This is a genomic window from Sphingomonas sp. Leaf230 (genome assembly GCF_001421745.1).
Lineage (GTDB): Bacteria > Pseudomonadota > Alphaproteobacteria > Sphingomonadales > Sphingomonadaceae > Sphingomonas.
In genome coordinates, this window is sequence record NZ_LMKW01000009.1 from 228,335 (window position 1) to 337,284 (window position 108,950).

Here is a 108,950-nt window from a genome sequence, read left to right on the forward strand (position 1 = left end):
CAACTACCCGGCGATCGCCGGCGGCTCCGTCCAGGTGAACTGCAACAACCCGTTCCTGTCGACGTCGCAGGCAACCGCGATCTGCGGTGCTGCGGCTGGCACGGTGGCGACGGCACCGATCGACCTGCGCTATCGTCTTGGTGAGGGCAACGATCAGCCCGACGCGTATCTGAACACCGGCGTTCGCCTGACCGGCGGCGTCCGCGGCAAGGTCGGCAGCGCGTGGACCTATGACGTCGGCGGCGTCTATGCCCGCAACCACCAGGATTACACGCCGAGCTTCGTCAACGCGACCAACCTGCGGAACTCGATCAACGTCGGCGGCACGCGCGCCGCACCGACCTGCGCAACGACCACGGATCCCGCCTGCGTTCCCTTCGATGCGTTCAGCGCGGGCAACACCAACCCGGCATTGATCGACTATCTGTATGACCAGGGCACGTCCGCGACCACCGGCACGCTGTATGACGTACAGGCCAACGTCACCGGCGATCTCGGCAAATACGGCATCACCTCGCCGTTCGCCGAGCAGGGCGTCGCGATCGCGTTGGGTACGGAATATCGCAAGGATACGCTGAAATCGACCGCCGACAGCGTGTATCGCGCAGGTCTGGGCGGCACCGACAGCTATCTGAAGCAGGACGTCTGGGAGGCGAACGTCGAGGTCCAGGCGCCGCTGGTCGAGCACAAGCGCTTCGCCGACCTGTTGCAGGTGAACGGCGGCTACCGCGTGTCGAAGTACAGCAGCAACCCAAGCACGTTCAATACCTGGAAGGTCGAGGGCATCTATGCCCCGGTCAGCGACCTGACGTTCCGCGCCTCGTTCAACAAGGCGCAGCGCGCGCCGACCGTGACCGAAATCCGCCAGGCGACCAACGTCGATTTCGCGTCGGGCGGCGCAGGCACGTTCAACGATTTCTGCGCACCGACCGTCGTCAACGGCGCCAACGGCGTGACCTACGGCGCGCCGATCGCGTCGCGCGAAGTGTGCCGTGCAACCGGCCTGTCGGATGCGCTCTACGGCAGCCAGACGCTGTTGTGCAGCAACGGCACCACCCCGAACGGCTCGGCGGCGTGCACCGTGCGCTCGGGCGGCTACACCGCCGATCCGGAAACCGCCTACACGCAGACCTACGGCCTGATCGTGAAGCCGCGGTTCGTGAAGGGCTTGGTGTTCTCGGTCGATCGCTACCAGATCAAGATCAACGATTCGCTCGGCTATAACGACTTCAGCTATTACACCGATGGCTGCCAGCGTTCGAACGGCGACGCGTTCTTCTGCCAGGGCATCGTCCGCAATCCGGGCACCGGTACGCTATATTCGACGGCCGGGAGCAACCCGACCACCGGCTTCATCCGCCAGGGCACGACGAACTACTACACTTCGATCGCGCGCGGCTATGATTTCCAGGCGCAGTACACGCTCGACCTTGCCAGCGCCGGCAAGATCGACTGGAACTTCAACGGGTCGCTGACGACGTTCGCGGGCGGCCAAGACTCGCCGGTCCAGCCGGAGCGGAATTGCGCCGGCTATTACGGCAATGGCTGCGGCCAGCTGATCCCGAAATGGTCGCACGGCCTGCGCGCGACCTACACCACGCTCGACCGCGGCTTCAGCGCCTCGTTCAACTGGCGCTATGTCGGTTCGCTGACCAACGCGGACAATTCGGGTGATCCCGCGATCGGTGGCACGGACGCCCGCGCGCGGACCAGCTACTACCGCGTTTCGCCGAAGAGCTATTTCGACCTCGCGCTCAACTTCGCGATCGACAAGCAGTTCTCGCTGCGCCTGATCGCGAACAACCTGCTCGACAAGAGCGCGCCGATCGTTCCGGACTCGTACAACGTCGCCCTCGCGCGCACGAACACGATCCCGCAGCGCTACGACTCGCTGGGCCGCAACCTGGCCGTGGGTGCGACCGTCCGGTTCTGATCCCACGCTGGCTCGTGTCGGTCGACGCGAGCCAATTGTGCCGAATGAAGATCCTCCGTGCCCTGGGGCGCGGGGGATTTTTCATGTCGGGCGATGCTGGGGTTGGAACTGGAGCGCTAAGGATCAATGCCACGCAGGTGGCGGCGACATCGTTTATCGAAAGTTGGAAATGGTGCCGGTTGCAGGAATCGAACCCGCGACATCCAGTTTACAAAACTGGCGCTCTACCAACTGAGCTAAACCGGCCCTTGCGTCGGGCGCTGCCCGGTGCGTCGCGACCCCATGCTTCAAGATACGCCGAAGGTCCAGCCCTCGGTTTGCGCGATATGCGATGTCATCGCTGCCGGGTGCCAGAGTTCGGGGCGATCGGCATTGGCGCGGAGCCAGGCGGCGGTGAGGATCGCGTCGGTGGCGTGGTCGTCGTAGCGCGCAAGCGGTGCGTGCGGGTCGCTGCCGATCGCGGCCAGCGCCACGTCGAGCGCTTCGGCATCGCGGATTTTGCTGAGCCCCTTGCGGATGCCGGCGGCGCGTGCGGCGATCGTGGTGTAGATCTCGACGATCAGCGGACCTTGCGACGGCACCGGATCGAACGGCCAGACCGGTACGTGGCCGGCCAGCCTGTGTAGCACGCGCATCCCGGTCAGGCTCGACTTGCCGACCTGCGCCGCGCCAACGAGATTGAGGTTGCTGGTCGGGCTCAGCCCTTGCCGCCGCTGCGCCTCCTCGGTCATGCGGAGCCGGCCGGACCCTTCGAAGAATTCGCCCTTGCGCCCGCCGTGGCGACGCAGATGCCGCGCGACCTCGTCATGATCGACGAAGCTGCTGGCCCCCAGATGAGGATCGTCCGCGCAGATCCGCTCGACCAGCGCCCACAGCGCGCGCGCATCTGACGGACTCTCTGCCCAGCCGGGAAAGAAGGCGTCCTGGTCGATGAACGGAAGCGATGGCCCGAGATCGAGCCCGACCAGCGTATCCGGCGGCATCGCGTTCGCCAGCCAATCGAGCGCGGCGGTACGCGACCAGCCGCCCTCGGCTCCGATCAGTGTCGGTGCAGCGGCCCCGCGCGCGCAGATCGCCACGGCGACCCCCGATTGCCGGGGACCGACCGCGCCAGACCAGTCGATCGCGGCGAAATGGCCGAAGCGGTCAGGGGCGATCGCCATACGCCTTCCGCTGCTTGGCCGATGCCTGATCCCACCAGGCGCGGGCGATCACGCGGGCAACGCGCTCGGCGTCATGCGCGCCGTAGCGGACCAGCAGGCCGGGCCAGGTCTCGTAATGCTGGGTCTGCCAGAAGGTCTCGGGATCGGTCGCGATCAGGGCGGCCTTCTCGTCATGCGGGCTGCGGACGTGGAAGCTGCCATCGACATGGCCGGCGCTGACGAACATCTTGCCGCGCGTCTTGATCGCGGGCTGGCCGTACGACGTCGACGCCTCGGTCTCGGGCAGCGACAGCGCGTACGCCGCAACCGCGTCCCAATCCTTCACGACCGCTTTTCGGCGCGCAGGCCATCCCAATAGGCGAGCCGTTCCGACAGGCGTTTCTCGAACCCGCGTTCGGTCGGCGTATAGAAGGTCTGTGCGCTCATCTCTTCGGGCCAGTAATCCGAGCCGGAGAACGCATCCTCCGCATCGTGATCGTACGCATAGCCCTTGCCGTAGCCGATATCGCGCATGAGCTTGGTCGGCGCGTTGCGGATCGACGCCGGCGGCATCAGCGAGCCCGTCTCGCGCGCCGATTTCCACGCCGCTTTCTGCGCCTTGTAGACTGCATTCGATTTCGGCGCGGTCGCCAGATAGACGCAGGCCTGCGCGATCGCGAGTTCGCCTTCGGGGCTGCCGAGGAAGTCGTAGGTATCCTTCGCGGCGATGCACTGGACCAGCGCCTGGGGGTCGGCGAGGCCGATATCCTCGACCGCCGCGCGCGTCAGGCGGCGGAGCAGGAACAGCGGTTCCTCGCCCGCCGTGAGCATCCGCGCGAGATAATAGAGCGCGGCCTGCGGGTCCGACCCGCGGATCGATTTGTGGAGCGCGGAGATGAGGTTGTAATGCCCCTCGCGATCCTTGTCGTACACCGCGACGCGGCGTTGCAGGAAGTTCGAGAGCCCGGCGGGATCGAGCGGCTCGGGCAGGTTCACCGAGAACAACGTCTCCGCTTGGTTGAGCAGGAAGCGGCCGTCACCATCGGCGCTGGCGATCAGCGCGTCCTTGGCGGGCGGGGTGAGGGGGAGGGGGCGCTCCATTTCCGTCTCGGCACGGTCGAGCAGTTGTTCGAGCGCACCGCGGCCGAGCCGTTCGAGGATCAGCACCTGCGCGCGGCTGAGCAGAGCGGCGTTGAGTTCGAACGACGGGTTCTCGGTCGTGGCGCCGACCAGCGTCACCGTGCCATCCTCGACATAGGGCAGGAAACCGTCCTGCTGCGCGCGGTTGAAGCGGTGAATCTCGTCCACGAACAACAAGGTGCGCTTGCCGATCTTGGCGTGCTCGCGCGCCTCGGCGAACGACTTCTTGAGGTCCGCGACGCCGGAGAACACCGCCGAGATCGCGACGAACCGCAGGTCGACCGCATCGGCGAGCAACCGCGCGATGGTGGTCTTGCCGGTGCCGGGCGGGCCCCACAGGATGATCGAGGACAGCCGGCCCGCCGACACCATCCTGCCGATCGCGCCTTCGGGGCCGGTGATGTGATCCTGCCCGACCACCTCGTCCAGCGTGCGCGGGCGCAGGCGATCGGCGAGCGGCGCGTTTTCGGGATGCGTTTCGGTGGGGGCGGCGGGTTCGAAGCCCGCGAAGAGATCGGCCATGGGGTGAAGATAGGGGCGGGGGGCCGGTTTGCCCATCCGTGGCCATCCAAGCGCGCTCGTCATCCCGAGACGTATCGTCTTCCTCCCAAGCATCGTCATCGTCACAAGCGTCGTCATCCTTGCGAAGGCGGGGATCCATACTGGCTGACGGCATGCATGCTCGCTCGGTTCGAGGGTCTGGGTCCCCGCCTCCGCGGGGATGACAGGGAAGGAGACATAAAAATTGCCGCGCCACTTGAACCGAAAACATTCTGCGATATATCGAAATTCATGAATTAAGATATATCGGAGAACACTCAAATGCGTTTTGGTATGGGATATGGAGCCTGGACCGGTGGCCCGCGGGCTGATGGCGAAGGCCGGGGTCGGCCGGGTCACGAAGGCCACGGTCGACACGGGCATGGACGCGGCGGCCCTGGTGGTCGGCGGCGGCTGTTCGATGGCGGCGAGTTGAAGCTCGTCATGCTGAAGCTGATCGCGGACGCGCCGCGGCACGGCTACGACCTGATCCGCGAGATCGAGGGGCTGACCGGGGGTGGCTATGCGCCGAGCCCGGGCGTCGTCTACCCGACGCTCAGCATGCTCGATGAGATGGGGCTGATCGAGGAGCAGCAGTCGGAAGGTGCGAAGAAGCGTTTTGCGGCGAGCGACGAGGGCCGCGCGCATCTGGCCGAGAATGCGGTCGTGGTGGACGGGCTTTTCGCGCGGCTGGCGGCAGTCGGGGCGGAGTCCGAGCGGACCGATGGCGCGCCGATCCGGCGGGCGATGGGCAATCTGCGGCAGGTGCTCCAGCACCGGCTGATGCGTGAGGACGTCAACGAGGACACGCTGCACGAGGTCGCGGCGTTGCTCGACGAAGCCGCGCAGAAGATCGAGCGGCTCAAGTGAGCGTCTCGGTCGCGAGGGTGCCGACGCATTCGGCCAGCAAGTATCTCCAGCAGCTCGCCAAACACTGGAGCCACAAGATGGAGGTCACCTTCTCGGAGGAAGAGGGCCGCATCGCCTTTCCAAACGGCGTCGTGCTGGAGATGCGCGCGGACAGCGAGACGCTCGACGTCGCGCTGACGGTGCCGGAGGGCGAGGACGTCGACCGGATGCGCGGGGTGGTATCGAGCCACCTCGACCGCTTCGCCTTCCGCGAAGCACCGCTGACGTTCGACTGGGTGACTGCGCCCCGAGCATAGCGCAACCTGCCCCCCTCCCTGAAAGGGAGGGGCCGGGGGTGGGTAGGCCGGTTTGCGCCACTCCCGCTCAAGCATGCGGAACCCGACCCACCCCCAACCCCTCCCTTCCAGGGAGGGGGGAAGGTCAGAGCATCATTTATCCCGCCGCGCCATCACTTCGAGATACGTATCCAGCACGGTTTGGTTGATCGTATCCCACAGATACCCGGCAGCCTTGTCATGTCCGGCCCAACCCATCGTCTCGCGCAGGCCTGGCTCCGACACGATCCGCCCGATTGCATCCGCATACCCGGCAATATCGGTCGGCGGCACAAGAAATCCCGTCACGCCGTCATCGACCAGTCCGACTGCGCCTGAAGCCCGCGCCGCGACGACGGGAACACCCGCCGCCATGGCCTCCAGCGTCACGTTGCCGAACGTTTCGGTCACGCTCGGGTTGAAGAATACGTCCATCGACGCGACCGCGCGCCCCAGATCGTCGCCCGACTGGAACCCCGCAAAGATCGCCCCCGGGACACGCTCAGCGAACCAACTCCGCGCGGGCCCCTCGCCGATCACCAGCACCTTGTGCGGCACGCCGCGCGTTTCCAACTCCCGGACCACGTCGGCGAAGACGTCGAGCCCCTTCTCCTTCACCAGCCGCCCGAGAAACCCGACCGCGACTTCGCCGTCGGCAATCCCGCGCGCGCGCCGCCACTCGAGATCGCGTCGCGTCGGCGTGAAGCGGTCGTGGTTCACCCCGCGCGACCAGATCGCGGTCGGCGTCGTCACGCCCCAGTCGCCGACGATCTCCGCCATGCCGTGCCCCGGCACCAGCACTTCGTCGACACGATTGTAGAAGCGCGTCAGGATCTTCACCATGATCGGCTCGAAGAACGCCATCTTGTAATAGCGGAAATACGTCTCGAACCGCGTGTGCAGCGAGGCGACCGTGGCGATGCCGTTGCGCCGGCCATAGCTGATTGCGCGATGCCCCAGGAAATCGGGCGCCGACACATGGATGATGTTCGGCGCGAACGCATCCAGGTCGCGGCGGATCGCAGCAGGCAGCCCGCGCGCCATCTTGTATTCGCCACGTCCCGCCGGCAGCGGCAGCGACGGCACCGCGACCAGATCGCCGGTCGGCGGGAAGGCCGGCCTGGCGTTGGTCGGCGAATAGACACGCACCGTCACGCCCTTCGACAGGAGGTGCCCCACGAGCAGATTGAGCGCTTGGTTTGCGCCATCGCGAACGTAATTATAGTTGCCGCTGAACAGGGCGATGCGCAGGTCGGTGGCGTGCATCGTCGCGCGGATAACGCCGTGCGCCGCCAAGCGCCACTAAATCCGCAACATAGGTCGGCCGCCAGCCATTGATGTTCCCGTATCGTTCTCGTACATCGGCGGTATGGCGAAACCCCAGAAGCGTTATGTATGTCAGGCCTGTGGATCGGTGTCGCACCGCTGGGCTGGGCAATGCAGCGATTGCAGCGAGTGGAACACGCTGGTCGAGGAGGCGAACACCGCCGCCACGCCGTTCCATTCGAAGCATAATCTACAGACCGGCGGGCGCGCGATACAGCTCGTCGGGCTCGATGCCGAGATCAAGCTGCCCGACCGGATGGCGACGGGTATTGCCGAACTCGATCGCGCATTAGGAGGCGGGTTCGTCGAGGGCTCCGCGACGTTGATCGGCGGTGACCCGGGGATTGGTAAATCGACGCTGTTGCTTCAGGCGGCGGCGAAGATGGCGCTCGCCGGCCAGTCGGTCGCGTATGTCTCGGGCGAGGAAGCCGCGGATCAGGTCCGCTTGCGCGCGCGGCGGCTGGGCTTGGGCAACGCGCCGGTTCAGTTGGCGGCGGCGACCTCGACGCGCGACATCCTGACGACGTTGCAGACACGCCCGCCAGCGATGCTGGTGATCGATTCGATCCAGACAATGCACTCCGACCTGATCGAGGGCGCGCCGGGGACGGTCAGCCAGGTCCGCGCATCGGCACAGGAGCTGATCCGCTTCGCCAAGGAGCGCGGGACGGCGGTCGTGCTAGTCGGGCACGTGACGAAGGACGGCTCGATCGCGGGGCCTCGTGTGCTGGAGCATATGGTCGACACGGTGCTGTCGTTCGAGGGCGAGCGCAGCCACCAGTATCGTATCCTCCGCGCGATCAAGAACCGCTTCGGCGGGACCGACGAGATCGGCGTGTTCTCAATGCAGACCGAGGGTCTGGCGGAGGTCGGCAACCCTTCCTCGCTGTTCCTGACACATCGTGATGACGCGATGACGGGGGCGACGGTGTTTCCGGCGCTTGAAGGGACGCGGCCGGTGCTGGTCGAGATTCAGGCGCTGACTGTCCGGCTGGCGTCGGGCGCTACGCCACGGCGTGCGGTCGTGGGCTGGGACTCGGGACGTCTCGCAATGATTCTTGCGGTTCTGGAAGCGCGGTGCGGGCTGAGCTTCTCGAACGCGGAAGTCTATCTCAACATCGCCGGCGGGTACCGCGTCCAGGATCCTGCGGCGGATCTGGCGGTGGCGGCGGCGCTGATCTCGGCGATGTCGGAGCGGCCGGTCCCGGTCGAGGCGGTTGCGTTCGGCGAAGTCGCGCTGTCGGGGGAGATCCGCCCGGTCGCGCATGGTCCGTTGCGGTTGAAGGAGGCGAGCAAGCTTGGCTTCGAATGTGCATTGGTGCCGGCCTCGATGACGGGGGAGAAGAGCGGGATGAAGCTGTCGGGGTTCAAGACGCTTGCCTCGTTCGTCGATCATATGATGGGGCGGGGGTAGGCGCCCAAGGAAGGCAGTTTGTTTCCCCGCGAAGGCGGGGACCCAGACTGGACTCTCGCCTGTGTGGGAGAACAAGGCAGCGTTAGTGACGGTGTTGGGTCAGTACCTTTACGACGGGGATAGCTCCGGTTCGTCATCAACGTTCCTAGTCACCACCCCGGCGGAGGCCGGAGCCCAATTGGGAAACGCTGCTGGCGACCGCTGCGCTTCGTTATCACGACCTCTCCAATTGGGCCCCGGCCTCCGCCGGGGTGGTGTAGTGAGGACCGTTGTCGGTCATCGGTCGATTGAGCTGCACACGACGTCATCGTGGCGGGCAGGTTCGGCCAAGCGGCGAACGCATGGCCTCTCGCGACAGCCATGCTATGGCCGCCCGCATGGCGAACACGAAAAGCAATACCGGTACCGTCGAGGTCGATGGCACCCGATACGACTGGCACCTCCAGCGCGAACCGCAACATACGGATGCCGAAGGCTGGAAGGGCATGACGATCTCGCTGTTGCAGGACGACGCCAAACGCGAAGCCCTGCTCGAGTTCCCCGCGCCGAAACGCCTGTTGAAGGGCTTGCCGCGCGGGCGGCTTCAGATCGACGACGCGACGATCACGCGCGGGGTGCGGGCGGCGTTGTCCGCGGGGTGGGAGCCGATGTCGCGCGGCAAGCCCATGGTCTTCACGGTGGATTCCGAAGGGAATTGAACCGTGGATCGGCGTGAAACTCCGCCTCCGACGGACGCGCGCACGCGGATGCAGCCCCAAGCCGACGTGGAAAGCGTGCTGCTGGGGCCGATCCTCCCCGATCGAGAGTGCGGAGATTGCACCGCGTGCTGCACCGAATTGACGGTGGACACCCCCGAGTTCGCCAAGCCCGCGGGCACGCCGTGCATCCACCTCTCCAACAAGGGGTGCGGCATTCATGCGGTTCGCCCGCACATCTGCCGGACCTGGTTCTGCGCCTGGCGACGCGTCGCGAGCCTGCCCGACGAGGCGCGGCCCGACCGATCCGGGCTCCTCGTGTCGCTCAATTTCGTCAAGGAACCGCAGAACTGCCTCGAAGGCGTCTCGATCAACGTCCGCGTCCTAGCCGGCAGCGACGCGATCGCGAACGGCATGGCGGCCACCGTGCTCGACAGCGTGTGCGAGCAGCTGGTCCCGGTCTGGTTCAGCGACGGGTCGAAGAAAATGTTGATGCATCCCGACAATGACGTCGCCCGCTTCGTTCTATCGGGCGAGGCCGCACCCGCGCATTTGCAGGACGAAGTCGCCGCGTGGCGCGAGCGCTACGGTGTGTTCGGTTTGAACCACTAGAGCGCGTCGGTCGCCGCGCGCACTAGCGGTTCGCGCCGAGCGTCCCTATTCCAGAGACCATGAACCTCACCGCCCTAGACATCGTCGTCCTGATCGCCGTCGCCGGGTCCGCGGTGCTGGGGCTCGTGCGCGGGTTCGTCACCGAAGTGCTGTCGATGTTTGCCTGGGTGGCGATGGTGGCGATGTTGAAGCTGTTCCACATCCCGCTCGCCGCCGCGCTGTCGCCGATGGTCGGCACCGTCGGTGGCGCGGCGGTGCTCGCGTTCGCGATCATCACCGGCGTCACGTATATCGGCGGTCGACTGGTCGCCAACGCGATCGGCGCGCGGACGCGGACGTCGATCCTTGGGCCGGTCGACCGTGCGCTGGGCTTTGGGTTCGGCGCGCTGAAGGGGCTAATCCTCGCCAGCCTCGTCTTCCTGCTCGCGACGCTCGTCATGGACACGATGAGCGGCGGCCCGTCGCGGCGGCCCGGCTGGATGACGACATCGCGCACCTATCCGTTGCTCAACGCGACCAGCGCGGGGATCGCCGATTTCGTCGACCGCCGCCGGCGCGGCAAACCCGTTTTCGGCGCGACAACACCCCCTTCTAAATCCGACCCCTCCCGATCCGATAGTGCAAGCGAGCCGAAATCATGAGCGCGCCCCTCTACAATGCCGAGATCCTGCGCCTTGCCGCGACGATCCCGCACCATGAACGCCTGCCTGGGCCGATGGCGACCGCGGAGAAACGCTCGCCGATCTGCGGTAGTCGCGTGACCGTGGACGTCGCGGTGGATGATGAGGGCAAGGTTAGCGAGGTCGGCCTGCTGGTTCGCGCCTGCGCGCTCGGCCAGGCATCGTCGTCGCTGCTGGCGTCGAACATCCTCGGTCGCACCCCCGCCGAACTCGCCGCCGTGCGCGATGAGTTGACGGCATGGCTTGCGCGCGAGGGCGATGCACCCGATTGGCCGGGGATGGATATCTTCACCCCCGCGCTCGACTATACCGCGCGCCACCCTTCGATCCGGCTCGCGTTCGAAGCGGCGGCAGAGGCTGCGGACACCGCTGCAAAGGCGAAAGTCTGATGGCGGAGGGTACGGCCCCGTCGCTGCTCCGCGACGGCGTCGTATTGCTCGGGTTCGGGCTGATGTTCGTGCTGCTGTTCCGCCGGCTCGGGCTCGGCGCGACGCTGGGGTATCTGGTCGCGGGTGCGGTCGTCGGGCCGCATGTGCTGGGGCTGGTCGGCGACGCGGAGTCGAAGCTCGGGTTTGCCGAACTCGGCATAACGCTACTCCTGTTCATCGTCGGGCTCGAACTGAACCCGTCGCGGCTTTGGAAGATGAAGGAGGAGATCTTCGGTCTCGGCCTGCTCCAGGTCGCGATCTGCGGCCTCGCGATCACCGCGATCGTCTGGGTCGGTGCGAAGTTCTCGCTCCCCGCGGCGCTCGCGCTCGGCCTGCCGCTCGCGCTGTCGTCGACCGCGCAGGTGCTGCCGATGCTGCGGTCTTCGGGGCGGATGCGCACCCCGTTCGGCGAGCGCGCGTTCTCGATCCTGCTGTTCCAGGATCTCTCTATCGTTCCGCTCATCACGATCGTGGCAGCGATGAGCCGCAATCCCGCCGATGCCAACGCGCCTCCCGGCTGGTTGCTCGCGATCTATACGGTGCTCGCGGTCGTCGGGCTCGTCGTCGCAGGGCGCTTCCTGTTGCGCCCGTTCTTTCGCCTCATCGGCAATCTGGGCGAGCGCGAGATGTTCGTGTTTGCCGGCCTCTTTACGGTCATTGCCAGCGCCGCGATCATGGAATGGCTCGGGCTGTCGACTGCGCTCGGCGCGTTCATCGCCGGCGTCATGCTTGCGGACAGCCCGTATCGGCATGAGCTCGAAGCCGATGTCGAGCCGTTCCGCTCGATCCTGCTCGGCCTCTTCTTCCTCGCGGTCGGCATGGTGCTCGATCTCAACGCGATCGCCGAACGCCCGGTCTTCGTGATGGCAATGGCCGCCGCGCTGATCGCCACCAAGACCAGCGTGATCATGCTGATCGGCATGGCGTTCAAGATGACGTGGCGGCAGGCGTTCGCGCTGGGGCTGCTGCTGAGCCAAGGCGGCGAGTTCGGCTTCGTGCTGTTCGCGCAGGCGCAGGCCGGGCTGCTGATCGAACCGCAGGCGGCGAGCCTGTTCGGCGCGATCATCACGCTGTCGATGGCGACGACGCCGTTCCTGATGGGGATCACGCGGCGCTTCCGCACCGAGCCGATCGCCGAGGGGCAGGAGCGCGACGGCCCCAAGGTCGACGGTGCGAACGCGATCATCGTCGGCTATGGCCGGTTCGGCCAGACGGTCGGCCAGATGCTGCTCGCGCAGGATATCCCGGTTACGCTGATCGACACCGATATCGAGATGATCGACATCGCGGGCGAGTTCGGCGCGAAGGTCTATTACGGCGACGGCACGCGGCTCGACCTGTTGCGGCAGGCAGGCGCGGCGGAGGCGGAGATCATCTGCTTCTGCATGGACGGCGATCAGCTCGATCCTGACACGATCGAGGGTGTGCACGAGGCTTTCCCCGACGCCGCGATCTACGTCCGCGCGTTCGATCGCCGTGCACTGGTGAAGTTGAAGAACACGTCGGCGACCGCGGTGGTGCGCGAAGTGATGGAGTCCGCGGTGAAGATGGCGCGCCTGGCGTTGCGCGGGCTGGATGTGTCGCCGGCCGATATCGACCGTGCGGAGGAGCAATACCGGTCGCGCGACAAGGAGCGGTTGCAGTTGCAGATCGACTCCGGCGACATGCGCGCGGCACGTGCGGAGACCGCCAAACGCTTTCCCTGGGGGAATGATACGCAATGATTATTGCCATTCTTGCGGCCTTGTCGGGCGCGATCGCGGTCGCTGCGGGGGCGTTCGGCGCGCATTGGGCGGGTGATGCTGCGCGTGAGTTGTTGAAGACCGGCAGCCATTATCAACTGGTCCACGCGGTCGCGGCGCTGGTTGCCCTCAAGATGGATGCACGTGGCCCGGCTTGGCTCTTCGTTGTCGGTGGTTTGCTCTTCGCTGGATCGCTTTACGGCCTGGCTGCCGGTGGTGGGCGATGGCTCGGTCCAATCACGCCGATTGGTGGGGCGTTGCTGATCGGCGGGTGGTTGTGGCTGGCTTGGAGCGCGGCCCGCCCCTAGCAGAATTGTTTCCCCGCGAAGGCGGGGACCCAGTCTGGGCACCCGCCTTCGCGGGTGAACAAAATTCTTACTGGTACTTTGGCGCTACCGCTTCTTCCGGCACGCGTCCGAACAGTAGATCACGCTGTCCCAGTCGCGTGCCCATTTCTTCCGCCACGTGAACGGCCGCTCGCATGCCGGGCAGATCTTGGTCGGCAAATTCTGCTTGGCGACACCGTTTGGCATCAGCGGGGCTGCGCGTCGAGGAAGGTCTCGACGTCGGCGAGATCGACCGTCTTGTCGAGATACGTCTGGCCGATCCCGCGCGCGAGCAGGAAGGGGAGGGTGCCCGCCGCCATCTTCTTGTCGTGCCGCATGTGATCGACCAGCCGCTCACCGCTCGCGCCGATCTTCGCTGCCGCGAGACCGTCCGGGAGCCCAACGTCGCGCCAGTGGGCGGCAACACGCTCCGCATCCTGACCCGGGCAAATCCCCTTTGATGCCGAGAACCCGAACGCCAGCGAACAGCCCGCCGCGACACCTTCGCCGTGGATCAGCGCCTGCGAGAACCCGGTCTCCGCCTCCAGCGCATGGCCGAACGTGTGCCCGAGATTGAGCAACGCTCGGATGCCGTTCGTCTCATGCTCGTCAGCCGCGACGATCCGCGCCTTGGCCGAAACGCTGTGTGCGATCGCGTACTCACGCAGCCCGATGTCACCGCCCAGCAACGCGGCACCGTTCGCCTCGCACCATTCGAAGAACGCGAAGTCGTCGATCAGGCCGTATTTCACGACCTCGGCATATCCAGCGCGCAGCTCGCGGATCGGCAGCGTGTCGAGCACCTGCGGGTCGATCAGCACCATCACCGGCTGGTGGAACGCGCCGATCAGGTTTTTCCCGGCCTTCGTGTTGATTGCGGTCTTGCCGCCGACCGAACTGTCGACCTGCGCGAGCAGGCTCGTCGGGATCTGGACGAAGTTGCACCCGCGCTTGAGGATCGAGCAGGCGAACCCGACTAGGTCGCCCATCACGCCCCCACCGAGCGCCACGACGTGATCGCCGCGCTCGACGCCGAGTTCGAGTAGCCGGTTGCACAGCATCTCCAGCGTCGCCCAGCTCTTGCTGCCCTCACCGGGTGCCAGCACGATCGCCTCGGATCCAATCCCCGCCGCGGTCAGCGAAGCCTGCAAGGTCGCGAGGTGAACCGACAAATTCTCGTCGGTTACGATCGCCACGCGACGGCCTTTAGCAAGCGGCGCAAGGAACTCGCCGGCCCTCGCGAGCAATCCGGCTTCGATATGGATCGGATAGGTCCGCGCACCCAGTTCGACGGTAACGGTCTTCATCGGCCAAGCGCCCTCAGGATAGCGGCGACGGTCGCTTCGTGCGGCGTCTTGTTGCTGACAATATGGATGTGCGCCTGCGCGTAGATCGGGTTGCGGACGCGCGCCAGTTCGGCGAGCACTTTCCCCGCGTCGCGATTGCGCAGCAGCGGGCGGGTGTCGCGCCGTCCTACGCGCTCGACCAGGATGTCGGGATGCGCGCTGAGCCACACCGACACCGCATCGCGCAGGATCAGCGCCCGCGTGTCGTCGTTGATGAACGCGCCGCCGCCGGTCGCGATGATCTTGGGCGTACCGTCGATCAGCCGCGCGATCACGCGGCGCTCGCCATCGCGGAAATATTCCTCGCCGTATTTGGCGAAGATCTCGGCGACGGTCATCCCCGACGCGGCCTCGATCTCGTGGTCGGCATCGACGAACGGCAGGTTCATGCGCAGCGCGAGGCGGCGGCCGACGGTGGTCTTGCCGACGCCCATCAGCCCGACGAGCACGATCGGGCGATCGATCGGGGCAGGGCGGCGACCGCCCGAGGGTCCGCCGGAAGGGTTGTGGCTTTGCAACATCGTAGCCCGCGCTATACAGCGGCTCCGCGCGAGGGCAAAAGCTCTTGGCGCGCGATATTTCGCCGATCGTTCACTACCCCCGTCCACTACAAGGTTACGTCGCATGTCCCGTTTCATCGTCTCGGTCGTCGTCGTTCTTGTGGTCGTGGTCGGCGGCCTGTTCCTGTTGGCAGGGCGCGCGACCGAGCGTCCGCAGAGCCACGTCGAAAAGGCCGTGACGCTTGCGAACCTCTCTTAAGGTATCCTTAGCGGCGGCGGTTGCCGTCGGAGCCTTGGTCGCGCTGGCACCGGCGATCGGACAGGATCGCCCCGAATCGATCCTGCCGCCGGGGTTCGGCGAGCCGACGCCTGCGCCCGCACCGCGACCGACACCGCCTGCCGGTACGCAGGCGGCACGTCCGACCGATCCCGCGCAGCCGGCCGCTCCGGCTCCGGCACCCGCGCAACCGGGTGCGATGACCCAGCCGTTGCCGCCGACGACGCCGGGCGATGCGCCGCTGGTGCCCCCTGTCGCGACGCCTGCGCCGGTCGATCCGGCCGTGCTCGCGCAGTACGAGATGCCGGCGTCCGCGCGGCGCTCGCTCGCGACGGTAGGGCCAGTCACGGCGAGCGAAGGCGGGCTTGATACCGATGCCTTCGGTGAGGCGGACGGCCAATATGTCGAGACGCTGATGCGCCGCCTCAGTGCGCCGCTCCCGTCGCGCTGGATGTCGATCCTGCTGCGGCGCGCGCTGGTGTCGCATGTCGATACGCCCAGCCGCACCAACGGCGCTGACTTCGCTGCCGAACGCGCGTGGCTGTTGCTGCGCATGGGCGAATCGGTCGCGGCGCGCGCGGTCGCGCAGAACGTCGACACCGACAATTACACGCCGAAGCTTTATCAGGTCGCGATGAACACTGCGCTGGCAACCGGCGATCCGGCGGGCCTGTGCCCGCTGGTCACGGGGGCGATGCGCTATGCCCCGGCGCGGGGCTGGACGATGGCGCAGGCGATGTGCGCCGGGCTGTCGGGCAATCCCGCGCAGGCCAGCCCGCTGATCGCGACCGCCAAGCGTCGCAACGTCGCCAGCGGCGTCGACCTGCTGCTCGCACAGAAAGTCGTCGGTGCGGGCGCGCAAGGGCGTCAGGCCGTGACGATCGAATGGGACGGCGTCGACCGGCTGACCGCGTGGCGGTTCGGCCTCGCGATGGCGACCGGCGTTACGGTACCCGACGAGTTGTACGGCACGGCGGGTCCGCAGGTGAAATACTGGCAGGCGCTGTCGCCCTCCGTTGCGCTCGGCGATCGGCTGGCCCCGGCCGAGGCTGCGGCGGGGCAGGGCGTGCTGTCCAGCGCGGCGCTCGTCGATCTCTACGCTGCGGCGGCGACCGACGACGATACGCAGAGTGGCGCGACCGCGACCGCCAACGATCTCCAGACCGCCTATGCGGATCGCAACCCGGATTCGCGGCTCACCGCGCTGCGTCAGTTGTGGGGCGGCGCGAACGCGCGTCCGAGCTATGCGCGGCTGGTGCTGACCGCGCGGGCGGCTTCGCGGTTGAACCCCAATCTTGCGAAGGCCGACGCCGATCTGCTGGTCGCTTCGATGCTGTCCGCGGGGCTCGATCGCACCGCGGCACGCTGGCTGGGCTCGGTACCCGCCGGCAGCGACGCCTGGGCGATGATAATGCTCAGCGATCCCGATGCGTATCGCCGCCTGAGCTATTCCGACCTTGCGTCCTACACCGGTGGCGAAGGCGATTCGGCGTTGAAGCAGCGCATGTTGTTCGCAGGGTTGGCAGGCCTCGGTCGCCTTAACCAAGGCGATATCGAGCGCGCAGCCCAGTCGCTCGGCGTTCGCATCGGCACGGACAATGCCTGGACTCGCGCGCTCGATCGCGCTGCCCGCGACGGCCAGGCCGGGACAGTCGTCCTGCTCGCGGCGGTCGGCATGCAGGCGGCAAGCTGGAAGGACATCCCCCCGGAAGCGCTGTACCGCATCGTCGGTGCACTGCGCGGCGTCGGTCTCGACGGCGAGGCGCGGATGATCGCTTCCGAGGCGCTCGCGCGCGCGTGAGCCACGGTAGCGATCGTGCGCTGATCGATCGGTTCCTGGAAATGATGACCGCGGAGGTCGGTGCCGCGGCCAACACGGTGGCGGCGTATCGCAGTGACCTGACGCTCGCCTCGCAAGCGCTGGAAGGCGGATTGGCCGACGCGGATGCCGACGCGCTGGCCAAGCTCGCGAGCGGGTGGTCGGCCTTGTCCCGCTCGACCGTAGGCCGAAAGTCCGCCTCGCTCCGCCGCTTCTTCGCGTTCCTCGCCGATGAAGGCTACCGCGCGGACGATCCCGGCAAGGCGCTCCCGCGGCCGGGCACGGCACGCACCTTGCCGAAAATCCTCAGCCACGCCGATGTCGACCGCCTTTTCGCCGCGATCGCCGAGCGTGCCGCCCGCGATCCGCTCGACTCCAACGACCTGCGCCTTTCCGCCTTGTTCGAACTTCTCTACGGCTCCGGCCTGCGCGCGACCGAACTGGTCAGTCTGCCGCGCAACGCGGTCCATCCCGACCGCCCGTTCCTGATCCTGCGCGGCAAGGGCGGGCGTGAGCGGCTCGTCCCGATCTCCGACCGAGCGCGCGCTGCGGTCGCGGTTTGGCGCACCCACGTCGCAACCGACCGGCTCTGGCTGTTCCCCTCGGGCAAGGGTCATCTGTCGCGCATCCGCCTGTATCAACTCGTGAAGGCGATCGCCGCCGAGGCAGGCATCCCCCCCGACCGCGTCAGCCCGCACGTCCTGCGTCACGCCTTCGCCACGCATCTGCTCGCCGGCGGTGCGGATCTGCGCGCGCTGCAATCGATGCTCGGCCACGCCGATATTGCCACCACCGAGATCTACACGCACGTCGATTCGAGCCGCCTCGTCGAGCTCGTCAACACGCGTCACCCTTTGGCGGACTTGCCGCCGCGTTGACGCGGGCGGCGCCGCACCGTAACCGCCGCTGATGCCAAGCTTCCTCGACTTCGAGAAACCGATCGCCGAACTCCAGGGCCGGATCGACGAACTCCGCGACACCGCCGCCGAAGGCAGCGTCGACCTAGCCGCCGACATCGCCCGCTTGCAGGCGAAGTCCGACAAGCTGCTGAAGGACACCTTCGCGCGGCTGACGCCGTGGCAGAAGACGCAGGTCGCCCGCCATCCCGAGCGTCCGCACTTCAAGGATTACGTAGCCGCGCTGTTCGACGAGTTCGTGCCGCTCGCTGGCGACCGCGCCTTCGGCGACGACCAGGCGATCATCGGCGGCTTCGCGACGTTCCGCGGGCGTAAGATCATGGTGCTCGGTCATGAGAAGGGCGACGATACCGCCAGCCGCCTCCGCCACAATTTCGGCATGGGCAAGCCCGAGGGCTACCGGAAAGCGATCCGCTTGGTCGAACTCGCCAACCGATTCGGCCTGCCGATCATCACGTTGGTCGACACCTCTGGCGCGTTCCCCGGCATCCAGGCCGAAGAGCGTGGTCAAGCCGAGGCGATCGCCCGCTCGACCGAAGCCTGCCTCAACGCCGGAGTTCCGATTGTCTCGGCGATCGTCGGCGAAGGCGGCTCGGGCGGCGCGGTCGCGCTTGCCGCGGGCAACCGTGTGCTGATGTTCGAACACGCGATCTATTCGGTGATCAGCCCGGAAGGCTGTGCCTCGATCCTGTGGCGCACCGCCGACAAGGCGCCCGAGGCGGCGGAAGCGATGCGCATCACCGCGCAAGACCTGAAATCGTTCGGCGTGATCGACGATATCGTCCCCGAGCCGCTGGGTGGCGCGCACCGCGACCGCGCGGCCGCGATCGAGTCGCTGGCCGATGCGCTGTCGTCTGCGCTCAGGGACCTTGCCCCGCTCACACCGAGCGAGCTTCGCAAGGACCGCCAGGCCAAGTTCCTCAAGATGGGCCGTCTCTGAGCCACGCAGAAAGGGCGGCAGAACCGAGGTTCCGCCGCCCTTTGAACTCGCAAGTCGTGCCGGAGAGCGGTCGCGATTGCGCCACTCTCCAGCGCGATGATTACGTGGTCGAGGTGTTCAGCTTGGTCGAGACGTTGTTGAACGTCTTGGTCAGGCTGGTGCCCAGGCCCTGCATCGCGGCAATTGCGGCAACGGCGATCAGCGCGGCGATCAGGCCGTATTCGATTGCGGTCGCACCCTTGGAATTCTTGAAAAACTTGCGGATCGTCTTCATTCCGGTCTCCATCGTTTCGATTGCGTCTGTGTCACCCGGCTGCACCGGACGGACCGGATCAGCGATTTGAGGGATACAAGTGGTTGGTTGAGAAAGGTTTAAGGTGGGCGCCGTTTCTTTTGCGGATCAGCGCGCGTTGGCGACCTTCGAGTTGACGTTGCCCCACATGCCCGTCGTCGTATCGGCAAGCGCGGTGAGGCCGGCGATCATCGCGATCACGACCAGCGCGATAATGAGCCCGTATTCGATCGCGGTCGCCCCCCGTCTTTCGCGCATTACGCGCGCGATCGTTCGGATGACGGCATGCGTCGCGACGGATATAGGGCTCATGAATGCGGTCTAGTCGCGGGGAAATTAAGGAATGACCAACGATCCGCCCGTATCGGTACCGATGCCCGCTGCGTCGTTGCTACTGCCCGTCGTAGCGGCCGCATTGGTCGATCTCGAAGGCCGCGTGCTTTTGCAGCAACGTCCGGAAGGCAAGTCGCTTGCCGGCCTCTGGGAGTTCCCTGGCGGCAAGATCGAGCCTGGCGAAACTCCCGAGGCTGCCCTGATCCGCGAACTCGAGGAGGAACTGGCGATCGTCGTGCCGCACGCGTGCCTCGCGCCCGCGACGTTCGCCAGCGCGCCGCTCGGCGATCGCCATTTGCTGTTGTTGCTCTACATCACGCGCAAATGGACCGGCGTGCCGCGCGCGCTCGAAGCGACCGCGCTACGCTGGGTGAGGCCGAACGAGATGCACGCCCTGCCGATGCCGCCCGCCGATCGCCCGCTGATCGGTCTCTTGGATGCGCTGATCTGAACCTGGCGCGTCTTCGTTGACTGGACACGCTGCAAAGCATTCAAATGCCAATAACAATGCGTCCGACACGTCCGTTTGTTGGTTGATGGGCGGGTATGTCGGCTCGTCGTAATCTTTGGCTCGTCACCAAGGCGGGTCGGCATACTCCGTGTTCAAAAAAGCGCTTGATCCCGGACGTTTGCAGGCGCATGAAATCCGAGCCGGCTACGTCCCAAGACCGTATCCGGCCATCCGGACTGCGGCTCGCGCGCGTTATTCCCTTTTCTCGAGCGAGCCGTTTCCGTCGATTACGGAACACCGAGCTCGAACGATCGGGTTCCATGCATCTACTTCGGTCCAACCACCACGGTGCACCGTCGGATTTGACCCCCGCGTTCTCACTGCACGGTCTGATCTCGTCGCACCATGGGACGCAATCTCACGCCCAGGCTGATAACCAGGGGCCAGAATATCGTGTTGCCGATATCCGAAAGCGTGTCGGCCCAGCGCATGCCGTAATTGAGATAGTCGAGCGTCTCGTTGCCAAGTTCCGCCAGGACGACGACCAGCAAGGGGATGAGCGTCCCCAAAGACCGGCCGCTGACGAGCCGTACGAGCATGAGGATGATGAGCCCGGCATGGATATGGAGGATCGCGTCGGGCAGGCCGGTGCCGTCTCCGATCCAGAGAATAAGCGAATGATACAGCGCGGGAATATCCATCGCCGGGCAACAGCCGAGATCGGCATCAAAAGCAAGGATGTGGCCGTGCGACGCGTATCGTCACAAGCGTGGCGTGATACCGAAAAACATCCATTCGCGACGTCGTCGATACTCGGTTTTTATCGCTAGCGACCATGTTCGGGTCAGATGTCAGTGCGTGGAGGCGGTGTTTCCGCGGGCAAATACGCTAATCTATTCCGATCAAGCTGCTGCAATTCCTGTTTAATTTGACGTTTAGATTCGGCGGTTACGTCGGACTCGAAGGAGTTCGCGTTGATACGTCTCATCTACATCAGTACCGCCCGCTCCGAGCTGTCGAAGGCCGAGCTCGAGGGTGTGCTGAACGCGTCGCGGCGTAACAATGCGGCGGTTGGCGTGACGGGCTTGTTGGTTGTCGGCGGACGTCGGTTCCTGCAGGCGCTCGAAGGACCGGCGGATGCGGTTGTGCAGACGTACGACCGCATCAAGGCCGATGGACGCCACTTCGCCGCCGTGACACTCGACAACCGTCCGATTGCCGAGCGCAGCTTTCCCGACTGGGCAATGGGCCATCAGCCTGGCAGACCCTTGCGCGGTGACGGTGCGGTTGCAGACGATGTGGCGAGGCTGATCGCGCCGATCGCCGATCCCACCATGCACGCGTATTTTGCGGAGTTCGCCAAGAAGCACGCCGCCTGAAGTGCTCGATGCCGGCGGTTTAGCGTTGCATGCGCCGCGCCAAACGATCGATCTCTCGGTCTGTGTTATCTACGATCTACGGTCATGACGTGGCTCCGTACAGTTGGTTGTGCGTTTGAACGCAACGGAGGAGACTGACATGGTAGCGAGAGAGAAGATCACGGACGGTGCCAACGAGCGCGCCATCGACGAACCGATTGCGGGCACGGCTCCGGGTATTCCCGATGACGCACTCTTGCCGGGCGAAGAGCTGCCGGAGGAGCCGAAAGACGAAGACGTAGCGCGAGTCGCGCAGAAATTGGGCGCGCCAACGCCAACGCTAACGGAGGCGTCGTGATGTCCGACGACGCGACACAGACTCGCCAGCGCGAGATCGCCACGGAGCATCTGCTGTTCAAACTCATGGAATATGTCGAAGCGCGGCACGCCGGGCTCCTCGATTTCATGGAACAGAGCCTCGACCACCTCGGCGATCCGGCGACTGATGGTACCAAGGATGACGAAGCCGTGCGCAAGATCGCAAAGGGCATGATTGTCGGCGCGCGCAAACAGGGCGTGAACTAGCCGAGGTGACTTGGGAGATGTCGGTCGCCTGTGCCGGGGGACCGCATCTCCGACCGCGACTTCCTTTTTAGGCTTATCGGGTTGCCGGTCGTGGCGTCTCCCTGGCCAAATCTGACCCAGTTGGACTCGTAAGAACATTGCGGGAACATCAATCCGATGCGATGAGCGTTCCAACGATTCGAGGACACGATCATGGCCGAGTACGACGACGACCAGCAGGAGCCGAAGCCCGCGTTTGGCAAGTGGCTGCTGACGCAGCGCGACCGGGGCGATTGGGTCGACGGTATCGCCGACGCTGCGCGTGCGGATCGGACCTTTCCCAAGAACGGCGATCCGGAGGCGGTGCGCACACATTTGCGCAACCAACAGGCCGACGGTGACGCCTTCGCCGCGATCGACGATGCCGAGAGCGATTGGATGGCGGTCTAGACGGTAATGGTCGTCATGCGGCGATTAGTGAGACCGTATCGGCGGCAGTATCGGACGGGGTTGTCGATACGTTAGGAGTTTGTCCGAGGGCGCAAGGAATGCGTCTGGGGCAGGGTAGGATGACTGGTCGATCAAGCTCGAACTAAAAGGGGCGTCCCGTTAACCGGAACGCCCCTTGAGCTAGATCGGCGTTGAAGACGTTGGCGATTACGCCATCGAAACCTTCGTCCGCGTGGATGTGTGCCCACCCGAGCGATAGAGGACGTCGGCGGCATCTTCGGCGTTGATCCCGGCAGCGCTGGTATCGACGGAGACGAACACGCCGCCTTCATTGATGCGGCCTTCATAGTAGCTGGCATCGACGCGGCTGACACCGTGATCGGTCATAACCTTCTCCAGCCCGCCAACGGCGCCACCGAGCGCCGCGCCCGTGATCGCAGCGCCTGGGATGGCCGCGGACGCAATCGCGCCAGCGGCAACGAGGGGACCGACCCCGGGGATAGCGAGGGCTGCGATGCCGAGCAGCGTGCCGATGCCTGCGCCAGCCGCGACCTTGCCGACGAACTCCTGCGTGTCGCCGTTGCCGTCCGTGGTGGTGTTCTTGCCGTCATGCTGGGCAACGATGGAGATCGCGCTGTCGTTGATACCGGCCGCGCGAAGCTCGGCCACGGCGCGCTCGGCGTCTGCATGATTATCGAAAACCGCGGATACCAGGTTCGTGCTCATCATCAGTTCCAGTCGGGGACAGATTGTAGATGAGCGTAGAAGCCGCGTCGAAGGCCTAACGTTCCGGAAATTGAGAGTTAGCGGCGCGTTAACTTCGAATGGTGCGGGTAAGGTGGCCGACTAGGATCGCGTCTGTGAGTCGCAAGGATAGGGCAGCGGAAATCGCCGCCCAGGGAGGGTAAGGCGATTGCCGGCAGGGTGTCGAAGCCTATTGGTACCCGCCGTTTTCCTCACGCTCCTTGGCGGCGTCCTCCTGTACCTTTTCCATCTCCTCTGCCTCGTCAGCGGGCGTTGAGTCGTCGGTTTTCGGATCGTCGATCAAGGTCATCTCCTTGCCAGTTCAACGCGCGGCCAAGCTTTTGGGCTCAGCCATAATGTCTGAAAGTCGCTCAGGCTGCGGCACGAACAACCGGACAAACTTTGCGGTTCATTCAGGTCGAGACGCCGCTGCGCACGACGCTCCGCTGGGGCCGCCGGTCCTGGGTGCCGGAGTGCGGGCATTTTAAAACGACAAGGGTCGTGAGGTCGCTGTCTGGACGATCGCCCCCGGCACCAGGGTGGGGGGCGGCATTTCTCGTTATGAAATCTTCGGCAGCCCGAGATCAAAACCGGCATTCACTGGAGGCCCGACCGGGAATCGAACCCGGGTGCGAGGATTTGCAGTCTTGATACTTGGAATTCCCGAACGTTCCGGGAACGTCCGAAGGCTTTGAATTAACGTTACTTTCACCGCTTGTTCTGCCTGAAGAACATTCCCGAAACGTCCGTGTAATGCCGGGCATGATTACACAGGAATTACGCCATGCCCGATCGCCCGCGCTCATCTCGCCTCAGACCGGCTTGGCGCCCGCCCTGCCACACTTCGCGAACTTGCCATTCGCGCTCTTGCACCGAACCGTCTTAGCCGGCGCCTTCAGGCACTTGGTAAAGCGTCCCTTGGCGTCCTTGCACGGCGCCGCCATTGAGGGGGCTCCATCGAGCAACGACAGCGAGGCGGCAGCGAACAGCAGTTTACGCATCTGGCTTTCTCCTGCCCGATGACCGGGCCATAAGAAACTGCACCGCCGCCGCCGCCAGCGCGTCAACGGCGGAGCATTTTCGTTTAGCGATGACGTTTACGTCGGCAGTTCCCGTCCCGGTGTTCGGCGTGTCTCTGATGAACAGGACAGGACGCGCGGTAGTTAGACAGTGCCTGCCAGTTCGGCCTCCAGGGCATCGGCGGACCGATCGAGCGCGAGCGCTACCTGCTCGATCGCATCGCTCAGGACGGTTCCTGTCATATGCGAGTGCAGTTCACGGTATTCCTGTGCCTGCCGACGCATTTGCTCCGGTGTTTTGGTCATGAGGGTTAGATAACGGCCCAACCTTTACGGCGCATGACCGATCGCGAGCTTGGTGGGCGTGGCCAGGCGGCCAGGAACTAAAAACATAAGAGACTTCGGAAATGGGTCCGATTTGATTGCTGAGCGGTTGCTGACATGATTGGACTCGTTATGAACTCAAGATCGACCTCGGCTGTTAGCGTGTTTTCTGCGCAACAGGGATTAGTCCACGTAGAAATATGGCCGTCATCGCTCACCATGACAGCCGAAGATGCCGTTATAATGGCTGACGATATTACAGATGCCGCAGCGGAAGCCCGAGGACAGCGAATGATGGCCGACGCTCAACGGAGCGTGAAGCCGACGTAATAACGGGAAGGCCGCGCGCACCCAGTTTCGGATGGCTAGTCGACGATAATAGTGGAGCAACGTCGCATGCTTTTCCATCAAGCTGGAACCTACGCAGCGCTCGGCGAACGGACCCGTAGCAGCGTGCTGTCCGACAGTTAGGCGAAAGCTGCTGCGTTAAAAGTTTCCGTCCACCCAAGGCGCAGCGTTTGCATATCTTTGAGCCCGGATTTACTCGCTGCGCGGGTAAAGGCGCACGCCAAAACCGCGACGCTGTTTCATTAATCGAGCGTCAAAGGTTCAATCGTGATGAAACTTGTAGAGCTTCCATATTCGATCGAAATGGCAAACCAAGTTGCACCCCGCGAATGGACGTCGGTGGCGTCGCGCATGGTACTGCCGAGCGCGGTGTTTGAAATAATGCTCCGGCGGCGAGATTGTCCTTTGCTTTCGTTCAGGATCTTTCACCGACCGACCGGGCAAGTGCACGACGAGTAAACGGCCGGCGTGTTCCGAATCATAGGACGATGCCTGTCGCCTCAAGCTGACCGTGCCCTGCCCCAGTAGCTTGTCGGCAGGCGTCATCAGTCGCTGATAGTCCACCCGAGTTTGGGGTCACGGCCTCGCACGGGCTGAGCCGATTTTATTGCCTGCTGGAAACGTGTGTTGGTCGTCGCTTGGGGTGAGAGGGGGCGTTGAGCCACGGGCTGCGGATACTGCAACGCCGGAGGAGCCACCGCCCCAGTCACCACTTGCGCCGGAAGCGTGGGAGCGGTGACTGGAACGATCCCCGGCTGAACTATCGCAGTGCGTCCGCCGCGTATCCGTAGCTTGCCGTCAACAATCGTTGTTACCTGGCTGCGTACCATGCCGCCTGCGACCAGCGATGTAACACCCCCCGTCCCATAACCTGACGAGAACACATCCCGGCCAAACTCGTCTTGACCAGCTAAGATAGGCACACCTGGCCGTGATCCCCCGGGGCCACCGAGGATGCGCATAATTTCGAGCACGTCGGCGGTGTAACAGCTCGTTAGCTTCTTAGAGCGGCAGCCAATCGGTGGCACAGCATCATGGCTAGGTCGGGCGTAGACTGTTGCCATATCCAGGCCAGGCGTCTTCGAGCCGTTACCACCTAGCAGAAAGAGGTAGCGGTAGCCGAGCTCACGCGCGCGCTCTGCAGCTCGATATAGGGCCATATCTATCGCATCAGTCCGACCGTGGACCGCGGCATCAATACGCCACGATCCGTCTTTTTCGGTTCGGTCCTTGTAGCCGGTTTGGAAGCCGATGACGTTCCAGCGCTTCATTGGACCGTAGTATGGCGCGTCGTCGCCACCCGCCCACGCAGGCTGGGCGATTGCCAACAGTACGACGCAAGACAGCAACCGCTTCATCGCAGACCCCTTTAACGAATCTCCGTGCGGTAACCGACGATCGTTAAGGTACGGTTGCCTCGTTTGAGCGTTCTCTTTTCGAAGCGCAAACGTAGACGTGCCGCACTCGCTTTTTGAGCTGGAGAATGTCTTGGCCGGCCGCGAGCGCACGGACGATGGCGAGAACAGCAGGGCAGGGTTCGTCGTTTGGTAGACAGAGGGGGAGAGCGTGACGAAAGGGCTATCGGCACTATTGGCGCTATTGGCACGGGGTCTTGCTGTCGAGCCGCCCTGTTCGAATAACTTGTAGGCTCCTGAGCGCGACCACGCGGCTTTCACCCCGGCGTCGGTCAGCATAGGATAACCTCGATCAGGGGAGAATCAGGTGAGTTTTTCAGAACACATGGCCGCCAAGTGGCGGGGCGAGGTCAATGAACTTGAGGAACGCGCGAATTACTGGGAAACCGGTAAGCTCCGTGCCTATGCGAACGGCGCCGATGTGACCGACGAACAGGCCCCAATGCTTCGCCGCCATGCAGCGGCGTTACGTGAAGCAATCGCAATGATAGACACCAAATAGTCATGTCTTTCGGCGGACAAGCCCGCCGCCGCACACCTTGAGTTTCCAGTAGGAGAGTTATCTCAACGCAAATATCGCTGCTGGAGAACGGATTGGTAAATGCCATTGAATGGAGAGATGCAAAACAGGTGCCAAAAAATGTTTGGAGCCCGCTCGAGGATGCAGAACTGGCACGCCGCTATATGACTGGCGAGCCGGTCGACAGCATCGCGGTTTTCTTCAGCCGTTCGGCAGCTGGTGTGACTACCCGGGCGAATACGCTGGGGTTACGCCGCCGGAAGCTAAAGGCTGATCCTTCCAACGAAGGCAACGCGTTGTGGGTGATTGGTGCCGCGCTGCGTTCGGCAATCCCGGAAACTGACCAGTCGTTTGCACAAGATCTTCTCGATCAGCTAAAATGATCACTGGTTGCATCAGCTTTAAGCGCCGCCAGCCGGGTCACGGAAAGCTCTATGGCTGTTTCGATCATGGCGCATACAACATAACTATCGCTCTTCGCAGCGAGAGGGAGGGCAAGCCTCAAAAGGCGTGCAACTGTTTCCATCTCGGGTATGCGTGAATTTAAATCGTCCGTCATCGACGCCGAATGGTTTCAACGAGATAGCGTTCCAGATATGTTGAGAATTGGATCAAAATATTTTCGAAAAAGGTACTACTTGATATTTGTTATCTCAGAGAGTTGCTCTTGATCAAGATCGCATTGCCGTGAGCAGCATCTCGTTGAATTGTGCTGGGACAAAGGGGAAGGCTTTTGGTCATTAAGGCGTATAAATTTTCTAGCATTTCTAGGCGCTGTGGGTCTCTCGATAAGAATCGTCGTTGGTTGCCATCCTGACGTGGCTTGTCCGCTCACGTCTTCGTTGCAGACGTGAGGCGACGGTACATAAGCCCTTCGCTACCGTGACGGTTTCCCGCGGCTCACAGCGGAATGTCAGTGAGCGCCAAGGTCGTTCTCCGGCCTCGGCCAAGGCAGGCCGTCATTCGTGAACTTCGCGATCACTGTCGCGTTTGTATACTACCAGTTAGCTCCGGAAAGTGACTGGCTGGCTCGCTTACTGGTGCACCGTAAGCGGGCCGTTACGGGCGGACGGAACTTCGCACTGTCGGTGCGTTATGGTCTCGCCGGGCTTGCTTGGCAGTGGCTCGGTCGGCCCGCCTCGCGCTCATCACGTTAGGGGCGGGCCGTGATCATGACGAAACCGTAGCCCTTGTGAGTTCGTATCTGGATCGCCGGGACGGATCCTCCCAAATGCGCGTTCCGGCCGGCTCGCCCTTCTGACCTTCGGGCGAGCCGTTTTTTTACAGGGGCGCTACTCAGACTCGAAACGCGTTACGGCTTTATCTTTGAGCAACGCACGCAACTGCCTTTGCAGAGCTAAGCTACTCAAATGCGATCTAACATGATCGAATCCCTCGCGAGATAGCTGCAAGCGAATGTCTGTTATCGTGCGTGCTTTACCGCCTCGCGCGATCTCGAATGCTCGTTCTATGATCGCCATACGCAGTGTTACCACGGGTAGGCCAAGACGAAGACTGTTTCCTTACAATAAACAAATGTTACTTATTTGGGTCCGTTTTGCATAGCGTGGCGTTAAGCTCCCATGACAACAGACCCATTGCGCGCCGCCTACGACGCGGGTTTGAAAAACGGTCTCGAGAAGGGCTTTCCGAGCGCCTGTCCGTTCGCAGTCCATGAAGCTACGGATCAGCGGTTTGCATGGCTAAGCGGATTTAGCGTTGGCAAGATCGTTCGGACCGGCAAAAGCCATTCGTCTTAGGCGTTGATGCATCGCTGCCGCCAAGGCATCCCGCCACGGATCGCCCACCTCGGCACCGCTGGCTCGATAGGATGCGCGCAGAACCTTATCTGACATTTGAGCGATACGGTCTTGAAGTTCACGCGCGCTTGCCTCGTGCTCATCCTCCTCCATCACTTTTCCTCGTTACCAACCAGGCGAAGATGGCGTGGCGGTGGTCGCCCTTCGAGCATCCAAGCGTTCTCGGGATCGCTCAACACATTGGATATGGCCTCGAACCACATCGAGCTTTCGATATGCGCCTTCCGCATCTTCGGGTCCGCGCACTGTTCAGAAAGGTGTTCATGTTGCAGCGCCGCGCGGTACAGGCTTGGAAACTTGGGTTCAGTCATGGCCACCCCAGGATTCAGACGCGATATTATTCCGCAAGCCCAAAGGTGAATCAAGACAAACGCGCGAGTAGGCTCCCATCTCGGCCATTTCGCTTCCCGCCCAATTGCAGACATCGGTGCGATCGTTCACCCTGATTGTGCAGCTACGAGGTTATTAAACATGAGCTACAAGACGGACCATCGCAGTCGAACGCAAGCGATCGTTGTGTATGGAACGATCGTCTGCATTGGGGCAGCGCTCGGCTTTCTCGTGAGGGCCGGCGTGATCACCGACCACATCCTCTGGTAACAGTTGCCACCGATCGAACGATCGCTTTCCTTTCCAAAACAGTCGTTCGTTCGACTGGCACGAATGCCCTCTACGCCCGAACCGTGGGTACCTGAGCTATGTCGGTCGTCCACGCCGGCGAACGCATCTCCGACCGCATCTTCCACTCGCGCTTGAACCCCTGCGACGCGGTCACCGCCGTCCACATGCCGAACTTGCCGTTGATCGCGTCGAGCGCCCCCATCAGTCGGTCGCGCTTGGCTGTATCCTCCTCAAATAGCGTGCGCGGCCGCCCGTCCTCGGGAAGCAGATCGTCAAGCATGATGCCCGCCTTCGTGTAGGCGTAGCCGTCGCGCCACGCCTTCTCAGCGCCGCGCCTAGCCGCCGCGATCAGCTCGAGGCTGTCGTTCGTCATCGGATGCAGGGTCACCATGCGTGATGCGCCGTACTGGGGCCGGTCGGGCTTGTGCTTGTTCGTGTGGAAGAACGCGGTCAGCCGGGCCGCAACCAACCCGTGCGATCGCAGCTTCTCCCCGGCGCGCAATGCGTATTGCGACAGCGCGCCCATCATCCGCTCGAAGTCGCAAATCGGCGTTCCGAACGATCGGGTGACGGCCATGCCCTTACGCCGCGGCTCGACCGCCTCGACCACATTGGACGGGACCCCGCGCAGTTCGGCAACCAGTCGCTCGAGAACGACTGTCCCGACGGCACGCGCCTGCTTCATCGGCATGTCTCGCAGCGCGCCAGCGGTGTCGATGCCGAGACCAGTCAGCTTGCGCGCAGTCGCACTGCCGACGCCCCAGACGTCGCCGACGGCAAAGGCGTGCATCACATCGCGCCGCACGTCGTCATCACGGAGATCCGCCACGCCGGCGAACTCCGGGTTCTTCTTGGCGGCCGCGTTCGCCAGCTTCGCCAGCGTCTTCGTCTCCGCGATGCCAACGCAGGTGGGTATCGTCGTCCATAGCTGGACCTGGGCACGCATTGCATTGGCGTGGGCGATGAGATCCCGTCCCTCGAAGCCCGCCAGATCCAGGAATGTCTCGTCGATCGAGTATATCTCGAAGTCGCGGGCGAAGGACTCGCAGGCGGCGATCACGCGGCGTTGCATATCGCCATAGAGCGCATAGTTTGACGACCGAACCTGGATGCCGTGTTGCCGGACCTTGTCGCGCAGGTGGTGGATCGGATCGCCCATCTTGATCCCAAGAACTTTTGCCTCCGCCGATCGGGCGATCGCACACCCGTCGTTGTTCGACAAAACGATGACTGGAACGCCCACCAGGCTGGCGTCGAAGGCGCGCTCGCACGAGACGTAGTAGTTATTGCAGTCGATCAGGGCGATCGGGGTGCTCATGCCATCTTGCGCGCGACGCCGACGACCGTGCCCCATATCTCGACATGTTCGTCGACTAGGATGTCAGCGAAACCTTCGGCCTCGGGGACGAGCCAATGGCGGCCATCGACGTAGCGCAACCGCTTCAACGTTCGGTCACCGTGCACCAGCGCCACGACGATCGAACCAGCTTTCGGCTTCTTGGCGCGGTTCACGACTATCATATCACCGTCGTTGATCCCGGCGCCCGACATGGAACGGCCATCGACGCGCATGATGTAGCTCGCGGCCGGATGCTCGACGAGCCATGCCCCAAGGTCGATCGGCTCCTGCATGTCGTCCTGTGCAGGCGACGGGAATCCGGCCTGAGTGTGGACGAGGAAGAAAGGCACCTCGCACGGCACTAGTTCGAACGGGACGTCGTGAAGCCGCAGCGCATCGTCACGACGGCTCAGCGGGACGACGACCGGGCGGCTTGGGTGGGGCAAGGGCATAACCTAAAGGATAGCAGCGAAGAGGAGCTGCTCGTGCCGAGCGGTCAGCACGGACCGCGCATCCTGAACTGCGCCGACCGCTTGCCGATACTCGACGGTCCCGAACCGTTCGGCCTCGTCGAAGCTGAACGGGGCGGGATCCATAGCCGGATAGACGTTGTCGTATATCGCGCGGGCAGCCGCCCTCAGCCGCAGATCGTGCTGCATTTCGTTGCTCCGTCAGTATCTAGTCGCCGGTCGTGGCGTGTCCCTAGCTAGGCCTGATCCAGATTGATTCGCAAGAACATTGCGGGAACATCAATCTGATGCGATGAGCGGGCCGACGATTCGAAGGACACGATCATGGCCAATGATGACGACGAGCAGCAGGAGCCGAAGCCGGCCTTCGGGCAGTGGCTTATGACGCAAAAGGACCGAAGCGACCTTGTCGGCCAACTGGCTGCTGGCGCCGTCGTTGATCGCCGCTTTCCCCGTAACGGCGATCCGGAAGCGGTGCGGAAGCATCTCAGCGCCATGCAGGCCGAGGGCGACATGTTTGCCGCTGTCGATGACGCTGAGTCGGATTGGCTGTCCGCATGATGCAGGACGCGTGGCAGCAGGCTTTCGCGCTGATGGCTGATCATGGGCAACTGGGTGCCTGCCAGATCGTCGCGTCCGGTATGCAAAAGACGCCAGATGGTGAGCCAGAGCGGTACCGACAGTGGGAGGTCCTGGCCGACTGTCTGAATGCTGTGGCAGATGCCAGCCGGACGAAGCACTGATGCTGCGGGTGGCTCTGTGATAGCTCTAGCACCAGCGGCAACCTTCTCCTGCACGGTAACGCGCGTGCACGACGGCGATGGGCCGCTGTGGTGCTCGAACGGCATCAAGGTCCGGATCGCCGGTGTTCAAGCGCCCGACTTCGAGAGCGCGTCACCGTGCCGAGCGGCAGACCCGCGACGGGTGAACTATCGTTGCGACAACGCCGCTGCGAAGCGTAGCCAGCAGATCGTCGAGCGCCTTGTGCTGCGCCAGACGCTGCGGTGCGAGGCAACCGGTAAGAGCTACACCCGTGTTGTGGCCCGGTGCATGCTGCCGGACGGTCGGTCGCTGTCGTGTGCGGCGATCGCATCTGGGGCGGCGGTCAGGTGGGATCGGTATTGGCGGCAGTATCGAATGGGCGAATGTCGGTAGGCCTCGCCAGTCGCATGCAATTATAGCGGGGCGGGGCAGGGCACTGCAGTCGGCCGATGACCAGCATTGCTAACAATGCGGTTGGCCGGCAGCATCACTTTTCCGTCGTTGCCAACAGTACCGCCAACCGTATTTATACCTGCGCGGTCTGTTGGAATTCCACGGCCACCTTCGAACCCGTCCACCGTCGCGGTATCGCGACAGCCGGAACCCCACCAATGCGCGCAGGCGCGGGCGCGTACTGCTCCCATCCCCCAATTAGGGGGTGGACGATATGAGGATCCCCATATCGGGGCAGGGAGGGCGGCGGCCCATTTCTAGTGTCCGGTTATTGCCGGCTTGAGTGATGCCCTCAAAATTGAGGCGACCCTTGCGATCCACTATTAGGTCGCGCTGTACCAGTTTCCGGGCTGAAGTATTCTGAAGGCGCCGCCATGATGTCGCGGCAAGATCCTCCCCGTAACCTCCCCGTCCGCATGCGAAGGCTTCGCTTGACGCAGGCCGCTCCGCACGAGGGCGCTCAGCCCTAGTCCGTCAAGCCAGGTCAAGCCGACCCGGCCGTCGGGGCATACGCGCTTACGGCTCTCCGACCCTACTTTTGCCGTCGGACTGCCGACGCAGACCGGCGCATTATCCGCCACTATTATAATCGGGCCGTGATATGCCCTCACGATGGACGACATCTTTACGCTGACCGACAAACTGGAGCGCGCCATGCTGAAGGGCACCGGGTTTCAGATCAGCGCAACCGAACTGCGCGTCATGATCGATGAGGGGATCGTCGACGTCTTCTTCGCGGCCAAGTTGAGGGTTCTCAAATCTGACAGGTTCGCGCCCCGGGCCAGCACCGAACGGCCAACATGATTGCGCTAGTTAGTGACCTAGGTGTGCTAGTGAACGCTGTATCCCGCTGGCAGGCGACGATCATGCGCGAGAAGATGCTCCTCCCGTAGCTGATCGAACCTAGCAGCTATCGCCTTCCACATCGTCACCGCGTCCCATTCGCCGGCGATCGCAGCAGCACCGATCTTTTGGGCAATGTGGCGGGGCCCGCTGTCACCGTGGTCCCGCTCGACCTTCAGCGCGATCGCCCATAGCTCTCGTTCGGATGCCATGTCCTGTTATAGTCGATGGTCAGCTGATCGCTATGCCACCGCGACCGAAGGGCCTACCCAGTGGGAAGGGCCAGTTAGAAGTCGGCCTTCTTAGTCGCCTCGAATTTGAGAATCTCGACACGTTCGCTGCCCAGCACTTTAACCGCTCGCCATTTCGTAAACCCTACCTCGGCTGCGCCAGATGGTCGGGCAGTAGCTTTGCCAATCGGAAACAGGGCGGCATCTTCGAACCCGTGCTGCGATCGCGTTGTAGCTATGATGTACATTCCTCCGTCATGCATAACGAGAGCGCCAAGCGGCTGCTCAACCATGGCAGGCTGAAATGACGAGTCGAGATCGACCTCGAATAGGATCTCTTCAAATGACAGGCCCGAGACGTTCCCAGCATTAGCTAGTTCAAATGCCGAGCCTTCCGTGTCGCCATCAAGCCGTACCACCATAGACGGTGAGGCGCCGGTAACGAGGTAAGAATTTTTTCGGGCGCCTACCTGAAGGACGATTGCCGAAATGGAAATTACCCGGATCGTTTTAATGACGAATGAGCCTGTTTGCATGTAGGGCATCAGCACCTCCAAAATTTATATTGAACTCATAGCCCGGGGCTTCGGGGCAGGGCTTATTCTAGATTGCCGCGCGAAGTACAAACCACCAGCTCCAGGCTAGCGCCGCGACAACCGACAAGGCCGTTAGCAGCATGCTCGAGCGCATAGCCCGTGCCGCGCTGCCAATTGCCTTATCGTTTAGGGCCCAGGCGACATCGTAGTTCATCGCCATTTCAGCCATGCTGGCGTGCATATCACGCTCGCCAATTATGTCGCGCGTCCATTGGCTGGGTGCATTGCCGCGAAACTTCCACCCGGTCGGGCGCGCACTCCATAGCGCGAGCCCGGCAGCTACCGAAAGGATTGTCGCGACTGCCACGATTGCCACCGGCGCATGCCCCCCGAGACTAGCAACAGCACCGAGCATTGCGCCGATCGCGGCTACCAAGAGCCCAGCGAAAGTGACGGCCCGCTGGTCCGCGGCGACAGCGACAGTTCTTTGTTCGTCCAAAAGTGACTCGGCTTCTCGGACTATTTCGGCCAACATCTCAGGACTGGCTGATTCGTAGAGATTGTATTCCATGTCCCAACCCTTCTCTCTCATGCCAGGCCACGGCGGTGGAACGCGAAACGATCCCGGCGTGTATCGCCCGACACCCCCGCCACCGCCTCCCCCGCCACCGCCGCCTCCGCCCCCCTCGCCGCGGCAACGGTAGGATAGGAATGCTGCGTTGAACCTTGCTATCCGTTTTCGCAGGCAACGAAGCTAGAAACCTGTTCAGTCACTGCGTTCGAGTTTGCAGAGGCCGGCGATGAACTGCACGAGGCCGTCGCATACGACATCGGAAACCTTCAAGATGCTCAAAAGTGCTGACGATAAGTGGCTTGCGGGTTTCGGTGCCATTGGATGTTTTGGCCTTGGGTTTGGAGCAGATCACCTGGTTGGAGCCGCAGCTGGTGATCGGCTTGCATTCGCAGGGGCTATGTTCGGCGCTGCTGCGGCAGTCATCGGGACCGCAGTTGTTGCCGCTCGGACTCGAAAACAGGAAGAGCGTGAGGCGCGTGATCAGCTCGCGGCCATAGCGGACAGTGCAAAGGCACACGCGGATCTGCTTTGCTTACCCTTCGAGCCCAATATGCAGGAGTTCGGACCATTTGCAGCAAGGAGGTCTGACGTGCGCGCCGCATTGAACGGTCTGATTGCGGAACGCTATGAATTTGATGACGTCGATCTGCGGCGGAAAGCGGGCTGGTTCATTGACCTGCAACTTCTTCGTCGGGCCATTTACGACGAAGAGCGAGTTCTGCGCACACTAAGAGATCGACAAGACATCGTCGACGGGGACCAAGCCGCGTTACATCATGGGTTGGCTGCCATTCGTCCGATTGCCATGCATCTGTCATTGTTGGCTACGCGAGCGGCACAGGCTCTCAGGGGAAAGAGCGTATGATTCGTACGTGTGTTCCGATGTTCGCCAGGGGTATGGGTTAGTGCGGATCTATCGACTTTCCCGATGTGTTCTGCTAGAGACGACAAAATGTTGGGAGTGCGCTCATGTCGGTGATCATCGCTGCGCGGACCTTGGGCGAGGAGAGCGGTTGGTCGCTAACGCCACTAGAGTATCAGAAGGTCCTCTATATCGCGCAGATGATACATCTGGAGCGTGCACAGCGTCCTATCTTCGACGACGCGTTCGAGGCTTGGGACTTCGGCCCCGTAGTTCCCTTCCTTTACCGCGCCTTACGCCCCTGTGGACGGGACATCGTCAAGGCAATCGCAGCGTCGACTACGTTCGCGTGGGGGACCTCGGAGGCTTTCGCGATCAGCGATGCGTACACCATGACTTCTCATATGACGGCTGGCGATTTGGTGAATTTCACCCATCGGAAGGGCGGCGCTTGGGATGCTCGTTTTACGGCGAGCGGGAAGAGTGCATCAATCCCGCTCGAAACTATGAGGGCCGAGTGGGCAACATATTCAATGCCTTCGCAGGACGCCTTCGAGTGGGCAAACCTGATGGCGGACGAAATTGAAGCGTGCCCCAGCGAATATCTGGACGATGCGGACGAGCACGCGTTCCGAGTACGTCTATTCGGTGAAAATCGCCGGTAATCCCTACGCGGTAAGAGAATTGCAGTCCATTTGGAAGATATTGCAGTCTGAGCCTTACAGTATTGGCGCCGCGCTCGACCGTGACCACCCATACTTTGATTTTCGGGTTTATGAGAGCCCTCGAATGCCAATGCGAGCGCGCTTGCGATTGTTTTACACGATCGACACCGGTCAACGCGTAGTCCAGCTGGAAGCCCTAGACCTGCTTTAGTTTCCTGCCTCAGCGGCTGCGAGTCTTCCCAAGCATTCGTTGCGAGTTTACCAAACCGTGGCACCCATCTCCTCTAGCCAGTCCAAGGATCGCTCGTCGCGGAGCGTGTCGATCATCATCAGGTCCTCGGTTCCAGGTATGGCCTTGTTGAGCGATATTGGGCCGAACGCGGAGGCATAATCAGCGATCACGCGGTTGCGGTACTGGTTGGCTACTGCCTCGATCTGCTCAATCTCGAGGCGTCCTTCGATCACCGCTAGGTAGAGGTCACTGGCCGCGTCGTCCACGGTTGCCCAATCTCCGCGGAGTGCCCGACGGATCCGGGCATAAAGCAGATCGCGGTCGGTGCGGATCGCCTGGAATGGGACGGCCGCCGCGCGTGGGCGTCCTCGCACCCGGCGTTTCCGAGCGTTGGGTCTTAACGAATAGGCAGCTCGCCAATCGCCTACCTGTTGCGAACGAAGGTTCATCGTCGCCGCTATCATTACGTCGCTGTGTCCCAGAGCGTATAGCTCGAAAGCCTCTCTCAGGCGTTCCGGCGGCAGCCGCGAATACAGTCGGCCGTTCGTGGCACGAGGGCGCATTCTCTGCGCTGTACTTCGTCGTCTAAGGCCCGGCTCTGCCCGCAGCACTTCGCTGCGCCAGCGCTGTACTGTGGAGACTGCGAGCTTGAAGATTGCGCAGACGACCTTCGTAGTAACGTTCCGCCGGAGCAGCCGGTCGCACGTAGTACGGGTCTCGGGCGTGGCGACGGCAACCCGCGGATTTTTAATCCGCACCGCGCGATCCGAGTTTGAAGCCAACCCTGACCGGCGCCGCCATTTCCAAACTGCCCGCGGTGTCATTCCGAGTGCCGCAGCGATTGACTGGTCGCCTAAGCCCTGTTCGTACAGCTCACGACGCTTCGTATCCTCCCCCGGGTCTAGGGGCTTATTCCGGCCAACGCTGGGCGAGAGACCATGCCGTGTGCGCCACTGGGCGACCGAGCACCTGCTTACTCCGCTGCTTTTCGCAATCGCACCATCTGTCATGGCGCTGGCGAGCATCGCAAGACGAGCCTCGTGCATAATCGGGCGGGCGCCGGTCACTTTTGACTTACCCCGTTCCGGTCGGGCGCTTGGAAGATGCGATGGGCACTACTCATCGTGGTTCCCTCGAAAGTCGCGACTCACCTGAAGCCCTCCGAACTGAGAGCCGGCAGTTCGCGCCCCATTCGACCTTCGTACAAGGGCAGCGGTGCAGACTCGGGACGGGACGCCCCGCATCACTGTCAGGCGCCCCGGCGGACGTGCGCGGACACGCGGCTTTCACCGCGGCGTTGGTCAGCATATGGGTAGCCTTCCTACAACACGGGGGATCTAATGGCTCGGAATCTGAACGCTTTTGACGCTGGAGGCATCGTCGCTCGCGGGGCAGGACTTACGGTCTCGGCAGCGCAATTTAATGCCTTCGATCTTGGCGGGATCGCGGCTCGCCTCGTAGGAAGCGCAGTGCTTCACGTAACTGATAGCGAAAGACTGAGTGCTTTTGACATGGGTGGGATTGCGGCACGAGCGCAGGCTCCTGCATACGTGATGTTCAGCTAAAGAATACGTTGCAGCGGGGGAGCCCCCCGGTGCAACGCGCGCGCCCGGCCCGGCCCGGCCCGACTGCGCCACCCGGGTCATCGTCCTCCAAGTCCGGGATCGCCGTCGATCTCGTCCAGGCGCTCGATCATACGAGCGGTAAGGCGGGCGAGTAGGGCGCGGGGAAGGCTCGGGACGGAGGCTAGCAGCACGTCTAACGGGAGAGCCTCGAAGGCGGGGGGCTGGCTTGCCATCGTCATGCTCTCCCGCTCGGCAAGAGATGGATGCGCCATGCGTCCCGGCCATGCCGGTGTCGGTACTCGGCGAGAGCTAGGCGTATTTCGATGATCGTAGCGTCCGCCTCTATTCCTTTGGTGAATGGCGCGTGGAGGTCCATCGCCGCCGCATGTGTTGATTGAGTAGCCATGTTAGCGGATCCCCTTCGGCGTCCGGCCGATCTGGAAGGCAATATGGACTCCAAGCCATTGCAGCTCGAAAAACCGCACCTCGCCGTCTGTTACGGTCTTGTTGGGGCGTAGCGACTCCATGCGTTCAACGCTGATCTTGCCCCAGTCATACCAGGGCTCGATCGCGGCGACGGCGGCGCGGACAGTTGTGACGATACCGCCACGCGTGATTGCTCGAGCCATGTCAGCGCTCCTCCTGACCAAGCAGGCGGCGCTGGTCGGCCATATACCAGTCCATGACGTGCGCGGCCCACGAGGGGCTGGAACCGTTCGCCCCCATATCGTCGCCGAACAGATATTCGGTCTTCCAGAGCAGGGCCGTGCGATCCGGCGCGGGGATGGCGAACAACGTCCAGGTCGTTTCATACTGAGCCTCACCGCAGCGCTCGTATTCCGCGTACATCGCATCGGTAGCGGTGCCTGCGGTGTCGGCCCGATCATACCAAACCTCGGCTACGTCATATGCGCGGTTCGCCTCTGTCATCTCTTTGAAAGCCAGATCCCAAGCCGCGCGATCGACTGCCGGGAGCGTTGCGCCTTTGGCCTGCGACGTAATCGCAATGCCGCCAGCAACAGCGACGAGGCCAGCGCCACCAATGAGGGCGCGACGGGTGGTGTGGGTGGTCATGCTCAACGCTCCAGATTTGCATGATCGGTGAAGCGGCGCAGATCGGCCGCAACGTACTCGCCGAGTTTCTCGTCGTTCAACTGAGCGTCGAGGAAGATTTGCGCCTTGATCGCGGCGGCGGCGGCGTTGGGGGCGGGGACCATGACAATGAGGTTGCGCAGCTCGGCGTGGTATCGATTGCTCGCCACGGTATAGGCCTCCCACGCAACGTCCCACGCGGTACTGGTGTCAGGGTCTTGAGTGCGATCGGCGCACCAAGTCGCGTCGATCGCGTGGAACGCGTTGCTCGTCTCGCGCATCGGGCCAGCGGCGGCCTGGACTGCGGCAAGCGCTTCGTCCCACTCCGCATTGCTGGTGCCCGCGATCCGCTGCACGTCCTCAAGGACGGTCGGCAACCAGTCCATCCCGTCGCCCATTTCAAACTCGACCATGAAGGCGAGCTTGGCGTGCAAGTCCTGAGCGGTGCCGACTGGGTGCTGGCAGACGGCATACATCGTCGTCACCCATGCGTCATTCAGGGTATTGTTGGCGGTGACGTGCGCCTTGCGCTCGTCGGCGCTGGCGGTCTTGAATGCCTCCGTCTCCAAGACTTCACGCTGGTGGCGGTCTGCCTTCGCGTTAGCGGCATCGCAGGCGGCGAACATGGCCGCGATGGCAGGCGACGTTGCGACGGTCTGAATGGTCTTGATGGCCATGTTATTCGCCCTCCGTGATGTTGTGGAGGTCGTTCGAGAGGCCGATCGCCAGCGTCCGGAGACCATCAAGCGCTTCGCTTGCGTGCGATGTGTCGGGGTTCGCTCCCAGTGCTTCGGAGAGGAACATGCAAAGCGAGGCGAGTTGTGCCGCGGTCGAAGCGCCGTCACGGATCTCGAGTATTTGGCTGTTGTTCATGCTCAGGCGTCCTTGTTCGTGAGGCGGCACGCATCGGCAAAAAGGCGGTCTAGGGTCGCCTCGCTCGGCAGGCTTTCGCCGTCGTCCACTGCAATGATGAACGAACGCGCAAACTCCTCGAGCGTGCTGGCGGAGACGGCATCGATGGTGGCGGCGGAAGCCATAAATTCCGCTTCGATCGTGGCAAATTCTGCCGGTGGCGTTGCGCTGGTGCAGGCGTTGATCGCGGTCTGCATCTTGCGATAATGCGCCTCGGCAATCTGAAACGGAGTGGCGGGCGAAACCGCGGCGGGGGTGCTGAGCTTGGTCGCCATCGCTCAATGCTCCGTGCTGGAAGCGAGGACAGCGGCGACGGCATCGCTGGCGTTCGGCTGCTCGCACCAGTCGCGGAACGGCTCGTAAGCGTCCGGCCCCTGCTGGTGGTATGCCTGCAACAGACGGTCGCCTACCTCCATGCGGATCGCCTCAAGGGCTTCGACACGGTAGCCTGCGAAGGCCGTCCAGCGATCGACCGCGTTGCCGAACCGGCTGCGGTGTTCGAGCATGACGGGGGGAAGTGCGGCACACGAGGCCAGCAGCTTTCCCGCGCGGGGGTCGGCGGTCCAGCAAGTTACAGCCGGGGCAGTGAGCGCGACGAGCGCCAGATGTGGGGTGGTAGCAGCGGACGCACCGATGCTATGGGCGGCAGTAGCCATGTTCGATCCTTTCGCGATCGTCTTGGTGAGGCCGGTATGGGGAGCTTCGACCTTCCCCGTATCGGCCGCTAACCCTGTCTCGGTTAACTAAAATCGTTATCCACGACACTTGTTCGTTGGTCAACGAAAAAGATTGCCCTTGGTGAAAAAGGGTGCGACGGCTCGATGCATGATAACGCCAGCAACCTGCCGCGCCGGACGCGGTCTCGTCGGTCTTACCCAAGCAGAATTAGCCGCCGCCGCTAAGGTTGGGCTGTCCACCGTGCGCAACTACGAATCCGGGCTCTATGTCCCGGTCGCAAACAACCTCGCGGCTATCCAGCGCGCGCTAGAGGCGGCTGGCGTGCAGTTCCTCGGGCTTGGCGAGACCTCGGACGGCGGCGGCCCAGGGGTCAGGCTCGCATCCGACCGTTAATTCAGACCAAGCCCGATCCTTGCACAGTGCAAGGCATCATCGGGTCGCTGTAATACACTGCTACCACCCGCCATATCCTGCCCCCGCCCCCATCGCCCGCTCTCACCCGATCAATAACGGGGGTATGGCCCTTGCACTGTGCAAGCCCGACGCGGCCGGAAGTTAGTAACTTGCCACCATCGAACATATCCTGCCCTAGGCCCTAACGGCGGAAACGCTCACCTGTTGATCGGGCTGAAAAAGAGGCCGACGCTTGCACTGTGCAAGCCCACGGCCGACCCGATGTTAAAACCTGCTACCAACAAACATATCCTGCCCTCGTCCCATTTGGCCCTCACAACGGTTGTTGAGGTCACCGCATCCTTGCACTGTGCAAGCCTCACCAACTCCGCCGGTTAGTAACCTGCCACCACCGAGCATATCCCGCCCTAGGTCCCCACCCTCGGCTTGCACGGTTAGCGATCGGGCATGAGGAAGGGGTGAGGCTTGCACAGTGCAAGCCCGCAGGTGCTGATGTTAAACACTGCCACCACGCCGCATATCCCGCCCTCGTCCTATCGACTGCCCGCACCCGGTTGGAACGCCTCGCCGCCGCAATAAGGAAGGGGCGGTCGGCTTGCGCTGTGCAAGGACTTTCGGGCGGTAGGGAAGTCCTGAGCTGGGCTGTCAGTCCGGTGGGAGCCGCCACGTGTAGGACATGGTTCGTTCGGTAGCAGCCGGATTACCGTCCGCGCCGATCGACGGGTTGTAGCGACCCCGCCTGGTCACGCTGCTGCATGTCGCCCGATCGAGAGCCGATGAACCGCTCGACGTTGTGACAACGCAATTCTCGACCCTGCCCTGAGCATTCACACCGAACTTTATCTGCGTGGTTCCTTCCTCACGCGCCCGAAGGGATGAGGGCGGGTAGTCGTCAGCCGATACCCATGCGTCGGAAGCACCGCGCGCGATCGGTGCGCTTGCGGAGGGCTTGTCGCTTGCGAATGGATCATCGGGGATGTGAGCGAACTTCTTGCGTTCTCGTTCTTCGGCAGCACGGATGCCCCGCACGTACGCAACACACTTCCCGACCATCGCGCTCGCGCTGGCGGATCCAACAAGCGAGAGACTGTCGACGAGCGTATCGCCCTTATACACCTTGAAGCTGGTGCCTGAGGCAAAGGCTGGGAAGAAGTCTGCGCCGAACAATGTGACGAAGCCCTTTCGCTCGTAACTCTCACCCGTACCCATCGATTTGCCACCGCTGAACACCTGGTCCCCGACATAGAATTTTAGGTCGTAGGCCTCGCCCTTTTTTGCGGACCAGGCATAGTTCGTAACGATCACAAGCGCGTCGCCGTCTAATCGCTTTGCGACACTCAGCACCGTATCGCCCTTGCCGTCGTATTCGAGGGCCATGCCGCAGTAATCATCACCCTCGAACACCTCCCAACCGGCGGTCGTTGGCCAGTCTCGGGCAAGGGCTGGCAATGATGCGCCGCAGACTGCCAACGCCCCAGCGGCAAAACTAATGCGTAAGCTCTTCAACGTCATCATCGCGTCCCCCGTGCCTCAGGTTCGGGAGTAGCTTGGACCCGCTCCCAGGCCAAGATCGCCCCGAGCCGATAGCGAAACCGAAGCGGGGTCCTAGCTGCCCAGATTGGAAAAGCGCTGTATCCGCCCGGGCACGGCATCAAGCGTTTGCTTACTGGCCTGTCTCAGCGCTGAGTTCGTCTCGCGCCGGACGATGCCTAGAATGCCTGCGGTGTACCCCTCGGGATTAACGCCGCTCGCGTCGATGTGCACGGTTTGATGCAGCGTCGTTCCGCCACCGCCGCGGCCTGCGATGCCAGGAAGGGCGCCATTCGGATAGACGCGCCCCGACGAGGGCATGCTCAGGATCTCGGGACCATTCTCGCCGACGAGATAGTTGCCGCCACCCACGACGTTGCCGCCCGACGCACGCCCTCCAAAGAGCTTGCCGACGCCGGCAACTAATCCGCCGATCCCGCCGCCAGAACCACCCTCGCCGCCTTGGTTGAAGAGCGACAGAATCCCCTTCTTCAACTCAAGGCGCGCGATGTCCGCCAGCACGCTGCCGAACAGATCGCCGAACGCGCCCTTGAGCCCGAGAACCTTGCCGATCGAACTGCTGATCTGGTCCTCAAGCCGCTGGAGCGCGTTAACCTCAATGCTCTGAAATGCTGCGTTCGTATCGTCAGTGGCTTCGTGAAGCTCGCGACGGTACGCATCCAGCGGGCTTTCATTCGCGCGATCGATCTGCTTCGTCTGGATGGCGGTGCGCGCCGTCTGGGTGTTGATCGTCCGGTTCGCCGACTCGATGTCCTGCCGCGTGATGCTGGGGTCGCCTTCCTCCGACCGCCGCAGGACGACATTCGCACCGATCGCCTCGCGCTTCATCGCGTTGTCGAGCAACTGCTTGTCGATGTCGCGGCGCTGTTCCGTGGTTGTCGCCAAGTCGCGCTGCGCTCGCAGAATGTCATCGGCGAACGTCAGAACGTCTGTCTCTGCTGCGGCTCGTCGCTGGATCGTCGACAGCGTGTCCGCTAGATTGATGACTTGGATCTTCTCGTCGGACGCGGCACGCTCGGCCGCAATCGCCTGATCGCGACGGGCATTGATCAGCCGGGCATCGCCACCCTTCCGAATGTCTTGCTGCGCATGAAGTCGGATGTCTTCGGCTGCGCGCGCGCTGTCCCGGTCGATCTGCTCACGCTGAAGTTGCCGACGGACATTCTCGTCGCTCGTCTGCTCAGCAACAGCGGCAAGACGCTCGTCCTGATAGCGCCCGATCTGCTCATTGAACTGCCGCGTGCGCTGGTCGGCCTCGTTCGCGATAGTCTCAGCACTCTTGCCCTTCGGCCCCCTGGGGGGCTTCGGCGCATTCAGGCTGTTCCTCAGTTTCGTATCGACCGCACCTGCGGGGACCGACGCACCCTTGATCCGCTCCAGGAACGCGCGGGTCTCGCCGGTGACCATGTCAGGCTTGCGCTGCTGGCTCACGAGCTGGCTACCGAAAAAGCCGGAGCCTTGCTTGAAAAGCCGCTCGTACGCATTCTGACTATCTACGATCAGGTCTGGTGCGAGTGGCTTTCCGCCCGACAGATCCTGCAGCTTCTGGCTGTTGAATGTCTGTATCCATGCCACCGCCTCTCGGATGTCGTTCACCAGCTTGCCGAACGAATTGGCCAGTCCGATGATAGCATCAGCGTTATCAGCGACGACTCCAGCTACGCTAACTTGTAGCTGCGACTTTACGCGCTCGAGCTCCTTCGACACCGATGCCAGGCGCGCAATGTCAGCGGCCGACAGAATGGTCCCGGCCTTCAACATTCCCTCGGCCAGCTCGTTGATTCGCTCGTTGCCGCCAGACAGCAGCGCGTCGAGCTTCCGACCCTCCTCGCCGAATAGCCGGGTCTCAACCGCGGCGCGCTGGGCGGCGTCCGGGATCGACGAGATGCGCGCGATGATCGCCGGCAATGCGTCACCTGCGTTAGCGAAGTCCTTCACCGAGAGACCGAGCGCCTTGAACGTCTTAATCTGGTCCTCGCCCCCCGACTTGGCGCGACCGAGATAATCCGCAAATTGCCCAAGCCCGTTCCGCAGTTCGTTCTGGCTCACGCCCAAGCGACGGGCCTCTGCCTCGTAGACCTGGGTCTGCTGGGTAGTGAGGCCGATCTGCTCGGATACGTTCTTCAGTTCCTTGGCGTAGTCGGCCGCGCTCTGCACGACGGCTGCCGTGATGGCGACGCCGCTGGCCAGTGTCACGCCTGCGATCGAGGCGATGCTGCCCGCGCCAAGGCTGCTTACACCAGCGCCGCGTGCGAACTGCGTAACACCTCGTGCGCCCTGCTTGCGATCCTCAATACTGCGCTGCCGAGCTATCAGCGTACGGCGCTCGTCAAGACGGACGCCGATCTCGGACTGCTCCAGTCCCGCCCGTTCAAGCGAATTGATCAACCGCAGTTCCGCGACTTGGTCGGCGACCTGCTGCTTCTCCTTGCCCTTCAGAATGCCGAGGCGCGACGAGAGCGTGGCTTGATCCGCGAGCAGGTGGTTGATCTCCTTCTCGGCTTCAACTTCGGCCGCAACTCCGCCGTTTAAGACCGACGTCGGGATGCCCCGCTGTCCTGAAGTCTCCCGAGGTACCGTCGCGCCTAACGTGCTGTTGGCTGCAGGTGCGATCTGGTTGGTTCGACGGTTCGCTGCGCGGTCTACCACCTCGGCCAAACGAACCCGCTGAGCCGTCTCCCGCTCCTGCGCTGCAATCACCGCCGCCGCTGCAACGCGTTGAGCTTCGGCAGCAGCTAAAGCCGCCTTAGCTACTTTCTCCTGCTCGCGAGCCGTCGCCTTGATCGCTGCTTGCTTCTCACGCTCTGCTGCCTTCACCGCATCGGCCGCTGCCTTGGCTGCCGTTCGCTCGGCATCGCCGGTTTCCTTCGCGGCTCGCTTGACTGCCTCCGCTGCCGCTACCTCGTCCGCTGTTCGTTTCTTCGTCGTACGGCTCATACGCGTCGCCGCTGCTTCGTGCGCCGCGGCGCCCTTACCGGCCTCGCGCGCGATACCTGCTGCATATTGGGGCGGCGCCTCCATACCTAAGCGCTTCAGCCGTTCGACGCTTTTCCCGAACCGATCGTTCACGGCGATCGCCTCGTTGAAGCCTTTCACGTATTTTGCGTACCGAACATCGAGTTCGGCAATGATCGAGTCGACTACCTCAGACATCAGTTTGTCTCCGGTGAGAATTGGTCATCGATCGGGAGGCCCAGCCGTTTCATCATGCGCGCGGTCGATGCAGCGCGATCAGCACCGGCATTGCACGACAGGCGCAAAAGTAGGGCGCCGACCCCGAGCAGGCCGACGTGCCGTTCATGCGACAACGCTGCCCCGGCTTGGACCAATGCGAGAAGTATCTCGAACGATGCCCCCTCAAGTAGGTCGACGTTGGCCGCGTCGTAAGCGTCCGCCGTATCGGACATTGCCGTCCAGACATCAAAAGCGTGGTTCTCGCTCGGGATCATGCGCTGTGTTCCAATGCTGGTGGGCGGCCGTGTCGATGGCCCGCGTCAGGACGGATCGGCTGTCCGATCGTGTCGTTCCATTCTCGAAGTCGACGGGTGTGAACCCCGGACCGATCGACAGTGGTCAGTTCGATGAAACCTCCAACGCGATGTCCTGGGCTCTTCGGGTCCCAGACGCCGCAACGCGCTGCCTCGGCCAAGGACAAACCATCGGATTCAACGTTGAACAGGGCATGGTCTGTCATGTTGACCGGTCGGTTCAGCGCGTCAGCAGGGTCGCCGTAATTCCAATAGGCGCGAGCCATTTTCGGTACGCCGGCGATCATGCCCGATCGGGCGATGCGGCCGCCGGAATGCCCTATCCATGTGGAAGGACCCACCTCAGAATCATACACGACGGCGCACAGCAGGACGTCGGGATGCTGTTCGGCGGGATACCATTGCATCGTCCACGACTTCATTTCGATAGCGAGAGCGCCGAGGTTGCGGACCAGATCGCGGGCCGTCGTGATACCCATCGCCTGCGCAATGTCCGCAATATCGTCGGGATGTGCCAAGCCTTCAAAGGCGACCGCGCCAACAACGCCGGGGAAGGTGACGACCTTGGAGGCAATACGCGCGACGGTACCATCCGCATGACAGCTTGCCGCGTCGGTGATGAGGAAGCCTGCCGCCCCTTGGGTGGTTGCAGCGATCAGGGTCATACGACGTAGCTGCCGGTTTCTTTGGCGCAGCCGTACGCCGCTACCCGCGGCGGCATCTCCGTCTTTATCGCCGTCGACGAAGTTTCCGCCTTGGGCGAGCTGGAGAGCGCGCCAGCAAGTGACTGCAACCCAACGAGTGACGCACTGACCAAGAGGGAGGACGATATGCCAAGGGTAGCAGCAGTGTAGCTAACGCCCGTTCCGATGCTGTAGCCCAAGGCCACCGATGCGCCCACTCCGGCGGTTGCAACCGCCAAGACCGCGATCGATCCGATAGTCAGAATGCTGCTCAGGGTTTTGCTCACGCGCTCAGCATTCGAATGTGTGCGGAGGCGTCATTGCCCGAGGGCTGCGCTCGATGCCGGCGCGCAGCCAGATACGCACCACGTTCCGCACGCAAACGGTCAGGCCCTAAGGCGGTATAGTACCGCGTGGTCGCCCGCTTTCCGAATATGCGGTTGGCGCGGTCCCAACCGTGATGGATAAACACCTGCTCGAACTCCACCGGGATCGGTTCGGCTATCTTGGTCGACTGAGATTTGCGCATGGTGTCAGGCGTCCTCGTCAATGATGCCTAGACCGGCGATCTCGCGCAGGTCGTTGAAATACTCGCGGGCTTCCGGGGTGGCTCGGTTCCAGGCCCGCATGACGTGGACGGCCAGCGTCGCCTCCCTGTCCTCGTCAACGAAGCCGGCGCGCTCCTGTCGATAGGCTACCGCGGCGGCCTTAGCCCTGCGCTCGCCCCAGCCTTCCGCGGCGGCGGTTGCCAGCGTCTCGAACCGGGTTTCGTCGGGGAGACAAGAGAGCTGCGAGTGAACCTCGAACGATAGCCGCTCGTCGCGCTTGCCTGGCGGGAAAGCCGTCGCGATTCGAACGCTGGTGCTGAGCTTCACTCGGGCAAGGTCTAACACGTCCGACATTTCGCTCGTTGTGGCGCCGATCCCCTTGCGACGTGCCTCTGTAATCAGATCGGCCATTGCCCAATTCGCGGTGTCACGGGTTACCGAGTGGCCGCGGAAGGTGTCGAGCCAGTCGGAATATTGCGCTGCTAATTCGGGTGTCGGGAGCAAAGAGACGGCCATGCCGCACTATTCTCGTGGCGGTAAACCGCAGTTACCGCCGTCAGCTCTCATGCCCCTTAGGTCTTACCGAAGCGACTAGGCGGGTTGGCTTTGCGTCAGTGGGGAGTAAGTATCGCGGTCATGACCAGAGACGAAACCATCCAAGCGTTAACGGTGGGTTTGGCCGCCGGCGGCTTCGGCGCTGGCTTTGCGCTCCTGCTGAACAGCGGCTTCAAGAGCGATGACGTATTCGCATTCATGGGCGCTGTAGCGGGTGCAGCAGCTACGGTCGCGGGAGCCATCTGGCTCGCTGATCGAGGCGACAGGGCAGCATTGGAAAGGGAGAGCCGTCTTCTTCACGATGAATGCGCCGATGCGCTTAAATTGACCAAGACCTGCTTGGATCTGGTTCCGGAAAAGATCGAATATCCACTTCCGGCCGCGTTCCAGCACGCCCTCACTGCTGTGATCGACCGGGCGGCGGAGACGCGCGCAATACTGCGAGAGGCCATCGCGCGGGCAGAGAAGCTGAATTTTCGGCAACGCGTGCGAGTGGTCCGGGCAGAAAGCGCTCTTAACAGTTTTCTGACGTGGGTCTGGGACGACGAACCAGCCCACCCGCTCGATGAACGGACTTACCAGTCGACGCTCATCTACGCGCGCGAAACCCTAAAGGCGGTGACCGAAAGTTTGCGACAAGGCGCTCGCGGGGCGTGAGAGGAATGGCGTTCGCAATGTCAGGTTCTATCTAGTTCGCATGGGGTTCGAACGGACGTCGTCTGTTATTGAATGTTATGGTCTCGGCCCCGTTAAGCTGGCCGCCGATGTCAACATTAGTCAGCCGCGCATGGGGTTCGGACAGGCCAGCGTTTCGCCAAGTTGGCGAGCGCGGCCGCCTTGCCCTCCTCGGTCTTCTGCCCGGTGCTCATGCCGCCGTGGAATTTGCACCGGCCACTCACCCCTAGGTCGGTCCGCTTGCATTCGGTCCCGCGTCGAGTACGGGCGCCACAGGCGAGGCCACGCAGATCATCCGGATAGGGCGGGAGTGATGGGCGGGAAGGATAGCGTAGGCCGGTCTCAGGTCGCCAGCGGCGGCATGCGGCGTCATACGCTTGGCGCAGATCCGCGCACTGCCGGTAATGCGCCTTGAGCCGCCGCCGCTTGTCGGGGTCGGACTTCACCAGGCCAGCGCCTTCAGATGTCCGAACCTCACCAATGCGCGCGCGCGCGCGCATAAGCTACGGAAAACTCGAGCCCGCGGTTGTTTCATCAATGCCCCATCAGGATCGATCGGCGGGAAAGACGCGGAAAACCTCGGGTGTGCAGCCGCCGACTGCCTTGATAGGCTTGCCGCCGTGAGGGCTATTGTCGCTATTGTCCCTATTGTCAGAGCCGCCATGTCTCGGTCCCTGCCTCCGTCCCTATATAGATAGATAGATAAGGTCTTTTTTTGGGGACGACGTGACGCGAGGGCAGGCCAGAGATTGAGACGGCGCGCCTGTGACAATAGCGACAATAGGGACAATAGGTCGCGGATCATCGGCCGAACTCCCAAAGCATCACGGGTTGGACCGCGGGGTGCGTTCCGTGGCGCATGCCGCCGCGCACGAACGCGGTTCGATAGTCTCCGGGGTTGCCGACCACGATCGCCTGCTTATCGTCCAGCATCACGATCCGGCGCCCGTTAAGCCACACGGCGAGACCCTGAAAGTCCCAATCATCGCGTGGCCCGACGCCGAATAGGTCGCCGGCCGTCCACCCTAACGCGATCGCCTTTGCGGCCCACCGATCGCGACCGAGCGTCATTGCGTCCGTGATGACACCGCCCCAATTCTGAGGCCGTTCGAGTTTCCGCGGCGGCGGCATCCGCTCCAGGCGTCGAAGTGCCGCGGCTAGATCATCGGGCAGGCCGAAGTTCTCAAGGGATGGCGCGGCTACTGGTGCGACCTCTACCTGAAGCGCCGCCGCCGCGTCCCGCCAGCTACCCATTCAAGCCTCCATGCACCGCAGGGTTCACGAGGAAGTCCTTCCGTTGCTTGCCCGGGGTATCGCCCTGTCGTGACGGCGCCTCGCGCAGCCAGTTCGCTTCCATGAGCGCTTCCGTGGCCTGCTCTACGTCGTCTCGTTTCTTGAGGGTCGGCAGGGCGCTATTCCGCTGCACATCTCGCGCGTTGATGCGCTCGAGCTTCTGTTTGACGATGAACCGGGCAAGGGCGGCGGCATCCTTCTCGACAGGTGCGAGTGCAGCGTCCCCGAATACCCGGCGCGCGTGGGGCTTCAGGAAGTCCTCGACGAGCTTAAGCGCCTTCACCAGCGAGGCCACGGACACCGTCTCGGGCTCTTTTCCTGCCGTGTCCGCCCACGCTAAATACTCCAGCACCAGCGCGAGCCGCAGAGCTAGGCCGCGCGCTTTACCCGCGAACGAGGCATAGAGGCCCGCCGCCTCCCGCACGTCCGCGTCGTTCTCCGCGATCCAATCCTCGAAAAACTTAGCGGCCTCGGGAACGAGGGGGAGCGTCACCGTCTCGTCCGACGCCCGGTAAAGCTCTTGCAGCCGCCGATAGATGGCCTCCAATCGCGCGCGATCGGCAACCTGTCGCGGCCGCCGGAACGTGATCGCCTCGGGCCAAACCCACATGAAGCGGGCCACGAGGCCGTCATCTGCCACGCCCAGCAGGGAGTCGCGCAACTTCTCGGGCTGGATGCCGCCTAGGACACTGACACCGTTGAACGGGACCATGAGCGGCTTATTCTGGCTTTTGCGGTCCACGACGAACGGCCGGCCACCGTAGGCCTCAAGCCAGAATGCGCGGCCGCCGGCTGAGTAGCGTTCGAAGCTGTCGAGCCACCCGGCCAGCTCGTCGCGCAAGTGCAGCGTGCCGTTCGGGTTGCCCGACAGGATCGACGCCATCTCCTCAGGGGTCGAGTCCTGCACCACGAGGCGCTTGCGCTCGGGCGCGTCGGGCGATTCGGCCGCGTCGGGCATGGATGGGGTCGCCACGTTTTCCTTCGTCGCGATCTTCACCTTTTCCTCCCACGCCTTGCGCTCGGCTTTGGCGCGCTCGGCAACGGCGGCGTGGCTCATCATCACGGACCGATGATATTCGGCCAGGTCGGCTTCCATCGCCCGCAACGGGAGGGTGGCGACGTCGATCGCGGGGGACTTGTTGGACGAAGGGTCGCCAACCACAGCAGCCCAAAGGATGCATGGTTGCTCGTACCCGTCCCAAGCCTGCACCCAACGCTTGCCGCCGATCAGGGAGGCCGCGGCCGCAAGCATGCTGGTGGCGACATATTCGACGGGCGCACCAGCCCCTTCCGCCAGTTCACTCACCAGTGGCCAGAGCTGCCCCAGCACGTCCACAGGGAAGGGGACAGCCGGTGCGAGGTTCGCCTTCATAACAGACATGTCAGGCTTACCCCATACGGGCGCCGCCTGGCTGGCGTGGCCCATGTAGTGGCTGGCGTCCTGGAAGTCTTCGGCGGCATCGAACCGTGCGGCGAGGCCGGCATTCATGAGCGCGTCCCCGTCAGTTCGGCATTGAAGTCGGAATAGGGCGGCGTCGGGCGCATGATACGAACCGACAGCCCGGAAGCCGTGTAGGCCGCCGCCGCCTTTTGTGCCGCGACCTCGCCGGGTTCGTTGCCGTCCGCCCCGATTACGACCGCGCGCACGACGTCGGGGAACGTCATGGCGGGCAACATCGCTGTACCAGCCGCGACCCAAACGGAGCGGCCCAAACCTTGTGCAAGTGTCAGGCCGTCCTCCAGCCCTTCACACACCAGAATGCTAGCGGCCGGCGGCCCCAACTGGATCGCGCCGCCGATCACGTTCCCGAGCGAGTATTTCACCTTGGGCTTGCGGTCGGTCTCGGTCGCTTTCGTCGCGGCCTTGCGCCCATCTTCCGTGAGATAGGTACGTTGGAGCGCGACCAGCTCGCCGTTCGCGTCCGTGACGATCGCGACCAGCGCGGGCAACGGACCCGGGCCGTTCGCCGCTAGCAACCCATTCCCTTCGATCTTCGGCGGCGGCAGACGAGCGAACCGCAGCGTGTGCGGCAGGTCCATCGTGATCCCGCGCGACCGCAGGTAGATCGCGGCTGGCGTCCCCTCGATCGGCACCGAATCCCTTACGATCCGCTGCGCGACGGGCCGCATATCGGCCTTGGGTGCGGCTGGTGCGCGCTGTTGCTCTAACTCGCGCAGCGCGCCGCCGTCGAGCATGCCAATCGCCTCGCGGGTCTTCACGTTGTACGCGCGCATGACGAAGTCGATCACGTCGCCTTGCGCAGCACACCCGAAACACTGGAACCGGCGATCGTCGGCGTAGATCGTGAACGATGGCGACTTATCCGGATGGAACGGACAGCAGCCCTTCCACTCCCGGCCTGCGCGCAAGAGCTTCACACCCGCCTTGCTTGCCACCCCGGAGAGTGGGAAGCGGTCGCGGATCTGTTGCACGGCGGCCGTGAACGCTGCGTTGTCCATCTGAGGCATCAAAGCGCTTCCACAACAGGGATTGAATGGACGTGTGCGAGATAGGCGGCGCGACCGCGGGCTTTGCCCAGGCTAGGCCAGATACGACCGACGCCGCCGCTGCGTAGGCGGTCCTGCACGCCGACAGCGAACCCGGGCCGATCGCGTAGCCGGACCACAGCAACGCACGTCGACAGGACGGGCCAACCGCGGCCGGCGAGCGATATGGTTTGAACGCCTCTCATGCGTACCGCTCCCGGCGGGGCATGCCGTGCAGTTTCGACAGCCGCACCGCGTAATCCGAAGCCATGTGCGATTTTCTCCAGAACACGCCCACGCCGCCGCCGCCCGCGGGCGCTTTCACGCCGACGATATAGCCGTGCAGCACCGGGAAGACGCAGACGCACCAGTGGTCTACCTCGTCTCCCATCCCGCGGAGGTCGACCAGTCGCGCCGATGCGGGCAGGCCATACAGCCGCTTTTCGTCGGCAGTCAGGAAAAGGCGCGGGCTGACACGGCCCATCTTCACCGGCTGCGCACGATACCACGCGTCGAGGCTGGCGGGCTTGTCGCGGTACTCGACCTCGACCGGGTTGCCCGTCGCCCTGATGCTTCGCACATGATCCCGCTCGCGTTCACGCTGTAGGTTTACGGCCGCAATCGCGCGGGTTTGCACGTGTCGCGGCTGGCGATCGGCCAGGGAGAGAACGACGCCGCTCATAGGTCCACCACGAGCATGTTTAGACCTGTCCTATGGGCGACGCGGCGAATGAACTCATTCCGTGCGCGCTTGTAGGCGGGGAGGTATTTCCGGCCCTTGCGTCCGTAGGGAATGCGTGGTTGCCAGTCGGCTTCAAGCTGCCCGTTCGTCATCTTGAATGTGACGGTAAGACCATCGCCCAACGGCATCGCCTCACTTGTCATGTTTATGGCCCGGGGGTCGCTCATGCCGCGTTCCCTTGCCAACGCACTCCGCGCTGTTCCAATTCCTCTAGCCTGTAGAGAACGAGAGAAACGGCCGCCGTCGACATGGGCATAACGCCCGACGCAATGCCATTGCCCTCGGAAACCTGCGACTTGAGATGCAGGATTGCCTTGGTTAGCCACTCCTCCGGCGATCCCAGCGTTGCCGCTAGATTGTCCAAATCAAGATGATCGAAGTGTATAGCCTGGAGTCGATCGCTCTCGCGTCCTGGGTCGATTGGGAAAGGAATGACGCGGTTCATGCTGCGCTATCCTGACGGTCTAGGACGGTAGCGCGCCACACGATCGCGTTCGCGCCCGAGACGTTGCGACGGCGCTGGCCGGTGTCGCGGATCATCCCTTTCTTAAGCAGTTCGGTGAAGCGGGGCTGGAGCGAGTAGCGAGCATAGCCGGCGATCTTGCACGTCTCGTCTACCGTGAGGCCGTCCGGGTGCGCGTACAGCACCTTGTGGACTACGGCGCGGAGGTGGTCGGCCATCGGCGCGATACCTGCGTAGGCGGCGGCGCTTGTGTCGGTGCGGTGACGGGTCATGCAGTGCCTCCATCGGCAAGAGGGGGGAGGCCGTGCCTGTCGAGCAGGATCACGAGCCAACTGCGTTGCTTTTCGGAAAGGGGGTTCGCGTCGAAAGCCACGCCGCCAAGAAATTGACCCTCGCGAGGCTTCAGCGGCACGCCAGCCGTAAGCAGGGCCATCGCGGCCTCTTGATGCTTAGCCATTCGGCACCGTGCCCGAGGCCATGCCTGCGATCAGATCGGCGCGTGAACGCGAGAGGCCCATCCGCACGAGGCATTGACGGCGGAAGGTCGAGATGCCATTTCCAGGGTCGTTGCTGGTGAGCAAATTTGTGAGGGGTCGGACTGTGGCGGTCCGGCCCTTTCGCGTCTCAGGGCCGACGCTGCCCGTGCTGGTAAGCATCCTTGGTCAAGCCACCGTGCCCTGCGCGAACGCCGTCAGATCTTCGATGTCGTAGAAACGACGACCCCCGACCATCCGCGACTTCGGCCCGATCCCCTTGCTGTGCCAATCGGCCAGCGTCTTCGGCTCGCGCCCCAAGTATGTCGCCGCACTTTTACGGTCGACCCGGCCATCGGGAAGCACGACGATTTTCGGAGTTCGGACCTCGTAGCGCTCTAATTCTCTAGCCATGACCATATCGGTTCTCCATATACGGCGAATGATTAGGTACTAAAGCGATCCCGATCGTTCTTGCAAGCTTGTTCTCCATATGCGAAGAACATAGGAACGTTCGGGCACGTTCGGGAAAGGGATTTTTTGGATGACGGACGAACCTGCGGCGGGACGGGCCCCGAAACGGCTCGCGCTGAACATGAAGGCGACGCCAGAGCTACGAGGTCGTGTGGAAGCCGCTGCAAAGGCAAGCGGTCTATCAATCGCTCAAGAAGTCGAGCGCCGACTGATAGCTTCCATGGCTGAGGACGATCGAGCAGGTGGGCTAGTTCAGGGCGACGTGTTACGCACAATGCAACTCATCATGAACGGCGCAAATAGGGCCCTTGAACGCGACTGGTGGCTTGATCCAGATGGCTGGAAGATCGTCGCCGGCGCCCTTGGGAACCTTCTCCGCCATATGGAGCCAGATCCCGTTGTAAAACCAGAACCCTTCGACGCCGCTATCATGGCGGAGCATGCCGAGCGGCATCGGGAATGGATGGAGGCGCACGTTATCCCGCTTAGAACGCGCAGGAATGAGTTAACTGAGCGGCGGCGCGAGCGGCGGCGTATGAAATTTACCGAAGCTGATGAGGCTGAGCTTGCGAGCGTGGTCGTGCAGATCCGCGAACTCATGCGAAGCGGCGGCCCTAAACCCGCATTACCGCCCAGCGAGCTGGCACAGTGGGAGGTTCAGCAGCGCCGACAGCGGCAGGTCCAACGGGCTTACGAGATCACTGTTGGCTATAGGGCACCGTTCTTCGGGGATAACTTCGAGAGCGAGTTATCAGATGGCGATTAAGTTCACTCGCCTAACTCGTCCGGCTATTCGCGCCCTAGCGATCGGCACTAAGCTGGCGGAACACGGCATCACGGCAGAGCGCCAGGCGAACGGCGACGTCCGCTATACCGTCAACATCATGGTCGATAGCCAGCGCATTCACCGCGTCGTCGGACGGGAGAGCGAGGGTGTCACGCGCGAGCAGGCAGAGCGCGCGATCGAGACGTTCCGTACCAAGGCGAGGGAGGGGCGGCTAGACCTGCCGACAGGCCGCAAGGCACACCAGCTCTTTAGCGAGGCCGCCGACGAATACATAAAGCGGCTGGAGGAGAGCGGCGGCAAAAACGTCAAGATCAAGACGCGCCAGTTCCGCATGTACCTCAAGCCTGAGTTGGGGAGGGAGCGTCTCGACAAGCTGTCCGAGTTCGGCCTGATGAAGTACCGCAAGAAACGGACGGGCAATGGAGCCAGCGAGGCCACTGTGAACCGCGAACTGGCGACCCTTTCGCACTTCCTGCGATCGGCGGCGGATTGGAAGTGGATCAAGCGGGACGACGTGCCGGTGATCCCAAAGGCCGCCGAACCACGCAAGACGATCACAATCTTGACCGACGACCAGAGTGAGGCTTTGATGCAGGGCGCGATCGGGGATCAGGACGGCCGGGTGTGGCTGTTCGTGGCGTTCGGCTTGAACGCTGCGATGCGCCACCGCGAGATCCTATCTGTCCGATATGACCAGATCGACTTCACGAATCGTCGCATCTTCATTCCCGAGGCGAAGGCCGGCGAGCGCGAGCAACCTATCACGGCGGCGCTCGCGGACGCTCTCACGAGGCAACGGAAGATGGAGGCCGATCCGGATGGCTGGGTATTCCCGACGCTAAACGCCAAGCAGGCAAAGGGCGGCCATCGCACGAACATGGCGCGGCCGTTCCTCCGTTCGGTGATTCGCGCGCAGCTCGACCCGGACAAGGTGACGCCGCATACGATGCGCCACACGGCGATAACGCGACTGGTGAAGGCTGGCGTCGACCTGCCGACGATCCAGCGTATCAGCGGGCATAAGACGCTGGCGATGGTCCTGCGCTACACGCACGTCCACGGGACGCATATCGATGCGGCAATCGACGCACTCAGCCGGCCTATTCCGAACGCAGTTACACAGAAACTACACACGCCCCTTGAGGGGCAGGCGGATAAGGGGGGTAAGATCGTCACATTAAAGCGCCGTAAATCAGCAGCTTAACAACTGGAGGCCCGACCGGGAATCGAACCCGGGTGCGAGGATTTGCAGTCCTCTACGTCACCACTCCGCCATCGGGCCCCGATTGCGTGAAGGCGGCGCAAATGCTTCGTTTTTCCGCCGCGGTCAACCGGCAGTTGCGGTCGACAACGGAATAATCTGGTTATCCTCGACTCGCACGTCGCCGCAGGCGGTGAGCGTCGCGCGCTACCGCCCCCGGCCTCGTCCCTGGCCTCGTATCGTGACTCGCACACGTCAGCGTCTTTGCTTAGGGTTAAGTTCAAGGACGTTAATGGCTTTTAGGGGCGGGCGCTTGAGGACGGACAGGATTGCGGGCGGCACGAATACGTCGGGGGTCGATGACGAGGTGTTCGCGATGCCGTCGGGCATGGCAATCCGGTATGACCGGCCCGCCGCCGCGCTCGCCGACTATATCACCGGCTATCACGTCTATCGAACCGACACGGGTAGCGAAGCGGGGCAGGTCGACTGGTTCCTGCCGGCGACCGCCAACGTGCGGATCGCGATCGATGCGGGGCCGATCGCGGTCTCGATCGGTCGGCGGACCTATGACCCGCTGCCTGCGGCCAGTCTGTTCGGGCCGACCAACCAGGCTTTGAAGGCGGTGACGCATGGCGGCGTGATGATCGGCTTCGGGATCAGCGCGCTGGGATGGGCGCGATTGTTTCGCCGATCGGCCGGCGATTTCCGCAACCGCATCGTGCCGCTGGAAGACGTGCTCGGGAAGGCCTTCACGCGCGATCTGGTAGCGGCCTTGCAGGGCGCGCCGGATGATGCCGCCGTCGCGCCGATCCTCGATGCGATGTTGCTCGCGCGGCTGGGGCCGCCGCATGCCGATGCGCCGCAGATCCGGCAGTTGATGGAGATACTCGCGACCGATGGCCCGACCGACATCGCGTCCGCCGCTGCACAACTTGACATGCCGACGCACGCGCTGCGGCGATTGTCGGTGCGCCATTTCGGGTTTCCGCCCAAGATGCTGCTGTTGCGCGCGCGGTTCCTGCGGTCGTTCGTCCGGCTGATGATGGCCGGCGGCGAGGCGGATTATACGACGATCGACCGCTCCTATTTCGATGCGTCGCATTTCCTGCGCGATTCGGCGACGTTCCTGGGAATGACCCCGCGGCGGTTCATGGCGCTGACCAAGCCGTTCCTGAAGGCCAGCCTGCGAGCGCGGAACGCAGTGCTGGGATCGCCGACGCAGGTGCTGCACGACATCGAAAAGGCGCCGGCGCGCGATGCGCAGCCGCGCGACTCGACCCGCGCGACGCAACAGCGGGTCATTTCGCGGGACGGTTCCGCGATCGGGTGCTAAGGACAGGCGCAGAGGTGTTGCCGGGATTTCTCGTGCGCCCTCGACGCCCCGTTCGCGGCATCTCGGTGTCACACGGGCGGGCGGGGCGTCTCCCGGTCCCCCGCGGGCCCGCCGCCGCCGCCCCTGTGAATCGTGGCGAAATCCGACCAACCGATGCTTGGCGTTGCCGCGCCCACGCGATAACAGACGCAACATATCCGGCCGCGCGATATCGGAGCGATCCGAAACAAGTGTATTGCGTGGCTAAAACAGTTGTGCGACAGGATGCGCCATGACGACGACGACTCTCGATACTCCTTCGCTCGCAGCCGATACCCATGAGATCGGCGGGACTACCGTGTCCATGGCTCCCGCGACCTTCGACACGATGCGTCACGCGATGGTGGCGAGCCAGTTGCGCACCAACGCGGTCAACGACCAGCGCGTCGTCGCGGCGATGGCACGCGTGCCGCGCGAGGCGTTCATGCCCGCCGACGTCCGCGCACTCGCATACCGCGACGCGACGATCCCGCTGGGACGCGGACGCTATGCCAACCTGCCGATGGCGACCGGCCGTCTGCTCACCGAAGCCTATCTGACCGCGACCGACCGGGTCCTGCTGATCGGTGCCGCGACCGGCTACACTGCGGCTGTGCTGGCCGAGATCGTCGGCTCGGTCGTCGCGGTCGAGAGCGATCCTGCCTTGCTGGCGATCGCCCGCGAGGCACTCGCCGGAACCGGTAACGTCGAACTCGTCGAGGCACCGATGCAGGACGGCCACGCCGCCGGCGCGCCCTATGACGTGCTGATCGTCGATGGGGCGATCGAGACCGTGCCCGACGCGTTGATCGCGCAGGTCAAGTCGGGTGGTCGTGTGACGGCAGGGATCGCCGAGCGCGGGCTGACCCGGCTCGCATCGGGCCGCAAGACCGATGGCGGGTTTGCGCTCTCGGCGTTCGTCGATGTCGAATGCGTGAGCCTGCCTGGCTTCGACGCCCCCAAACCCTTCCGGTTCTGAGCAGAAAGCCATGGCCCGCGCCGCACTTCTCCGCAGTCTGCTCCTGAGTGTTGCGCTGACGTATAGCGCTGCACCACTCCATGCGGAGACGCTGCGAGAGGCGCTGGTCAAGGCGTACAATACCAACCCGACGATCACGGCGCAGCGCGCTACCCTGCGCGCGACGGACGAGAACGTGCCGATCGCCCGCGCGGCGGGGCTGCCGTCGGCGAACGCGACCGGCGATCTCACCGAATTCCTCGTCACCGGCCAGAACAACTTCCTCGCGCCGCCGCGTCAGGGCGTTGCGCGAGCGAACGTGTCGGTGCCGCTGTACCAGGGCGGGCAGGTCCGCAATTCGGTTGCCGCGGCAAAGACCCGTGTCGAGGGTGGCCGCGCGACACTGCGCAGTACCGAAGCCGATCTGTTCACCAACGTCGTCGCGGCGTACATGGACGTGATCCGGGACGAGGCGATCGTTGGCTTGAACACGCAGAACGTCCGCGTCCTCGACGTCAACCTCCAGGCCAGCCGTGACCGTTTCCAGGTCGGCGACCTGACCCGCACCGACGTGGCCCAGTCCGAAGCACGCCTCGCGCTCGCCCGCGCGCAGCTTCAGTCCGCACAAGCCAATCTGATATCCAGCCGCGAAAGCTATATCCAGTTCGTCGGGACACCGCCCGGTACGCTCGATACGCCGCCGACGCTGCCGCATCTGCCCGACAGTCCGGCCTCGGCCGTGACCGTCGCGATCGACAACAACCCGGTGTTGATCGCCGCCGCCAAGGAGCGGGACGCGAGCCGCTACGATGTCGGCGTCGCCCGTGCGAGCCGGCTTCCGCAGATCAGTGCGGTCGGGGGCGCGAGCTACACCAATTATCTCGGCTCGATCGCGTCGGTGCCCGGCGGCGTCAACGGCATCCCCAACGCCAACAAGGCGGTGCAGGCCGGGCTGTCGCTGACCCTGCCGCTGTTCCAGGGCGGGCGCCCCGCCGCGCAGGTTCGCCAAGCCGAGGCGTACCAGTCGCGCGCGATCGAGAACGTCACCGCGACCGAGCGCAACGTCATCGCGCAGGCGCGCTCCGCCTTTGCCATCTGGCGCTCGTCGGAGCAGGTGATCCAGTCGTCGGAAACCGCGGTGAATGCGAACAAGCTTAGCCTCGAAGGCGTCCGCGCCGAGAACAGCGTCGGCACGCGCACGATCCTCGACATCCTCAACGCCGAGCAGGAATTGCTCAACAGCCAGGTGACTCTCGTGACCGCGCGACGCGACGCGTATGTCGCGGGCTTTGCGCTGCTGGCCGCGATGGGCCAGGCAGAGGCGCGCGACCTCGGGCTCGACGGCGGCGTGCTCTACGATCCGGTCGCGAACTACAACCGCGTCCGCCACAAGATCTGGGATTTCGGCGGCGACGGCGAGCCCGTGCCGGTCGCCACCCGCACCGCGCAGTCGCCCGCGCAGAACGCCACGGTCCAAGCGCAGTACGACCCGTTGCTCGATACGCCGGTTGACAGGAACCCCGCCTTGACGACAGGTAAGGACGCGCCGAGCCGCCAATAGGGGCGCGCGGGGCTACGGGGTTTGGGATGGTCCGGATGGGGGATGTCAACGGCGAGCCGTCGATGGAGGAAATCCTCTCGTCGATCAAACGCATCATCGCGGAAGAGGGCGATACGCCCGGCCGGTCGCGCCGGCCTGCGCGCGCGACGTCCGCGCCGGTCGATCTCGATCCCGCCTATTTCGACGGCGACCATGACGACGACGAGATCCTCGAACTGAGCGACCCCATGCCCGATCGTACGCCGCGTCCGCCCAAGTCCCCGGTGCTCAGCGCCGCCGATACCCCGCCCGAACCACGCCACGCCGCCCCGCAAATGACGCCGCCGAAGGTCGCGCCGAGTGCCAAGCCGCAGCCGGCCACCGATGCCGCAGCCGAGCCGATCGTCTCGCGCCACACTGCCGCTGCAACGCGCGCGCCGCTCGAGGCGTTGACGCGGATGATGGTAAAACCCGAGACAGGCAATGACGGTACGCTCGAGGGCCTGGTGCGCGAAATGCTCCGCCCGATGCTGCGCGAATGGATCGACGCGAACCTTCCCAACATGGTCGAGGACATGGTCTCGCGCGAAATCGCCAAGATCATGAACCAGCAGCCCTAGGCTCTCCAGTTACGGGCGCGGACGCGAGGCTGGTTTCCTCGCTTCGCGCTCGCTAAGGCTCGGCGCATGAGCGAGCTTCCCAAAACCTTCGACCCGGCCTCCATCGAATCGCGCTGGTACGCGCATTGGGAGGCGAGCGGCCAGTTCCGCCCCGACCGTCCCAACGCCGAGCCGTGGACGATCGTCAACCCGCCGCCCAACGTCACGGGCTCGCTGCACATCGGCCACGCGCTCGACAACACGCTGCAGGACATCCTCACGCGCCACGCCCGCCTGAAGGGCAAGGACGCCTTGTGGGTGGTCGGCACCGATCACGCCGGCATCGCGACGCAGATGGTGGTCGAGCGCCAGATGGGCGCGCTCAATCCCCCGCAGAAGCGCACCGACATGACGCGCGAGGAGTTCGTCGCGAAGGTCTGGGCGTGGAAGGAAGAGAGCGGCGGCGAGATCACACAGCAGCTCCGCCGGCTCGGCTGCTCGATGGACTGGGCGAACGAGCGCTTCACGATGGACGAGGGCTTCTCAAAGGCCGTCCTCAAAGTGTTCGTCGACCTGCACAAACAGGGCCTCCTCTACCGCGACAAGCGTCTCGTGAACTGGGATCCGGGCCTCGGCACCGCGATCAGCGACCTCGAGGTCGAGACGCGCGAGATCAAGGGCAGCTTCTGGCACCTGCGCTATCCGCTGGCCGACGGGTCGGGCTTCATCGAGGTCGCGACCACGCGGCCCGAGACGATGCTCGCCGACATGGCGGTGGCGGTCAATGGCGCGGATGAGCGCTATACCGCGCTGATCGGCAAGCAGGTGAAGCTGCCGATCACCGGACGCCTGATCCCGATCATCGCCGACGACCATGCTGATCCGGAGCTGGGATCTGGCGCTGTCAAAATCACGCCGGGCCACGACTTCAACGATTTCGAGGTCGGCAAGCGGGCAGGGATGGCCGCGGGGTCGATGCTCAACATGCTCGATGCGAAGGCGCGCGTCGTCCAGGTGTCCGACGGGCTGATCCCGGCCGAGCTGCTCGGGCTGACGACTGCCGAGGCACGCAAGGCCGTGGTCGCGCGGCTGAAGGACGAAGGCTTCCTGATCGCGCACGTCGACAAAGACGGCGAAGAACACGACGCCGAGCCGCGCACGATCCAGACGCCGTATGGCGACCGTTCGGGCGTAGTGATCGAGCCTTGGCTGACCGACCAATGGTATGTCGACGCAAAAACGCTCGCCCAGCCCGCGATCGAGGCGGTCCAGACCGGTGCGATCGATATCGTGCCGAAGACCTGGGAGAAGACCTTCTTCAACTGGATGGACAACATCCAGCCCTGGTGCGTCTCGCGTCAGCTTTGGTGGGGCCACCAGATCCCGGCATGGTTCGGACCCGACGGTACGCCGTATGTGGCCGAGACCGAGGCCGAAGCGCAGGCCCTCGCGGGCGAAGGCGTGACCCTGACGCGCGATCCCGACGTGCTCGACACTTGGTTCTCCTCGGCCCTCTGGCCCTTCGCCACACTCGGCTGGCCCGAGGCGGGTGCCGTTCCCTCTCCCCTCCGGGGAGAGGGAGCAGGGACAGAAGCAATTAGGCGGCCGCTACCCGAACGACGTGCTCATTTCCGGCTTCGACATCCTGTTCTTCTGGAACGCGCGGATGATGATGCAGGGGTTGCACTTCATGAAGGACGTGCCGTTCCGCACGCTCTACCTCCACGGTCTCGTCCGCGCGGCGGACGGCGCGAAGATGTCGAAGTCGAAGGGCAACGTCGTCAACCCGCTCGGGTTGATCGACACCTACGGCGCCGACGCGCTGCGCTTCTTCATGGCGGCGATGGAAAGCCAGGGCCGCGACATCAAGATGGATGAAAAGCGCGTCGAGGGCTATCGCAACTTCGCCACCAAGCTCTGGAACGCCGCCCGGTTCGCACAGGCCAACGGCATCGTCGCCAGCACGACGCTGGAGGCACCGCGCGCGGACCTCGCCGTCAACAAGTGGATCATCGCCGAGACGATCGCGACCGTCCAGACGGTCGACCTCGCGCTCGCCGACTACCGCTTCGACGGCGCCGCGAACGCGATATACCAGTTCGCGTGGAGCCGCTTCTGCGACTGGTATCTCGAACTGATCAAGCCGCAGATGGTCGGCGACGAACGCGGCGTCATCGATGATGAATCGAAGGCGGTAGCAGGCTGGGTGCTCGACCAGATCCTGGTGCTGCTGCACCCGTTCATGCCGTTCATCACCGAAGAACTCTGGCACGCGATGGGCCCTCGCGATCACGACCTGATCGTCGCGAAATGGCCAATGGCGGACGCGCGCGCGCTCGATCCCGAGGCGAGCAAGGAAGTCGACTGGCTGATCCGTCTGGTTCAGGAAATCCGCACCGCGCGTAACGAACTGAACGTGCCGCCGGGCGCGCGCCTGCCGCTCCACGTCCGCGATGCTAATGCGTCGACCTTGGCGCGACTCGAACGCCAGGCCCCGGCGCTCGCGCGTCTCGCCCGCGTCACGCACGCCGAAGGCGAAGCCACCGGCGGCGCGGCGCAGGTCGTGGTCGACGAAGCAACGTTCGTCCTTCCCCTCGAAGGCGTCATCGATCTCGATTCCGAACGCGCCCGCCTGACCAAGGCGATCGCGGCGGCGGAAAAGGAGCGCGACGCACTGTCGGGTCGCTTGGGCAACGCCAGCTTCGTCGAACGCGCCAAGCCCGAAGCGGTGGAAAAGGCGAAGGCCGACCACGCGGACAAGGCTGCCGAGGCTGCGCGACTGCAGGCGGCACTCGGACGCCTGGGCTGACCTGCTCCCCTCCCGCTTGCGGGAGGGGCTGGGGGAGGGACGTGCCCCACGAGGCCGGACGCCAGTACGTACGTCGCGCCCTCCCCCGACCCCTCCCGCAAGCGGGAGGGGAATGTGTGGCGTACTGCCGTCTCACACAAACCAAACCCGTCACCCCAGCGAAAGCTGGGGTATCCCAGTGATTAACCACATCGGCCACCCGATAACCTGGATACCCCAGCTTTCGCTGGGGTGACGGTTTGAGGCGGGGTGTCTCTGCCGTGCAGAGTATCCGACCCCCTTCTTGTTCTCCCGCGAAGGCGGGAGCCCAGACTGGGTCCCCGCCTTCGCGGGGAAACATAGCGCACTAGGTTCGGAGCGGGGGACCTACCAGCTTGTCCCGACGTTCACTCCGCGGCTAGGCGTGCGACAGATAGGGGCGCGTGTGTTCATCCGGTTGATGCCGGACCGGGTCCGGCATGACGGAGTGACTGTGTGAGCGATCTGCAATCCGATCGGCAGCGTGGTGGCGCCCCCGACTTTTCCAATACCAGTCCCCCCGATCGCCCCCGCGGTAAGCCGGGCCAGCGCGACCTCACTGCCGGTCACATCGGCCGCACGCTGCTTGCGTTCGCGCTACCGACGCTCGGCTCGAACATCCTGCAATCGCTCAACGGCTCGATCAACGCGATCTGGGTCGGACGGTATCTCGGCGAGGGCGCGCTCGCCGCGACCTCGAACGCCAACATCATCATGTTCCTAACCTTCGGCGCGGTATTCGGGTTCGGCATGGCAGCGACGATCCTGGTCGGCCAGAGCTTCGGCCGCCACGATCTGGAAGGCGCACGCCGCGCGTTCGGCTCCGCGGTCGGTCTGGTCCTCGGTGGGGCGATCGTCATCGCCGCGCTCGGCTGGGTGTTCGCGCCCGAAATCCTCCACCTGCTCGCCACCCCCGGCGACGCGATGCCGCTCGCGCTCGCGTACCTCCGTGTCATCTTCCTCGGGCTGCCCGCGTCGATGATGATGGTGCTGCTGATGATGGGCCTGCGCGGCACCGGCGATTCGATGACGCCGCTCTGGTTCATGCTGCTCAGCGCGATCCTCGACAGCGGGCTAAACCCGCTGTTGATCGCCGGCATCGGCCCGTTCCCGCAGATGGGCATTGCCGGCTCGGCGATGGCGACTTTGGTCGCGAGCCACGTCTCGCTGCTCGGGCTGATCGTCTATATCTACCGGCGCGACCTGCCGCTGAGGCTGCGCGGCAACGAACTCCGCTACCTCATCCCCGAGCGCGCGCTGACCGGGACGATCGTGCGGAAAGGCCTGCCGATGGGCGCTCAGATGCTGGTCATGTCGACCGCCGGCCTCGCGATGGTCGGGCTGGTCAACCGGCTCGGCGTGGATACCGCGGCGGCATACGCCGTGTCGCAGCAGCTCTGGACCTATATCCAGATGCCCGCGCTGGCGATCGGCGCCGCGGTGAGTTCGATGGCGGCACAGAATATCGGCGCGGGCCGCTGGGACCGGGTTGGCGACATCACGAAGTACGGCCTACTCTTCAACGTCGCGCTGACCGGGGCGATGGTCGGGGTCGTCATTCTGTTCGACCGCCCGGTGATGACGTTGTTCATCGGCAGCGACAGCGCGGCACTGCCGATCGCGCGGCATATCCAGCTGATCGCGAGCTGGAACTTCATCCTGTTCGGCATGACGATGGTGCTGTTCTCGACCGTCCGCGCGAACGGCGCGGTGATCGCGCCGCTGATCGCGCTGATCGTCGCGCTGTATCCAGTGCGGATCGGCTTCGCGCTGCTCGCGAAACCGTGGCTCGGTGCGGATGCGTTGTGGTGGAGCTTCCCGCTCGGATCGCTAGTGACGCTGGCGATCGCGGCGTGGTATTATCGCTACGGCAACTGGCGAAAGGGTGCGCTAGTGGTGCCCGACGACAGCGAGGAACAGGCGCACGGCATGAGCGAGCCGGGCGGGCGGTTGCAGCCTACTGGGTGAGATGCTCGACCTTAACTACCACCCCGGCGAAGGCCGGGGCCCAATTGGGAAACGACGGTGGCAGAGGCCAGCGCATCGTTACTACGACCTTTCCAATTGGGCCCCGGCCTTCGCCGGGGTGGTGCACTCAATGGTGGTTGTCGAAGGGGCCTACCGCAGCCGTTTCACGAACGAACGGCCACCTTCGCGACGCTCATGCTGGAAGTTCGGAATCGTCTCGATCAGGTCCGACAACCGGTTGAAGCCGTAATTGCGCGCATCGAAGCTCGACCGATTGCCCGCCAGCTGGCCAAGTTCGGCGACGCTGGCATAGCCCTTCTCGTCGCGCTTCACCGCATTGTACGCGTCGATCAGCAGCTTGATCACCTGCTCGTCGATCGGCTGCGCGGTCTTCGGCCGGGCGACCGGCGCCGGCGTAGCGGGCTTCTCGCCAGCCACCGGAGCAGGCGCGGGCACCTGCATCGGCTGCGACGTCTCGTTTAGCGCGCCAACGTCGATGAACCGCGTGCACGCCTGCCGAAATCCCTCAGGCGTGCGGCTCGTCCCGAAGCCGTACACCGGGATGCCGTCCTGGCGGATGCGCGTCGCAAGCGGCATGAAATCGCTGTCCGACGACATGATCCCGAAGCCGTCGATGCGCCCGCGGAACAGCAGGTCCATCGCGTCGATCGTCATCTTCATGTCGGTCGCGTTCTTGCCCTTGGTCAGGTCGAACTGCTGCTGCGGCTCGATGCCGTGCTTGATCGACATGTCGCTCCACGCCTTCAGCGCGGGCTTCGACCAGTTGCCATAGACCCGCCGGACGTTGACCGTGCCGAGCTCGGCAAGGACGGTCAGCACCGGGTCGAGGGTCGACGCGGACGCATTGTCCGCGTCGATCAGGAGAGCGACGTTGCGCGTTGTGGTATCGATCATGCGCGCAAGGTTAGCCCCGCCCGCGCTGCGCGTCCACGCTCCACACACCGCCACCGGCTGCGGCGAGGTACAGGAACACGAAGCAGTAGAGCACCGCCGCCTCGCCGCCATTGGCGATCGGGAAGGGGCCCTTCGGCATGTGCGCCATGAAATACGCGACCGCGGACATGCCCGACAGCACGAACGCGACCGGCCGCGTGAACAGGCCGACGATCAACAGCCCGCCGCCAACGACTTCGAGCACGCCGGCAACCGTCAGCAACGGGTTCATCGGCATCGGGAAGGGCGGCAGGCCGAAGAATTTCGAGATGCCGTGGCTGAAGAACACCAGCGCGACGACGATGCGCATGACGCTGAGCAGACGGGCGGACCAGGTGGCGGGTATCGGCATGGGGAATCCTCGAATGTCGTTGCGTGGGCGAAACGTCACACGGGGGCGGCGCGAGGTCAATTCACGTGAATCGAAACGGATCGTTGACGGGCAACTCACCATCCTCCCCCGCTAGGGGGAGGTGGCACCGCAGGTGACGGAGGGGGAGGGCACGGAACACCGGTTTTCTCTTACCTCCCCCTCCGTCTGGCAAGCCAGCCACCTCCCCCTAGCGGGGGAGGATCGCAACGTCAGGGGTAGGAGATCGTGATCACCTCGTATTCGCGCTCCCCAGCGGGTAAATCTACGCGTCGCACATCACCGATCGCAGCGCCGCGCAAGGCACGTGCGAACGGCGAGTTCCAGCCGATCCGCCCGTTGCTCGCGTCGGTCTCGTCGTCGCCGACCAAGGTCAGGACCCGCTCGACGTCATCCTCGTCGGCAACCGTCACGCACGCGCCGAACCAGACGCGCGAGCGGTCTTCCTGCGCGGCGGGGTCGACGACCTTGGCCACCTTCATCCGCTTCGACAACCAGCCGAGACGGCGATCGATCTCGCGCAGGCGCTTGCGGCCGTAGATATAGTCGCCGTTCTCGGACCGGTCGCCGTTGCCTGCCGCCCACGAGATGACCTCGACCAGGGCGGGGCGTTCGGTCGACAGGAGTTGCTCGTATTCGGTGCGAAGTACGGCGTAGCCGGAGGGGGTTATGTAGTTGGGGCGGTCCATCTCAAAGTCCGTCATGCCGGGCTCGTTCCGGCATCCACCGTTCCGCACGCTCCAAGGCGTTTGAGTATGCGGTGGTGTGGACCCCGGAACAAGTCCGGGGTGACGGGGAGCGTAGGGATGGGGGTGAACCCTGCGCTTCCTCGCCATGTTCTCCCGCGAAGGCGGGAGCCCAGTCTGGGCTCCCGCCTTCGCGGGAGAACAATCTCAACCCGGCCGGTTCTTCCCCAGATACCACGACAACCGCGCCGCCCCCCGGCTCTTCGCCCGCGCGGGGTTCATCAGGTCGTACACCACCGCATTCTCCAGCACGCGCTGCACATAGTTGCGCGTCTCCTGGTACGGGATCGCCTCGACCCAATCGACCATGTCGACAGCGCCCGTCCGCGGATCGCCGTTCGCGCGGAGCCATTTGTTCACGTTGCCGCCGCCCGCATTATACGCCGCCACCGCGAGCGGATAACTGCCGTAATTGGCGTAGACCCGCTGGAAATAACTGGAGCCCAGCATGATCGACATGTTCGGATCCGTCGTCAGCGCCGCCTGGTTGTACGCAAGCCCAATCTTCCCCGACTGCTCGCGCGCGGTCGCCGGCATCAGCTGCATCAGCCCGCGCGCGCCGGCGTGGCTCACCGCAGCCCGATCGAACTGGCTCTCCTGCCGCGAGATCGCATGGATGATCGTCCAGTTGTCTTCATACCCCGCCGGCACCGCGACCATCGGAAAGCCCACCGCGGAATAATCGCTCAGCCCATTCGCCAGCGCGCTCCGCCCGACCATCACGCCCAGGTCCGGCCGGTTGATGCTCTTCGACAGTTCGGCGGCGAGCAGGTGATCGGTGTCGGTCGTCGCATCCGCCGCGATCTGGCGGACGAACGCGGTCTGGTCCTGCCAGTCGCCGATCTGGCCGAGGAACTTCACCGCCCGCACCGTCTCGCGCCGATCGAATGCCGCGCGCGTCGCCGGATCGATCGCCACCGAAGCGACCGACGGCGGCGCGACCAGCGCACGCCCGGTACGCTCGTTGGCCAGCTGCCCGTAATATTGATCGCGATACCCGGCCGCCTGGCCGTAGAACGCGGCCGCCTGAGGCGCCAACCCGGCCGCCTCCGCCGCACGCCCCGCCCAATAATACCCCTTCGACCGCACCTGCGGCGAGCGCGAGCCGCGCGCGTACCGGTCGAACAGCGTCATCGCATCCGCCGGCCGGCCGAGCTGCTTCATCGCTACCCGTCCACCGAGCCAGGCGAGATTGGTATATTCGTCGCGCTCGGCGTAGGATTTTGCCGCGATGTCCGCGCCATACGGATACGCATCGTCGATCTGCCGCGCGATGTCGTAGGCGACCTGGTATTGCCCGTCGTTCGCCGCGCCATTGGCGTTGGTAACGAGCACCTCGTACCACTCGGCGGCATTGCCCGGCCGCGTCACCAGCGACCGAGGCCGCGCCAGCCACGCGCGCGCCGACGGGCTCGCCCCCGAATTGCGCAACCACTGCGCCCGGTCCGCGACATACCCCGCGTCGTTCGCATACAAGGTCTGCGTCGAGGCCGAGATATCCGACGCGTTCGGCGCATTCGTCCGGAACGCCAGCCGTGCCTCGAAGATCGGCCGCCGCGCCGCACTCGTCCACACCAATTGCCGCTGCGCCGCGCCGGTCTGGCCCGCCCACAACAGTGCATCCATCCGCGCGTCCTGATCGTCCGGCGTCAGCGCACCCGGAAAGCCCGACACGACCATCGCCTCGTCGGTCGGCGTCAGTCCGCTGCTCCGCCACGCCGTCCGCACCGCCGCATAAGCCTGATCCCGCGCGCCCGTCGCCTGCAACGCCCGCGCATACGCGACACCGCCCGACGCGGACTGCGGCGGGTAACGACGGAAAAACGCGACGACGCTCATCGGCGATCCGGTCGCCGCCTTGCGCTCCGCCGCACGCCGGTTGGCCGTCTCGTTCGGCCAGCCCGGATGCGCCATCAGGAAGCCCGCATAGCTGTCGAACGGCAGCGCATCGGTCTGCTGCAACGCCCGCCACTGCGCGATGGTCGAGGCGATCGCGCCATCCGTCGCCATCGGCTGTGCGTTGGGCCCCATATTGGCCAGCTGCGTACTGTAGCGATCCAGCGTCTGCTGCCCGCCTCCCGACGCGGCGACCGTCCCCGCCACGACTGCAAGGAGAAGGCTCGTTTTAAACATCGATGCTACCATGTGGACAGCATACGCCCCGAACCCGTATCTGTCCTGAACGAAATCCGGATTTTGCAAGACATCCGGCGCAACAGGACCGCAGGCCACCGCATGTTTTCAGGATCTATTCCGGCGCTCGTCACGCCGTTCGCCGCCGACGGCAGCTTCGACGAACCCGCCTATCGCGACTTCATCGAATGGCAGATCGTCGAGGGCTCGTCGGGGCTGGTCGCGTGCGGGACGACCGGCGAAGCGGCGACCTTGTCGTACGACGAGCATTTCCACGTCGTCCGCGTCTGCGTCGACCAGGCGAGGGGCCGCGTCCCCGTCATCGCCGGCGCGGGCTCGAACGACACGCGTGTCGCATCGGCCAATTTGCGCGCCGCGAAAGAGGCTGGTGCAGATGCCGCGCTGATGGTGCCGCCCTATTACAACCGGCCGGGGCAGGAGGGCATCTTCCGCCATTTCGAAGCGCTCGCCGCGACGACGCCGCTGCCGATCATCCTCTACAACGTCCCCGCGCGGACGGTAACGGACATCCAGCCAGCGACCTTGGCGCGGATCGTCGCAGCGTTCCCGCACGTGTTCGTCGGGGTGAAGGATGCCAGCGGCGTGCTCGCCCGCGTCTCTCAGCACCGCGCGTCGTGCGGGCCGGATTTCTGCCAGCTGTCGGGCAACGACGACATGGCGCTGGCCTTCAACGTCATGGGCGGCACCGGCTGCATTTCGGTAACCGCCAATGTCGCGCCGAAGCTCTGCGCGGAGTTCCAGGCGGCGTGCCAGGCGGGGGATTTCGTCAAGGCGCTGGCGTATCAGGATAAGCTCTATCCGTTGCACGAGGCGCTGTTCACCGACGCGTCGCCCGGCCCGGTCAAGTACGCGATGACGAAGGTGCGGGCTGGCTTCCCGGAGACGCTTCGCCTGCCGATGACCCCCGCCGGAGAGGCCTCGCGTGCGGCCGTCGACGCGGCGCTGGAGCACGCGCGCCTAGTCTGAGCCGGGATCACGATCCTCCCCCGCCAGGGGGAGGTGGCTGGCGCTTGCCAGACGGAGGGGGAGGGAAGGGGTAACTTCGGTGGTGAGGTCCTCCCCCTCCGTCACCTTCGGTGCCACCTCCCCCTGGCGGGGGAGGATCCAGAAGAGGGCGTCAAGAAACGTAACGCTGCGCTTCCCCTAAGCCTCGCGACCTCCTACATCGCGCGTCCCATGGCACGTCCCAAACCCCCGACCTTCGAGAAGACCAAGATCGTCGCCGAGAACCGGCGCGCGCGGTATGATTATTATATCGAGCAGGTGTTCGAGGCAGGCATCGCGCTCACCGGCACCGAGGTGAAGGCGCTGCGCGGCGGCGAGGGATCGATCGCCGAGGCCTATGCCGAGGTGAAGGGCAAGAACGTCGTCCTGGTGAACTCGAACATCCCCGAATTCAGCCACGGCAACCGGTTCAACCACGAGCCCAAGCGGCCGCGCAAATTGCTGCTCCACGAGCGCGAGATCAACAAGATGTTCGGGGCGGTCGCGCGCCAGGGCATGACGCTCGTGCCGCTGATGATCTACTTCAATTCGAAGGGTCGCGCGAAGATCGAACTGGCGCTCGCCAAGGGCAAGCAGAACCATGACAAGCGCGATTCGGTGAAGGAACAGGACTGGAAGCGCGAGCAGGGCCGGATCATGCGGGATCGCGGATAGGCTGTGCCCAAGACGCCGGGCAGTATCTTCGGGCGCCTCGCGGCGTGGTCGCATCGCAATCTGCCGACTCGCGAATCGATGGAAAAGAACCGTCTCCTTCGCCCGGTCGCGCACCGTGTGCTCGCGCCCGAACTCTGGCGCTTCACCCGCCGCTCGGTCCCGCGTGGCGTCGCGCTGGGGATGGTCGCGGGCATCCTGATCCCGGTTGCGCAGACGCCCGTCGCGGCGATCTTCGCGCTGCCGTTCCGCGCCAACGTGCCGACCGCTGCGCTCACCACCTTCATCACCAACCCGCTGACGACGCCGCCGCTCTGGATCGCGGCCTATTGGATCGGCTCGTCCTTGCTGCGGCTCGACGCGCACGTCCCCGGCCAGCCCGTCGCCGACGCCGCGGCGCGCACCGAATGGATTCCGTGGCTGATGCAGGCGGGACCCGCCACCGCGCTTGGCCTGCTGGTCATCACGGTCGTCTGTTCGGTCGGCGGCTATGCGCTCAGCGCGCTCGGCTGGCGACTATGGATCGCGCGCAAGTGGCGCAATCGCCACGACAATCGCCACGGTAATGTTTCGTAACATTTGACACCGGTTGGAATTGACGGACCGTCCTATCGGCGTAGAACACATCGCATCCTGAAGATCTTTCTCCGAGGTTCTTGATGCGTAAGTCGATTGTTACCGTGATCCTGCTCGCGTCCGCCGCATCGGCTTTCGCCCAAACGAACACCCCGTCGCCGACCCTCGCCAAGGCTGCCAAGGGCCCCGTCGCCGCCAAGGACGCCAACAAGCCGCAGATCGGCGATTTCGGCTTCGACATGGCGGGCCGCGATACCGACGTGACGCCGGGCACCGACTTCTTCGATTACGCGAACGGCGGCTGGGTGAAGACCACGCCGATCCCCGCCGATCGCTCGTCTTACGGCATGTTCCACGTCCTCCAGGACCTGTCGCTCGAACGCACCCGCACGATCCTCGACGTCTCCGCCAAGACTCCCGGCGACAAGGTCGGTGATTTCTACTCGAGCTTCATGGACGAGGCCGCGGTCAACGCGAAGGGCGCGACGCCCGTCAAGCCGATGCTCGCGGCGCTGAAGGCGACCAAGGACAAGACCGCGCTCGTCACCGAGATTGCCAAGCTCCAGCGCATGGGCGTCGGCGGCCTCGTCGGCGTCGGCGTGCAACAGGACGACAAGGACCCGACCACCTATGTCGTGAGCCTCGGCCAGAGCGGCATCGGCCTCCCCGATCGCGATTACTACCTCAAGGACGACGCGAAGCTCGCAACTATCCGCACAGCGTACCAGGCGTATCTCACACGGATGCTGACGCTCGCCGGCGAGCCCAACGCCGCCGCCCGCGCCGCCGCCGTCTTCAATATGGAAAAGGGCCTCGCGACCGCGCACTGGACCCGGATCGAGAGCCGCGACGCCGACAAGACCTACAACAAATGGACCGCCGCCGACTTCGCCGCGAAGGCGCCGGGCTTCCCGTGGGCGCAGTACATGACCGCGATGGGCGTCGCCGGCCGTCCGTTCTATCTCGTAGCACAGCCGAGCGCGGTGACCGGCGAGGCGAAGGTGTTCGCCGACACGCCGATCAATGTCCTGCAGGACTATGCGATGCTCAAGGTGCTGCGTTCGTACGCGCCGTACCTCTCGAGCGATTTCGACAAGACCAACTTCGCCTTCTACGGCACCACGCTGTCGGGCACGCCCGAGCAGCAGGTCCGCTGGAAGCGCGGCGTTTCGACCGTGTCGGGCGCGATGGGCGAGGCGATCGGCCAGCAGTACGTGGCGAAGTATTTCCCGCCCGCGTCGAAGGCCGCGGCGGACGATCTCGTCAAGAACGTCATCGCCGCGATGGGCGAGCGTCTCCGGAACCTCGAATGGATGGCGCCCGAGACCAAGACCAAGGCGCTCGCCAAGCTTGCCGCCTTCACGCCGAAGATCGGTTACCCCGACAAGTGGCGCGATTATTCCGCGCTCCAGATCCAGCGCGGCGATCTCGTCGGTAACGTGTCGCGCGCCAACGCGTTCGAATACGACCGCGACCTCAGGAAGCTGGGCCAGCCGATCGATCGGGCTGAGTGGTTCATGACGCCGATGACGATCAACGCCTACGCCAACCCGACGATGAACGAGGTCGTCTTCCCGGCCGCGATCCTGCAACCCCCGTTCTTCGATCCGAAGGCGGACCCGGCGGTCAATTACGGCGGCATCGGCGCGGTGATCGGTCACGAGATCAGCCATCACTTCGACGATCAAGGCCGCAAATACGACCTCAACGGCAAGCTCACCGACTGGTGGACGCCGCAGGACGTCGCGCGCTTCAAGGTCTTCACCGACGCGCTCGTGAAGCAGTACGACGCGTACGAACCGCTCCCCGGCCAGCACATCCAGGGCGGCCTTACGCTCGGCGAGAACATCGCCGACTTGGCGGGCCTCACGGTGGCGTACGACGCGTACCACAAGTCGCTCGGCGGCAAGCCCGCGCCGATCATCGACGGCACGACCGGTGACCAGCGCTTCTACTATGGCTGGGCCGGCGTCTGGCGCACCAAGTTCCGCGACGCCGCGCTCCAGCAGACGTTGCTGTCCGACCCGCATTCGCCGGGCCACCAGCGCGTCCTGACGGTCCGCAACCTCGACCCCTGGTACGCCGCATTTGGCGCCAAGCCCGGCGAGAAGAGCTACCTCGCCCCCGCCAACCGCGTCCGTATCTGGTAACTACGACCTCCTACCGTTCTCCCGCGAAAGCGGGAGCCCAGGGTCACGAAAGACGCCGTGTGTGACCCTGGGCCCCTGCTTTCGCAGGGGAACGGAATCTTGTTTGACTAAGCTTCTCCCGGAGAACCCCATGAAGTCCTTCATCGTCGCCGGCCTACTCGCCGCAACCGCCATCACCGGCGTCACCGCCGCCATCTCGCAAACCTCCGAACCAACCACTCCCGCAGCCGCCTCCACCGGTGCGCAATACGGGACGTTCGGCTTCGACGAGAAGGGCATGGACAAGACCGTCCAGCCCGGCGACGACTTCTACACCTTCGCCAACGGCAACTGGTCCAAGAACACCCCGATCCCAGCCGACAAGTCGAACTACGGCTCGTTCAATCTCCTGTCCGACCTGTCCGAGACGCGCACCCGCGGCATCCTCGATACCGCCGCCAAGGACCCGAACTCGAAGATCGGCCGCGCGTACGCGACGTTCCTCGATACCGGCACCATCGAAGGCAAGGGCCTCGCCCCGATCAAGCCGTGGCTCTCCAAGATCGCCGCGCTGAACGACCGCGCAGGCTATCCCGCCCTCCTCGCCGAAGCCGACCGCGCCGGGATCGGCGGCCCGTTCGGCGGTGGCGTGGGCCAGGACGACAAGCTGCCCGAGCAATACGCGCTTTCGCTCGGCCAGTCCGGCCTCGGTCTCCCCGACCGGGATTACTATCTCAGCACCGACGCGAAGCTGGTCGAGGCGCGCAACGCCTACCGCGCGCACATCGTCAAGATGCTGACCCTCGCCGGCGAACCCAATGCCGAGGCCCGCGCGACCGCGCTGCTCGCGTTCGAGACCGAGATCGCCAAGGTCAGCTGGACCCGCGTCGATAGCCGCGACGCCACCAAGACGTACAACAAGATGACCGTCGCCGATCTCGCCAAGCGCGCACCAGGCTTCGATTTCGCCGCGTATTTCAAGGGCATCGGCACGCCCGTCCCGACCGTCATCGTCGCGCAGCCCTCCGCGATCACCGGCATCGCCAAGCTCGTCTCGACCGCGCCGATCGGCGTGCTCAAGGACCAGCTGATCCTCCGCTCGCTCGACGGTTACGCCGACGTCCTCCCCAAGGCGTTCGACGCCGAGCAGTTCGCGTTCTACGGCACCGTCCTCGGCGGCACCCCCGAGCAGGAAGCCCGCTGGAAGCGCGGCGTCCAGTTCACCTCCGGCGCGCTCGATGACGAGGTCAGCAAGCTCTACGTCGCACAGTATTTCCCGCCCGAGACGAAGGCCGCAGCCGACAAGCTCGTCAAGAACGTGCTCGCCGCGATGGGCCGACGGATCGACAAGCTCGAATGGATGGCGCCCGAGACCAAGGTCAAGGCGCACGCCAAGCTCGCCGCCTTCACCCCGAAGATCGGCTATCCCAGTCAGTGGAAGGATTTCTCGGGGCTGACGATCACGTCGGGCGATGCATTCGGCAACGAATGGCGCGCGAACGAATGGCAGCACCAGGACAATATCTCCAAGCTCGGCAAGCCCTTGCAGCGCTGGGAATGGGGCATGACGCCGATGACGGTGAACGCCTACGCCAATTTCGGCATGGTCGAGATCGTCTTCCCCGCGGCGATCCTGCAGCCGCCGTTCTTCGATCCGAAGGCGGATGACGCGGTCAATTACGGCGGCATCGGCGCGGTGATCGGTCACGAACTGAGCCATCATTTCGACGACCAGGGCTCGAAGTACGATGCCAAGGGCCAGCTCACCGACTGGTGGACGGCCAAGGACATCGCCGGCTTCAAGGCGCTCACCGGCAAGCTCGGCGCGCAGTATGACGCGTACGAACCGCTGCCCGGCATGCACGTGAAGGGCCAGCTGACGATGGGCGAGAACATCGCCGATCTCGCCGGCCTCACTGTCGCGTACGACGCGTACCACACGGCGCTCGGCGGCAAGACCGCGCCGGTCCTCGACGGTTTCACCGGCGACCAGCGCTTCTATCTCGGCTGGGCGCAGGTGTGGCGTCGCAACTACCGCGAAGCCAATCTCCGCAACCGCTTGCTGACCGATCCTCACTCGCCGTCGCAGCAGCGCGCGTGGGTCGTGCGGAATCTCGACCCCTGGTACGCGGCATACAAGCCGACGCCCGGGCAGAAGCTGTACCTGACCCCGGAACAGCGCGTTCGGATCTGGTAAGGGTTTCCCTCGGATAGCGGGGGGAGCGGAAACTGGGCGCGTCTTTCTGAGGAAAGCGCTCAAGGCAGCCCAGCCCCCAACGATCCCCCCTCCCTGGCAGGGAGGGGCAGGGGGTGGGTCGGCCGCTTGGGGAGGGCATCGTCCGCCAACGGGCCGACCCACCCCCAACCCCTCCCTTCCAGGGAGGGGAGCAGAAAGACCGCCGACGCAGTTTAGCGGTGACCCCTAGTTCCCCCGCGGAGGCGGGGGCCCAGGAGCCACAAGCGCTATCCTCCGTAACCCTGGACCCCCGCCTCCGCGGGGGAGCAGAAGGTTGAAGTGTCCTTCTCTACCACCCCGGCGAAGGACGGGGTCCAATTGGGGAACGTTGCTGACGACGGACCGCGCTTCGTTACTGTAACCTTCCCAATTGGACCCCGGCCTTCGCCGGGGTGGTATGAGAGCTAGTCCGCAAGGGAAGTGCGCGCCTCGCGCCTCGCGCCTGCGAGACAAGCTCAGTCCCCCCAAACCCACCATCCCGCTTGACGCCTCACCCCGCAACAGCGGATGACCCCCGCGATGGCATCGCTCGCTCTACCCACCCCCGCCCGCAACGCAGCACTCGTCGCCATCGCCTCGGCCGTCGCCGCCGCCGCGATCGTGCTCCTGCTCGTCGGTAGCTGGATTGCCGCCGCCGGTTTCTTCGCCGCCGCCATCATCGTCATCGGCGCGCTGATCGCCTGGCGCCTGCTCAATCCCGTCGCCAGGGATGCGCCGCGCCCGGTCGACTGGGACCTCACCCGCACCGTCGCCGAAGCCGGCACCGACGCGCTAGCGATCACCGACCGCGCCGGGCGGCTCGTCTGCGCCAACGACGCCTACGAGGCGCTGTTCGAAGGTTTTCCGACGCCCCCCGGCCTCCCGCTCGACGAGGCCGGCAACGCAGCACTCGCCGACGCCGGCCGCTCCGCCTGGCGCGACGGCACCGCGCAGGTCGAGCGCCTCAACGCCCGCAACGTCTGCCTGTCCGCGCAGATCGCGCGCGCCGGCGACGACGCCGACATGCTCGTCTGGCGCTTCGTCACCGCGCAGGAACACGACCTCGCCGAGACGCTCGCCGCGCTGCTGACCGGCCCGACCGGAGACCGGCTCGGCGGCAGCGGCATCATGGCCGCGTTGCTCTCCCCCGACGGCCGCGTCCGCACCGCCAACCGCGTGCTGCGCGCGCGGGCGTGCGGCGACGAATACGATACGATCGAAGGCCGCGACTTCGCTCGGTTCCTCATCACCGACAGCCGCGGCCTCGTCCGGTTCGAACGCGAGGGCCTCGAAGGCACGCCGCTCCGCGTCCTCCAGATCCCGTTCCTCGACGGCGACGACGCGCCCGTGCTGGTCGCACTGCTCGACGAGGAGGAGAACGCACCCGCACTCGGCGCCAGTGCCTCCGCGCACGTCCGCAGCCTCGTCAGCATGATGCCGTTCGGCATGGCGCTGGTCGATCGCGACGGCCGCTTCCTCCAGATGAATGACTCCTTCCTGCGCGCGGCCGGTGTCAACGCGGTCGCGCCGCCGCTCTATCCAGGCGACCTCGTCGTCCGCGAGGACAAGGCCGCGGTCGCCGACGCGATCCGCAAGTTTGCGAACGGCGCGACGCATTCCGCCGACATGGCGGTCCGCCTCAAGGATCACCCCGACGAGCCGGTCGCACTCACCATCGCCGGTGCGCGCGGATTGGGCGACGCCGCCGTCCTGCTCAGCCTCAAGGACAATAGCGAGGAAAGCCGCCTCAAGCGCGAAGTGGCGCAGGCCACCAAGATGCAGGCGGTCGGCCAGCTCGCGGGCGGCGTCGCGCATGATTTCAACAACATCCTGACCGCGATCATCGGCCACTGCGACCTGATGCTGATGCGTCATTCGCCCGGCGACAGCGATTACGACGACATCCAGCAGGTCCGCACCAATTCGAACCGCGCCGCTAGCCTGACCCGCCAACTGCTCGCCTTCTCGCGCCAGCAGACGCTCCGCCCGCAGATCCTCCAGCTCCCCGACGTCGTCTCGGAGGTGTCCAATCTGCTCAAGCGTTTGATGGGCGAGAACGTCCGCCTCGACATGACGCACGGCCGCAATCTCGGCCCCGTCCGCGCCGATCCTGGCCAGCTCGAACAGGTCGTCGTCAACCTAGCGGTCAATGCGCGCGACGCGATCGTCTCGGCGAACGCGCGGGGCGGCGGCGTGCTGACGATCACGACGCGCGCCGTTCCCGCGTCCGAAGTGCGCGAGATGGCGTCCGACATCCTGCCGGTCGCCGACTATACGGCGTTGATCGTGCAGGACACCGGCACCGGCATTCCACCCGACGTGTTGCCCAAGATCTTCGAGCCGTTCTTCACCACCAAGGAATTCGGCAAGGGCACCGGGCTCGGCCTCTCGACCGTCTACGGCATCGTCAAGCAGTCCGGCGGCTACATCTTCGCCGACAGCAAGCCAGGGCAGGGCGCGACCTTCTCGATGTACCTGCCGGTCCATTCGGCCCCAGCCGCGACTCGCCCTGTGGTCATCAAGCCGACGCCGAAGCCGGTCGACCTGTGGGGCACGGGTACGATCCTGCTGGTCGAGGACGAGGACATGGTCCGCGCCGTCGCCGAGCGCGCGCTCACGCGGCAAGGATACACAGTGCTGACCGCGGAAAACGGCGAGATCGCGCTCGAAGTGCTGGAGAAACACGGCCGCCCCGACCTGCTTATCAGCGACGTCGTCATGCCGCAGATGGATGGTCCGACGATGGTCCGTCACGCGCGCGAGAAATTTCCGGACCTGCCGATCCTGTTCATGTCGGGCTACGCCGAGGAGCAGTTGCGCAAGTCGATCGACCTCGACAACGTCGCGTTCCTGCCCAAGCCGTTCTCGGTGCAGGAATTAGCCGAAGCGGCACGAGACGTGCTGGCCGCGCGCTGACTCGAACAAGATGTTGGCAAGTCGTAACAATCCCGACTATGCGAGAAATATGACCGCTACCCAACAGATCCTCATCGTCGAGGACGAACCGTTGATCGCCATGATGCTGGAGGATTTCCTCGAGGTATTGGATAAGGGAGTCGCAGGCTCGGTCGATACCGTCGCCGACGCGCTCAAGCGGATCGAAGAGGGCGGCGTCGATGGCGCGATCCTCGACGTGAACCTGCGTGGCGGCGAGAAGAGCACCGCAGTCGCCGAGGCATTGGCGGCCAGAGGCGTCCCCTTTGTGTTCGCCACCGGCGGCGGCGATGACGGCGTCGCGCCAGAATTTCGCGACCGCCCACGGTTGCAGAAGCCCTTCACCATGGACGGAGTAGCGAAGGCCCTCGAAGGCCTCTAATCGTCGTAATAGAGTGCCAAACGCTACGCCTTCTACCCCCCTCCCTGAAAGGGAGGGGCCGGGGGTGGGTAGGCCGTTTGGGCAGGTCAACGTCAGCCAACAAGCCGACCCACCCCCAACCCCTCCCTTCCAGGGAGGGGAGCGGCCCCACGCAGCCTCGCCATTCCCGAGAAGGCGGGAACCCATATTGGCAGACTCCGGTGTGAAAATCCTCAACGGCTGCCGATTTGGATCCCCGCAAGCGCGGCGATGACGCAGATGTGAGCGAACCCCCACGCAAAATTCAACGCAACTCTCTTGCGCAAATACCCTCTCTCGCGACATAGGCGTTCGCCATGACCCGCACATTCGACAAATCGCGCCTGCCGAGCCGCCACGTCTCCGTCGGCCCAGAACGCGCCCCGCACCGCAGCTACTACTACGCGATGGGCCTCGACGAGGAGCAGATCGCGCGCCCGTTCGTCGCGCTCGCGTCCGCCGGCAACAACTCCGCGCCCTGCAACACCACGCTTGACGCGCAGGCCGATGCCGCGCAGGCCGGCGTCATCCAGGGCGGCGGCATGCCGCGCCGGTTCAACACGATCACCGTCACTGACGGCATCGCGATGGGCCATCAGGGCATGAAGGCCTCGCTGGTGAGCCGCGAAGTCATCGCCGACTCGGTCGAACTCTCGGTCCGCGGCCATTGCTACGACGCACTCGTCGGGTTCGCCGGCTGCGACAAGTCGCTCCCCGGCATGATGATGGCGATGCTCCGCCTCAACATCCCGTCGGTGTTCGTCTATGGCGGATCGATCCTGCCCGGCCGCTATCAGGAGCGCGACGTCACCGTCGTCGACGTGTTCGAGATCGTCGGCAAATACGCCGCCGGCGCGTGCCCGCTCTCCGAAGTCCACGCGATCGAGAAGGTCGCGTGCCCCGGCCACGGTGCGTGCGGCGGCCAGTACACCGCGAACACGATGGCCTGCGTCGCGGAAGCGATCGGTTTGTCGATTCCGAACAGCAACATGGTGCCCGCACCTTACACCACGCGCGAACAGATCGCCGTGGCGGCGGGCGCACAGGTCATGGAGTGTCTCGCCGACAATATCCGCCCGCGTGACATCTGCACGCGCGAAGCGTTCATCAACGCCGCGCGCGTCGTCGCCGCGACCGGTGGCTCGACCAACGCCGCGCTGCATCTGCCCGCGATGGCGTCCGAAGCCGGCATCGAGTTCGACCTGTTCGACGTCGCTGAGATCTTCAAGACAACGCCTTACATCGCGGACCTCAAACCCGGTGGGAAGTACGTCGCCAAGGACATGTACGAGGCGGGCGGGGTCTACATGCTGATGAAGACGATGCTCGCGGGCGGGTTCCTCAATGGCGATTGCCTGACGGTGACGGGCAAGTCGCTCGGCGAGAACATCGACCAGGTGACGTGGAACCCCGACCAGAAGGTCATCTACGACATCAAGACCCCGCTGACGCCTACGGGCGGAGTGGTCGGCCTGCGCGGCAGCCTCGCCCCCGACGGCGCGATCGTGAAGGTCGCCGGCATGCACCGCCTCCAGTTCTCGGGGCCAGCCCGCGTGTTCGACTGCGAGGAAGACACCTTCGCCGCCGTCGAGAACCGCGAGATCAACGAAGGCGAAGTCATCGTCATCCGCTACGAAGGCCCCAAGGGCGGCCCCGGCATGCGCGAGATGCTGTCGACCACCGCCGCGCTCTACGGCCTCGGCATGGGCGAGAGCGTCGCGCTGATCACCGACGGCCGCTTCTCGGGCGGCACGCGCGGCTTCTGCATCGGCCATGTCGGCCCTGAAGCGGCGGACGGCGGGCCGATCGCGCTGGTCCAGAATGGTGACATCATCCACATCGACGCGGAGGCCGGGACGATCGACCTCGACGTGCCCGAGGACGTGATGGCCGCGCGACGTGCGGCGTGGGTGCCGCGCGTCAACGATTACGGTTCGGGTGCACTCTGGCGCTATGCGAAGACCGTCGGCCCCGCGTACAAGGGTGCCGTCACGCACCCTGGAGCCGCAGCCGAAACCCATGTCTACGCGGATATTTGAGCCCACGCGAAAATATGAACTGAGACGAGTGTTTCGGCAAAACCCGCACTCCGCCCGTCACCCCGGCGAAAGCTGGGGTATCCCGGTTGGCGCGCGTCGTGACCCGATCGGGGAGATCACAGTTTTCGCTGGGATGACGGAAGGCCGCGTGGATGACGGCTTCGGTAGGACATCCAACCGAGTCTTGTGGCTTGCCCTCCTTTCGCTGCCCCTCGCGGCATGCGGGCCCGGAAAACCGTCCAGCGCACGGGTGGCGGCCGAGCAGGCCAGGGAGTCCGCCGGCGACCTCCGCATCCCCTGCGCACGCGGGACTGCGGTATTCCAAACGGTCTGCACGATCGAACAAACCAAGGGTGAGACCGGCCAGATTCTGACGATCCGCCACCCCGATGGCGCGTTCCGCCGCCTGCTCGTCACAGACGACGGCCGCGGCGTTGTCGCAGCGGACGGGGCGGAGGTCGCGAAGGTCGGCCTGATCGAGGGCAATGGTATCGAAGTCGAACTCGGTAGCGACCGTTACCGCCTCCCCGCCACCGTCAAGGGCGCGACCAAGCCGTCATGATCGGCATCGAAGGCCAGCCCGTCCTGACCGCTGCCGAAATGCGCGCGGCGGAAGATGCGGTAATCGCCACCGGCGTTTCGGTCGAGATGCTGATGGAGCGGGCCGGCACCGCGATCGCGGGCGCCGTTCGCCGGCTGGCGGGCGCGAACGAAGTCCTGATCCTCTGCGGCCCCGGCAACAACGGCGGCGACGGCTATGTCGCAGCCCGTGTGCTGGCGGAAATGGGCATTGCGGTGAGGGTCGCGGCGCTGTCGGAGCCCAAGACCGACGCGGCGAAGTCGGCGAGGGCAGGGTGGCTAGGCCCGGTCGAAACGCTGGCGGCGGCGAAACCCGCTCCAATCCTCGTCGACGCGCTGTTCGGCACGGGCCTCACGCGCCCGCTCGACGCCAGTACAACACCGACCCTCAACCGTTCCCCCGCGGACGCGGGGGCCCAGAGTAAGCCGCTGGGTACGCCCCTTAAACTTAGCTGGGCCCCCGCGTCCGCGGGGGAACGGTCTGTGGTCGAGTGTCTCCATTCCCTCGCGAACGCCGCTCAACTGAGCATCGCGATCGACCTCCCCAGCGGTCTCGCCACCGACTCTGGCAGGGCCCTCAGCACGCCGCCCGTCTTCGACCTCACCCTCGCGCTCGGCGCGATAAAACCAGCGCACCTCCTCCAACCCGCCGCGCGCTATTGCGGCCAGATCCATCTCCTCGACATTGGCGTTCCCACCGTCAGCCAAGCTGAGGTTCTCAAAACCCCAAGCCTCCCAACCCCCGGCCCGGACTCGCACAAATACACCAGAGGCATGGTCGCGATCATCGCCGGCACCATGTCCGGCGCCTCCGACCTCGCAGCCCTGGCCGCGATGCGTGCCGGCGCCGGCTACGTGACCCTGCTTGGCGACAGCGAAGGCCCCCCGCACGCGCTCGTCCGTATGCCGTTCTCCGACTACGCGCTCGCCAACGAACGCATCGGCGCACTCGTCATCGGCCCAGGCCTTGGTCGCGACGATGCCGCCAAGGCCCGTCTCGAGGCTGCGCTGACCTCGGGCCACCCACTAATCATCGATGGCGACGCTCTCCGCCTCCTCGACCCCGACCGGATCAAGGCGTTGGACGTCCCGGTCATCCTCACCCCGCACTCCGGCGAGTTCGATGTGCTCTTTGGCAAATCAAACGCCGACAAAATCACCCGAGCCCGCGAAGCCGCCACCCGCGCCAACGCCATCGTCGTCTTTAAAGGCGCCGATACCGTCATCGCCGCCCCCGACGGCCGCGTCCGCATCGCGCCGGGCGCCAGCGACTGGCTCTCCACCGCCGGCACTGGCGACGTCCTGGCCGGCGCGATCGGCGCGATGCTCGCCGCCAGGCTCGATCCGCTCGACGCAGCCTGTGCCGGAGTGTGGCTCCACGGTGACGCTGCCCGCCGATTGGGCGCGGCTTTCATCGCCGACGACTTGGCGGAAGCGCTTCGGTCCGCCAGAGCGTCACTATGACCTCTGAATCGAATATCGACACGATCGTCCGCGTCGCAGCCCGCGGCGACGGCATGACCGCCGACGGACGCCACGCCGCCTTCTCGGCACCCGGCGACACGCTCGCCGCCGACGGCACGGTAATTCCCGGCCCGCACCACCAGACGCCGCCCTGTGTGCATTTCCCGACCTGCGGCGGGTGCCAGCTCCAGCATCTCGACGACCAGGCCTATGCCGAGTTCGTCACCGACCGCATCGCCTCCGCGCTCGACGGCCAGGACCTGTCCGCCCCGATCCGCACGCCGCACATCTCCCCCGAACGCAGCCGCCGCCGCGCGACGCTTCATGCCGAGGCCAAGGGCGGCAAGATCACGCTCGGCTTCACCGCGGAGAAGGCGCACACGATCGTCGACATCAAGGAATGCTGGATCCTCGATCCGCGCCTGTTCGCGCTCGTCCAGCCCTTGCGCCAACTGCTCAAGCGCCTCAACTTCCGTCGCCGCGCCGACATCCACCTGACGCTCGCCGACCAGGGCGCGGACATCCTGATCACCGGGTTCGCCCCCGAAGGCCTGCCCGCGGCCGAAGCACTCACCAAATTTTGCGAAGACCACAAGATCGCCCGCGTAGCGTTCGATGACGGCCTCGGACCCGAGACGCGCTGGGAACCCGACGCGGTCACGATCACGCTCGGCGGCGTCCCCGTACCGCTCCCGCCCGCGTCGTTCCTCCAGGCCACACCCGATGGCGAAGCCGCGCTCACCGCCGCTGTGCTCGAAGCGATCGGCAAGCCCGCGACGGTCGCCGACCTGTTCGCCGGCCTCGGCACTTTCACGCTCGCGATTCCCGCCAAGGTCTATGCCGCAGAGGGCGCGCGCGACGCACTCGGCTCGCTAAAGGCCGCCGCACACCGCACCCAGCGGCCCGTCTACCCGGAGCACCGCGATCTCTATCGCCGCCCGCTGACGGTCGCCGAGCTCGACCGCTTCGATGCAGTGGTGATCGATCCGCCCCGCTCCGGCGCGCGCGAGCAGGCGACCGCGCTAGCGGAGTGCAAGACACCGGTGATTGCTTACGTCTCGTGCAATCCGGCCAGCTTCGCGCGCGATGCGAAGGAGCTTTGCGACGCCGGCTGGCGGATCGACTGGGTCCAGCCGGTCGGCCAGTTCCGCTGGTCGACGCATGTCGAACTCGCCGCGAAGTTCGTCCGCAACGCTCCCCAGCCGTCATCCTGACGAAAGTCAGGACCCAGGGTACCGAGCGTTACGCTTTATAACTCTGGGTCCCGGATCAAGTCCGGGATGACGGGGGTGGGTAAACGGCACTCACGAAGAACAACCCATCGGGCGGCGCATTCAGTCCCAGCATCGCCCGATCCTTCGCCGCCAGCGCCTTCGCGACATCGCCAACCGCCCAACGCCCCATACCCACCAGCGCCAGACACCCGACCATAGACCGCACCTGATGGTGCAGGAACGACCGCGCCGCCGCATAGACGAACAACCGCTCCCCCTCCCGCACCACCTCAAGCCGGTCCAAAGTCCGCACCGGACTATCCGCCTGGCAATGCGCTGACCGAAACGTCGTGAAGTCATGCCGCCCAACCAGCGCCCCCGCAGCCTCCGCCATCGCGTCTGCATCCAGCAACTGCGGCACCTGCCAGGCGAGCCCCGCCTCGAACGTCAGCGGCGAGCGCCGGTTGACGATCCGGTACTCGTACGACCGCCCGACACACGAAAACCGCGCATGCCAATCGTCGTCGACCACCTCGCACGCCAGCACCGAGACCGGCGCCGGCTTCACCAGCGCATTCAGCCCCTCCATCAACCGAAACGCCGCGAACGGCTTTTCGATATCGACATGCGCGCGCATCGCCATCCCGTGCACGCCCGCATCGGTCCGCCCCGCCGCCTGCACCGACGCGGTCTCGCCGGTCATCTTCAGCACCGCCGCCTCCAGCGCCGCCTGCACGCTCGGCCCGTGCTTCTGCCGCTGCCAGCCCATGAACGGCCGCCCGTCGAATTCCACCGTCAACGCGAACCGCGTCAAAGCTGCGTCCCCGACCGAATCGGAAACCCGCGCAGCAATTCCGTGGCCGAGGTAACACCACGCCCAGCGCGCTGCACCAAGGTCGGCCGGATCGCCCCGTCGCCGCACCCGATCGTCAGCTCTCCGTTGACCGTCAGACCCTCGCACCCGAGAAACGAGAACGGCAGCACGTCCGCGGCCAGCACCTTCACCCGCTCGCCGGCATGCTCGAACCACGCCCCCGGTGCCGGGTTCATCGCCCGCACCAGTCGCTCGACCTCGACCGCCGACCGCTCGAAATCGATCCGCGCCTCTGCCTTGTCGATCTTCGCAGCATAGGTGACGCCCTCCTCGGGCTGCGGCCGGGCAGGGTAGGCGTCCAGATCGCCCAGCACCTCGACCATCAGCCGCGCGCCCATCGTCGACAACTCGGCGGTCAGGTCGCCCGCGGTCTTGCCGACGATCGGCGTCCTTCCCTCGAGCCGAACCGGCCCGGTATCCAGACCCGCCTCCATCTGCATGACCCCGACGCCCGTCTCGGCATCGCCCGCGAGGATAGCCCGCTGCACCGGCGCCGCCCCGCGCCACCGCGGCAACAGCGACCCATGCACGTTCAAACACCCGAACCGAGGCGCCTCCAGCACTGCGCGCGGCAGAATAAGACCATAGGCCGCGACCACCGCGACATCCGCCCCCAGCGCGGCAAACGCCTCGCGAGCCTCCAGCCCCTCCGGCAGAGATGCCTTGAACGACACCGGCGTCCGCACTTCGATCCCCAGCGCTTCCGCCCGGACTTGCACCGGCGAAGGCACCAGTTCGCGCCCACGCCGCCCCCCTGGCCTAGCCGGCTGGCAATACGCCGCCGCCACGTCATGCCCCGCCGCGACGAGGGCCTCCAGCACCGGCACCGCGAAGTCCGGCGTTCCCATGAAGATGATCCGCATGGCCCTCTCGAACACGCTGGCGGGGAGCCGCGCAACCCCCTATCTGTTCCCTATGGCATCCCCCGAGATCGAGGCGCTGACGCAGGCGCTGGCCCGGCTCCCCGGCCTCGGCCCCCGGTCCGCACGTCGCGCCGTGCTGCATCTGCTCAAGAAGCGCGACGCGGCGCTGGGGCCGTTGCGCGAGGCGCTGACCGCGGTCGACGAGCGGCTGGAGAATTGTTCGACCTGCGGCAACGTCGACACCACCAACCCCTGCGCGATCTGCGCCGACCCGCGCCGAGACCAGCGTTCGCTCTGCGTCGTCGAAGAAGTCGCCGATCTCTGGGCGCTAGATCGCTCCCGCCTGTTCCCCGGCCGCTTCCACGTCCTCGGCGGGCGCCTGTCTGCACTCGAAGGCATCCGTCCGGAGGATCTCAGCATCGACAGCCTCGTCCGTCGTATCGAAGCCGGCGGCATCGACGAAGTTGTCCTCGCGATGAACGCCACGCTCGAAGGCCAGACCACCGCGCACTACATCGCCGAGCGCATCGAACGCTTCCCCGTCCGGGTCACCCAACTCGCGCACGGCCTGCCGGTCGGCGGCGAACTCGACTATCTCGACGAGGGGACGTTGGCGCAGGCACTAAGGGCCCGAAGGCCAATGGCTTGACGCCCATCGGCTTGACGTGATGCCCACGCGTACCTTAGCGGACGCGCTATGACCGTCATGACCGTTCTCGAAGTCCCCGATCCCCGCCTGCGCCTCGTCGCCGAGCCGGTGGAGACGGTCGACGACTCCACCCGCACGCTCGTCGCCGACATGATCGAGACGATGTACGACTTCAACGGCATCGGCCTCGCCGCGACCCAGGTCGGCGTGCAGAAGCGCGTCCTCGTCATCGATCTCCAGGAGGAGAAGGACGAGGACGACAAGCCGATCAAGAACCCCAAGGCGTACATCAACGCCGAGATCCTGTCGGTCAGCGACGAGGTCTCCACCTACAACGAGGGGTGTCTCTCGATCCCGGAGCAGTATGCCGAGGTCGCGCGGCCGGCGCGGTGCCGCGTGAAGTGGCTCGACGAAACTGGTGCTGCGCATGAGGAGGATTTCGACGGCCTGCTCTCGACCTGCATGCAGCACGAGATCGACCATCTCGACGGCGTGCTGTTCATCGACCACATCAGCCGCCTCAAGCGCGACATGGTGCTGAAGAAGCTGGCGAAGCAGCGCAAGCTGGGGTGAGGCGCGGGGCTGGGGCGAGCACGAGCACGAGCACGAGCACGAGCGCTTGAGAGTGGGCACCCGTTCACCCAACACGCTACCACCCCGGCGAAGGCCGGGGCCCAATTGGGGGACATCGCCAATTGAGCGCATCCCTCCGTTACCGCGACCTTTCCAATTGGGCCCCGGCCTCCGCCGGGGTGGTACTGTTCGGCGAGGGTGTCGGAGCGCCCCCTTTCTAGTTCCCCCGCGAAGGCGGGGGCCCAGGACCACGAGCGCCACCGCCCGTAACCCTGGGCTCTCGCCTCCGCGGGAGAACAACATATTCCGATTGTCCTACATCAACCGTTCGACGTATGTTCCACCCATGACGTCTCCATCTCCTTCCCGAACCCAGCCGCCCGCGCGCGCATTCTCACCCCTGAAATTGCTGCGCCAGCGTCTGCACTTTGTGCACTTCCAGCTAAATTCGCCGGTGCAAAATGGCTGAGTTCGCCATCATCGCCGTCCTCGCGCTAGCCGCCGGCATCCTCCTCGGCTGGCTCCTGGCCTCCCGCCGAGCCGCCACCCTAGCCAGCGAACTCGCCGTCGCCCAAACCAAGGTCGCCGACGCCGACCTCATCCGCACCGCCCGCGATGCCGTAGAACGCGAACGCAACGCCGCGATGCAGGACCTCGCCACGCTCCGCGCGCAGAACGCCGAGCGCGCCACCGACACCGATCGCCTGCGCCTCGACCTCGCCACGATCCGCACCGACCGCGACGCCGCCCGCACCGAAATCGCCACGCTGAAAGCACAAGGCGAGGCATTCGAAGCGCGCCTGCTCGAACTGCGCGAGGCGAAGGACGTCATGGCCGCGCAGTTCGGCGACGTCGCCAACAAGCTGCTCAGCGACGCACAGAAGACCTTCCTCGAACGCGCCGACGCCCGCTTCCGCCAGTCCGAAGAGTCCGCCGGCCTGAACCTGAAATCGATGCTCCAACCCGTCAGCGACCGCCTGCAACGCTACGAGGAAGGCGTCGCCAAGGTCGAAGCCGAGCGCCGCGATGCGTTCGGCGACCTCAAGGGCCAGATCGAACAGATGCGCCTGGGCCAGGAAAAGGTCTCGACCGAAGCGGCCAAACTCGTCAACTCGCTCCGCAACGCCCCCAAATCCCGAGGCCGCTGGGGCGAACAACAACTGAAGAACGTCCTCGAAACCTGTGGCCTGAGCGAACACACAGACTTCCAGACCGAAGTCAGCGTAACGCAGGAAGACGGCAGCCGCCTGCGTCCTGACGCCATCGTAAAGGTTCCTGGGGGGCGGAGTCTCGTTATCGATGCCAAGGTTTCATTGAACGCATATCAGGATGCATTTGGAGCCGTTGACGAAAGTGAGCGCGAACTTGGTCTACGATCACACGCCGCGTCTATGAGAGCTCACGTTAATAGTCTCGGACAAAAGGCTTATTGGAACCAGTTTGCTGATACTCCAGACTACGTCGTCATGTTCGTTCCCGGCGAGCATTTCCTATCAGCGGCACTCGAATATGACCCATCACTGTGGGATTACGCGTTTGACCAGCGTGTTCTGCTAGCGACGCCGACTAACCTGATTGCAATAGCGCGGACGGTGGAAGCAGTTTGGCGTCAGGAAAAGATGGCTAAACAGGCGCAGCAGATTGGTGCGCTTGGCAAGGAGATGTACGATCGTCTCGCTAAAGTAGCAGAGGACCTACGCAGAGTGGGAACTGGCCTCAACACTGCCGTGAAAAACTTCAACGGCTTCACCAACTCGTTCAACGGCCGCCTGATGGTAACCGGCCGCAAGTTCCGCGACCTGAATATCGAGACGGGCGCGCGTGACTTGGAGGACGTGTCCTCGGTCGATGCGCTAGCGCTAGGCGAGGGACCTGCACTGATCGAGAAGCCGGAAAACGTCGAAAGCTGACACTAGCAGTTGTGAACCACCCCGGCGAAGGCCGGGGCCCATTTGGGGGACGCGAATGATGAGCGCTGCGATCCGTTACTCTAGCTTTCCCAATTGGGCCCCGGCCTTCGCCGGGGTGGTAAGCAAGTAAAGTTCTTGCACCGAAAACCGATCGGTACAAAATTCGTTCACCTCTCGGCAACCTTTCCTGACCCTGCGCATTAACCGGATAACACCCCCAAGAGTCATCCGGTCATGAAACACCTAGTCCCCCTCTTCTGCGCTTTGATCCCCTTCGCAGCAATGATCGGCGCCTGCGTAACCTGCCCCTGAGCGGCACCGCAAAAGCACAAAAGAAAAGGCCCGCCCAGATCACTCCGGGCGGGCCTTTTCTGTATCGGCTAGAAGGGAAGCGAAGGGATCAACCCTGCGCCTCTTCCTCCTGGTCGCGCGGTGCTTCGGCGGTCGCGCCGGGCTCTGCGTTCGGATCGTAATCCTCGACGAAGCCAGCCTCGTCGCGCTCGAACATCGACGACATCACGTCGACGCCCGAAGCCTGCATCTCGGCCTCTTCAGGCGAGCGGGCGACGTTGACCTTAACGGCCACCGACACCTCGGGGTGCAGCGATACCTTGACGGTGTAGACACCGATCGCCTTGATCGGCTTGTCGAGCACGATCGCCGACTTGCCGACCTTGTGACCGTCGGCCACCAGCGCATCGACCAGATCGCGAACCGCGACCGAACCGTAGAGCTGACCGGTGTTCGACGCCTGACGGATCAGGGTCACGGTCGCGTCGTTGAAGGTCTTCGCTTCGGTCTCGGCATCGCTGCGACGCGATGCGTTGTCCGATTCGATCTTCGCACGGTTCGACTCGAACACCTTGCGGTTGGCTTCGTTCGAACGAAGCGCCTTCTTGTTGGGAAGCAGGAAGTTACGTGCGTAACCGTCCTTGACCTTCACCACATCGCCGATAGCACCAAGCTTTTCGACGCGCTCAAGCAGAATGACGTCCATGGGGGCGCTCCTTACTTAACGATGTAGGGCAGCAGGCCCAGATGACGCGCACGCTTGATGGCCTGGGCCAGTTCGCGCTGCTTCTTTGCGGCCACCGAAGTGATACGCGACGGGACGATCTTGCCACGCTCGGACACGAAGCCCTGCAGCAACCGGACGTCCTTATAGTCGATCCGGGGAGCGTCTTTAGCGGAGAACGGGCAGCTCTTGCGGCGGCGGAAGAATGGACGTGCCATAATTATTCTGCTCCCTCTTCACGGTCGCGGCGCGGGCCACGATCGGGACGATCGCCACGATCCGGACGGTCGCCACGGCCACCCTCACGGTCGCCACGACGCTCGCGGTCACGATCCGACTTGCGCATCATCACGGTCGGGCCCTCTTCGAGGGTGTCGACCTTGACCGTCATGTAACGGATGATGTCTTCGTTGATCTGGGTCTGGCGCTCCAGCTCTGCGATCACGCTGCCCGGGGCATCGATCTCGAGCATGACATAGTGCGCCTTGCGGTTCTTGGCGATCTTGTACGCCAGCGAACGCAGGCCCCAGTTCTCGGTCTTTACGACCCGACCTTCGTTGTCGTTCACGATCTTGGTGGCGATTTCCGCCAGTGCGTCCACCTGCGCTTGTGCCAGATCCTGGCGCGCAAGGAACACGTGCTCGTAAAGAGCCATGTCTTGTCCTTCGTCTTGGCCGATCGCTGATACACGCCCCATGCGTGCACCCCTCCGGCTGTCGTCTAGAATGCAAACAGGGGCGAGAGACGCGAATCTCTCACCCCGGTTGCAAAGGGCCTTAGCCGATTATCCGGCAAAGGCAAGGTGTTCAGGTTTACCGGAACGCGCCGCCACGAACCTGCACCACGTTGCCGCGACCGTTGATCAGCAGCGCGTCGTTGCCCGATCGGACCCACTGGCTGCCACGCGGTGGAGCAGCAAGGCGATACGTCTTGTACGTCGTGATCACCCGGTAGTTCTGCGCCTGGCGGCGATCGAACTGCTGGCCAGCGCGCCAGTTGCGATATTGTGGCGCCCGCGTGACGGTCTTCTTGGTGACGACCGTGCGGCCGTTGTCGTTGTGGCGTACGGTAGTGACTTCGCGACGCTGCTGCGCTTCGGCAGGCGCTGCGGCGAGCAGCGGGCTGGCGACGAGCGTGACGGCAAGCGCGCTGAGGATGAACTTCTTCATGATAATCTCCCGTTTGAAACACGGCGCCGTTGCTGCGGCGTCCTCCATAATCTGGGAGCCGATTGTCGCAGGCGATTGTCGCAAGGTCGGCGAAATGGTCGCATATTGTCGCAAGGCCGCGAGGTTCGTTCAGGTTGCAACTCGACGCGCACCTTTATAGGCCCCGCGTTCAAACGAAGACCGAACACAGAGGAGAGGCCATGCGCGCGTTCATCTTCCCCGGCCAGGGGAGCCAGTCTGTCGGCATGGGCAAGGCGCTCGCCGACGCCAGTGCCACCGCCCGCGAGGTCTTCGCCGAAGTCGACGAGGCGCTCGGCCAGCACCTGTTCCGCCTGATGAGCGAAGGGCCCGCGGACGACCTGCTCCTCACCGAGAACGCGCAGCCCGCGATCATGGCGAACGCGATCGCCACCTTGCGCGTCGCCGAGAAGGAAGGCGGCATCCGCCTTGCCGACAAGGCTGACTACGTCGCCGGCCACAGCCTCGGCGAATATACCGCGCTGTGTGCCGCCGGTGCGCTCGACTTGTCCACCACCGCCCGCCTCCTGAAACTCCGCGGCCGCGCGATGCAGGCTGCTGTCCCGGTAGGCGAGGGTGCAATGGCCGCGTTGCTCGGCACCGACCTTGAAAAGGCGCAGCTGATCGCCGGCGCCGCAGTCGACGCGATCCTCGCGGAAGGCGGCCCCGAACTGATCTGCACCGTCGCCAACGACAATGATCCGTCGCAGGTCGTCATCTCCGGCCACCGCCTTGCCATCGAAAAGGCGATCGCGCTTGCCAAGGACCTCGGCGCCAAGCGTGCGGTATTGTTGCCCGTCTCCGCCCCCTTCCACTGCCCCCTGATGCAGCCCGCCGCGGAAGCGATGGAAGCCGCGCTCCTGGACGCCGACCTCCGCGCGCCTTTGGTCCCGGTTTTCGCCAACGTGGACGCAACTGCCGTCGCCGACCCCGGCGCGATCCGTCACCTGTTGGTTCAGCAGGTCACCGGCATGGTCCGCTGGCGCGAATCGGTGTTGGCAATGCATGCGGCGGGGGCCGACCACTTCGTCGAATTCGGCGGCAAGGTGCTCAGCCCGATGGTCAAGCGCATCACTCCCGACGTCGAAACGACGAGCGTCATCACGATGGACGACATCGAGGAATTGGTGAAGAAGATGTGATCCACGCGAAGGCGCAAAGGCGCGAAGATGATGGATCTTGAGGCTGCCGCTTCCGACGTCATTGATGTGTCGCTTCGCCTTCACCGGGAGCTTGGGCCCGGATTGCTTGAAAGCGTCTATGAAACAGTGTTGGCGAGTAAGCTCGTCAGTCTGGGATATGAGGTCGAGCGGCAACGCTCTGTCTCGATCGATTTTGAAGGGATGCATTTTGATGCCGCGTTCCGCATCGATCTCATCATCGGCAATCGGCTGCTCGTCGAAATCAAATCGGTCGAGCGGCTGAATGCCGCTCACGCAAAGCAATTGCTGACCTATCTGCGACTAACCAAACAGCCCTTGGGGCTTCTGATCAACTTCGAAGGCGAAACGCTGAAGGAGGGGCTCCGCCGGATCGTCAACGGCTACACCCCCTTCGCGCCATCGCGCCTTCGCGTGAACAAAATCTGATGGAGACCAAAATGTTCGACCTCACAGGCATGACCGCCCTCGTCACGGGGGCATCCGGCGGGATCGGGTCCGAGATCGCCAAGGCCCTAGCCGCCCAAGGCGCCCGCCTCGCCGTATCCGGCTCCAACGCCGACAAGCTCAAAGCCTTCCGCGCCACCCTCAAAGGCGACCACGTCGCGCTGCCCTGCAACCTCTCCGACGCCGCTGCCGTCGACGCGCTCGTCCCCCAGGCGGTGGAAAAGCTCGGCAAGCTCGACATCCTCGTCAACAACGCCGGCGTCACCCGCGACAATCTGGCGATGCGGATGAAGGACGACGAGTGGGACAGCGTCATCCGCGTTAACCTCGAAGCCGCGTTCCGCCTCATGCGCGCCGCCGCCAAGCCGATGATGAAGGCGCGCTTTGGCCGGATGATCTCGGTCACGTCGATCGTCGGCGTCACCGGCAATCCCGGCCAGGCGAACTACGCCGCGTCGAAGGCGGGGCTCATCGGCATGTCGAAGTCGATGGCGCAGGAACTCGCCAGCCGCGGCATCACCGTCAACTGCGTCGCGCCCGGCTTCATCACCTCGCCGATGACCGATGCGCTGCCGGAGGCTCAGAAGACGGCACTCACCACGAAGATTCCCGCCGGTCGCCTCGGCGAAGGGGCAGACATCGGTGCCGCCGTGGTGTACCTAGCAAGCCGCGAAGCCGGCTACGTCACGGGACAAACCGTGCACGTGAACGGCGGGATGGCGATGATCTGAACTTGCGCGCTGAACTGCCGCGTTCTAGGTGCGTTCAGGAAATACCGAAAACCCCCAGATTTGAAGAGGGAACTACCATGAGCGAGACCGCTGACCGCGTGAAGAAAATCGTCGTCGAGCATCTCGGCGTCGAAGCCGATAAGGTGACCGAGGACGCGAGCTTCATCGACGACCTGGGTGCCGACAGCCTCGACATCGTCGAACTCGTCATGGCGTTCGAGGAAGAATTCGGCGTCGAGATCCCCGATGATGCCGCCGAGAAGATTGCGACCGTCAAGGACGCCATCACCTACATCGACGAGCACAAGGCCTGATCAGGGTCTAGGGTTCAAAACTTTGGACCTGCCCTGAAGGGTGTGATTTGAGCGGCTCCCCGTCCTTGGGCAAAGAGGGCGGGGAGCCGTTTCGTTTTGAGAGCAGACGGAGTTTGAAGCCATGCGGCGTGTCGTCGTAACCGGGCTAGGCCTGGTCACCCCTTTGGGGGCGGATGTTGAAACGGCCTGGGCGAATATCCTCGCCGGCAAGTCGGGTGCGGGCCCGATCACGCGCTTCGACGCGTCCGATCAGGTGTGCCGCATCGCCTGCGAGGTGAAGCCGGCCGACCACGAGTACGGCTTCGATCCCGGCAAGCGCGTCGACCACAAGGTCCAGCGCCAGGTCGATCCGTTCATCATCTACGGCATCGACGCTGCCGGCCAGGCTCTCGAGGACGCCGGGCTGACCGAGATGACGCTCGAAGAGAGCTGGCGTGCCGGCGTCTCGATCGGCTCGGGCATTGGCGGTCTGCCGGGTATCGAGAGCGAATCGATCGTGCTGCACACCAAGGGCCCGCGCCGTGTCTCGCCGCACTTCGTCCATGGCCGGCTGATCAACCTGATCTCGGGTCAGGTCTCGATCAAATACGGCCTGCGCGGTCCGAATCACGCGGTCGTCACCGCCTGCTCGACCGGCGCGCACGCCATTGGCGATGCCGCGCGGATGATCGCGATGGACGACGCCGACGTGATGCTCGCGGGCGGCGCGGAAGGCACCGTCTGCCCGCTCGGCATCGCTGGGTTCGCGCAGGCCCGCGCGCTGTCGACCAACTTCAACGATTCGCCTGAGAAGGCCTCGCGTCCGTACGACAAGGACCGCGACGGCTTCGTGATGGGCGAGGGCGCGGGCGTGCTGGTGCTCGAGGAATACGAGCACGCCAAGGCACGTGGTGCGAAGATGTATGCCGAAGTGATCGGCTACGGTCTGTCGGGCGATGCGTATCACGTGACGGCGCCGCATCCGGAAGGCGATGGCGCGTTTCGGTCGATGCAGATGGCGATCAAGAAGTCGGGCCTCAAGCTCGAGGACATCGATTACATCAACGCGCACGGCACCTCGACGCCGCTGGGCGACGAGCTCGAACTGGGCGCAGTCCGCCGCCTGTTCGGCGATGCGATCTCGGGTCTGTCGATGTCGTCGACCAAGTCGGCGATCGGGCATCTGCTCGGCGGTGCCGGTGCGGTCGAGAGCATCTTCTGCATCCTCGCGCTGCGCGACCAGATCGTCCCGCCGACGCTGAACCTCGACAATCCGAGCGACAGCTGCGTGGGTGTCGACCTAGTCCCGCACTTGGCCAAGAAGCGTGAAGTCCGTGCGGTGCTGAACAACTCGTTCGGCTTCGGCGGCACCAACGCGTCGCTGTTGATGACGAAGGTCCAGTAATCCTGTTCCCCCGCGAAGGGTCACCCATCAAAGTAATACTTTGATGGGGCCCAAGGCGGGGGCCCAGTCTGGGTCCCGGCCTTCGCGGGGATCCAAGGAGTACCAATGCGCAAGGTCGGCTGTTTCGGACTCGTCTTAGCCCTGGCGGCAGTCGTTGCGCTGTTCCTGGTCGTCCAGGGCTGGGGCGGCGCTGGCCCCGCACCGCGCACGCTGACCGTGCAGATCGGCGAAGGCAGCACGCTGGCCGGCGCTGCCACCGAACTCGGAAAGGCCGGCGCGATCCCCTCGGCCCGACGCTTTCGCCTGTACGCCCGCGTGTTCGGCTCGGGCGACCCGATCAAGGCCGGCGAATACCGCATCGCGCCACACACCAGCCAGTCCGACATCCTCAAGCTGATGCAAGGTGGCAAGGTCGTCCAGCGCCTCGTCGTCGTCCCCGAAGGCTATCCTTCGGTCCTCGTGCACGACGCGCTGGCGAAGGCGGATGGCCTCACCGGCACCGTGCCCGTCCCGGCGGAAGGCTCGATTCTCCCCGACAGCTACGCCTTCCAGGCCGGCGACACCCGCGCATCGGTCGTCACGCGGATGCAGGCGGCGATGAAGACCTACCTCGCCACCGCCTGGGCCGCGCGCAAGCCCGGCATCGCAGTGACGACGCCCGAACAGGCGATCATCCTCGCCTCGATCGTCGAAAAGGAAACCGGCAAGCCCTCCGAACGCCGCACCGTCGCCGCGGTCTACGGCAACCGTGTTCGCAACGGCATGCCGCTTCAGGCCGATCCGACTGTGATCTACCCGATCACCAAGGGCCGCCCGCTGGGCCGCCGCATCCTGCGGTCGGAACTGCACGCGAAGAACGGCTACAACACCTATGCCGAAGCCGGCCTGCCGGTCGGCCCGATCGCCAACCCAGGCCGCGCTTCGATCGACGCGGTGCTCGACCCGGCGCAGACCCAGGCGCTCTATTTCGTAGCAGACGGCACCGGCGGCCACGTGTTTGCGAACACGCTGGCCGAACACAACGCCAACGTGAAGAAATGGTACGCGATCCGCAAAGCCCGCGGCGAAATGTAACGCGGGGCGTTCCGACTCACTCTCGTCATCCCAGCGAAAGCTGGGATATCGGGCCGCAGGGACGGACTGTGTGACACGAGATCCCAGCTTTCGCTGGGATGACGACTAGGCCCGCAAAGCGTTAGCCGCAAGAGCCTTGATCTCGATCTCGGCCATCGTTCCGCCGGTCACCCAGCTCCCCCCCACGCAGAGCACCGGCTTGAACGCCAGCCACTCGGGCGCGCTCGCCTCGGTGATGCCGCCGGTCGGGCAGAAGCTGCACTGGTAGAACGGCGCGGCCAAGGCCTTCAGCGCCTTCAATCCGCCATTCGCCTCGGCCGGGAAGAACTTGAAGTGCGTCAGCCCCAGGTCGAGCCCGGTCATGATGTCCGCCGCGTTGGCGATCCCCGGCAGGAACGGAATACCGCTCTCGATGATCGGCGTGGCGAGGCGTTCGGTCAGGCCCGGCGAGACGATGAACTCCGCGCCAGCATCGCGGACCTGCGTGAACTGCTGCGTATTGACGACGGTGCCCGCGCCGACGATCGCGCCCGGCACCTTCTTCATCTCGGCAATGGCTTCGAGCGCGGCGCCAGTGCGCAACGTCACCTCGAGTACGCGCAACCCGCCCGCGACGAGCGCCTCGGCGAGCGGACGGGCAAGCGCGGCGTCCTCGATCACCAGCACCGGAATGACGGCGCTGGTCTGCATGATGTCTGCGATAGTGACGGTCATTGCGTATGTTCCTGTGCGAAGGCGGCCGCGGCGCCGAACAGGCCGGGCTGGGGATGGGTGATGAGCTTCACGGGCATCGCTGCCATCATGCCCTGGAAGCGGCCCTTGGCGACAAAGCGCTGGTCGAAGCCCGAGCGAATCAGGCGATCCTTGATCCGGAAGCCGAGCCCGCCCGCGATCACGACCGCCTTGGCGCCCTGTGCGAGCGCCAGATCGCCCGCTACCGCGCCGAGCGCGAGGCAGAAGCGGTCGAGCGCGGCGAGCGCGATCGAATCGGTGCCGTCGATCGCCTCGGTCCAGATCGTCTTGTCGTCATGGCTGGGGACCGCGCGGCCCTCCAAGGCGGCGAGCGTCTCGTAGATCGCGACGATGCCAGGCCCGGCGACGACACGCTCGGCGGAGACGCGCGTGAACGTCTTGCGCAGCCGCTGCAATAAGGCATCCTCGATCCCGTCGAGCGGGGCGAAGTCCATGTGGCCGCCCTCGGTTTCGAGGACCTGATAGCCGTTCTTGCGTCGCAGCAACTGCGCGACGCCGAGCCCGGTGCCGGGGCCGCAGATCGTCGTGATGCCTTCGGACGGCAGCGGCGTATCGGGACCGCAGAGGTGGATGAAGTCGCTGCTCGGCACCTGCGCGACGGCATGACCGACCGCGCCGAAATCGTTGACGACCACCCACTGGTCGGCCTTCAGCCGCTCGGTGATCAGCGACTTGCGGATGATCCACGGGTTGTTGGTGAGGCGAATGACATCGTTCGCGACCGGCGACGCGACCGCGATCGCGAGCGCGCGGGGGAGGGGGCGGCCGAGCCCCGCCTCGAACGCCTGATACGCGGTCTGAAGCGACGCGTGGTCCGCGGTCTTCAGCGTCGCCGGCTCGCCGAGCGACACGACGCGGCCGTTCTCGACCTCGGCGATCGCGAAGCGGGCATGCGTTCCGCCGATATCTGCCGCTACGATTTCCATGTCATGCTTCCTCTTACACCCGTCATGCCGGGCTTGTTCCGGCATCCACGGTGCCGCAAATTCTACCGCCGATGGCTATGCGGAACGGTGGACCCCGGAACAAGTCCGGGGTGACGGGGGGTTAAAGCCCAGCGCCCGCCAGCATCGCCGACGCACCCTTCTCCGCCTCGTCCGCAAGCCCGCGGAACATCCCGAACAGCTCGCGACCCATCCCGCTCACCGGTGGCGGAACCGCGACCATTTCGCGCATTGCCCACACATCCGCATCGACCAGCGCCTCAAGAGTGCCATTTACGGCATCCACCCGGATCATGTCGCCATCACGAATCAACCCGATCGCGCCATCGAGCAGCGCCTCGGGCGAGCAATGGATCGCGCACGGCACCTTGCCGCTCGCGCCCGACATGCGGCCGTCGGTAACTAGCGCCACCTTGAACCCACGATTCTGCAACACCCCCAAAGGGGGCGTCAGCTTGTGGAGTTCCGGCATCCCGTTCGCGCGCGGCCCCTGGAAGCGGACGACGACGACGACGTCCTTCTCCAGTTCGCCGCGCTTGAATGCCTCGATCACGTCGAGCTGGTCGTCGAACACCATCGCGGGGGCCTCGACGATCCAGCGCTCGCGCTCGACCGCCGACACCTTGATGCACGCACGGCCGATATTGCCCGCGAGGATCCGCATGCCGCCATCGGGCGAGAACGGCGCGGTCGCAGGACGGAGGATCGTCTCGTCGCCGCTGTCCGGCGTATCGCGCCAGCCGAGCGTATCACCCTCGACCACCGCGGTCTTCGCATAGGCCGACAGGTCGTCGCCGCCGATCGTCATGATGTCGCCGTGCAACAGCCCTTCGCCGAGCAGCTCGCGGATCACATAGGGCATGCCCCCGGCAGCCTCGAACGCGTTCACGTCCGCCGAACCGTTGGGATACACGCGCGCGATCAGCGGGACCGCGCAGGAGAGGCGGTCGAAATCCTCCCAGTCGATGATGATCCCCGCCGCGCGAGCGATCGCCGGCACATGGAGCAGATGGTTGGTCGAGCCGCCGGTCGCGAGCAGGCCGACTGCGGCGTTCACGATCGCCTTCTCGTCGACGCAATGCCCGAGCGGTCGATACGAATCGCCCCGCGCGCCGATCTTCGCCAACCGGTGCACCGCCGCCCGCGTCAGCTCCTGGCGCAGCTTGGTACCCGGATTGACGAATGCCGCGCCCGGCATGTGGAGGCCCATGACCTCCATCATCATCTGGTTGGTGTTCGCCGTGCCGTAGAAGGTGCACGTGCCCTTCGAATGATATGCACCGATCTCCGCTTCGAGCAGCTCGTCGCGCCCGACCAGCCCCTCGGCGAACTTCTCGCGAACGGCGGCCTTGGCCTTGTTCGGCAGGCCGGTCGGCATCGGCCCGCCGGGGATCAGCACCATCGGCAGATGCCCGAAACGCAACGCGCCCATCAGCAGCCCAGGCACGATCTTGTCGCAGATGCCGAGCAACGCCGCGCCCTCGAACGTTCCGTGCGACAGCGCAATCGCCGTGCTCAGCGCGATCGTGTCGCGGCTGAACAGCGACAGCTCCATCCCCGGATAACCCTGCGTCACGCCGTCGCACATCGCCGGCACGCCGCCCGCGACCTGCGCAGTCGCCCCCGCCTCACGCGCCCAGATCTTCATCAGCTCCGGGTAGCGGTAGTAGACAGCGTGCGCCGACAGCATGTCGTTATACGCGGTGACGATGCCGATGTTCATCCCGGCATCGGCCTTCATCGCGTCGCGGTCTTCCTCGGTCCCGGCATAGGCGTGCGCGAGGTTCGCGCAGCCGAGACCGGGACGCCGGACCTGCGCCGCCGCCTCGCGCTCGATCAGCGCGAGGTAGGCGGCGCGGCTGTCACGCGAGCGCTCGATGATCCGGTCGGTCACAGCGGAAACGACGGCGTTGAGCATCGTCACGGCGCCCAGTGCACGTCGACCGGCAGCTCGACCTCGGCCAGCACGCGGCCGATCGGATAGGACGAGGAAGGCCCCTGTTCGATCGCCTGCTCGAGCACCTTCTTCTTCGCGTCGCCGGTGATCATGATCATCAGCGCCTTCGACGACGCGATCGCCGCCGCCGACAACGTCACGCGCGCGAGCGGAGCCTCAGGCGGCAGCGGATCGGGCATCACGCCGAGCGCGCGGCGTTCCTTCGGACCGCTCAGCGCCTCGTCGTAATCCGGGCCGGGGAAGATCGACGCGGTGTGCCCGTCGCCGCCCATGCCCAGCAGACAGAAGTCGAGCGGCCAGTGCAGGTCCTGCATCAGAGCATCCGCCGAACGACCGGCCGCCTTGTAGTCCGACATCGCCTCGGGAACGATCGGCTTCACGCGCGCGCCCTTGGGGAGGAAGATCTTCGCCAGCGCCGTCACGTTCGACAAGGGATCGCCGAGTTTCACGATCCGCTCGTCGCCGGGGATGATCGTGACCTTCTTCCAGTCGAGCTTCGCCTGGGCGAGCTTCTCATACGCAGCGAACGGCGTCTTGCCGCCCGCCAGCGCGATCACCGCCGAGCCGCGCGCGTCGAGTGCGCTTTCGATGACGAACTGGATATCACCCGCGACCGCGTTGGCAAGCTCGCCCGCGTCGTCATATTCCCACCATTCGATTTCGGTCATTCGATCTTTCCTTGAAAACCTTTGGGAGGGTGTTTCCTCCCCGAAAACTCAGTCGTCCTGCCAGGTCACGCCGTCGCGTTCGGTCAGCGCGATCGCGGCCGACGGACCCCAGCTCCCCGACGCATAGCTCTTGGGCTTCATCGCGTTGGCCTTCCAGCCCTCGCGGATCGCGTCGATCCAGGTCCATTGCGCCTCGACCTCGTCACGGCGCACGAACAAGGTCTGGTCGCCCTCGATCAGGTCGAGCAGCAACCGTTCATACGCAATCCGTCGGCGCGAGCCCGCGAACTCCGCATCCATGCTGAGGTTCAGGGGAACCTCGCGTAGGCGGACGCCCTCGCGGTCGAGACCCGGCTCCTTCGCCATCACCAGCAGCTGGATATATTCCTCCGGCTGGAGGCGGATGATCAGCATGTTGGGCTGGAGCAGCCCGCCACGCCCCGCGAACATCGAATGCGGCACCGCCTTGAACTGGATCGCGATCTCGCTGCGGCGCGTCGCCATGCGCTTGCCGGTGCGCAGATAGAACGGCACGCCCTGCCAGCGCCAATTATCGACATGCGCCTTGATCGCGACGAACGTCTCGGTGGTCGAAGCCTGGCCGAGTTCGTCAGAGTAGCTCTTGACGAACTTCCCCTTCACCGCGCCTTCGCCATACTGGCCGGTGACCGTGACGTGCGGGACTTCCTCGGGCTTGATCATGCGCAACGAGCGGAAAACCTTTGACTTCTCGTCGCGGACGTCGGTGCCTTCGAAGCGCGCGGGGGGCTCCATCGCGATCAGCGCGAGAAGCTGGAGCATGTGGTTGGCGACCATGTCGCGAAGCGCACCCGCGGTCTCGTAATAGCCAGCGCGCTCTTCCAGCCCGACGGTCTCCGAGATCGTGATCTGGACGTTGTCGATCCCTTGCGCATTCCACACCGGCTCGAAGAACGAGTTGCCGAAGCGCAGCGCGAGGATGTTCTGGACGGTCTCCTTGCCGAGATAATGATCGATCCGATAGGTCCGGTCTTCCGGAAAAGCCTTCGCCACCGAATCGTTGATCTCGCGGCTGGTTTCCAGATCGTAGCCGAGCGGCTTCTCGAGGCCGACACGGACCGTCTCACCAGCCAGGCCGACCTTGTGCAGTCCCTCGATCGCGGCTTCGAACAGCGACGGCGCGGTCGACAGGTAGATCGCCAGCCCGCCCGAGATATCGCCGATCTTGTCCGCCAGCGGCTGGAAGCTCGCAGGGTCCGACAAATCGGTCGGCTGGTAGAAGATCCGGTCGAGGAACGTCCCGATCGCGCTTTCGTCCTTGCGATCCTCAGGCAGGAACTCGTCGAGCGCCTTCTTCGCGAACTTGCGATAGTCCTTGTCGTCATGCTCGTGACGCGCGGCGCCGGTGATCGTCAGTTCCTCTGGCAGCAACCCGTCGGCGTGCAGGCCATAGAGCGACGGCAGCAGCATGCGCTGCGCGAGATCGCCGGTCGCGCCGAACAGGAGCAGCTTGGCTACGGGATTACGGTGCATGAAAGCTCCTGGATTTGGCGATGGACCGGGCGGGAAACGCCGGTCCTAGAAAACGAGGCCGGCTACGGGATCGACCCCGGCCATGATGTTGAGGTTCTGGACTGCGGCACCGCCGGCGCCCTTGCCCAGATTGTCGAGCGTCGCGACCAGCCGCGCATGACCGACCGCGTCGTTGCCGCAGACCCGCAGCGTCAGGCGATCGGTCCCTGCGTTCTCCTCGATATCGACCGAGCCGATATCGCCGGGGGCAACCGAGACGAGCTTCGAGCCATCGAATGCTGCGCGCAGCACGTCTTCGATCGCCGCGAGCGTGGGGCGGCCAGGCAGGGCGTGGAGGTGCAGCGGCACTTCGACGACCATGCCGCGGTAGGTGTTCGCTACGGCGGGCGCGAAGATCGGCGCATGGGTAAGGCCAGCGTGCTGCGTCATCTCGGCGATATGCTTGTGCGCGAGGCCTAGCGCGTAGGCGCGGAAGGCCGTCGCCGGCTCGCCATTCTCGAACGCCGCGATCATCGCCTTGCCACCGCCCGAGTAACCCGAGGTCGCGTTGACGCTCAGCGGGAGGTCGGCGGGGATGAGACCGGCGGTGACCAGAGGCGCGACGAGCGCGAGGAAACCAGTGGGATAGCAGCCGGGGTTCGACACGCGCATCGCGCTCGCGACCTTTTCCGCTTGGCCCGGCAGTTCGGGGAAGCCGTAGGTCCAGCCGGCAGCGACCCGGTGTGCGCTCGATGCGTCGATCACACGCGTGCGGGCATTGTCGATCAGCGTGACGGCTTCACGCGACGCTTCGTCCGGCAGGCAGAGGATGACGAAGTCGGCATCGTTGAGCGCCTCGCGCCGTGCCGCCGGATCCTTGCGACGATCCTCAGGCAGCAGCGCCAGCGTGATGTCGGTCCGCCCGGCGAGCCGTTCGCGGATCTCAAGTCCGGTGGTGCCGACAGCCCCATCGATGAAGACCGTCGTCATGCCGCGTCCGTCGTCGAAAGATCGAGCGCCGTGGCTTCGACATAGCCGACCAGTCCGCTCGGGCGCGCAACGCCCCACGCGGAAACGCCGGCAATCTCCAGCACTTCGAAACTGTCGCCGGGCTTGAGGTCGACCATCGTATCGCTCGCTTCGTCTCGTCCGCTGCGCAACAAAGCTGTGCGCGCGACGGGCCGTATCATCGGCACGGCATAGTGTGGAGCGAATACGTATTCGGCGAGGCGAATATCGGCGATATCCCGGCGAACCGCGTGCGTGCGCGGGTCGAGGTGGACTGAGCGGCCCGTCAGCGAAAAGCTAGTACGGGCTTGGTCGTCGAATGGCTCAAGCGTGAGCGGCTGCGCGACCGCCAGATCCGTTGCCAGTGCCAGCAGGGGCGGGGCCGTCGCCGATGAATTGCCCGAACTCTTCAAGAAAATCTGCCCCTTCGGTCGTGCGCGCGACGAAGATGTTGCGCTTGTCGCTATCGTCGCGTTGCCGGCGCAGATAGCCGAGGGCACCCAATCTGTTCAAGGCGCGCGTGACGACCGGCTTCGATACGTTGAGCGCACGGGCAAGGCCACGCACCGTGTGCGGCCCCGGTTTGAGATAAACGAGCAGAAGAAGCGCCATCTGACGATTGGTCAGATCGGGTTCACCCGAGCGGACGTAATCCACCAGAGCGGTCATCCAGGTCGATAAGGTATTGGCTGCCATTGATGCCACAGCGTTGATCCGCCATCTGAATTTATGTGCACGATACCCAGTCATGAGCGTCATTACGGGGTCTCAACGCCGCCCGGACGTCATGTTTCCGTAGTTTTGCGATTGCCTTGCGATATGCGGAGGCAGCGCCACGGTCGATCGCCCGGTTGATCGAAACCGCGACGTCGCCTATGTGCGCGCCTTCGCAAAAGTTCCGGGGTTTTCCGCGCAATGTTCGCCTTTCTGCTCGTCATCCACGCGATCATCGCGGCCGCCCTCGTCACGGTGATCCTCATGCAGCGCTCGGAAGGCGGCGGTCTGGGCATGGGCGGCAGTCCGTCGGGCCTGATGTCGGCGCGCGGCGCGGCCGATTTCCTGACCCGCGCGACCGGCGTCCTCGCGACGATGTTCGTGCTGTTCTCGATCCTGCTCGCGGTCCTCGCGGCGAATCACCGCACCACCACGATCGACACGTCGCTCGCCCGCACTCCGGCGGCGGCAACGGCCGTCCCGACCGCGCAGCCCAAGGGTGATGCGGCTCCGTTCGCCGGTGGCGCCGAGAACGCCGGCGTTCCCGCCGGCACGACCAAGCCGGCCGACAACGGCGCGGTCCCGCTAGCCAACTAGACACTCCATTCGCCGATAAATGGCCCCTGCGTGATCCGCGGGGCTCTTGTCGTTCGCCCCCAACACACGCTACGAGACTCTTCCCATGGCTCGGTACATTTTCATCACCGGGGGCGTGGTTTCGTCGCTCGGTAAAGGTCTCATGGCGGCATCGCTTGCCGCTCTCCTCCAGGCACGCGGGTATACCGTCAGGATTCGGAAGTTCGATCCGTATCTGAACGTCGATCCCGGCACGATGTCGCCGTATCAACACGGCGAGGTGTACGTCACCGACGACGGCGCCGAGACCGATCTCGACCTCGGCCATTACGAGCGCTTTACCGGCGTTCCCTCGCGCCAGTCGGACAACGTGACCTCGGGCCGCATCTATCAGCAGATCATCACGCGCGAGCGTCGTGGCGATTACCTCGGCGCGACCGTGCAGGTCATCCCGCACGTCACCGACGCGATCAAGGCGTTCGCGCGCGCCGAGACCGACGATATCGATTTCGTGCTCTGCGAGATCGGCGGCACCGTCGGCGATATCGAATCGCTCCCGTTCATCGAGGCGATTCGCCAGCTTAAGAACGAGGAAGGCCGCGGCAACGCGATCAGCATCCACGTGACTTTGGTGCCGTATATCGCCGCCGCCGGCGAGCTGAAGACCAAGCCGACCCAGCATTCGGTCCGCGAACTCGCCGCGCTCGGCGTGCAGCCCGACGTGCTGGTCTGTCGCTGCGAACATCCGCTGCCGCCGTCGGAACGCGCCAAGATCGCGCTGTTCTGCAACGTCCCCGCCAGCGCGGTCATTCCTGCGCTCGACGCGAAGAGCATCTACGCGGTGCCGCTCCAGTATCACGGCGAAGGTCTCGACATCGAAGTGCTCCGCGCGTTCGGGATCGAGCCCGCCGAGGCGCCCGACCTGTCGCGCTGGACCGAGATCATGGACCGCCTGACCAACCCTCAGGGCGAAGTCACGATCGGCGTGGTCGGCAAATATGTCGGCCTTCAGGATGCCTACAAGTCGCTCAACGAGGCCTTGGTCCACGGCGGTATCGCGAATCGCGTGAAGGTCAACGTCCGCTGGATTGATGCCGAACTGTTCGAGAATGCCGAGAGCGACATCGCCGGCCAGCTCGAGCCGTGCGACGCGATCCTCGTCCCCGGCGCGTTCGGCGAGCGTGGCGCGGAAGGCAAAATCGCGTCCGTGAAGTTCGCGCGCGAGCGGAAGATTCCGTATTTCGGCATCTGCTTCGGGATGCAAATGGCGTGCGTCGAGGGCGCGCGCGATCTCGCGGGCATCCCCAATGCGTCGTCGACCGAGTTCGGCCCGACCGACGAACCGGTGGTCGGCATGATCACCGAATGGATGGGCCGCGAAGGCCTCGAGACGCGCGCGGCCGAGGGCGACATGGGAGGCACGATGCGGCTCGGTGCGTATGACGCGAAGCTCGACGGCAACAGCGTCGTGGCGTCGATCTACGGCGGCACCGAGATTTCGGAGCGCCATCGTCACCGCTACGAGGTCAACACCGGGTACAAGGAAGCGCTCGAACAGGGCGGCCTCGTCTTCTCGGGCATGTCGCCCGACGGCACGCTGCCCGAGATCGTCGAGCGTCCCGATCACCCCTGGTTCGTCGGCGTTCAGTTCCACCCCGAGCTGAAATCGAAACCCTTCGACCCGCACCCCTTGTTCGCCAGCTTCATCGAAGCCGCGGTCAAGCAGAGCCGCCTTGTGTGAAAAACCCTCCCTCCCCGGCGGGGGAGGGAGACAAGTCGCGCTTTCCGCCACCCAAGACATGCTCGCATTGAATATCCCCTGAATTACTAGACTTTGCGCGGCGAGGTTCAGGGGAAAACATTCATGTCGCTTACGCTTGCGCTGTTACTCGCCGGTCAGGCCGCTACCGTATCAACGCCGGCCGTTCCGCCGCAGACGCCCGCTGGCGAGCAGGCTGACGCACAGGCGAATGGTCGTCTCGGCAACCAGCAGCAGGGCGGTGGCGGCGATGTCGTCGTCACCGCGCGTCGTCGCGCCGAGACGATCCAGACCGTCCCCATCGCGATGTCGGTCATCGGCGGCACCGCGCTCGCCGAGACTGGCGCGTACAACGTCAGCCGCCTGACGCAGCTCCAGCCGACGCTGCAATTCTACTCGACCAACCCACGCAATTCCGCCGCCAACATCCGCGGCCTCGGCGCGCCGTTCGGCCTGACCAACGACGGGATCGAGCAGGGCGTCGGCATCTATGTCGACCAGGTCTATTACAGCCGGATCGCCTCGGCGACGTTCGACTTCACCGATACCGAGCGGATCGAAGTCCTTCGCGGACCCCAGGGAACGCTGTACGGCAAGAACACCACCGCCGGCGCGATCAACATCACGACTCGCAAGCCTAGCTTCACACCTGAGGCGCGGATCGAGCTCACGACCGGCAACTACCAGTTCATCCAGGCCAAGGCGTCGGTGTCCGGCCCGCTGATCCCCGACAAGCTCGCGATCCGGTTGTCCGCCTCGGTGACCGAGCGCGACGGCACGATCCACAACACCGTCACCGGCAAGAACCTCAATGCGCAGGACAACAAGAGCGTTCGCGGACAGCTTTACTGGAAGCCGACCGAGACGCTCGATTTCGCCTTGTCGGGTGATTATGGCCAGCAGAACCCTGATTGCTGCGTGCAGTATTACGTGCGCACCGGCGCGACTCAGCGGCCGTTGATCCGGCAATATGCCGCGCTCGCCGCCGCACAGGGCTATGTCGTACCGTCGACCAACGCGTTCGACCGGGTGACCGACGTCGATACGCCCTTGCGTGCGAAGCAGGAACTGGGCGGCGTCTCGCTGCTCGGTAATCTGGATCTTGGCGCGGCCACGATCACCTCGGTCAGCGCGTGGCGGTTCTGGCACTGGGATCCATCGAACGATCGCGACTTCATCGGCCTGCCGATCACCACCGTGTCCGCCAATCCGTCGCAACAGACGCAATACAGCCAGGAGCTGCGCATAGCCTCGAATGGGAAGCACACGTTCGATTACGTGCTCGGCGCGTTCTATTTCTACCAGACGATCGATACGCAGGGCCTGCAGGTCCACGGGCCCGCGGCCAGCGCGTTCCTGCTCAACCCGACCAGCACGGGCGGGAAGAATCCGGCCACACTTAACGGCCTGACCGCGCGCAACACGATCGGCTTCAAGAACACCAGCGCCGCACTGTTCGGCAAGCTGACCTGGAACGTGAGCGACCGGTTCCAGATCACGCCGGGCTTGCGGCTCAACTACGACAAGAAGAAGGGTGACTATGTCTCGGTCGTGACGACCGGTGCCGGCGAACTCGTCACCGGTGAGGCAAGATTCAACGACCAGCGCGGTGTGCTCGCGCCGCAGAGCTACCGGCCCGACTTCGACAATTGGAACCTGTCGGGCGACATTACGGCGGCCTACACCGTCACGTCCGACATCCACGCCTATGCCACCTACGCGCGCAGCTACAAATCCGGCGGGATCAACCTGTCCGGCCTGCCGCTCGACGGCAGCAACAATCCGATCCTGTCGGCCGCCACGGTGAAACCCGAGAAGGTCAATCACTACGAGGTCGGCCTCAAGACGCAGTTCCTCGATCGCCGACTGACGCTCAACCTCGCCGGCTTCTGGACCGAGATCAGCGATTACCAGGCGACCGTCACCAACGGCCAGCTCGGCGTGTTGCGCGGCTAT

122 protein-coding genes, 3 tRNA genes and 2 pseudogenes (2 of these 127 running past the window's edge) are annotated in these 108,950 nt (G+C 64.6%); 60 read left to right on the forward strand and 67 right to left on the reverse strand.

What is annotated here, in order from left to right; all coding sequences use genetic code 11:
• A protein-coding gene (locus tag ASE82_RS10045; protein WP_082441426.1) for a TonB-dependent receptor domain-containing protein crosses the window boundary here: on the forward strand, positions 1-1,933 show its 3' portion. Its footprint begins 1,139 nt before the window's first position; only the last 1,933 of its 3,072 coding nucleotides appear in the window; the start codon falls outside the window, past its left edge; it ends in the stop codon at positions 1,931-1,933.
• 170 nt (positions 1,934-2,103) lie between these two features.
• On the opposite strand, the gene ASE82_RS10050 is transcribed toward ASE82_RS10045, so the two are convergent.
• The 4 genes from ASE82_RS10050 to ASE82_RS10065 all read right to left on the reverse strand — a co-directional run bounded on the left by ASE82_RS10050 (position 2,104) and on the right by ASE82_RS10065 (position 4,737).
• Positions 2,104-2,179: transfer RNA gene (locus ASE82_RS10050), tRNA-Thr, on the reverse strand.
• A gap of 41 nt (positions 2,180-2,220) precedes the next feature.
• Positions 2,221-3,096, reverse strand: a complete 876-nt coding sequence (locus ASE82_RS10055; RefSeq protein ID WP_056062376.1) for a hypothetical protein — start codon at positions 3,094-3,096, stop codon at positions 2,221-2,223.
• The gene (locus tag ASE82_RS10060; protein WP_056062379.1) at positions 3,080-3,421 is read right to left on the reverse strand and encodes an MmcQ/YjbR family DNA-binding protein; all 342 of its coding nucleotides are present in this window, start codon (positions 3,419-3,421) and stop codon (positions 3,080-3,082) included. The genes ASE82_RS10055 and ASE82_RS10060 overlap by 17 nt, the downstream gene beginning before the upstream one ends.
• On the reverse strand, positions 3,418-4,737 hold the full coding sequence (locus ASE82_RS10065) for a replication-associated recombination protein A (RefSeq protein ID WP_056062382.1): 1,320 nt from the start codon (positions 4,735-4,737) through the stop codon (positions 3,418-3,420). Before ASE82_RS10065 ends, ASE82_RS10060 begins: the two co-directional genes overlap by 4 nt.
• Before the next feature lie 300 nt (positions 4,738-5,037).
• Here ASE82_RS10065 and ASE82_RS10070 point away from each other — a divergent pair, with 300 nt between their 5' ends.
• On the forward strand, positions 5,038-5,625 hold the full coding sequence (locus tag ASE82_RS10070; RefSeq protein ID WP_156348853.1) for a PadR family transcriptional regulator: 588 nt from the start codon (positions 5,038-5,040) through the stop codon (positions 5,623-5,625).
• On the forward strand, positions 5,622-5,921 hold the full coding sequence (locus ASE82_RS10075) for a DUF2218 domain-containing protein (protein WP_056062386.1): 300 nt from the start codon (positions 5,622-5,624) through the stop codon (positions 5,919-5,921). The genes ASE82_RS10070 and ASE82_RS10075 overlap by 4 nt, the downstream gene beginning before the upstream one ends.
• A gap of 132 nt (positions 5,922-6,053) precedes the next feature.
• Here ASE82_RS10075 and ASE82_RS10080 read toward each other — a convergent pair whose 3' ends face one another.
• The gene (locus tag ASE82_RS10080; protein WP_056063333.1) at positions 6,054-7,205 is read right to left on the reverse strand and encodes a glycosyltransferase family 4 protein; all 1,152 of its coding nucleotides are present in this window, start codon (positions 7,203-7,205) and stop codon (positions 6,054-6,056) included.
• A gap of 103 nt (positions 7,206-7,308) precedes the next feature.
• On the opposite strand from ASE82_RS10080, the gene radA reads away from it, so the two are divergent.
• The 7 genes from radA to ASE82_RS10115 all read left to right on the forward strand — a co-directional run bounded on the left by radA (position 7,309) and on the right by ASE82_RS10115 (position 13,144).
• Positions 7,309-8,679 (forward strand): DNA repair protein RadA, encoded by a 1,371-nt coding sequence (gene radA / locus ASE82_RS10085; RefSeq protein WP_056062390.1) that lies wholly within the window; start codon positions 7,309-7,311, stop codon positions 8,677-8,679.
• A 365-nt stretch (positions 8,680-9,044) separates the two neighbouring features.
• Positions 9,045-9,377: a hypothetical protein gene (locus ASE82_RS10090; RefSeq protein WP_056062393.1), complete on the forward strand. Its 333-nt coding sequence runs from the start codon at positions 9,045-9,047 to the stop codon at positions 9,375-9,377.
• Between the two features lie 48 nt (positions 9,378-9,425).
• Positions 9,426-9,986, forward strand: a complete 561-nt coding sequence (locus ASE82_RS10095) for a YkgJ family cysteine cluster protein (RefSeq protein WP_056062398.1) — start codon at positions 9,426-9,428, stop codon at positions 9,984-9,986.
• Between the two features lie 59 nt (positions 9,987-10,045).
• Positions 10,046-10,627 carry a CvpA family protein gene (locus ASE82_RS10100; RefSeq protein WP_056062401.1) on the forward strand — a complete coding sequence of 194 codons (582 nt, stop codon included), beginning with the start codon at positions 10,046-10,048 and terminating at the stop codon, positions 10,625-10,627.
• On the forward strand, positions 10,624-11,055 hold the full coding sequence (locus ASE82_RS10105) for an iron-sulfur cluster assembly scaffold protein (protein WP_056062404.1): 432 nt from the start codon (positions 10,624-10,626) through the stop codon (positions 11,053-11,055). Before ASE82_RS10100 ends, ASE82_RS10105 begins: the two co-directional genes overlap by 4 nt.
• Positions 11,055-12,818 carry a cation:proton antiporter domain-containing protein gene (locus tag ASE82_RS10110; RefSeq protein ID WP_056062407.1) on the forward strand — a complete coding sequence of 588 codons (1,764 nt, stop codon included), beginning with the start codon at positions 11,055-11,057 and terminating at the stop codon, positions 12,816-12,818. Before ASE82_RS10105 ends, ASE82_RS10110 begins: the two co-directional genes overlap by 1 nt.
• Positions 12,815-13,144, forward strand: coding sequence for a DUF423 domain-containing protein (locus ASE82_RS10115; protein ID WP_056062410.1), 330 nt, complete (start codon positions 12,815-12,817; stop codon positions 13,142-13,144). The genes ASE82_RS10110 and ASE82_RS10115 overlap by 4 nt, the downstream gene beginning before the upstream one ends.
• 84 nt (positions 13,145-13,228) lie before the next feature.
• Here ASE82_RS10115 and ASE82_RS18900 read toward each other — a convergent pair whose 3' ends face one another.
• Genes ASE82_RS18900 through ASE82_RS10125 form a run of 3 tightly spaced genes read right to left on the reverse strand, consistent with a single transcriptional unit; the run spans position 13,229 to position 15,029 of the window.
• Positions 13,229-13,369 (reverse strand): DUF2256 domain-containing protein, encoded by a 141-nt coding sequence (locus ASE82_RS18900; protein WP_081874135.1) that lies wholly within the window; start codon positions 13,367-13,369, stop codon positions 13,229-13,231.
• Positions 13,369-14,469 (reverse strand): 3-dehydroquinate synthase, encoded by a 1,101-nt coding sequence (gene aroB / locus ASE82_RS10120; protein ID WP_056062413.1) that lies wholly within the window; start codon positions 14,467-14,469, stop codon positions 13,369-13,371. Before aroB ends, ASE82_RS18900 begins: the two co-directional genes overlap by 1 nt.
• Positions 14,466-15,029 (reverse strand): shikimate kinase, encoded by a 564-nt coding sequence (locus ASE82_RS10125; RefSeq protein ID WP_056062416.1) that lies wholly within the window; start codon positions 15,027-15,029, stop codon positions 14,466-14,468. The genes aroB and ASE82_RS10125 overlap by 4 nt, the downstream gene beginning before the upstream one ends.
• Before the next feature lie 103 nt (positions 15,030-15,132).
• On the opposite strand from ASE82_RS10125, the gene ASE82_RS20245 reads away from it, so the two are divergent.
• The 4 genes from ASE82_RS20245 to ASE82_RS10140 are packed head-to-tail and all read left to right on the forward strand — an operon-like array spanning position 15,133 to position 18,961.
• Positions 15,133-15,267, forward strand: coding sequence for a hypothetical protein (locus ASE82_RS20245; RefSeq protein WP_258191373.1), 135 nt, complete (start codon positions 15,133-15,135; stop codon positions 15,265-15,267).
• Between the two features lie 34 nt (positions 15,268-15,301).
• The gene (locus ASE82_RS10130) at positions 15,302-17,086 is read left to right on the forward strand and encodes a hypothetical protein (protein WP_268795419.1); all 1,785 of its coding nucleotides are present in this window, start codon (positions 15,302-15,304) and stop codon (positions 17,084-17,086) included.
• A complete protein-coding gene (locus ASE82_RS10135; RefSeq protein WP_056062422.1) occupies positions 17,083-17,982 on the forward strand; it encodes a tyrosine-type recombinase/integrase in 900 nt (299 codons plus the stop codon). Before ASE82_RS10130 ends, ASE82_RS10135 begins: the two co-directional genes overlap by 4 nt.
• 31 nt (positions 17,983-18,013) lie before the next feature.
• The gene (locus ASE82_RS10140; RefSeq protein ID WP_056062425.1) at positions 18,014-18,961 is read left to right on the forward strand and encodes an acetyl-CoA carboxylase carboxyltransferase subunit alpha; all 948 of its coding nucleotides are present in this window, start codon (positions 18,014-18,016) and stop codon (positions 18,959-18,961) included.
• A 100-nt stretch (positions 18,962-19,061) separates the two neighbouring features.
• Here the strand turns inward: ASE82_RS10140 and ASE82_RS10145 are convergent, their stop codons facing one another.
• Positions 19,062-19,235, reverse strand: a complete 174-nt coding sequence (locus ASE82_RS10145; protein ID WP_056063336.1) for a Flp family type IVb pilin — start codon at positions 19,233-19,235, stop codon at positions 19,062-19,064.
• A gap of 126 nt (positions 19,236-19,361) precedes the next feature.
• Entirely contained in the window at positions 19,362-19,511 is a 150-nt protein-coding gene (locus tag ASE82_RS10150; protein WP_235524653.1) for a Flp family type IVb pilin, read from the reverse strand.
• Between the two features lie 85 nt (positions 19,512-19,596).
• Here ASE82_RS10150 and ASE82_RS10155 point away from each other — a divergent pair, with 85 nt between their 5' ends.
• Positions 19,597-20,037, forward strand: coding sequence for a (deoxy)nucleoside triphosphate pyrophosphohydrolase (locus ASE82_RS10155; RefSeq protein ID WP_435368550.1), 441 nt, complete (start codon positions 19,597-19,599; stop codon positions 20,035-20,037).
• A gap of 377 nt (positions 20,038-20,414) precedes the next feature.
• On the opposite strand, the gene ASE82_RS10160 is transcribed toward ASE82_RS10155, so the two are convergent.
• On the reverse strand, positions 20,415-20,738 hold the full coding sequence (locus tag ASE82_RS10160; RefSeq protein WP_056062430.1) for a hypothetical protein: 324 nt from the start codon (positions 20,736-20,738) through the stop codon (positions 20,415-20,417).
• Positions 20,739-21,011: 273 nt separating this feature from the next.
• Here ASE82_RS10160 and ASE82_RS10165 point away from each other — a divergent pair, with 273 nt between their 5' ends.
• From ASE82_RS10165 to ASE82_RS10180, 4 genes are all read left to right on the forward strand, one after another.
• Positions 21,012-21,416, forward strand: coding sequence for a BLUF domain-containing protein (locus ASE82_RS10165; protein ID WP_056062434.1), 405 nt, complete (start codon positions 21,012-21,014; stop codon positions 21,414-21,416).
• 139 nt (positions 21,417-21,555) lie between these two features.
• Complete coding sequence (locus ASE82_RS10170; protein ID WP_056062438.1) at positions 21,556-21,753, forward strand: hypothetical protein; 198 nt, start codon at positions 21,556-21,558, stop codon at positions 21,751-21,753.
• Positions 21,753-21,980, forward strand: a complete 228-nt coding sequence (locus ASE82_RS10175) for a hypothetical protein (protein WP_082441427.1) — start codon at positions 21,753-21,755, stop codon at positions 21,978-21,980. The genes ASE82_RS10170 and ASE82_RS10175 overlap by 1 nt, the downstream gene beginning before the upstream one ends.
• Before the next feature lie 192 nt (positions 21,981-22,172).
• Entirely contained in the window at positions 22,173-22,409 is a 237-nt protein-coding gene (locus ASE82_RS10180; protein ID WP_056062440.1) for a hypothetical protein, read from the forward strand.
• 207 nt (positions 22,410-22,616) lie between these two features.
• Here ASE82_RS10180 and ASE82_RS10185 read toward each other — a convergent pair whose 3' ends face one another.
• From ASE82_RS10185 to ASE82_RS19725, 4 genes are all read right to left on the reverse strand, one after another.
• Positions 22,617-23,135 carry a general stress protein gene (locus ASE82_RS10185; protein ID WP_056062442.1) on the reverse strand — a complete coding sequence of 173 codons (519 nt, stop codon included), beginning with the start codon at positions 23,133-23,135 and terminating at the stop codon, positions 22,617-22,619.
• Positions 23,136-23,754: 619 nt separating this feature from the next.
• Positions 23,755-23,878 (reverse strand) — tRNA-Cys (locus ASE82_RS19435).
• Positions 23,879-23,965: 87 nt separating this feature from the next.
• Entirely contained in the window at positions 23,966-24,154 is a 189-nt protein-coding gene (locus tag ASE82_RS10190; protein WP_056062445.1) for a hypothetical protein, read from the reverse strand.
• Positions 24,155-24,316: 162 nt separating this feature from the next.
• Positions 24,317-24,478: a hypothetical protein gene (locus ASE82_RS19725; protein WP_162236735.1), complete on the reverse strand. Its 162-nt coding sequence runs from the start codon at positions 24,476-24,478 to the stop codon at positions 24,317-24,319.
• Positions 24,479-26,566: 2,088 nt separating this feature from the next.
• On the opposite strand from ASE82_RS19725, the gene ASE82_RS19440 reads away from it, so the two are divergent.
• A complete protein-coding gene (locus ASE82_RS19440; RefSeq protein ID WP_156348854.1) occupies positions 26,567-26,761 on the forward strand; it encodes a hypothetical protein in 195 nt (64 codons plus the stop codon).
• Positions 26,762-26,853: 92 nt separating this feature from the next.
• Positions 26,854-27,162 (forward strand): hypothetical protein, encoded by a 309-nt coding sequence (locus ASE82_RS19445; RefSeq protein ID WP_156348855.1) that lies wholly within the window; start codon positions 26,854-26,856, stop codon positions 27,160-27,162.
• Here ASE82_RS19445 and ASE82_RS19450 read toward each other — a convergent pair.
• The 6 genes from ASE82_RS19450 to ASE82_RS10210 all read right to left on the reverse strand — a co-directional run bounded on the left by ASE82_RS19450 (position 27,150) and on the right by ASE82_RS10210 (position 31,218).
• Entirely contained in the window at positions 27,150-27,338 is a 189-nt protein-coding gene (locus ASE82_RS19450; RefSeq protein WP_156348856.1) for a hypothetical protein, read from the reverse strand. The two genes, ASE82_RS19445 and ASE82_RS19450, sit on opposite strands and share 13 nt — an antisense overlap.
• Before the next feature lie 1,144 nt (positions 27,339-28,482).
• Positions 28,483-28,692 (reverse strand): hypothetical protein, encoded by a 210-nt coding sequence (locus ASE82_RS19455; protein WP_156348857.1) that lies wholly within the window; start codon positions 28,690-28,692, stop codon positions 28,483-28,485.
• Complete coding sequence (locus tag ASE82_RS10195) at positions 28,692-28,910, reverse strand: hypothetical protein (RefSeq protein WP_056062449.1); 219 nt, start codon at positions 28,908-28,910, stop codon at positions 28,692-28,694. Before ASE82_RS10195 ends, ASE82_RS19455 begins: the two co-directional genes overlap by 1 nt.
• A gap of 359 nt (positions 28,911-29,269) precedes the next feature.
• Positions 29,270-30,538, reverse strand: a complete 1,269-nt coding sequence (locus tag ASE82_RS10200; RefSeq protein WP_056062452.1) for a Y-family DNA polymerase — start codon at positions 30,536-30,538, stop codon at positions 29,270-29,272.
• A complete protein-coding gene (locus tag ASE82_RS10205) occupies positions 30,535-31,011 on the reverse strand; it encodes a LexA family protein (RefSeq protein ID WP_082441429.1) in 477 nt (158 codons plus the stop codon). The genes ASE82_RS10200 and ASE82_RS10205 overlap by 4 nt, the downstream gene beginning before the upstream one ends.
• A gap of 3 nt (positions 31,012-31,014) precedes the next feature.
• Positions 31,015-31,218: a hypothetical protein gene (locus ASE82_RS10210; protein ID WP_056062453.1), complete on the reverse strand. Its 204-nt coding sequence runs from the start codon at positions 31,216-31,218 to the stop codon at positions 31,015-31,017.
• Positions 31,219-31,353: 135 nt separating this feature from the next.
• On the opposite strand from ASE82_RS10210, the gene ASE82_RS10215 reads away from it, so the two are divergent.
• From ASE82_RS10215 to ASE82_RS10230, 4 genes are all read left to right on the forward strand, one after another.
• Entirely contained in the window at positions 31,354-31,590 is a 237-nt protein-coding gene (locus ASE82_RS10215; protein WP_056062456.1) for a YozE family protein, read from the forward strand.
• Positions 31,587-31,772, forward strand: coding sequence for a hypothetical protein (locus ASE82_RS10220; RefSeq protein ID WP_056062459.1), 186 nt, complete (start codon positions 31,587-31,589; stop codon positions 31,770-31,772). Before ASE82_RS10215 ends, ASE82_RS10220 begins: the two co-directional genes overlap by 4 nt.
• Positions 31,773-31,836: 64 nt before the next feature.
• Entirely contained in the window at positions 31,837-32,184 is a 348-nt protein-coding gene (locus ASE82_RS10225) for a thermonuclease family protein (RefSeq protein ID WP_235524654.1), read from the forward strand.
• A 672-nt stretch (positions 32,185-32,856) separates the two neighbouring features.
• Positions 32,857-33,048: a hypothetical protein gene (locus ASE82_RS10230; protein WP_056062465.1), complete on the forward strand. Its 192-nt coding sequence runs from the start codon at positions 32,857-32,859 to the stop codon at positions 33,046-33,048.
• Between the two features lie 26 nt (positions 33,049-33,074).
• Here ASE82_RS10230 and ASE82_RS10235 read toward each other — a convergent pair whose 3' ends face one another.
• From ASE82_RS10235 to ASE82_RS10245, 3 genes are all read right to left on the reverse strand, one after another.
• On the reverse strand, positions 33,075-33,299 hold the full coding sequence (locus ASE82_RS10235; RefSeq protein ID WP_056062466.1) for a DUF6961 family protein: 225 nt from the start codon (positions 33,297-33,299) through the stop codon (positions 33,075-33,077).
• Positions 33,300-33,373: 74 nt separating this feature from the next.
• Positions 33,374-33,862 carry a hypothetical protein gene (locus ASE82_RS10240; protein WP_156348859.1) on the reverse strand — a complete coding sequence of 163 codons (489 nt, stop codon included), beginning with the start codon at positions 33,860-33,862 and terminating at the stop codon, positions 33,374-33,376.
• A gap of 58 nt (positions 33,863-33,920) precedes the next feature.
• Positions 33,921-34,424: a hypothetical protein gene (locus ASE82_RS10245; protein WP_156348860.1), complete on the reverse strand. Its 504-nt coding sequence runs from the start codon at positions 34,422-34,424 to the stop codon at positions 33,921-33,923.
• A gap of 400 nt (positions 34,425-34,824) precedes the next feature.
• Between ASE82_RS10245 and ASE82_RS10250 the strand changes: the two genes are divergently transcribed.
• Positions 34,825-35,292 (forward strand): hypothetical protein, encoded by a 468-nt coding sequence (locus ASE82_RS10250; protein WP_056062472.1) that lies wholly within the window; start codon positions 34,825-34,827, stop codon positions 35,290-35,292.
• Positions 35,293-35,396: 104 nt separating this feature from the next.
• Positions 35,397-35,954 carry a Panacea domain-containing protein gene (locus ASE82_RS10255; RefSeq protein WP_056062475.1) on the forward strand — a complete coding sequence of 186 codons (558 nt, stop codon included), beginning with the start codon at positions 35,397-35,399 and terminating at the stop codon, positions 35,952-35,954.
• Between the two features lie 258 nt (positions 35,955-36,212).
• Here ASE82_RS10255 and ASE82_RS10260 read toward each other — a convergent pair whose 3' ends face one another.
• From ASE82_RS10260 to ASE82_RS19460, 8 genes and pseudogenes are all read right to left on the reverse strand, one after another.
• Positions 36,213-36,452, reverse strand: a complete 240-nt coding sequence (locus ASE82_RS10260) for a hypothetical protein (RefSeq protein ID WP_156348861.1) — start codon at positions 36,450-36,452, stop codon at positions 36,213-36,215.
• 528 nt (positions 36,453-36,980) lie between these two features.
• Positions 36,981-37,232: pseudogene (locus ASE82_RS20385) on the reverse strand (hypothetical protein); the annotation flags it as partial.
• Positions 37,233-38,158: 926 nt separating this feature from the next.
• Complete coding sequence (locus ASE82_RS10270; RefSeq protein WP_056062484.1) at positions 38,159-38,380, reverse strand: hypothetical protein; 222 nt, start codon at positions 38,378-38,380, stop codon at positions 38,159-38,161.
• A 1-nt stretch (position 38,381) separates the two neighbouring features.
• Positions 38,382-38,825, reverse strand: a complete 444-nt coding sequence (locus tag ASE82_RS10275; protein WP_056062491.1) for a hypothetical protein — start codon at positions 38,823-38,825, stop codon at positions 38,382-38,384.
• 2 nt (positions 38,826-38,827) lie between these two features.
• Positions 38,828-39,520: a hypothetical protein gene (locus tag ASE82_RS10280; protein WP_056062494.1), complete on the reverse strand. Its 693-nt coding sequence runs from the start codon at positions 39,518-39,520 to the stop codon at positions 38,828-38,830.
• A 1-nt stretch (position 39,521) separates the two neighbouring features.
• The gene (locus tag ASE82_RS10285) at positions 39,522-39,716 is read right to left on the reverse strand and encodes a hypothetical protein (protein WP_056062497.1); all 195 of its coding nucleotides are present in this window, start codon (positions 39,714-39,716) and stop codon (positions 39,522-39,524) included.
• A 2-nt stretch (positions 39,717-39,718) separates the two neighbouring features.
• A complete protein-coding gene (locus ASE82_RS10290; RefSeq protein WP_056062499.1) occupies positions 39,719-40,030 on the reverse strand; it encodes a hypothetical protein in 312 nt (103 codons plus the stop codon).
• Positions 40,031-40,033: 3 nt separating this feature from the next.
• Entirely contained in the window at positions 40,034-40,411 is a 378-nt protein-coding gene (locus ASE82_RS19460) for a hypothetical protein (protein WP_156348862.1), read from the reverse strand.
• Between the two features lie 169 nt (positions 40,412-40,580).
• On the opposite strand from ASE82_RS19460, the gene ASE82_RS10300 reads away from it, so the two are divergent.
• Entirely contained in the window at positions 40,581-40,826 is a 246-nt protein-coding gene (locus ASE82_RS10300; RefSeq protein WP_056062505.1) for a helix-turn-helix domain-containing protein, read from the forward strand.
• 666 nt (positions 40,827-41,492) lie between these two features.
• Here ASE82_RS10300 and ASE82_RS10305 read toward each other — a convergent pair.
• From ASE82_RS10305 to ASE82_RS10330, 6 genes are all read right to left on the reverse strand, one after another.
• On the reverse strand, positions 41,493-42,359 hold the full coding sequence (locus tag ASE82_RS10305) for an energy transducer TonB (protein ID WP_162236737.1): 867 nt from the start codon (positions 42,357-42,359) through the stop codon (positions 41,493-41,495).
• Positions 42,360-42,452: 93 nt separating this feature from the next.
• A complete protein-coding gene (locus ASE82_RS10310) occupies positions 42,453-45,551 on the reverse strand; it encodes a hypothetical protein (RefSeq protein ID WP_056062510.1) in 3,099 nt (1,032 codons plus the stop codon).
• A complete protein-coding gene (locus ASE82_RS10315; RefSeq protein WP_056062513.1) occupies positions 45,551-45,847 on the reverse strand; it encodes a hypothetical protein in 297 nt (98 codons plus the stop codon). Before ASE82_RS10315 ends, ASE82_RS10310 begins: the two co-directional genes overlap by 1 nt.
• Positions 45,844-46,551, reverse strand: coding sequence for a hypothetical protein (locus ASE82_RS10320; protein ID WP_056062516.1), 708 nt, complete (start codon positions 46,549-46,551; stop codon positions 45,844-45,846). Before ASE82_RS10320 ends, ASE82_RS10315 begins: the two co-directional genes overlap by 4 nt.
• Entirely contained in the window at positions 46,548-46,856 is a 309-nt protein-coding gene (locus tag ASE82_RS10325) for a hypothetical protein (RefSeq protein ID WP_056062520.1), read from the reverse strand. The genes ASE82_RS10320 and ASE82_RS10325 overlap by 4 nt, the downstream gene beginning before the upstream one ends.
• Positions 46,857-47,102: 246 nt before the next feature.
• Positions 47,103-47,633, reverse strand: coding sequence for a hypothetical protein (locus ASE82_RS10330; protein WP_056062522.1), 531 nt, complete (start codon positions 47,631-47,633; stop codon positions 47,103-47,105).
• Positions 47,634-47,753: 120 nt separating this feature from the next.
• On the opposite strand from ASE82_RS10330, the gene ASE82_RS10335 reads away from it, so the two are divergent.
• Positions 47,754-48,329 (forward strand): hypothetical protein, encoded by a 576-nt coding sequence (locus tag ASE82_RS10335; RefSeq protein ID WP_056062525.1) that lies wholly within the window; start codon positions 47,754-47,756, stop codon positions 48,327-48,329.
• Between the two features lie 116 nt (positions 48,330-48,445).
• Here the strand turns inward: ASE82_RS10335 and ASE82_RS19840 are convergent, their stop codons facing one another.
• The 10 genes from ASE82_RS19840 to ASE82_RS10380 all read right to left on the reverse strand — a co-directional run bounded on the left by ASE82_RS19840 (position 48,446) and on the right by ASE82_RS10380 (position 54,219).
• Positions 48,446-48,793 (reverse strand): HGGxSTG domain-containing protein, encoded by a 348-nt coding sequence (locus tag ASE82_RS19840; protein WP_200910708.1) that lies wholly within the window; start codon positions 48,791-48,793, stop codon positions 48,446-48,448.
• Between the two features lie 355 nt (positions 48,794-49,148).
• The gene (locus tag ASE82_RS10340) at positions 49,149-49,601 is read right to left on the reverse strand and encodes a hypothetical protein (protein WP_156348863.1); all 453 of its coding nucleotides are present in this window, start codon (positions 49,599-49,601) and stop codon (positions 49,149-49,151) included.
• The gene (locus tag ASE82_RS10345) at positions 49,594-51,129 is read right to left on the reverse strand and encodes a YfjI family protein (RefSeq protein ID WP_082441430.1); all 1,536 of its coding nucleotides are present in this window, start codon (positions 51,127-51,129) and stop codon (positions 49,594-49,596) included. Before ASE82_RS10345 ends, ASE82_RS10340 begins: the two co-directional genes overlap by 8 nt.
• Complete coding sequence (locus tag ASE82_RS10350; RefSeq protein WP_082441431.1) at positions 51,126-52,100, reverse strand: DUF7146 domain-containing protein; 975 nt, start codon at positions 52,098-52,100, stop codon at positions 51,126-51,128. Before ASE82_RS10350 ends, ASE82_RS10345 begins: the two co-directional genes overlap by 4 nt.
• Before the next feature lie 229 nt (positions 52,101-52,329).
• Entirely contained in the window at positions 52,330-52,809 is a 480-nt protein-coding gene (locus ASE82_RS10355) for a hypothetical protein (RefSeq protein WP_056062531.1), read from the reverse strand.
• Entirely contained in the window at positions 52,806-53,036 is a 231-nt protein-coding gene (locus ASE82_RS10360) for a hypothetical protein (RefSeq protein WP_056062532.1), read from the reverse strand. Before ASE82_RS10360 ends, ASE82_RS10355 begins: the two co-directional genes overlap by 4 nt.
• On the reverse strand, positions 53,033-53,314 hold the full coding sequence (locus tag ASE82_RS10365; RefSeq protein WP_056062535.1) for a hypothetical protein: 282 nt from the start codon (positions 53,312-53,314) through the stop codon (positions 53,033-53,035). The genes ASE82_RS10360 and ASE82_RS10365 overlap by 4 nt, the downstream gene beginning before the upstream one ends.
• Positions 53,311-53,604, reverse strand: coding sequence for a hypothetical protein (locus ASE82_RS10370; RefSeq protein ID WP_056062537.1), 294 nt, complete (start codon positions 53,602-53,604; stop codon positions 53,311-53,313). Before ASE82_RS10370 ends, ASE82_RS10365 begins: the two co-directional genes overlap by 4 nt.
• The gene (locus ASE82_RS10375; protein ID WP_235524655.1) at positions 53,601-53,765 is read right to left on the reverse strand and encodes a hypothetical protein; all 165 of its coding nucleotides are present in this window, start codon (positions 53,763-53,765) and stop codon (positions 53,601-53,603) included. Before ASE82_RS10375 ends, ASE82_RS10370 begins: the two co-directional genes overlap by 4 nt.
• 229 nt (positions 53,766-53,994) lie before the next feature.
• Positions 53,995-54,219 (reverse strand): hypothetical protein, encoded by a 225-nt coding sequence (locus tag ASE82_RS10380; RefSeq protein ID WP_056063355.1) that lies wholly within the window; start codon positions 54,217-54,219, stop codon positions 53,995-53,997.
• 130 nt (positions 54,220-54,349) lie between these two features.
• Here ASE82_RS10380 and ASE82_RS19465 point away from each other — a divergent pair, with 130 nt between their 5' ends.
• Positions 54,350-55,045 (forward strand): hypothetical protein, encoded by a 696-nt coding sequence (locus tag ASE82_RS19465; protein WP_156348864.1) that lies wholly within the window; start codon positions 54,350-54,352, stop codon positions 55,043-55,045.
• A 118-nt stretch (positions 55,046-55,163) separates the two neighbouring features.
• Positions 55,164-56,270, forward strand: a complete 1,107-nt coding sequence (locus ASE82_RS10395; protein ID WP_235524656.1) for a tyrosine-type recombinase/integrase — start codon at positions 55,164-55,166, stop codon at positions 56,268-56,270.
• Positions 56,271-56,274: 4 nt separating this feature from the next.
• Here ASE82_RS10395 and ASE82_RS10400 read toward each other — a convergent pair.
• Positions 56,275-56,348, reverse strand: a tRNA-Cys gene (locus tag ASE82_RS10400).
• 232 nt (positions 56,349-56,580) lie between these two features.
• On the opposite strand from ASE82_RS10400, the gene ASE82_RS10405 reads away from it, so the two are divergent.
• The 6 genes and pseudogenes from ASE82_RS10405 (at position 56,581) to ASE82_RS10430 (ending at position 65,513) form a co-directional block, all read left to right on the forward strand.
• The gene (locus ASE82_RS10405; RefSeq protein ID WP_156348865.1) at positions 56,581-57,603 is read left to right on the forward strand and encodes a helix-turn-helix domain-containing protein; all 1,023 of its coding nucleotides are present in this window, start codon (positions 56,581-56,583) and stop codon (positions 57,601-57,603) included.
• A gap of 343 nt (positions 57,604-57,946) precedes the next feature.
• Positions 57,947-58,600, forward strand: coding sequence for a protein-L-isoaspartate O-methyltransferase family protein (locus ASE82_RS10410; RefSeq protein WP_056063358.1), 654 nt, complete (start codon positions 57,947-57,949; stop codon positions 58,598-58,600).
• A gap of 10 nt (positions 58,601-58,610) precedes the next feature.
• Positions 58,611-60,140 (forward strand): TolC family outer membrane protein, encoded by a 1,530-nt coding sequence (locus tag ASE82_RS10415; RefSeq protein WP_056062554.1) that lies wholly within the window; start codon positions 58,611-58,613, stop codon positions 60,138-60,140.
• Between the two features lie 35 nt (positions 60,141-60,175).
• A complete protein-coding gene (locus ASE82_RS10420) occupies positions 60,176-60,739 on the forward strand; it encodes a DUF2497 domain-containing protein (RefSeq protein ID WP_200910709.1) in 564 nt (187 codons plus the stop codon).
• 66 nt (positions 60,740-60,805) lie between these two features.
• Positions 60,806-63,527: pseudogene (locus ASE82_RS20065) on the forward strand (valine--tRNA ligase).
• 474 nt (positions 63,528-64,001) lie between these two features.
• Positions 64,002-65,513, forward strand: coding sequence for an MATE family efflux transporter (locus tag ASE82_RS10430; protein WP_443025084.1), 1,512 nt, complete (start codon positions 64,002-64,004; stop codon positions 65,511-65,513).
• 150 nt (positions 65,514-65,663) lie between these two features.
• On the opposite strand, the gene ASE82_RS10435 is transcribed toward ASE82_RS10430, so the two are convergent.
• From ASE82_RS10435 to ASE82_RS10450, 4 genes are all read right to left on the reverse strand, one after another.
• Positions 65,664-66,428, reverse strand: a complete 765-nt coding sequence (locus ASE82_RS10435) for an NYN domain-containing protein (protein WP_056062557.1) — start codon at positions 66,426-66,428, stop codon at positions 65,664-65,666.
• 10 nt (positions 66,429-66,438) lie between these two features.
• Complete coding sequence (locus ASE82_RS10440; protein ID WP_056062560.1) at positions 66,439-66,819, reverse strand: DoxX family protein; 381 nt, start codon at positions 66,817-66,819, stop codon at positions 66,439-66,441.
• 230 nt (positions 66,820-67,049) lie between these two features.
• The gene (gene greB / locus ASE82_RS10445) at positions 67,050-67,526 is read right to left on the reverse strand and encodes a transcription elongation factor GreB (protein WP_056063367.1); all 477 of its coding nucleotides are present in this window, start codon (positions 67,524-67,526) and stop codon (positions 67,050-67,052) included.
• A gap of 204 nt (positions 67,527-67,730) precedes the next feature.
• On the reverse strand, positions 67,731-69,716 hold the full coding sequence (locus ASE82_RS10450; protein ID WP_443025086.1) for a lytic transglycosylase domain-containing protein: 1,986 nt from the start codon (positions 69,714-69,716) through the stop codon (positions 67,731-67,733).
• 102 nt (positions 69,717-69,818) lie between these two features.
• Between ASE82_RS10450 and dapA the strand changes: the two genes are divergently transcribed.
• The 11 genes from dapA to ASE82_RS10505 all read left to right on the forward strand — a co-directional run bounded on the left by dapA (position 69,819) and on the right by ASE82_RS10505 (position 84,943).
• Positions 69,819-70,703, forward strand: a complete 885-nt coding sequence (dapA, locus tag ASE82_RS10455; protein ID WP_056063370.1) for a 4-hydroxy-tetrahydrodipicolinate synthase — start codon at positions 69,819-69,821, stop codon at positions 70,701-70,703.
• A gap of 210 nt (positions 70,704-70,913) precedes the next feature.
• Positions 70,914-71,396: an SsrA-binding protein SmpB gene (gene smpB / locus ASE82_RS10460; RefSeq protein ID WP_055879372.1), complete on the forward strand. Its 483-nt coding sequence runs from the start codon at positions 70,914-70,916 to the stop codon at positions 71,394-71,396.
• Positions 71,397-71,474: 78 nt separating this feature from the next.
• The gene (locus tag ASE82_RS10465; RefSeq protein ID WP_056063371.1) at positions 71,475-71,969 is read left to right on the forward strand and encodes a DUF2062 domain-containing protein; all 495 of its coding nucleotides are present in this window, start codon (positions 71,475-71,477) and stop codon (positions 71,967-71,969) included.
• An 83-nt stretch (positions 71,970-72,052) separates the two neighbouring features.
• A complete protein-coding gene (locus ASE82_RS10470; protein WP_056062567.1) occupies positions 72,053-74,119 on the forward strand; it encodes a M13 family metallopeptidase in 2,067 nt (688 codons plus the stop codon).
• Positions 74,120-74,249: 130 nt separating this feature from the next.
• Positions 74,250-76,295, forward strand: coding sequence for a M13 family metallopeptidase (locus ASE82_RS10475; RefSeq protein WP_056062570.1), 2,046 nt, complete (start codon positions 74,250-74,252; stop codon positions 76,293-76,295).
• A 558-nt stretch (positions 76,296-76,853) separates the two neighbouring features.
• Positions 76,854-79,229, forward strand: a complete 2,376-nt coding sequence (locus ASE82_RS10480) for a hybrid sensor histidine kinase/response regulator (RefSeq protein WP_056063375.1) — start codon at positions 76,854-76,856, stop codon at positions 79,227-79,229.
• A 49-nt stretch (positions 79,230-79,278) separates the two neighbouring features.
• Complete coding sequence (locus ASE82_RS10485) at positions 79,279-79,629, forward strand: response regulator (protein ID WP_056062573.1); 351 nt, start codon at positions 79,279-79,281, stop codon at positions 79,627-79,629.
• A 335-nt stretch (positions 79,630-79,964) separates the two neighbouring features.
• Positions 79,965-81,686 carry a dihydroxy-acid dehydratase gene (ilvD, locus tag ASE82_RS10490; RefSeq protein ID WP_056062576.1) on the forward strand — a complete coding sequence of 574 codons (1,722 nt, stop codon included), beginning with the start codon at positions 79,965-79,967 and terminating at the stop codon, positions 81,684-81,686.
• A 250-nt stretch (positions 81,687-81,936) separates the two neighbouring features.
• Positions 81,937-82,248 (forward strand): hypothetical protein, encoded by a 312-nt coding sequence (locus tag ASE82_RS10495; protein WP_235524657.1) that lies wholly within the window; start codon positions 81,937-81,939, stop codon positions 82,246-82,248.
• On the forward strand, positions 82,245-83,729 hold the full coding sequence (locus ASE82_RS10500) for an NAD(P)H-hydrate dehydratase (RefSeq protein ID WP_056062578.1): 1,485 nt from the start codon (positions 82,245-82,247) through the stop codon (positions 83,727-83,729). The genes ASE82_RS10495 and ASE82_RS10500 overlap by 4 nt, the downstream gene beginning before the upstream one ends.
• Positions 83,726-84,943: a class I SAM-dependent RNA methyltransferase gene (locus ASE82_RS10505; RefSeq protein ID WP_056062582.1), complete on the forward strand. Its 1,218-nt coding sequence runs from the start codon at positions 83,726-83,728 to the stop codon at positions 84,941-84,943. Before ASE82_RS10500 ends, ASE82_RS10505 begins: the two co-directional genes overlap by 4 nt.
• A gap of 55 nt (positions 84,944-84,998) precedes the next feature.
• Here the strand turns inward: ASE82_RS10505 and truA are convergent, their stop codons facing one another.
• Both truA and fmt read right to left on the reverse strand, forming a co-directional pair.
• Entirely contained in the window at positions 84,999-85,757 is a 759-nt protein-coding gene (gene truA, locus ASE82_RS10510) for a tRNA pseudouridine(38-40) synthase TruA (protein ID WP_056062585.1), read from the reverse strand.
• On the reverse strand, positions 85,754-86,680 hold the full coding sequence (gene fmt / locus ASE82_RS10515; protein ID WP_056062588.1) for a methionyl-tRNA formyltransferase: 927 nt from the start codon (positions 86,678-86,680) through the stop codon (positions 85,754-85,756). The genes truA and fmt overlap by 4 nt, the downstream gene beginning before the upstream one ends.
• Positions 86,681-86,732: 52 nt before the next feature.
• Between fmt and recR the strand changes: the two genes are divergently transcribed.
• From recR to rmuC, 3 genes are all read left to right on the forward strand, one after another.
• Positions 86,733-87,329: a recombination mediator RecR gene (recR, locus tag ASE82_RS10520; RefSeq protein WP_056052820.1), complete on the forward strand. Its 597-nt coding sequence runs from the start codon at positions 86,733-86,735 to the stop codon at positions 87,327-87,329.
• A 48-nt stretch (positions 87,330-87,377) separates the two neighbouring features.
• Positions 87,378-87,902 carry a peptide deformylase gene (def, locus tag ASE82_RS10525; RefSeq protein WP_056062589.1) on the forward strand — a complete coding sequence of 175 codons (525 nt, stop codon included), beginning with the start codon at positions 87,378-87,380 and terminating at the stop codon, positions 87,900-87,902.
• 461 nt (positions 87,903-88,363) lie between these two features.
• Positions 88,364-89,812 carry a DNA recombination protein RmuC gene (rmuC, locus tag ASE82_RS10530; RefSeq protein ID WP_056062592.1) on the forward strand — a complete coding sequence of 483 codons (1,449 nt, stop codon included), beginning with the start codon at positions 88,364-88,366 and terminating at the stop codon, positions 89,810-89,812.
• A 400-nt stretch (positions 89,813-90,212) separates the two neighbouring features.
• On the opposite strand, the gene rplI is transcribed toward rmuC, so the two are convergent.
• The 4 genes from rplI to ASE82_RS10550 all read right to left on the reverse strand — a co-directional run bounded on the left by rplI (position 90,213) and on the right by ASE82_RS10550 (position 91,996).
• Entirely contained in the window at positions 90,213-90,809 is a 597-nt protein-coding gene (rplI, locus tag ASE82_RS10535; RefSeq protein WP_056050886.1) for a 50S ribosomal protein L9, read from the reverse strand.
• A gap of 11 nt (positions 90,810-90,820) precedes the next feature.
• On the reverse strand, positions 90,821-91,045 hold the full coding sequence (gene rpsR / locus ASE82_RS10540) for a 30S ribosomal protein S18 (protein WP_031393978.1): 225 nt from the start codon (positions 91,043-91,045) through the stop codon (positions 90,821-90,823).
• A 2-nt stretch (positions 91,046-91,047) separates the two neighbouring features.
• The gene (gene rpsF / locus ASE82_RS10545; protein ID WP_056062596.1) at positions 91,048-91,482 is read right to left on the reverse strand and encodes a 30S ribosomal protein S6; all 435 of its coding nucleotides are present in this window, start codon (positions 91,480-91,482) and stop codon (positions 91,048-91,050) included.
• 157 nt (positions 91,483-91,639) lie between these two features.
• On the reverse strand, positions 91,640-91,996 hold the full coding sequence (locus tag ASE82_RS10550) for an RcnB family protein (protein WP_056062598.1): 357 nt from the start codon (positions 91,994-91,996) through the stop codon (positions 91,640-91,642).
• A gap of 200 nt (positions 91,997-92,196) precedes the next feature.
• On the opposite strand from ASE82_RS10550, the gene fabD reads away from it, so the two are divergent.
• The 6 genes from fabD (at position 92,197) to mltG (ending at position 97,124) form a co-directional block, all read left to right on the forward strand.
• The gene (fabD, locus tag ASE82_RS10555; protein ID WP_056062602.1) at positions 92,197-93,156 is read left to right on the forward strand and encodes an ACP S-malonyltransferase; all 960 of its coding nucleotides are present in this window, start codon (positions 92,197-92,199) and stop codon (positions 93,154-93,156) included.
• Positions 93,157-93,183: 27 nt separating this feature from the next.
• Entirely contained in the window at positions 93,184-93,603 is a 420-nt protein-coding gene (locus ASE82_RS10560) for a GxxExxY protein (RefSeq protein WP_056062605.1), read from the forward strand.
• 11 nt (positions 93,604-93,614) lie between these two features.
• The gene (fabG, locus tag ASE82_RS10565; RefSeq protein WP_056063380.1) at positions 93,615-94,352 is read left to right on the forward strand and encodes a 3-oxoacyl-[acyl-carrier-protein] reductase; all 738 of its coding nucleotides are present in this window, start codon (positions 93,615-93,617) and stop codon (positions 94,350-94,352) included.
• Between the two features lie 77 nt (positions 94,353-94,429).
• Positions 94,430-94,666 carry an acyl carrier protein gene (locus ASE82_RS10570; protein WP_031393971.1) on the forward strand — a complete coding sequence of 79 codons (237 nt, stop codon included), beginning with the start codon at positions 94,430-94,432 and terminating at the stop codon, positions 94,664-94,666.
• 121 nt (positions 94,667-94,787) lie between these two features.
• Positions 94,788-96,050 (forward strand): beta-ketoacyl-ACP synthase II, encoded by a 1,263-nt coding sequence (gene fabF / locus ASE82_RS10575; protein WP_056062609.1) that lies wholly within the window; start codon positions 94,788-94,790, stop codon positions 96,048-96,050.
• Between the two features lie 105 nt (positions 96,051-96,155).
• On the forward strand, positions 96,156-97,124 hold the full coding sequence (gene mltG, locus ASE82_RS10580) for an endolytic transglycosylase MltG (RefSeq protein ID WP_056062612.1): 969 nt from the start codon (positions 96,156-96,158) through the stop codon (positions 97,122-97,124).
• A gap of 105 nt (positions 97,125-97,229) precedes the next feature.
• Here the strand turns inward: mltG and eda are convergent, their stop codons facing one another.
• The 8 genes from eda to ASE82_RS10620 all read right to left on the reverse strand — a co-directional run bounded on the left by eda (position 97,230) and on the right by ASE82_RS10620 (position 104,614).
• The gene (gene eda / locus ASE82_RS10585) at positions 97,230-97,838 is read right to left on the reverse strand and encodes a bifunctional 4-hydroxy-2-oxoglutarate aldolase/2-dehydro-3-deoxy-phosphogluconate aldolase (RefSeq protein WP_056062615.1); all 609 of its coding nucleotides are present in this window, start codon (positions 97,836-97,838) and stop codon (positions 97,230-97,232) included.
• Positions 97,835-98,803, reverse strand: a complete 969-nt coding sequence (gene glk, locus ASE82_RS10590; protein ID WP_056062617.1) for a glucokinase — start codon at positions 98,801-98,803, stop codon at positions 97,835-97,837. The genes eda and glk overlap by 4 nt, the downstream gene beginning before the upstream one ends.
• 121 nt (positions 98,804-98,924) lie before the next feature.
• Positions 98,925-100,739, reverse strand: a complete 1,815-nt coding sequence (gene edd, locus ASE82_RS10595; RefSeq protein WP_056062621.1) for a phosphogluconate dehydratase — start codon at positions 100,737-100,739, stop codon at positions 98,925-98,927.
• Positions 100,740-100,741: 2 nt separating this feature from the next.
• Entirely contained in the window at positions 100,742-101,446 is a 705-nt protein-coding gene (gene pgl / locus ASE82_RS10600) for a 6-phosphogluconolactonase (protein WP_056062623.1), read from the reverse strand.
• Between the two features lie 48 nt (positions 101,447-101,494).
• Positions 101,495-102,958, reverse strand: a complete 1,464-nt coding sequence (zwf, locus tag ASE82_RS10605; protein ID WP_056062626.1) for a glucose-6-phosphate dehydrogenase — start codon at positions 102,956-102,958, stop codon at positions 101,495-101,497.
• 45 nt (positions 102,959-103,003) lie between these two features.
• Complete coding sequence (gene argC / locus ASE82_RS10610; RefSeq protein WP_056062629.1) at positions 103,004-103,927, reverse strand: N-acetyl-gamma-glutamyl-phosphate reductase; 924 nt, start codon at positions 103,925-103,927, stop codon at positions 103,004-103,006.
• On the reverse strand, positions 103,924-104,127 hold the full coding sequence (locus ASE82_RS10615) for a hypothetical protein (RefSeq protein ID WP_235524658.1): 204 nt from the start codon (positions 104,125-104,127) through the stop codon (positions 103,924-103,926). Before ASE82_RS10615 ends, argC begins: the two co-directional genes overlap by 4 nt.
• A 142-nt stretch (positions 104,128-104,269) precedes the next feature.
• Positions 104,270-104,614 carry a MarR family transcriptional regulator gene (locus ASE82_RS10620; protein WP_056063384.1) on the reverse strand — a complete coding sequence of 115 codons (345 nt, stop codon included), beginning with the start codon at positions 104,612-104,614 and terminating at the stop codon, positions 104,270-104,272.
• A 246-nt stretch (positions 104,615-104,860) separates the two neighbouring features.
• On the opposite strand from ASE82_RS10620, the gene secG reads away from it, so the two are divergent.
• The 3 genes from secG to ASE82_RS10635 all read left to right on the forward strand — a co-directional run.
• Positions 104,861-105,256 (forward strand): preprotein translocase subunit SecG, encoded by a 396-nt coding sequence (secG, locus tag ASE82_RS10625; protein WP_056050855.1) that lies wholly within the window; start codon positions 104,861-104,863, stop codon positions 105,254-105,256.
• Positions 105,257-105,341: 85 nt separating this feature from the next.
• Positions 105,342-106,976 carry a CTP synthase gene (locus tag ASE82_RS10630; protein WP_056062632.1) on the forward strand — a complete coding sequence of 545 codons (1,635 nt, stop codon included), beginning with the start codon at positions 105,342-105,344 and terminating at the stop codon, positions 106,974-106,976.
• Between the two features lie 123 nt (positions 106,977-107,099).
• A protein-coding gene (locus tag ASE82_RS10635; protein WP_056062634.1) for a TonB-dependent receptor crosses the window boundary here: on the forward strand, positions 107,100-108,950 show its 5' portion. Its footprint extends 591 nt past the window's final position; 1,851 of the gene's 2,442 nt are visible here — the first part of the coding sequence; it begins with the start codon at positions 107,100-107,102; the stop codon falls past the right edge of the window.

What these genes read in the sequence shown, in the direction of transcription:
- ASE82_RS10055 (WP_056062376.1), bottom strand. Translation starts at nt 3,096, where the DNA reads ATGGCGATCGCCCCTGACCGCTTCGGCCATTTCGCCGCGATCGACTGG.
- ASE82_RS10065 (WP_056062382.1), bottom strand. Translation starts at nt 4,737, where the DNA reads ATGGCCGATCTCTTCGCGGGCTTCGAACCCGCCGCCCCCACCGAAACG.
- ASE82_RS10070 (WP_156348853.1), top strand. Translation starts at nt 5,038, where the DNA reads ATGCGTTTTGGTATGGGATATGGAGCCTGGACCGGTGGCCCGCGGGCT.
- ASE82_RS10080 (WP_056063333.1), bottom strand. Translation starts at nt 7,205, where the DNA reads ATGCACGCCACCGACCTGCGCATCGCCCTGTTCAGCGGCAACTATAAT.
- radA (WP_056062390.1), top strand. Translation starts at nt 7,309, where the DNA reads ATGGCGAAACCCCAGAAGCGTTATGTATGTCAGGCCTGTGGATCGGTG.
- ASE82_RS10090 (WP_056062393.1), top strand. Translation starts at nt 9,045, where the DNA reads ATGGCCGCCCGCATGGCGAACACGAAAAGCAATACCGGTACCGTCGAG.
- ASE82_RS10095 (WP_056062398.1), top strand. Translation starts at nt 9,426, where the DNA reads ATGCAGCCCCAAGCCGACGTGGAAAGCGTGCTGCTGGGGCCGATCCTC.
- ASE82_RS10100 (WP_056062401.1), top strand. Translation starts at nt 10,046, where the DNA reads ATGAACCTCACCGCCCTAGACATCGTCGTCCTGATCGCCGTCGCCGGG.
- ASE82_RS10105 (WP_056062404.1), top strand. Translation starts at nt 10,624, where the DNA reads ATGAGCGCGCCCCTCTACAATGCCGAGATCCTGCGCCTTGCCGCGACG.
- ASE82_RS10110 (WP_056062407.1), top strand. Translation starts at nt 11,055, where the DNA reads ATGGCGGAGGGTACGGCCCCGTCGCTGCTCCGCGACGGCGTCGTATTG.
- ASE82_RS10115 (WP_056062410.1), top strand. Translation starts at nt 12,815, where the DNA reads ATGATTATTGCCATTCTTGCGGCCTTGTCGGGCGCGATCGCGGTCGCT.
- ASE82_RS18900 (WP_081874135.1), bottom strand. Translation starts at nt 13,369, where the DNA reads ATGCCAAACGGTGTCGCCAAGCAGAATTTGCCGACCAAGATCTGCCCG.
- aroB (WP_056062413.1), bottom strand. Translation starts at nt 14,469, where the DNA reads ATGAAGACCGTTACCGTCGAACTGGGTGCGCGGACCTATCCGATCCAT.
- ASE82_RS10125 (WP_056062416.1), bottom strand. Translation starts at nt 15,029, where the DNA reads ATGTTGCAAAGCCACAACCCTTCCGGCGGACCCTCGGGCGGTCGCCGC.
- ASE82_RS20245 (WP_258191373.1), top strand. Translation starts at nt 15,133, where the DNA reads ATGTCCCGTTTCATCGTCTCGGTCGTCGTCGTTCTTGTGGTCGTGGTC.
- ASE82_RS10140 (WP_056062425.1), top strand. Translation starts at nt 18,014, where the DNA reads ATGCCAAGCTTCCTCGACTTCGAGAAACCGATCGCCGAACTCCAGGGC.
- ASE82_RS10145 (WP_056063336.1), bottom strand. Translation starts at nt 19,235, where the DNA reads ATGAAGACGATCCGCAAGTTTTTCAAGAATTCCAAGGGTGCGACCGCA.
- ASE82_RS10150 (WP_235524653.1), bottom strand. Translation starts at nt 19,511, where the DNA reads ATGCGCGAAAGACGGGGGGCGACCGCGATCGAATACGGGCTCATTATC.
- ASE82_RS10155 (WP_435368550.1), top strand. Translation starts at nt 19,597, where the DNA reads ATGACCAACGATCCGCCCGTATCGGTACCGATGCCCGCTGCGTCGTTG.
- ASE82_RS10160 (WP_056062430.1), bottom strand. Translation starts at nt 20,738, where the DNA reads ATGGATATTCCCGCGCTGTATCATTCGCTTATTCTCTGGATCGGAGAC.
- ASE82_RS10170 (WP_056062438.1), top strand. Translation starts at nt 21,556, where the DNA reads ATGGTAGCGAGAGAGAAGATCACGGACGGTGCCAACGAGCGCGCCATC.
- ASE82_RS10175 (WP_082441427.1), top strand. Translation starts at nt 21,753, where the DNA reads ATGTCCGACGACGCGACACAGACTCGCCAGCGCGAGATCGCCACGGAG.
- ASE82_RS10180 (WP_056062440.1), top strand. Translation starts at nt 22,173, where the DNA reads ATGGCCGAGTACGACGACGACCAGCAGGAGCCGAAGCCCGCGTTTGGC.
- ASE82_RS10185 (WP_056062442.1), bottom strand. Translation starts at nt 23,135, where the DNA reads ATGAGCACGAACCTGGTATCCGCGGTTTTCGATAATCATGCAGACGCC.
- ASE82_RS10190 (WP_056062445.1), bottom strand. Translation starts at nt 24,154, where the DNA reads ATGCGTAAACTGCTGTTCGCTGCCGCCTCGCTGTCGTTGCTCGATGGA.
- ASE82_RS19725 (WP_162236735.1), bottom strand. Translation starts at nt 24,478, where the DNA reads ATGACCAAAACACCGGAGCAAATGCGTCGGCAGGCACAGGAATACCGT.
- ASE82_RS19450 (WP_156348856.1), bottom strand. Translation starts at nt 27,338, where the DNA reads ATGACGGACGATTTAAATTCACGCATACCCGAGATGGAAACAGTTGCA.
- ASE82_RS19455 (WP_156348857.1), bottom strand. Translation starts at nt 28,692, where the DNA reads ATGGAGGAGGATGAGCACGAGGCAAGCGCGCGTGAACTTCAAGACCGT.
- ASE82_RS10195 (WP_056062449.1), bottom strand. Translation starts at nt 28,910, where the DNA reads ATGACTGAACCCAAGTTTCCAAGCCTGTACCGCGCGGCGCTGCAACAT.
- ASE82_RS10200 (WP_056062452.1), bottom strand. Translation starts at nt 30,538, where the DNA reads ATGAGCACCCCGATCGCCCTGATCGACTGCAATAACTACTACGTCTCG.
- ASE82_RS10205 (WP_082441429.1), bottom strand. Translation starts at nt 31,011, where the DNA reads ATGCCCTTGCCCCACCCAAGCCGCCCGGTCGTCGTCCCGCTGAGCCGT.
- ASE82_RS10210 (WP_056062453.1), bottom strand. Translation starts at nt 31,218, where the DNA reads ATGCAGCACGATCTGCGGCTGAGGGCGGCTGCCCGCGCGATATACGAC.
- ASE82_RS10215 (WP_056062456.1), top strand. Translation starts at nt 31,354, where the DNA reads ATGGCCAATGATGACGACGAGCAGCAGGAGCCGAAGCCGGCCTTCGGG.
- ASE82_RS10220 (WP_056062459.1), top strand. Translation starts at nt 31,587, where the DNA reads ATGATGCAGGACGCGTGGCAGCAGGCTTTCGCGCTGATGGCTGATCAT.
- ASE82_RS10230 (WP_056062465.1), top strand. Translation starts at nt 32,857, where the DNA reads ATGGACGACATCTTTACGCTGACCGACAAACTGGAGCGCGCCATGCTG.
- ASE82_RS10235 (WP_056062466.1), bottom strand. Translation starts at nt 33,299, where the DNA reads ATGGCATCCGAACGAGAGCTATGGGCGATCGCGCTGAAGGTCGAGCGG.
- ASE82_RS10240 (WP_156348859.1), bottom strand. Translation starts at nt 33,862, where the DNA reads ATGCCCTACATGCAAACAGGCTCATTCGTCATTAAAACGATCCGGGTA.
- ASE82_RS10245 (WP_156348860.1), bottom strand. Translation starts at nt 34,424, where the DNA reads ATGGAATACAATCTCTACGAATCAGCCAGTCCTGAGATGTTGGCCGAA.
- ASE82_RS10250 (WP_056062472.1), top strand. Translation starts at nt 34,825, where the DNA reads ATGTTCGGCGCTGCTGCGGCAGTCATCGGGACCGCAGTTGTTGCCGCT.
- ASE82_RS10255 (WP_056062475.1), top strand. Translation starts at nt 35,397, where the DNA reads ATGTCGGTGATCATCGCTGCGCGGACCTTGGGCGAGGAGAGCGGTTGG.
- ASE82_RS10270 (WP_056062484.1), bottom strand. Translation starts at nt 38,380, where the DNA reads ATGGCTCGAGCAATCACGCGTGGCGGTATCGTCACAACTGTCCGCGCC.
- ASE82_RS10275 (WP_056062491.1), bottom strand. Translation starts at nt 38,825, where the DNA reads ATGACCACCCACACCACCCGTCGCGCCCTCATTGGTGGCGCTGGCCTC.
- ASE82_RS10280 (WP_056062494.1), bottom strand. Translation starts at nt 39,520, where the DNA reads ATGGCCATCAAGACCATTCAGACCGTCGCAACGTCGCCTGCCATCGCG.
- ASE82_RS10285 (WP_056062497.1), bottom strand. Translation starts at nt 39,716, where the DNA reads ATGAACAACAGCCAAATACTCGAGATCCGTGACGGCGCTTCGACCGCG.
- ASE82_RS10290 (WP_056062499.1), bottom strand. Translation starts at nt 40,030, where the DNA reads ATGGCGACCAAGCTCAGCACCCCCGCCGCGGTTTCGCCCGCCACTCCG.
- ASE82_RS19460 (WP_156348862.1), bottom strand. Translation starts at nt 40,411, where the DNA reads ATGGCTACTGCCGCCCATAGCATCGGTGCGTCCGCTGCTACCACCCCA.
- ASE82_RS10300 (WP_056062505.1), top strand. Translation starts at nt 40,581, where the DNA reads ATGATAACGCCAGCAACCTGCCGCGCCGGACGCGGTCTCGTCGGTCTT.
- ASE82_RS10305 (WP_162236737.1), bottom strand. Translation starts at nt 42,359, where the DNA reads ATGACGTTGAAGAGCTTACGCATTAGTTTTGCCGCTGGGGCGTTGGCA.
- ASE82_RS10310 (WP_056062510.1), bottom strand. Translation starts at nt 45,551, where the DNA reads ATGTCTGAGGTAGTCGACTCGATCATTGCCGAACTCGATGTTCGGTAC.
- ASE82_RS10315 (WP_056062513.1), bottom strand. Translation starts at nt 45,847, where the DNA reads ATGATCCCGAGCGAGAACCACGCTTTTGATGTCTGGACGGCAATGTCC.
- ASE82_RS10320 (WP_056062516.1), bottom strand. Translation starts at nt 46,551, where the DNA reads ATGACCCTGATCGCTGCAACCACCCAAGGGGCGGCAGGCTTCCTCATC.
- ASE82_RS10330 (WP_056062522.1), bottom strand. Translation starts at nt 47,633, where the DNA reads ATGGCCGTCTCTTTGCTCCCGACACCCGAATTAGCAGCGCAATATTCC.
- ASE82_RS10335 (WP_056062525.1), top strand. Translation starts at nt 47,754, where the DNA reads ATGACCAGAGACGAAACCATCCAAGCGTTAACGGTGGGTTTGGCCGCC.
- ASE82_RS10340 (WP_156348863.1), bottom strand. Translation starts at nt 49,601, where the DNA reads ATGGGTAGCTGGCGGGACGCGGCGGCGGCGCTTCAGGTAGAGGTCGCA.
- ASE82_RS10345 (WP_082441430.1), bottom strand. Translation starts at nt 51,129, where the DNA reads ATGAATGCCGGCCTCGCCGCACGGTTCGATGCCGCCGAAGACTTCCAG.
- ASE82_RS10350 (WP_082441431.1), bottom strand. Translation starts at nt 52,100, where the DNA reads ATGGACAACGCAGCGTTCACGGCCGCCGTGCAACAGATCCGCGACCGC.
- ASE82_RS10355 (WP_056062531.1), bottom strand. Translation starts at nt 52,809, where the DNA reads ATGAGCGGCGTCGTTCTCTCCCTGGCCGATCGCCAGCCGCGACACGTG.
- ASE82_RS10360 (WP_056062532.1), bottom strand. Translation starts at nt 53,036, where the DNA reads ATGAGCGACCCCCGGGCCATAAACATGACAAGTGAGGCGATGCCGTTG.
- ASE82_RS10365 (WP_056062535.1), bottom strand. Translation starts at nt 53,314, where the DNA reads ATGAACCGCGTCATTCCTTTCCCAATCGACCCAGGACGCGAGAGCGAT.
- ASE82_RS10370 (WP_056062537.1), bottom strand. Translation starts at nt 53,604, where the DNA reads ATGACCCGTCACCGCACCGACACAAGCGCCGCCGCCTACGCAGGTATC.
- ASE82_RS10375 (WP_235524655.1), bottom strand. Translation starts at nt 53,765, where the DNA reads ATGGCCCTGCTTACGGCTGGCGTGCCGCTGAAGCCTCGCGAGGGTCAA.
- ASE82_RS10380 (WP_056063355.1), bottom strand. Translation starts at nt 54,219, where the DNA reads ATGGCTAGAGAATTAGAGCGCTACGAGGTCCGAACTCCGAAAATCGTC.
- ASE82_RS19465 (WP_156348864.1), top strand. Translation starts at nt 54,350, where the DNA reads ATGACGGACGAACCTGCGGCGGGACGGGCCCCGAAACGGCTCGCGCTG.
- ASE82_RS10395 (WP_235524656.1), top strand. Translation starts at nt 55,164, where the DNA reads ATGGTCGATAGCCAGCGCATTCACCGCGTCGTCGGACGGGAGAGCGAG.
- ASE82_RS10410 (WP_056063358.1), top strand. Translation starts at nt 57,947, where the DNA reads ATGGCTCCCGCGACCTTCGACACGATGCGTCACGCGATGGTGGCGAGC.
- ASE82_RS10415 (WP_056062554.1), top strand. Translation starts at nt 58,611, where the DNA reads ATGGCCCGCGCCGCACTTCTCCGCAGTCTGCTCCTGAGTGTTGCGCTG.
- ASE82_RS10420 (WP_200910709.1), top strand. Translation starts at nt 60,176, where the DNA reads ATGGGGGATGTCAACGGCGAGCCGTCGATGGAGGAAATCCTCTCGTCG.
- ASE82_RS10435 (WP_056062557.1), bottom strand. Translation starts at nt 66,428, where the DNA reads ATGATCGATACCACAACGCGCAACGTCGCTCTCCTGATCGACGCGGAC.
- ASE82_RS10440 (WP_056062560.1), bottom strand. Translation starts at nt 66,819, where the DNA reads ATGCCGATACCCGCCACCTGGTCCGCCCGTCTGCTCAGCGTCATGCGC.
- greB (WP_056063367.1), bottom strand. Translation starts at nt 67,526, where the DNA reads ATGGACCGCCCCAACTACATAACCCCCTCCGGCTACGCCGTACTTCGC.
- ASE82_RS10450 (WP_443025086.1), bottom strand. Translation starts at nt 69,716, where the DNA reads ATGTTTAAAACGAGCCTTCTCCTTGCAGTCGTGGCGGGGACGGTCGCC.
- dapA (WP_056063370.1), top strand. Translation starts at nt 69,819, where the DNA reads ATGTTTTCAGGATCTATTCCGGCGCTCGTCACGCCGTTCGCCGCCGAC.
- smpB (WP_055879372.1), top strand. Translation starts at nt 70,914, where the DNA reads ATGGCACGTCCCAAACCCCCGACCTTCGAGAAGACCAAGATCGTCGCC.
- ASE82_RS10465 (WP_056063371.1), top strand. Translation starts at nt 71,475, where the DNA reads ATGGAAAAGAACCGTCTCCTTCGCCCGGTCGCGCACCGTGTGCTCGCG.
- ASE82_RS10470 (WP_056062567.1), top strand. Translation starts at nt 72,053, where the DNA reads ATGCGTAAGTCGATTGTTACCGTGATCCTGCTCGCGTCCGCCGCATCG.
- ASE82_RS10475 (WP_056062570.1), top strand. Translation starts at nt 74,250, where the DNA reads ATGAAGTCCTTCATCGTCGCCGGCCTACTCGCCGCAACCGCCATCACC.
- ASE82_RS10480 (WP_056063375.1), top strand. Translation starts at nt 76,854, where the DNA reads ATGGCATCGCTCGCTCTACCCACCCCCGCCCGCAACGCAGCACTCGTC.
- ASE82_RS10485 (WP_056062573.1), top strand. Translation starts at nt 79,279, where the DNA reads ATGACCGCTACCCAACAGATCCTCATCGTCGAGGACGAACCGTTGATC.
- ilvD (WP_056062576.1), top strand. Translation starts at nt 79,965, where the DNA reads ATGACCCGCACATTCGACAAATCGCGCCTGCCGAGCCGCCACGTCTCC.
- ASE82_RS10500 (WP_056062578.1), top strand. Translation starts at nt 82,245, where the DNA reads ATGATCGGCATCGAAGGCCAGCCCGTCCTGACCGCTGCCGAAATGCGC.
- ASE82_RS10505 (WP_056062582.1), top strand. Translation starts at nt 83,726, where the DNA reads ATGACCTCTGAATCGAATATCGACACGATCGTCCGCGTCGCAGCCCGC.
- fmt (WP_056062588.1), bottom strand. Translation starts at nt 86,680, where the DNA reads ATGCGGATCATCTTCATGGGAACGCCGGACTTCGCGGTGCCGGTGCTG.
- recR (WP_056052820.1), top strand. Translation starts at nt 86,733, where the DNA reads ATGGCATCCCCCGAGATCGAGGCGCTGACGCAGGCGCTGGCCCGGCTC.
- def (WP_056062589.1), top strand. Translation starts at nt 87,378, where the DNA reads ATGACCGTCATGACCGTTCTCGAAGTCCCCGATCCCCGCCTGCGCCTC.
- rmuC (WP_056062592.1), top strand. Translation starts at nt 88,364, where the DNA reads ATGGCTGAGTTCGCCATCATCGCCGTCCTCGCGCTAGCCGCCGGCATC.
- rplI (WP_056050886.1), bottom strand. Translation starts at nt 90,809, where the DNA reads ATGGACGTCATTCTGCTTGAGCGCGTCGAAAAGCTTGGTGCTATCGGC.
- rpsR (WP_031393978.1), bottom strand. Translation starts at nt 91,045, where the DNA reads ATGGCACGTCCATTCTTCCGCCGCCGCAAGAGCTGCCCGTTCTCCGCT.
- rpsF (WP_056062596.1), bottom strand. Translation starts at nt 91,482, where the DNA reads ATGGCTCTTTACGAGCACGTGTTCCTTGCGCGCCAGGATCTGGCACAA.
- ASE82_RS10550 (WP_056062598.1), bottom strand. Translation starts at nt 91,996, where the DNA reads ATGAAGAAGTTCATCCTCAGCGCGCTTGCCGTCACGCTCGTCGCCAGC.
- fabD (WP_056062602.1), top strand. Translation starts at nt 92,197, where the DNA reads ATGCGCGCGTTCATCTTCCCCGGCCAGGGGAGCCAGTCTGTCGGCATG.
- ASE82_RS10560 (WP_056062605.1), top strand. Translation starts at nt 93,184, where the DNA reads ATGATGGATCTTGAGGCTGCCGCTTCCGACGTCATTGATGTGTCGCTT.
- fabG (WP_056063380.1), top strand. Translation starts at nt 93,615, where the DNA reads ATGTTCGACCTCACAGGCATGACCGCCCTCGTCACGGGGGCATCCGGC.
- ASE82_RS10570 (WP_031393971.1), top strand. Translation starts at nt 94,430, where the DNA reads ATGAGCGAGACCGCTGACCGCGTGAAGAAAATCGTCGTCGAGCATCTC.
- fabF (WP_056062609.1), top strand. Translation starts at nt 94,788, where the DNA reads ATGCGGCGTGTCGTCGTAACCGGGCTAGGCCTGGTCACCCCTTTGGGG.
- mltG (WP_056062612.1), top strand. Translation starts at nt 96,156, where the DNA reads ATGCGCAAGGTCGGCTGTTTCGGACTCGTCTTAGCCCTGGCGGCAGTC.
- eda (WP_056062615.1), bottom strand. Translation starts at nt 97,838, where the DNA reads ATGACCGTCACTATCGCAGACATCATGCAGACCAGCGCCGTCATTCCG.
- glk (WP_056062617.1), bottom strand. Translation starts at nt 98,803, where the DNA reads ATGGAAATCGTAGCGGCAGATATCGGCGGAACGCATGCCCGCTTCGCG.
- edd (WP_056062621.1), bottom strand. Translation starts at nt 100,739, where the DNA reads ATGCTCAACGCCGTCGTTTCCGCTGTGACCGACCGGATCATCGAGCGC.
- pgl (WP_056062623.1), bottom strand. Translation starts at nt 101,446, where the DNA reads ATGACCGAAATCGAATGGTGGGAATATGACGACGCGGGCGAGCTTGCC.
- zwf (WP_056062626.1), bottom strand. Translation starts at nt 102,958, where the DNA reads ATGCACCGTAATCCCGTAGCCAAGCTGCTCCTGTTCGGCGCGACCGGC.
- argC (WP_056062629.1), bottom strand. Translation starts at nt 103,927, where the DNA reads ATGACGACGGTCTTCATCGATGGGGCTGTCGGCACCACCGGACTTGAG.
- ASE82_RS10615 (WP_235524658.1), bottom strand. Translation starts at nt 104,127, where the DNA reads ATGATACGGCCCGTCGCGCGCACAGCTTTGTTGCGCAGCGGACGAGAC.
- ASE82_RS10620 (WP_056063384.1), bottom strand. Translation starts at nt 104,614, where the DNA reads ATGACCGCTCTGGTGGATTACGTCCGCTCGGGTGAACCCGATCTGACC.
- secG (WP_056050855.1), top strand. Translation starts at nt 104,861, where the DNA reads ATGTTCGCCTTTCTGCTCGTCATCCACGCGATCATCGCGGCCGCCCTC.
- ASE82_RS10630 (WP_056062632.1), top strand. Translation starts at nt 105,342, where the DNA reads ATGGCTCGGTACATTTTCATCACCGGGGGCGTGGTTTCGTCGCTCGGT.